Source organism: Chryseobacterium tructae, from assembly GCF_030409875.1.
GTDB classification, from domain to species: domain Bacteria; phylum Bacteroidota; class Bacteroidia; order Flavobacteriales; family Weeksellaceae; genus Chryseobacterium; species Chryseobacterium tructae.
Window position 1 is genome coordinate 519,043 of sequence record NZ_JAUFQR010000001.1, and the last position, 115,343, is coordinate 634,385.

Annotated in this window: 120 protein-coding genes, 8 tRNA genes, 1 other RNA gene, 7 pseudogenes and 1 riboswitch (2 of these 137 only partly in view); of the genes and pseudogenes, 60 read left to right on the forward strand and 76 right to left on the reverse strand. The window is 34.5% G+C overall.

Translation table 11 applies throughout. The features are described 5' to 3' along the window. The 7 genes from QWZ06_RS02400 to QWZ06_RS02430 form a co-directional block, all read right to left on the reverse strand. Positions 1-334: the 5' portion of a hypothetical protein gene (locus tag QWZ06_RS02400; protein ID WP_115973717.1), read on the reverse strand. It extends 86 nt beyond the left edge of the window; only the first 334 of its 420 coding nucleotides appear in the window; it begins with the start codon at positions 332-334; its stop codon lies off the left edge, out of view. Continuing rightward, positions 319-1,026, reverse strand: a complete 708-nt coding sequence (locus QWZ06_RS02405; protein ID WP_115973718.1) for a type VI secretion system amidase effector protein Tae4 — start codon at positions 1,024-1,026, stop codon at positions 319-321. Before QWZ06_RS02405 ends, QWZ06_RS02400 begins: the two co-directional genes overlap by 16 nt. Before the next feature lie 7 nt (positions 1,027-1,033). Then, positions 1,034-3,271, reverse strand: coding sequence for a type VI secretion system Vgr family protein (locus tag QWZ06_RS02410; RefSeq protein WP_290295543.1), 2,238 nt, complete (start codon positions 3,269-3,271; stop codon positions 1,034-1,036). 319 nt (positions 3,272-3,590) lie between these two features. After that, positions 3,591-4,352 carry a hypothetical protein gene (locus QWZ06_RS02415; protein WP_290295544.1) on the reverse strand — a complete coding sequence of 254 codons (762 nt, stop codon included), beginning with the start codon at positions 4,350-4,352 and terminating at the stop codon, positions 3,591-3,593. Positions 4,353-4,825: 473 nt separating this feature from the next. Then, positions 4,826-5,182 carry a hypothetical protein gene (locus tag QWZ06_RS02420; protein ID WP_290295545.1) on the reverse strand — a complete coding sequence of 119 codons (357 nt, stop codon included), beginning with the start codon at positions 5,180-5,182 and terminating at the stop codon, positions 4,826-4,828. Positions 5,183-5,186: 4 nt separating this feature from the next. Further along, positions 5,187-5,483 (reverse strand): DUF2695 domain-containing protein, encoded by a 297-nt coding sequence (locus QWZ06_RS02425; RefSeq protein ID WP_290295546.1) that lies wholly within the window; start codon positions 5,481-5,483, stop codon positions 5,187-5,189. A gap of 179 nt (positions 5,484-5,662) precedes the next feature. Beyond that, entirely contained in the window at positions 5,663-6,292 is a 630-nt protein-coding gene (locus tag QWZ06_RS02430) for a hypothetical protein (protein ID WP_290295547.1), read from the reverse strand. 1,014 nt (positions 6,293-7,306) lie between these two features. Here QWZ06_RS02430 and QWZ06_RS02435 point away from each other — a divergent pair. Beyond that, complete coding sequence (locus QWZ06_RS02435) at positions 7,307-7,831, forward strand: antirestriction protein ArdA (RefSeq protein WP_290295548.1); 525 nt, start codon at positions 7,307-7,309, stop codon at positions 7,829-7,831. A 180-nt stretch (positions 7,832-8,011) separates the two neighbouring features. Here QWZ06_RS02435 and ssrA read toward each other — a convergent pair. Further along, positions 8,012-8,413, reverse strand: a transfer-messenger RNA (tmRNA) gene (ssrA, locus tag QWZ06_RS02440). A gap of 266 nt (positions 8,414-8,679) precedes the next feature. Between ssrA and rpsU the strand changes: the two genes are divergently transcribed. The 49 genes and pseudogenes from rpsU to QWZ06_RS02685 all read left to right on the forward strand — a co-directional run bounded on the left by rpsU (position 8,680) and on the right by QWZ06_RS02685 (position 52,532). Then, complete coding sequence (gene rpsU / locus QWZ06_RS02445) at positions 8,680-8,877, forward strand: 30S ribosomal protein S21 (RefSeq protein ID WP_045501128.1); 198 nt, start codon at positions 8,680-8,682, stop codon at positions 8,875-8,877. A 79-nt stretch (positions 8,878-8,956) separates the two neighbouring features. Next, positions 8,957-9,844, forward strand: a complete 888-nt coding sequence (locus tag QWZ06_RS02450) for a tyrosine-type recombinase/integrase (RefSeq protein ID WP_290301284.1) — start codon at positions 8,957-8,959, stop codon at positions 9,842-9,844. After that, entirely contained in the window at positions 9,841-10,131 is a 291-nt protein-coding gene (locus QWZ06_RS02455; RefSeq protein WP_290295549.1) for an HPF/RaiA family ribosome-associated protein, read from the forward strand. The genes QWZ06_RS02450 and QWZ06_RS02455 overlap by 4 nt, the downstream gene beginning before the upstream one ends. A gap of 109 nt (positions 10,132-10,240) precedes the next feature. Next, a tRNA-Thr gene (locus QWZ06_RS02460) sits at positions 10,241-10,314 on the forward strand. A 20-nt stretch (positions 10,315-10,334) separates the two neighbouring features. After that, positions 10,335-10,415, forward strand: a tRNA-Tyr gene (locus tag QWZ06_RS02465). A gap of 88 nt (positions 10,416-10,503) precedes the next feature. Beyond that, a tRNA-Gly gene (locus QWZ06_RS02470) sits at positions 10,504-10,576 on the forward strand. An 89-nt stretch (positions 10,577-10,665) separates the two neighbouring features. Next, positions 10,666-10,739, forward strand: a tRNA-Thr gene (locus QWZ06_RS02475). 20 nt (positions 10,740-10,759) lie between these two features. Then, positions 10,760-10,840, forward strand: a tRNA-Tyr gene (locus QWZ06_RS02480). Between the two features lie 87 nt (positions 10,841-10,927). After that, a tRNA-Gly gene (locus QWZ06_RS02485) sits at positions 10,928-11,000 on the forward strand. A gap of 40 nt (positions 11,001-11,040) precedes the next feature. Next, positions 11,041-11,112, forward strand: a tRNA-Thr gene (locus QWZ06_RS02490). 345 nt (positions 11,113-11,457) lie between these two features. Next, positions 11,458-12,138 carry a response regulator transcription factor gene (locus tag QWZ06_RS02495; protein WP_290295550.1) on the forward strand — a complete coding sequence of 227 codons (681 nt, stop codon included), beginning with the start codon at positions 11,458-11,460 and terminating at the stop codon, positions 12,136-12,138. Beyond that, positions 12,139-12,690, forward strand: coding sequence for a hypothetical protein (locus QWZ06_RS02500; RefSeq protein ID WP_290295551.1), 552 nt, complete (start codon positions 12,139-12,141; stop codon positions 12,688-12,690). 5 nt (positions 12,691-12,695) lie between these two features. After that, positions 12,696-13,397, forward strand: a complete 702-nt coding sequence (locus QWZ06_RS02505; protein WP_290295552.1) for a sensor histidine kinase — start codon at positions 12,696-12,698, stop codon at positions 13,395-13,397. Positions 13,398-13,722: 325 nt separating this feature from the next. Then, positions 13,723-14,964 (forward strand): TolC family protein, encoded by a 1,242-nt coding sequence (locus tag QWZ06_RS02510; protein ID WP_290295553.1) that lies wholly within the window; start codon positions 13,723-13,725, stop codon positions 14,962-14,964. A 3-nt stretch (positions 14,965-14,967) separates the two neighbouring features. After that, the gene (locus QWZ06_RS02515; protein ID WP_290295554.1) at positions 14,968-16,053 is read left to right on the forward strand and encodes an efflux RND transporter periplasmic adaptor subunit; all 1,086 of its coding nucleotides are present in this window, start codon (positions 14,968-14,970) and stop codon (positions 16,051-16,053) included. Between the two features lie 62 nt (positions 16,054-16,115). After that, positions 16,116-19,215 (forward strand): annotated as a pseudogene (locus tag QWZ06_RS02520) (efflux RND transporter permease subunit). Positions 19,216-19,478: 263 nt separating this feature from the next. Next, on the forward strand, positions 19,479-20,684 hold the full coding sequence (gene tuf / locus QWZ06_RS02525; RefSeq protein WP_290295555.1) for an elongation factor Tu: 1,206 nt from the start codon (positions 19,479-19,481) through the stop codon (positions 20,682-20,684). Between the two features lie 53 nt (positions 20,685-20,737). Then, positions 20,738-20,808: transfer RNA gene (locus QWZ06_RS02530), tRNA-Trp, on the forward strand. Positions 20,809-20,820: 12 nt separating this feature from the next. Beyond that, complete coding sequence (gene secE / locus QWZ06_RS02535) at positions 20,821-21,027, forward strand: preprotein translocase subunit SecE (protein ID WP_290295556.1); 207 nt, start codon at positions 20,821-20,823, stop codon at positions 21,025-21,027. A gap of 20 nt (positions 21,028-21,047) precedes the next feature. Further along, complete coding sequence (gene nusG / locus QWZ06_RS02540) at positions 21,048-21,590, forward strand: transcription termination/antitermination protein NusG (protein ID WP_115970243.1); 543 nt, start codon at positions 21,048-21,050, stop codon at positions 21,588-21,590. A 688-nt stretch (positions 21,591-22,278) separates the two neighbouring features. Then, positions 22,279-22,899: a hypothetical protein gene (locus QWZ06_RS02545; RefSeq protein ID WP_290295558.1), complete on the forward strand. Its 621-nt coding sequence runs from the start codon at positions 22,279-22,281 to the stop codon at positions 22,897-22,899. Positions 22,900-22,909: 10 nt separating this feature from the next. After that, entirely contained in the window at positions 22,910-23,548 is a 639-nt protein-coding gene (locus QWZ06_RS02550; protein WP_290295559.1) for a hypothetical protein, read from the forward strand. 6 nt (positions 23,549-23,554) lie between these two features. After that, positions 23,555-24,223, forward strand: a complete 669-nt coding sequence (locus tag QWZ06_RS02555) for a hypothetical protein (protein WP_290295560.1) — start codon at positions 23,555-23,557, stop codon at positions 24,221-24,223. Positions 24,224-24,482: 259 nt separating this feature from the next. Then, entirely contained in the window at positions 24,483-25,955 is a 1,473-nt protein-coding gene (locus QWZ06_RS02560; RefSeq protein WP_290295561.1) for a LuxR C-terminal-related transcriptional regulator, read from the forward strand. A 143-nt stretch (positions 25,956-26,098) separates the two neighbouring features. Further along, positions 26,099-27,727, forward strand: a complete 1,629-nt coding sequence (locus tag QWZ06_RS02565; RefSeq protein ID WP_290295562.1) for a T9SS type A sorting domain-containing protein — start codon at positions 26,099-26,101, stop codon at positions 27,725-27,727. 289 nt (positions 27,728-28,016) lie between these two features. Beyond that, the gene (gene rplK, locus QWZ06_RS02570) at positions 28,017-28,463 is read left to right on the forward strand and encodes a 50S ribosomal protein L11 (RefSeq protein WP_045501113.1); all 447 of its coding nucleotides are present in this window, start codon (positions 28,017-28,019) and stop codon (positions 28,461-28,463) included. An 11-nt stretch (positions 28,464-28,474) separates the two neighbouring features. Beyond that, a pseudogene (gene rplA / locus QWZ06_RS02575) lies at positions 28,475-29,166 on the forward strand (50S ribosomal protein L1). 17 nt (positions 29,167-29,183) lie between these two features. After that, positions 29,184-29,771: a 50S ribosomal protein L10 gene (gene rplJ / locus QWZ06_RS02580; protein WP_290295563.1), complete on the forward strand. Its 588-nt coding sequence runs from the start codon at positions 29,184-29,186 to the stop codon at positions 29,769-29,771. A gap of 46 nt (positions 29,772-29,817) precedes the next feature. Then, positions 29,818-30,186 (forward strand): 50S ribosomal protein L7/L12, encoded by a 369-nt coding sequence (gene rplL, locus QWZ06_RS02585; protein WP_045501110.1) that lies wholly within the window; start codon positions 29,818-29,820, stop codon positions 30,184-30,186. A gap of 318 nt (positions 30,187-30,504) precedes the next feature. Then, a complete protein-coding gene (locus QWZ06_RS02590) occupies positions 30,505-30,936 on the forward strand; it encodes a hypothetical protein (protein WP_290295564.1) in 432 nt (143 codons plus the stop codon). 130 nt (positions 30,937-31,066) lie between these two features. Beyond that, the gene (locus QWZ06_RS02595) at positions 31,067-31,930 is read left to right on the forward strand and encodes a phage tail-like protein (protein ID WP_290295565.1); all 864 of its coding nucleotides are present in this window, start codon (positions 31,067-31,069) and stop codon (positions 31,928-31,930) included. Further along, on the forward strand, positions 31,885-32,196 hold the full coding sequence (locus QWZ06_RS02600) for a hypothetical protein (RefSeq protein WP_290295566.1): 312 nt from the start codon (positions 31,885-31,887) through the stop codon (positions 32,194-32,196). The genes QWZ06_RS02595 and QWZ06_RS02600 overlap by 46 nt, the downstream gene beginning before the upstream one ends. A gap of 35 nt (positions 32,197-32,231) precedes the next feature. Beyond that, positions 32,232-33,626, forward strand: a complete 1,395-nt coding sequence (locus tag QWZ06_RS02605) for a hypothetical protein (protein ID WP_290295567.1) — start codon at positions 32,232-32,234, stop codon at positions 33,624-33,626. After that, complete coding sequence (locus QWZ06_RS02610) at positions 33,623-34,831, forward strand: T9SS type A sorting domain-containing protein (protein WP_290295568.1); 1,209 nt, start codon at positions 33,623-33,625, stop codon at positions 34,829-34,831. The genes QWZ06_RS02605 and QWZ06_RS02610 overlap by 4 nt, the downstream gene beginning before the upstream one ends. 373 nt (positions 34,832-35,204) lie before the next feature. Then, positions 35,205-36,086 carry a T9SS type A sorting domain-containing protein gene (locus tag QWZ06_RS02615; RefSeq protein ID WP_290295569.1) on the forward strand — a complete coding sequence of 294 codons (882 nt, stop codon included), beginning with the start codon at positions 35,205-35,207 and terminating at the stop codon, positions 36,084-36,086. A gap of 448 nt (positions 36,087-36,534) precedes the next feature. Next, positions 36,535-40,353 (forward strand): annotated as a pseudogene (rpoB, locus tag QWZ06_RS02620) (DNA-directed RNA polymerase subunit beta). A 121-nt stretch (positions 40,354-40,474) separates the two neighbouring features. Beyond that, positions 40,475-44,739 (forward strand): annotated as a pseudogene (gene rpoC / locus QWZ06_RS02625) (DNA-directed RNA polymerase subunit beta'). Positions 44,740-44,826: 87 nt separating this feature from the next. Continuing rightward, a complete protein-coding gene (locus QWZ06_RS02630; RefSeq protein ID WP_002976436.1) occupies positions 44,827-45,132 on the forward strand; it encodes a DUF3467 domain-containing protein in 306 nt (101 codons plus the stop codon). A gap of 208 nt (positions 45,133-45,340) precedes the next feature. Then, positions 45,341-45,988, forward strand: coding sequence for a Crp/Fnr family transcriptional regulator (locus tag QWZ06_RS02635; protein ID WP_290295570.1), 648 nt, complete (start codon positions 45,341-45,343; stop codon positions 45,986-45,988). Positions 45,989-46,114: 126 nt separating this feature from the next. Beyond that, positions 46,115-46,957 carry a DUF5777 family beta-barrel protein gene (locus QWZ06_RS02640; protein ID WP_290295571.1) on the forward strand — a complete coding sequence of 281 codons (843 nt, stop codon included), beginning with the start codon at positions 46,115-46,117 and terminating at the stop codon, positions 46,955-46,957. Position 46,958: 1 nt separating this feature from the next. Beyond that, positions 46,959-47,306: a hypothetical protein gene (locus QWZ06_RS02645; RefSeq protein ID WP_290295572.1), complete on the forward strand. Its 348-nt coding sequence runs from the start codon at positions 46,959-46,961 to the stop codon at positions 47,304-47,306. Positions 47,307-47,316: 10 nt separating this feature from the next. Beyond that, complete coding sequence (locus tag QWZ06_RS02650) at positions 47,317-47,859, forward strand: YceI family protein (RefSeq protein WP_290295573.1); 543 nt, start codon at positions 47,317-47,319, stop codon at positions 47,857-47,859. Beyond that, the gene (locus tag QWZ06_RS02655; RefSeq protein WP_290295574.1) at positions 47,856-48,380 is read left to right on the forward strand and encodes an ankyrin repeat domain-containing protein; all 525 of its coding nucleotides are present in this window, start codon (positions 47,856-47,858) and stop codon (positions 48,378-48,380) included. Before QWZ06_RS02650 ends, QWZ06_RS02655 begins: the two co-directional genes overlap by 4 nt. A 3-nt stretch (positions 48,381-48,383) precedes the next feature. After that, positions 48,384-49,133: a DOMON domain-containing protein gene (locus tag QWZ06_RS02660; protein WP_290295575.1), complete on the forward strand. Its 750-nt coding sequence runs from the start codon at positions 48,384-48,386 to the stop codon at positions 49,131-49,133. Between the two features lie 139 nt (positions 49,134-49,272). Beyond that, entirely contained in the window at positions 49,273-49,875 is a 603-nt protein-coding gene (locus QWZ06_RS02665; RefSeq protein ID WP_290295576.1) for a GrpB family protein, read from the forward strand. An 11-nt stretch (positions 49,876-49,886) separates the two neighbouring features. Beyond that, on the forward strand, positions 49,887-50,282 hold the full coding sequence (locus tag QWZ06_RS02670; RefSeq protein ID WP_290295577.1) for a cytidine deaminase family protein: 396 nt from the start codon (positions 49,887-49,889) through the stop codon (positions 50,280-50,282). A 29-nt stretch (positions 50,283-50,311) separates the two neighbouring features. Further along, positions 50,312-51,148: a GNAT family N-acetyltransferase gene (locus QWZ06_RS02675; RefSeq protein WP_290295578.1), complete on the forward strand. Its 837-nt coding sequence runs from the start codon at positions 50,312-50,314 to the stop codon at positions 51,146-51,148. Between the two features lie 101 nt (positions 51,149-51,249). Then, the gene (locus QWZ06_RS02680; RefSeq protein WP_290295579.1) at positions 51,250-51,450 is read left to right on the forward strand and encodes a hypothetical protein; all 201 of its coding nucleotides are present in this window, start codon (positions 51,250-51,252) and stop codon (positions 51,448-51,450) included. Between the two features lie 17 nt (positions 51,451-51,467). Continuing rightward, positions 51,468-52,532: an alkaline phosphatase family protein gene (locus QWZ06_RS02685; RefSeq protein WP_290295580.1), complete on the forward strand. Its 1,065-nt coding sequence runs from the start codon at positions 51,468-51,470 to the stop codon at positions 52,530-52,532. Positions 52,533-52,697: 165 nt separating this feature from the next. Here QWZ06_RS02685 and QWZ06_RS02690 read toward each other — a convergent pair whose 3' ends face one another. Next, positions 52,698-53,576: an NAD(P)H-binding protein gene (locus QWZ06_RS02690; RefSeq protein WP_290295581.1), complete on the reverse strand. Its 879-nt coding sequence runs from the start codon at positions 53,574-53,576 to the stop codon at positions 52,698-52,700. A gap of 174 nt (positions 53,577-53,750) precedes the next feature. Between QWZ06_RS02690 and QWZ06_RS02695 the strand changes: the two genes are divergently transcribed. Further along, positions 53,751-54,179, forward strand: a complete 429-nt coding sequence (locus QWZ06_RS02695) for a winged helix-turn-helix transcriptional regulator (RefSeq protein ID WP_290295582.1) — start codon at positions 53,751-53,753, stop codon at positions 54,177-54,179. 56 nt (positions 54,180-54,235) lie between these two features. On the opposite strand, the gene QWZ06_RS02700 is transcribed toward QWZ06_RS02695, so the two are convergent. Both QWZ06_RS02700 and QWZ06_RS02705 read right to left on the reverse strand, forming a co-directional pair. Then, positions 54,236-55,288 (reverse strand): NAD(P)-dependent alcohol dehydrogenase, encoded by a 1,053-nt coding sequence (locus QWZ06_RS02700; protein WP_290295583.1) that lies wholly within the window; start codon positions 55,286-55,288, stop codon positions 54,236-54,238. A gap of 37 nt (positions 55,289-55,325) precedes the next feature. Next, the gene (locus QWZ06_RS02705; RefSeq protein WP_290295584.1) at positions 55,326-55,730 is read right to left on the reverse strand and encodes a cupin domain-containing protein; all 405 of its coding nucleotides are present in this window, start codon (positions 55,728-55,730) and stop codon (positions 55,326-55,328) included. A gap of 129 nt (positions 55,731-55,859) precedes the next feature. Between QWZ06_RS02705 and QWZ06_RS02710 the strand changes: the two genes are divergently transcribed. The 3 genes from QWZ06_RS02710 to QWZ06_RS02720 all read left to right on the forward strand — a co-directional run bounded on the left by QWZ06_RS02710 (position 55,860) and on the right by QWZ06_RS02720 (position 58,707). Next, complete coding sequence (locus tag QWZ06_RS02710) at positions 55,860-56,762, forward strand: helix-turn-helix domain-containing protein (RefSeq protein ID WP_290295585.1); 903 nt, start codon at positions 55,860-55,862, stop codon at positions 56,760-56,762. A 281-nt stretch (positions 56,763-57,043) separates the two neighbouring features. Beyond that, on the forward strand, positions 57,044-58,387 hold the full coding sequence (locus QWZ06_RS02715; RefSeq protein ID WP_290295586.1) for a carboxylesterase family protein: 1,344 nt from the start codon (positions 57,044-57,046) through the stop codon (positions 58,385-58,387). Between the two features lie 152 nt (positions 58,388-58,539). After that, positions 58,540-58,707, forward strand: coding sequence for a hypothetical protein (locus tag QWZ06_RS02720; protein ID WP_290295587.1), 168 nt, complete (start codon positions 58,540-58,542; stop codon positions 58,705-58,707). Between the two features lie 55 nt (positions 58,708-58,762). Here the strand turns inward: QWZ06_RS02720 and QWZ06_RS02725 are convergent, their stop codons facing one another. The 6 genes and pseudogenes from QWZ06_RS02725 to lpxK form a co-directional block, all read right to left on the reverse strand. After that, a complete protein-coding gene (locus tag QWZ06_RS02725) occupies positions 58,763-60,235 on the reverse strand; it encodes an alpha-amylase (protein ID WP_290295588.1) in 1,473 nt (490 codons plus the stop codon). Positions 60,236-60,284: 49 nt separating this feature from the next. After that, a complete protein-coding gene (dinB, locus tag QWZ06_RS02730; protein ID WP_290295589.1) occupies positions 60,285-61,379 on the reverse strand; it encodes a DNA polymerase IV in 1,095 nt (364 codons plus the stop codon). A gap of 190 nt (positions 61,380-61,569) precedes the next feature. Next, complete coding sequence (locus tag QWZ06_RS02735; RefSeq protein WP_353959930.1) at positions 61,570-61,902, reverse strand: GNAT family N-acetyltransferase; 333 nt, start codon at positions 61,900-61,902, stop codon at positions 61,570-61,572. Positions 61,903-62,105: 203 nt separating this feature from the next. Beyond that, positions 62,106-62,621 carry a TlpA family protein disulfide reductase gene (locus tag QWZ06_RS02740; RefSeq protein WP_290295590.1) on the reverse strand — a complete coding sequence of 172 codons (516 nt, stop codon included), beginning with the start codon at positions 62,619-62,621 and terminating at the stop codon, positions 62,106-62,108. A 257-nt stretch (positions 62,622-62,878) separates the two neighbouring features. Further along, a pseudogene (locus tag QWZ06_RS02745) lies at positions 62,879-63,693 on the reverse strand (purine-nucleoside phosphorylase). Further along, positions 63,674-64,702 carry a tetraacyldisaccharide 4'-kinase gene (gene lpxK, locus QWZ06_RS02750; RefSeq protein WP_290295591.1) on the reverse strand — a complete coding sequence of 343 codons (1,029 nt, stop codon included), beginning with the start codon at positions 64,700-64,702 and terminating at the stop codon, positions 63,674-63,676. Before lpxK ends, QWZ06_RS02745 begins: the two are co-directional and overlap by 20 nt. Positions 64,703-64,789: 87 nt before the next feature. Here lpxK and truA point away from each other — a divergent pair, with 87 nt between their 5' ends. The 3 genes and pseudogenes from truA to QWZ06_RS02765 all read left to right on the forward strand — a co-directional run bounded on the left by truA (position 64,790) and on the right by QWZ06_RS02765 (position 67,970). After that, complete coding sequence (gene truA / locus QWZ06_RS02755; protein ID WP_290295592.1) at positions 64,790-65,542, forward strand: tRNA pseudouridine(38-40) synthase TruA; 753 nt, start codon at positions 64,790-64,792, stop codon at positions 65,540-65,542. A gap of 22 nt (positions 65,543-65,564) precedes the next feature. Further along, entirely contained in the window at positions 65,565-65,918 is a 354-nt protein-coding gene (locus tag QWZ06_RS02760; protein WP_290295593.1) for a hypothetical protein, read from the forward strand. 292 nt (positions 65,919-66,210) lie between these two features. Next, positions 66,211-67,970 (forward strand): annotated as a pseudogene (locus QWZ06_RS02765) (ABC transporter ATP-binding protein). A 49-nt stretch (positions 67,971-68,019) separates the two neighbouring features. Here QWZ06_RS02765 and QWZ06_RS02770 read toward each other — a convergent pair. Genes QWZ06_RS02770 through QWZ06_RS02785 form a run of 4 tightly spaced genes read right to left on the reverse strand, consistent with a single transcriptional unit; the run spans position 68,020 to position 70,538 of the window. Then, positions 68,020-68,637: a class I SAM-dependent methyltransferase gene (locus QWZ06_RS02770; RefSeq protein WP_290295594.1), complete on the reverse strand. Its 618-nt coding sequence runs from the start codon at positions 68,635-68,637 to the stop codon at positions 68,020-68,022. Beyond that, positions 68,637-69,227, reverse strand: a complete 591-nt coding sequence (locus tag QWZ06_RS02775; RefSeq protein WP_290295595.1) for a hypothetical protein — start codon at positions 69,225-69,227, stop codon at positions 68,637-68,639. The genes QWZ06_RS02770 and QWZ06_RS02775 overlap by 1 nt, the downstream gene beginning before the upstream one ends. Beyond that, positions 69,217-69,687, reverse strand: a complete 471-nt coding sequence (locus QWZ06_RS02780; RefSeq protein ID WP_290295596.1) for an RNA polymerase sigma factor — start codon at positions 69,685-69,687, stop codon at positions 69,217-69,219. The genes QWZ06_RS02775 and QWZ06_RS02780 overlap by 11 nt, the downstream gene beginning before the upstream one ends. Beyond that, entirely contained in the window at positions 69,687-70,538 is an 852-nt protein-coding gene (locus tag QWZ06_RS02785; RefSeq protein ID WP_290295597.1) for an alpha/beta fold hydrolase, read from the reverse strand. The genes QWZ06_RS02780 and QWZ06_RS02785 overlap by 1 nt, the downstream gene beginning before the upstream one ends. Positions 70,539-70,965: 427 nt before the next feature. Between QWZ06_RS02785 and QWZ06_RS02790 the strand changes: the two genes are divergently transcribed. Then, complete coding sequence (locus tag QWZ06_RS02790) at positions 70,966-71,181, forward strand: hypothetical protein (RefSeq protein WP_115970288.1); 216 nt, start codon at positions 70,966-70,968, stop codon at positions 71,179-71,181. A 65-nt stretch (positions 71,182-71,246) separates the two neighbouring features. On the opposite strand, the gene QWZ06_RS02795 is transcribed toward QWZ06_RS02790, so the two are convergent. The 3 genes from QWZ06_RS02795 to QWZ06_RS02805 all read right to left on the reverse strand — a co-directional run bounded on the left by QWZ06_RS02795 (position 71,247) and on the right by QWZ06_RS02805 (position 74,309). Further along, entirely contained in the window at positions 71,247-72,539 is a 1,293-nt protein-coding gene (locus QWZ06_RS02795) for an MFS transporter (RefSeq protein ID WP_290295598.1), read from the reverse strand. Between the two features lie 18 nt (positions 72,540-72,557). Beyond that, positions 72,558-73,463, reverse strand: coding sequence for a hypothetical protein (locus QWZ06_RS02800; protein WP_290295599.1), 906 nt, complete (start codon positions 73,461-73,463; stop codon positions 72,558-72,560). A gap of 93 nt (positions 73,464-73,556) precedes the next feature. Continuing rightward, complete coding sequence (locus QWZ06_RS02805; protein WP_290295600.1) at positions 73,557-74,309, reverse strand: DUF3575 domain-containing protein; 753 nt, start codon at positions 74,307-74,309, stop codon at positions 73,557-73,559. 177 nt (positions 74,310-74,486) lie between these two features. Between QWZ06_RS02805 and QWZ06_RS02810 the strand changes: the two genes are divergently transcribed. Further along, entirely contained in the window at positions 74,487-76,571 is a 2,085-nt protein-coding gene (locus tag QWZ06_RS02810) for a TonB-dependent receptor plug domain-containing protein (protein ID WP_290295601.1), read from the forward strand. Positions 76,572-76,675: 104 nt separating this feature from the next. On the opposite strand, the gene QWZ06_RS02815 is transcribed toward QWZ06_RS02810, so the two are convergent. The 52 genes and pseudogenes from QWZ06_RS02815 to QWZ06_RS28105 form a co-directional block, all read right to left on the reverse strand. Further along, positions 76,676-76,948 carry a T9SS type A sorting domain-containing protein gene (locus QWZ06_RS02815; protein WP_290295602.1) on the reverse strand — a complete coding sequence of 91 codons (273 nt, stop codon included), beginning with the start codon at positions 76,946-76,948 and terminating at the stop codon, positions 76,676-76,678. A 47-nt stretch (positions 76,949-76,995) separates the two neighbouring features. Then, positions 76,996-77,673: a hypothetical protein gene (locus QWZ06_RS02820; RefSeq protein WP_290295603.1), complete on the reverse strand. Its 678-nt coding sequence runs from the start codon at positions 77,671-77,673 to the stop codon at positions 76,996-76,998. 327 nt (positions 77,674-78,000) lie between these two features. Beyond that, positions 78,001-78,648: a 3,4-dihydroxy-2-butanone-4-phosphate synthase gene (gene ribB, locus QWZ06_RS02825; protein ID WP_290295604.1), complete on the reverse strand. Its 648-nt coding sequence runs from the start codon at positions 78,646-78,648 to the stop codon at positions 78,001-78,003. Between the two features lie 92 nt (positions 78,649-78,740). Further along, positions 78,741-78,866: riboswitch (FMN riboswitch) on the reverse strand. Between the two features lie 197 nt (positions 78,867-79,063). Beyond that, complete coding sequence (locus QWZ06_RS02830; protein ID WP_290295605.1) at positions 79,064-79,552, reverse strand: GDYXXLXY domain-containing protein; 489 nt, start codon at positions 79,550-79,552, stop codon at positions 79,064-79,066. After that, positions 79,539-80,608 (reverse strand): annotated as a pseudogene (locus QWZ06_RS02835) (DUF4401 domain-containing protein). The gene QWZ06_RS02830 and the pseudogene QWZ06_RS02835 overlap by 14 nt, the downstream one beginning before the upstream one ends. Beyond that, on the reverse strand, positions 80,598-81,389 hold the full coding sequence (locus tag QWZ06_RS02840) for a DUF2157 domain-containing protein (RefSeq protein WP_353960001.1): 792 nt from the start codon (positions 81,387-81,389) through the stop codon (positions 80,598-80,600). The pseudogene QWZ06_RS02835 and the gene QWZ06_RS02840 overlap by 11 nt, the downstream one beginning before the upstream one ends. Then, positions 81,329-81,553: a hypothetical protein gene (locus tag QWZ06_RS02845; protein ID WP_290295607.1), complete on the reverse strand. Its 225-nt coding sequence runs from the start codon at positions 81,551-81,553 to the stop codon at positions 81,329-81,331. Before QWZ06_RS02845 ends, QWZ06_RS02840 begins: the two co-directional genes overlap by 61 nt. 76 nt (positions 81,554-81,629) lie before the next feature. Further along, positions 81,630-82,268 (reverse strand): DUF4272 domain-containing protein, encoded by a 639-nt coding sequence (locus QWZ06_RS02850; RefSeq protein WP_290295608.1) that lies wholly within the window; start codon positions 82,266-82,268, stop codon positions 81,630-81,632. Positions 82,269-82,322: 54 nt separating this feature from the next. Continuing rightward, positions 82,323-82,673, reverse strand: a complete 351-nt coding sequence (locus QWZ06_RS02855) for a DUF2200 domain-containing protein (RefSeq protein WP_290295609.1) — start codon at positions 82,671-82,673, stop codon at positions 82,323-82,325. Positions 82,674-82,694: 21 nt separating this feature from the next. Next, positions 82,695-83,474 carry an alpha/beta fold hydrolase gene (locus QWZ06_RS02860; protein WP_290295611.1) on the reverse strand — a complete coding sequence of 260 codons (780 nt, stop codon included), beginning with the start codon at positions 83,472-83,474 and terminating at the stop codon, positions 82,695-82,697. 105 nt (positions 83,475-83,579) lie between these two features. Then, positions 83,580-84,338, reverse strand: coding sequence for a CHM family subclass B1 metallo-beta-lactamase (blaCHM, locus tag QWZ06_RS02865; RefSeq protein ID WP_290295612.1), 759 nt, complete (start codon positions 84,336-84,338; stop codon positions 83,580-83,582). 27 nt (positions 84,339-84,365) lie between these two features. Further along, positions 84,366-84,812, reverse strand: coding sequence for a hypothetical protein (locus tag QWZ06_RS02870; protein ID WP_290295613.1), 447 nt, complete (start codon positions 84,810-84,812; stop codon positions 84,366-84,368). Positions 84,813-84,956: 144 nt separating this feature from the next. Continuing rightward, positions 84,957-85,109 (reverse strand): hypothetical protein, encoded by a 153-nt coding sequence (locus QWZ06_RS02875; protein WP_290295614.1) that lies wholly within the window; start codon positions 85,107-85,109, stop codon positions 84,957-84,959. 89 nt (positions 85,110-85,198) lie between these two features. After that, positions 85,199-85,801, reverse strand: a complete 603-nt coding sequence (locus QWZ06_RS02880) for a hypothetical protein (RefSeq protein ID WP_290295615.1) — start codon at positions 85,799-85,801, stop codon at positions 85,199-85,201. Between the two features lie 538 nt (positions 85,802-86,339). Next, positions 86,340-87,353: a gliding motility protein GldB-related protein gene (locus QWZ06_RS02885; protein ID WP_290295616.1), complete on the reverse strand. Its 1,014-nt coding sequence runs from the start codon at positions 87,351-87,353 to the stop codon at positions 86,340-86,342. Positions 87,354-87,378: 25 nt separating this feature from the next. Further along, entirely contained in the window at positions 87,379-88,437 is a 1,059-nt protein-coding gene (locus QWZ06_RS02890; protein WP_290295618.1) for a TraB/GumN family protein, read from the reverse strand. A 116-nt stretch (positions 88,438-88,553) separates the two neighbouring features. Then, a complete protein-coding gene (locus QWZ06_RS02895; protein ID WP_290295619.1) occupies positions 88,554-89,123 on the reverse strand; it encodes a CbrC family protein in 570 nt (189 codons plus the stop codon). 71 nt (positions 89,124-89,194) lie between these two features. After that, positions 89,195-89,698, reverse strand: a complete 504-nt coding sequence (locus QWZ06_RS02900; protein WP_290295620.1) for a DinB family protein — start codon at positions 89,696-89,698, stop codon at positions 89,195-89,197. 31 nt (positions 89,699-89,729) lie between these two features. Next, positions 89,730-90,113 (reverse strand): 5-carboxymethyl-2-hydroxymuconate Delta-isomerase, encoded by a 384-nt coding sequence (locus QWZ06_RS02905; RefSeq protein ID WP_290295621.1) that lies wholly within the window; start codon positions 90,111-90,113, stop codon positions 89,730-89,732. A 94-nt stretch (positions 90,114-90,207) separates the two neighbouring features. After that, entirely contained in the window at positions 90,208-91,818 is a 1,611-nt protein-coding gene (locus tag QWZ06_RS02910; RefSeq protein WP_290295622.1) for a serine hydrolase, read from the reverse strand. A gap of 67 nt (positions 91,819-91,885) precedes the next feature. Beyond that, on the reverse strand, positions 91,886-93,271 hold the full coding sequence (locus QWZ06_RS02915; RefSeq protein ID WP_290295623.1) for a serine hydrolase domain-containing protein: 1,386 nt from the start codon (positions 93,269-93,271) through the stop codon (positions 91,886-91,888). Positions 93,272-93,276: 5 nt separating this feature from the next. Continuing rightward, the gene (locus tag QWZ06_RS02920; protein WP_290295624.1) at positions 93,277-93,951 is read right to left on the reverse strand and encodes a hypothetical protein; all 675 of its coding nucleotides are present in this window, start codon (positions 93,949-93,951) and stop codon (positions 93,277-93,279) included. Between the two features lie 116 nt (positions 93,952-94,067). Then, on the reverse strand, positions 94,068-94,838 hold the full coding sequence (locus tag QWZ06_RS02925) for a hypothetical protein (RefSeq protein WP_290295625.1): 771 nt from the start codon (positions 94,836-94,838) through the stop codon (positions 94,068-94,070). A 43-nt stretch (positions 94,839-94,881) separates the two neighbouring features. Further along, positions 94,882-95,391, reverse strand: coding sequence for a hypothetical protein (locus QWZ06_RS02930; RefSeq protein WP_290295626.1), 510 nt, complete (start codon positions 95,389-95,391; stop codon positions 94,882-94,884). 73 nt (positions 95,392-95,464) lie between these two features. Continuing rightward, a complete protein-coding gene (locus tag QWZ06_RS02935; protein ID WP_290295627.1) occupies positions 95,465-96,244 on the reverse strand; it encodes a helix-turn-helix domain-containing protein in 780 nt (259 codons plus the stop codon). Positions 96,245-96,376: 132 nt separating this feature from the next. Then, a complete protein-coding gene (locus tag QWZ06_RS02940; RefSeq protein ID WP_290295628.1) occupies positions 96,377-96,751 on the reverse strand; it encodes a VOC family protein in 375 nt (124 codons plus the stop codon). Between the two features lie 9 nt (positions 96,752-96,760). After that, positions 96,761-97,300 carry a dihydrofolate reductase family protein gene (locus QWZ06_RS02945; RefSeq protein WP_290295629.1) on the reverse strand — a complete coding sequence of 180 codons (540 nt, stop codon included), beginning with the start codon at positions 97,298-97,300 and terminating at the stop codon, positions 96,761-96,763. A gap of 99 nt (positions 97,301-97,399) precedes the next feature. Further along, positions 97,400-98,170, reverse strand: coding sequence for a phosphodiester glycosidase family protein (locus QWZ06_RS02950; protein ID WP_290295630.1), 771 nt, complete (start codon positions 98,168-98,170; stop codon positions 97,400-97,402). 289 nt (positions 98,171-98,459) lie between these two features. Next, the gene (locus QWZ06_RS02955) at positions 98,460-99,173 is read right to left on the reverse strand and encodes a hypothetical protein (RefSeq protein ID WP_290295631.1); all 714 of its coding nucleotides are present in this window, start codon (positions 99,171-99,173) and stop codon (positions 98,460-98,462) included. A 25-nt stretch (positions 99,174-99,198) separates the two neighbouring features. After that, positions 99,199-99,855: a hypothetical protein gene (locus QWZ06_RS02960; RefSeq protein WP_290295632.1), complete on the reverse strand. Its 657-nt coding sequence runs from the start codon at positions 99,853-99,855 to the stop codon at positions 99,199-99,201. 13 nt (positions 99,856-99,868) lie between these two features. Further along, positions 99,869-100,876 carry a metallophosphoesterase gene (locus QWZ06_RS02965; RefSeq protein WP_290295633.1) on the reverse strand — a complete coding sequence of 336 codons (1,008 nt, stop codon included), beginning with the start codon at positions 100,874-100,876 and terminating at the stop codon, positions 99,869-99,871. A gap of 8 nt (positions 100,877-100,884) precedes the next feature. Then, a complete protein-coding gene (locus QWZ06_RS02970) occupies positions 100,885-101,637 on the reverse strand; it encodes a hypothetical protein (RefSeq protein ID WP_290295634.1) in 753 nt (250 codons plus the stop codon). A 105-nt stretch (positions 101,638-101,742) separates the two neighbouring features. Beyond that, the gene (locus QWZ06_RS02975; protein ID WP_290295635.1) at positions 101,743-102,039 is read right to left on the reverse strand and encodes a hypothetical protein; all 297 of its coding nucleotides are present in this window, start codon (positions 102,037-102,039) and stop codon (positions 101,743-101,745) included. 29 nt (positions 102,040-102,068) lie between these two features. Beyond that, entirely contained in the window at positions 102,069-102,494 is a 426-nt protein-coding gene (locus tag QWZ06_RS02980; protein ID WP_290295636.1) for a DUF1801 domain-containing protein, read from the reverse strand. Positions 102,495-102,544: 50 nt separating this feature from the next. Further along, positions 102,545-102,949 carry an NUDIX hydrolase gene (locus QWZ06_RS02985; RefSeq protein ID WP_290295637.1) on the reverse strand — a complete coding sequence of 135 codons (405 nt, stop codon included), beginning with the start codon at positions 102,947-102,949 and terminating at the stop codon, positions 102,545-102,547. A 60-nt stretch (positions 102,950-103,009) separates the two neighbouring features. Continuing rightward, positions 103,010-104,032 (reverse strand): serine hydrolase domain-containing protein, encoded by a 1,023-nt coding sequence (locus tag QWZ06_RS02990; RefSeq protein WP_290295638.1) that lies wholly within the window; start codon positions 104,030-104,032, stop codon positions 103,010-103,012. 163 nt (positions 104,033-104,195) lie between these two features. Beyond that, positions 104,196-104,705 (reverse strand): hypothetical protein, encoded by a 510-nt coding sequence (locus QWZ06_RS02995; RefSeq protein ID WP_290295639.1) that lies wholly within the window; start codon positions 104,703-104,705, stop codon positions 104,196-104,198. 77 nt (positions 104,706-104,782) lie between these two features. After that, on the reverse strand, positions 104,783-105,400 hold the full coding sequence (locus tag QWZ06_RS03000; protein WP_290295640.1) for a hypothetical protein: 618 nt from the start codon (positions 105,398-105,400) through the stop codon (positions 104,783-104,785). Beyond that, positions 105,382-105,837 (reverse strand): hypothetical protein, encoded by a 456-nt coding sequence (locus tag QWZ06_RS03005; RefSeq protein ID WP_290295641.1) that lies wholly within the window; start codon positions 105,835-105,837, stop codon positions 105,382-105,384. Before QWZ06_RS03005 ends, QWZ06_RS03000 begins: the two co-directional genes overlap by 19 nt. A 196-nt stretch (positions 105,838-106,033) precedes the next feature. Next, on the reverse strand, positions 106,034-106,594 hold the full coding sequence (locus QWZ06_RS03010) for an SHOCT domain-containing protein (protein WP_290295642.1): 561 nt from the start codon (positions 106,592-106,594) through the stop codon (positions 106,034-106,036). A 92-nt stretch (positions 106,595-106,686) separates the two neighbouring features. After that, complete coding sequence (locus QWZ06_RS03015) at positions 106,687-107,097, reverse strand: SMI1/KNR4 family protein (RefSeq protein WP_290295643.1); 411 nt, start codon at positions 107,095-107,097, stop codon at positions 106,687-106,689. Between the two features lie 42 nt (positions 107,098-107,139). Further along, the gene (locus tag QWZ06_RS03020; RefSeq protein ID WP_290295644.1) at positions 107,140-107,799 is read right to left on the reverse strand and encodes a DUF2461 domain-containing protein; all 660 of its coding nucleotides are present in this window, start codon (positions 107,797-107,799) and stop codon (positions 107,140-107,142) included. A gap of 185 nt (positions 107,800-107,984) precedes the next feature. After that, on the reverse strand, positions 107,985-108,479 hold the full coding sequence (locus tag QWZ06_RS03025) for a hypothetical protein (protein ID WP_290295645.1): 495 nt from the start codon (positions 108,477-108,479) through the stop codon (positions 107,985-107,987). A gap of 176 nt (positions 108,480-108,655) precedes the next feature. Next, positions 108,656-109,450, reverse strand: coding sequence for a tetratricopeptide repeat protein (locus QWZ06_RS03030; protein WP_290295646.1), 795 nt, complete (start codon positions 109,448-109,450; stop codon positions 108,656-108,658). Positions 109,451-109,669: 219 nt separating this feature from the next. Beyond that, positions 109,670-110,239, reverse strand: coding sequence for a hypothetical protein (locus tag QWZ06_RS03035; protein WP_290295647.1), 570 nt, complete (start codon positions 110,237-110,239; stop codon positions 109,670-109,672). A gap of 71 nt (positions 110,240-110,310) precedes the next feature. Continuing rightward, complete coding sequence (locus QWZ06_RS03040) at positions 110,311-110,883, reverse strand: hypothetical protein (protein WP_290295648.1); 573 nt, start codon at positions 110,881-110,883, stop codon at positions 110,311-110,313. Between the two features lie 197 nt (positions 110,884-111,080). After that, positions 111,081-112,022, reverse strand: coding sequence for a DUF4299 family protein (locus QWZ06_RS03045; protein WP_290295649.1), 942 nt, complete (start codon positions 112,020-112,022; stop codon positions 111,081-111,083). Between the two features lie 476 nt (positions 112,023-112,498). After that, on the reverse strand, positions 112,499-112,771 hold the full coding sequence (locus QWZ06_RS03050; protein WP_290295650.1) for a hypothetical protein: 273 nt from the start codon (positions 112,769-112,771) through the stop codon (positions 112,499-112,501). Between the two features lie 173 nt (positions 112,772-112,944). Beyond that, a complete protein-coding gene (locus tag QWZ06_RS03055; protein ID WP_290295651.1) occupies positions 112,945-113,487 on the reverse strand; it encodes a hypothetical protein in 543 nt (180 codons plus the stop codon). Between the two features lie 96 nt (positions 113,488-113,583). After that, entirely contained in the window at positions 113,584-114,171 is a 588-nt protein-coding gene (locus QWZ06_RS03060) for a hypothetical protein (protein ID WP_290295652.1), read from the reverse strand. A 23-nt stretch (positions 114,172-114,194) separates the two neighbouring features. Further along, entirely contained in the window at positions 114,195-114,479 is a 285-nt protein-coding gene (locus QWZ06_RS03065) for a hypothetical protein (protein ID WP_290295653.1), read from the reverse strand. Between the two features lie 275 nt (positions 114,480-114,754). Then, positions 114,755-114,859 carry an HTH-like domain-containing protein gene (locus QWZ06_RS28105; protein WP_435384135.1) on the reverse strand — a complete coding sequence of 35 codons (105 nt, stop codon included), beginning with the start codon at positions 114,857-114,859 and terminating at the stop codon, positions 114,755-114,757. A gap of 192 nt (positions 114,860-115,051) precedes the next feature. Here QWZ06_RS28105 and dcm point away from each other — a divergent pair, with 192 nt between their 5' ends. Continuing rightward, positions 115,052-115,343, forward strand: partial view of a DNA (cytosine-5-)-methyltransferase gene (gene dcm, locus QWZ06_RS03070; RefSeq protein ID WP_290295654.1) — the start only. The gene runs 944 nt beyond the window's last position; 292 of the gene's 1,236 nt are visible here — the first part of the coding sequence; it begins with the start codon at positions 115,052-115,054; its stop codon lies off the right edge, out of view.

The following is a 115,343-nucleotide window of genomic DNA, read 5'->3' on the forward strand; positions in this document are numbered from 1 at the left end:
AACAATTGTAAAATATTATGTTCTTATCTCCTGTTTCAAAATGTAGATTGTTTTTTATTGAATAGTATTGACCCGTTTCATTAATAGTGTAATCTATTATTTTGTTTTTCAGTTCATCATTCTCTAAAAAATTTCCATTTATGGAAAATTGAACCCCTGAAGCATCTTTATATGTATTATAAAAATTTGCATCTATCTTTTGATAGTTATAACTCAAGCATTTATCAAATGCGTATTTTTTTACTTCTGTTAATTTATCCTGTCCTAAAACTTCAACAGTAGACATAATTAAGAACGCAAATGCGTATTTAAAATTCTTTATTTTAATTCCCATAACTTTATTTCATCTGTTTGTATAACAATATTCGTCCTTTTAGAAGAGTCATATCGTTCATATTTCATTTTAAAGTAATAATATTCACTATTAGGATTGTTATGCTGAGGGTCTCCAGGATATATTAAATTACTTCCATCCCAAAGTGTAAAATGTCCAGAGGCGTTCCCCCAACCAGATACTTTAAACATAATAATTCCTTTCATTTTACGAAGTTTATCCCAATTTTCTTTAGACAAACCTTCTTTTACTTGTCCTAATCCTGCTTTTTTTAATGTCTCGTCAAATTCAGGTTTGCCTAAGTGATCTTCCAAGTATTTACCCAATTCCTTAACTCTATACCAGTAATTTAACTTATCATCACCTTTATGGACTCCTCCTTTTGCTCCTTTTGCTTTATATTTAGAATTATCGTAAGGTAATTTGAAACCACTGTAGTTTAATCCTTTACTCATTCTAAAAGCACATGTGTTCTCCCAATCAGTGGCTGATTTATTATAATACCCAATCAAGCCATTACCAATCTCATTATACAATGTAATTACGTCCACGGAGCTATTAGGATAGTTTTTAATCATATCTCTCCAGCTTGGTCTTAAAACCTGAACTGGTCTTGTCTGTTGATTTCCACTTGTTGCAACGATACCTCTCCGTTGTTCAAGTAATGTTGGTATAAAATTATTAATTTTCATAATGTATTTATGTGTTTTCTGTTTCTTCCGTCATAAGCTCAAGAGTGTAAGCTTTTAATGGCTCTTTAAAAATTACCATTCCATCTTTATCAACAGTTCCTGATAAAGTTAATTCATTAATGCCATCTGCTAATGGTTCACCATCATCAGACTTTATAGTAACATCAATATTTTCTCCCTCCTCATAGTTTCTTGTTTGAACAATGAGATTCATATCAACAAAAAACTTGGAATCATCCATTAAGGATGTATTTTCTTCTTCATAAGCCCAATACATTGATGCTATTTGCTTTTCTTTTGTATACTCAAACTCACCATTTTGAGGAACTTTATTCATTTGAGGAGCTTTATACTCAATCTTATCTTTAGCAGTCAGTAATGAGTTCGCACCATATACATGCATTCTGTCTTTTGCTCCAAACTCTGTCTGCCCATCTGTGTAACCTATGAATTTTTCTTTGCCATAAAGGTCTAGGTGAGCTTTTGCTGATATTTCAGTATTAGTTCCAGCATTAATAATGGTTTTCTTACCACTGTCCTGGCTTATCTCTTGTTTAGCAATAATTTTGATATTCTGCCCAACATTGGTATCCATATTCTTTCCTGCTTTGGTTTCAATATTCTCTTCAATATCAAACTTCAGGTTCTTTGATTTTATGGTAATAGTTTCAGGGGAGGTAATATTGATATTGCTTCCTTCTGTATCAAATCTCAATTCATTACCACTTTTATCAGTCAGTAAAATGCTTTCATCTTCTGTAAATACGAGCCTATGTCCACTTCTGGTCTGTAAAGATTTTACACGGTTGTCCATTCCACCTCCTAAACCTACACCACCATGAAACATTCCACCCATTGCAAAAGGAAAATCTGGATTGTGATATTCAAAACCTACCATTACCTGATCCCCGATTTCAGGAACTGCAACAAATCCTCTGTTTTGGCTTATTGCATCTGTTCCGCCTGCATCTGGGCTCATCATTCGGATAAAATGAGTTGTATCATTCAATTGCCAGTCAAATCTCACTTGTATTCTTCCTTGGTTTAAAGGATCTACATTTGAAATAACAGTTGCAATTTGTGGTTCAGCTTTTGGCATTATAAAATCAGGCTTAGGCATAAAGCCAGTTCCTTCAGCGATTGCTTGAAAACTTCCTGTGTAGTATCCTCTTGCATCCACTTCATGATTTACCTCAGTCATCATCAATGTAGTGAAGTGTGCAGTTTGATTACTATCTGGTTTTCTCATAGCTAGATCTGCAACACAACCTGTAAACAGAAATGGTACTGTCGTTTTTCCTGAAACGGTAAAAACATCTACAGCTTTACTCCCTCTTGCACTTTTTTGTGAATCATCTATATCAAGGAACATATTAGGGTTTACAGGAGCAGGAGTCAGTGAGCGGGTTTTAAATATATTGTTGTTAAGGTCGTATGTCTCCGATGATAGTTCACCAAGATGCTTGATCTTATTATCAACGCCAATAATTTTTGCGTTATTACTGCTATTATAACCAAAATATTCTGGCTTGATATGTACCGCATTTAGCTCTATCTGTACATCATTGACATTACTGCCATCAATAAGCTTTATGGATTTTTCATGAGGTGGTAACTTTCCGAAGTGAAGCACCTCACCATCATAATAAAATTGTTCTCCATAAGCCTCTGCAATTCTGGCAAGGTAGTTATAATGAGTTTCGCAGTATTGTGAGCTATAATTAATATATCCTTTATTTTGTGTATCAATTCTGAAATCGAAGTTATTAGTACCCAAAGACTCTTTAATGATCCTGTCAGCAATAATTGATGTATTGACGGGCTGACTCCCTCCAAAACTTTGAGTATGTGGGGCAGAATCCATCAGTATTGTTGGGCTACTTCCTTTTAGGACAATGTTTCCCAGACTCATCTTTTCCTGACTGAATGCGACCTTCATAATAACTCCTACAAATGTCCGTTCTGGGCTTTCGTTTTCAGGATCTTTATACTTGAAAGTGACAGTTAATCTTTTGCCGAAAAACTGTTTTGCCTGTTCTAAGTTATGGTTTTGTGCTTCACCTAAAGAATCATGCGCTAGAGTAAGTTCAAAATTATGATGAGATTTAGCGCTTTGTTGTAATCGGAAGTGCTTAAAGTGGCTGAGAGGTTTTCCATCAACCACAATATCAAGCTTCACCACACGGTTAATACCTGCTATATGATTCTCTGATATCTTGTCTGAATTTGAAGTGTTTTTTTTCATGATGATTTGTGTGTTTTCTGATATTAAATCACTAAAGTTAGATAAAAAATAATGCCAAAAAAGATTTTTGCAACTAAATTTTAAAAATTGTAGTAGAACTACGATTAACCTCTTTAATTATTATATGAGTGATTTAAGAATGAATAAAATAGGAATTATTATTTGTAGTATGTATTGGTACTATGTAGCAGATTTTATATTTCTACCTATTGATAGGTAGTATAGATGTTTTCAAATAAAATAAAGCCCTGATTGAAAGTGGATCAATCAAGGCTTTTTTATAATATTATTGCTTATAAGTACATAAACTAAAGCTGATTTAGTTGGACAATTTAGCTACTATATTGGACATCTTATCAAATAATTCTTTTGAATTAGTTTCATTTAGTTCTCCATTTTGAGCTAATAATGAGAACTGTTTTCTATATGTTTGATATTCATTATTGTTTGATCCGTAACGCATTATTTTAAGATCCAAATCAACGATCTGGGATGAGTACTTTTCTAATACTTGAGCACTTAGTTGCTGGTTTGAAGTATTGCGGGGTAAGTTTTGTTTTGAATTATAATTCGATGTTGAAACTGCATTTTTAATAATTATGTTCAAGGAATTGTACAACCATTGTATAACACGATTAGTTTCATTTACTGAAGAATAATTGATTTTGGTTCGATTCAATTCATTGATGCATTGCTGCTGAAAATTATTATGTATTATTTGCTTTTGCTCATCAGTAACATCTAAATTATTAATTTGATCAGAGATATTATTAACTGCATTTTGCAGTTGTTGTACATTATTATTATAGTTATTTTGCTTTATTGCCATGGCATTCCCCAGACCTGAAATGCTCAATTGTTGTGGATCACGATATTGAGTAGGCTGTTTAGCTTGTGGAGTATTTGTAGTATAATACTCCCACTGTTTCGAGAAGTTATTGTATTTCTCATAACCAATCATATTTCCTCCAGAATCAAAATATTCATATCGGTTCTGGAATGAGTTAAACTTTTTTGTAGCGGTTTGAGAATAGTAAATGCCACTTAGCATTATGCATACAGAAAGGATAAACTTTTTCATAAGTGATTTTATTATATCACCCAGTCCCAAAGTGAAAGGTTGTAAATGCAGAAAGCGTGGGACTTTGCCTATCTATTCTTACAGGGGCTCTGGTAAGCCATTAGGATATAAACAGGAAAGCCCACGCCTATGGCATGAGCATTTCGCTTATTTACCTACTCCTAATTTTGAATTTACCAGATTCCTGTAAGGTAGTATAAAAAGCAAACGCTTTATTTTTTCGATAAAATTTGAGGTGCTAATATAAGAAATTTTGTAATTATATGACAGTTTGTTTTTTTAGTGGAAATGCAACAGTTCGTGCATCATCACCCACAAAAAAGAGACCCTTATCAAAGTCTCTTCTATTTCTTTAAAATATTTCTATGATAAACCCATAACTCATGAAAATCTCTCAAAGGTAAAGTTCAACAGGGTTTTCATCTCGTGTCCTACGGACAAGACGAAAACTTAGCTATTAGCGACTAGCGTTTTCATTTCTTGTTTTTGTCTTGATGAAAAATTGTTAAGGTCGAAAATAATGCTGTCAAACCAATATTCAACCAAAATTGCCAATTCTGTCTATTAATCATTGTCAGGGTGAGGGTTAGAATAGTTAGAAAAGAAAGTCCAAATAAATAAGGTGTCGCCTTGAAATTTTGAGTTAGAAAGTTAATTATTTTAAAACGAATTTCAGTTAATTCAATAGCTTTTTCCCAAAGATTTCTTTTCGAGATTTTCTGTGAAGGAAATATTCGTACACCGCAGTCAATGATTTTATTTTGGTCAGTGTCAACTATTGCCCAACCAATTGAGTTGTTTCCTAAATCAAGTCCAAGTATTTTGCTCATTTTATTAATTTTCAAATTTTTCTTCAACATTCGCTAAAATTTCACAGTCACAATAACCACCGTTTTCAGCAAACCAGTTTAAAACAGTTTCAATATTTTCTATCTTATTTTTTACTAAAAATTCTAATGTCAATTTGTTTGTATCATCACAATTATTTTCTTCTAATTGATTGTCAAGATAATCAAATAAATTTTCAAAAATTTCTCTGTCCATTGGCAAACTCTGTTCAAACTCTTTTTGTTTCTTTTCTCGCAACTCTTTCAAAAATTGTTTTCTTCGTTCTTTTTCGTCTTTGTCCATAGGGTTCTTTTATTTCTTGGTGTATGTCGTGCTATGCTTGCCGCTAATGTTTCGGGGTTTGCCGAAGGCGGGGATTTTTAGCACATCAGTTCAATAAAATTATTAACCTTGAACCTTGCACAAATGTTCAACCGAAGCACTTCAGCCCCGTTTTTGGAAAACCCTTGTTTTGCACGTTTTTATTTTAAGTCAACTAATGTATAATATTTTCCTTTATTCCATATGTTCCATATATTCTCAATGGGTTTTGGTAGAAATCCTAAGAAACCTTTGATCGCTTCATCAAATGCTAAATTACCAATACCTTGTAAACTTATTAAAGTGTTACTTCTTCCTTTTTTAGATTGCTGAATTAGAGCTTCTATGATTTCATTTGGATTATCAATAATTTTATCAGAAATCATTTCGTCTATTTTAAAAACTATACAATTTTTGAATTCTAAATTTTTATCCAATACAATAATTTCTGTTCCCCCAGAATATGTCCAATTTGTTTCATTTTCTAGTTCATCAACAAACTTTGCAAAGTAGTTTTGGCTAAAAGCCCATGGAATTGCATCGTTGTTAAACATTCGACTAATTCCAAGTTCTTCCATATCTGGAGCAAACTCACTATTCCAATATGCGCCATAACCTGCACAATAAAAGTGAAGATTTTCACCACTTCTATGGTTTAAATATTCAAGTCTTTGAATTATTTCATCAAATCCTTTTTTATGAAATTTAGGTGCAATTAAAATACATCCCATCGAATTTGGATATGAGTTTTTATGAGTTTTTACTTTATCAAGGTTTGGTGCTTCAATCATGTTTATGTAGTTTGGTTAAATGTCGTATAACTTTCTAATTTACGCATTGCGTCAATGATAACAATAGATCTTGCGTCATTTTTTTAATCTTTATGGATTGATGCGTGTAATAATTTGATTTTCAATAATAACGAATGAAATGTTTTTATCTTTTTTTGTGTGGGCGCATATTTTTGATATGATTTAGGTAAGTAATCTTTATGGTTTTGATGGGGGTGTAAAAAATAGGAATTATGACAAGTGCACTTTTGTCAATATATACCTACCTATTTACCCCAAAAACGAAAAAAGTCCCTCGATGAAACGAAAGACTTTGAAAACACAAATGATGCAATTTTTTGTTGGTTCATACAATCTTAACGTGTAATCTCTGCAAACTACTATAAACAGATGGGCTTTCCGTGTTTCTGCAACATATTACCAATATATACTATAATTTCATTATTTATCCCTTTCTAACTCTCTTCTAAATAACCCTAAACCACTATTTCGGGTAACTCTGGTAAACGGTTTGTGATGTTTTGGCTCAATACTTAATTCAATTACGGATATACAGGAAACTGTATAATACTTAGGTTACTATTTACACCAATGCTCGCTAAATTTCACGGTAAAAAGACACCCCTATACCTAATCTCAAATTTTTTGTATATGTATCGAGTCTGTACCCACTAAGCAGATTTCGCACCCCCTCAAAGATCTTTTTTTGACATACCCCCTATGGAGGGTTTTTATTTTTCTCAGACTCTTTTTGTTTTCCAGTGCTTCGACTAGTTAAAAAGTTTTTAATAAGATCTTGTAAAGTGTTGATATTTTGATTGAAAAGTATTGTTAATACTTGTGTTTATCAGTGTTTTATTGTATATTTATACTGCTTTTGTAAGCTACTTTCTACTAAAAAATACCTTGTTTCTATGTGTACAAGGTTCGATATAAAAACAAAAATGCCTTGAAGTGTTGGAGCACGACAAGGCGACATCAATAAATTTTAAATCATACTTAAAACTTATCAACATGACAAAGTTAACAAATTGTCTTGATACTGCTAGTATCTACGTAGGAACGTACGCAAAGTACAATAACTGCTCACTATTTGGGAAATGGATGAACCTTTCCGATTATTCTAATTATAACGAACTGCTCAGTGCAATGTATGAACTTCATAAAGACGAACATGATCCCGAATTTATGTTTCAAGATTATGAATGTCCAATTCTGGAAAAGCTGGGATTATTGAGCGAATGTAATATATCAAAAGATATTTATGACGTTCTTGAACAGATCAATGATTCTGGACATGACGTAGAGGTATACGAAGCGTGTTTGGATAATCTCGGAAATATGGACTTTCAAAGCTTGTATGAATATGTAAACAATTTTTATTACGGCGAATACGACAGCGATGAAGATTTTGTACAATGGCTGTACGAAGATGACACGTTTAATATTCCTAATTGGATTGTTATTGATTGGGAAGCTACGGCAAGAAGTATAATGTTTGATTACTTTGAGAGTAATGGACATTATTTTAAATCGTAGTATATTTGCATTATAATAAACTCAGTTGTAACTCTTAAAGTTCAAATAAGTTTAATTAGATTCAAACAGATTCAAAAAAGCATTTTTCAAAAGTTTGGGTACGATTTTGGGTACAAAAGCAAAAAAGAGAAAATGTAATTATTTAAAATTCAATAATTTACAAATTCTCTTTAGCTTAAAAAGTGGAGTTGGAGGGATTCGAACCCTCGTCCAAACAAGCAATACATAAGCTTTCTACATGCTTATTCTACCATTGGTTTTCGACTGAAGGCAGAGGATAGACACCCAACTTCCAGCTTATCTTCTAAGGTTTTCGAATTTCAGCCGAAGCTTCTGAAATCTTATTTCCGCATTCCTATATCCCAGGATCAAACGCCGCAGAACAGAGCATTTGTGGAATATCTTGCTTCCCTACTGAAATCTTCGGGAAAACGCTTGATCTACTATACTTCGATATTAAGCTGCAAGAGCGAACTCTTCGTTGCCAGTTAAAATTTTGTAGCAAGGGATTATAGAGATCGCGCTACGGTTCTCTGCATGCTTACTTACCCATTGGTCTTGCTGTCGAAACCAGTCAACCCCATGAATAAAGTGATGGCAAAGATAATGCTTTTTGTTTACATTTCATTAATGTTGATTGTTTTGATGAAAAATAAGCTCATAAAAAAAGACTGAATGGCTATAATTTAAATGTTTAGAAATTGTGGATAAAAAAAAATAGTGCGTAAACTGCCTTTAATACTAGGTTTTTAAGGAGGATAAAGATCAATTGAAGATTGTTTCTTATAATATGTTTTGTACTTCAAGAAAAAAAGCCTAGTTTTGCAATCCAAAATGAGATGTAAAATATGTTAATAATTCCAGTTAAAGATGGTGAATCCATCGACAGAGCTTTAAAAAAATACAAAAGAAAATTTGATAAAACAGGTACAGTTCGTCAATTAAGATCTAGACAAGCGTTTATCAAGCCTTCTGTAACTTTGAGACAATCTAAGTTGAAAGCTGCTTACAAGCAAAGAGCACTTAGCAAGGAAGAGCAGGCTTAAGAATTTTTTCTTAAACACATATTAATTCACTTCTTAAATTCTTATATTTGAGAAGTGAATTTTTATTTTTATACCAATGATGCTGGAAAAGTTTTTAGAATACTTACAATTCGAAAAAAGGTACTCACCTCACACCATTACAAGCTACAAAAAAGACCTTGACGACTTTTCCCATTTCTATCTCAGAACAGAATCCTCCCACGATATTTCCAAAGCCGATAAAAAAATCATCAGAAACTTTATCGTTGATCTAAGCGAAAATAATATCTCCAAAAGAAGTATCAATCGAAAACTTTCATCACTCAGAAGTTTTTATCTTTTCCTCTTAAAGATAGGCGAAATTAAGGTTTCTCCTACTGAAGGGATATCTTCCTTGAAATTTTACGCAGAAAAGCAGATTCCTATGTCTGAAGAAGAAATGACTGATCTTAATGATCGGGTCTTTGAACAGGTACATGACATCCTGGAAAAATGCATCATGGAAGTGCTTTATCAAACAGGAATGAGAAAAGCAGAACTTTGTGGCCTGATATTTGAGAATGTTAATATAGACGGAAATGAATTAAAAGTAATAGGGAAGGGGAATAAACAAAGAGTGATTCCTATTTCCGAAGACTTGTCTGAATTACTTAAAAGTTATTTGGAAATAAGAAAGCCACAGACAGAATATCAAGTCTATTTTTTTGTCAATAAGGAAGGGAAAAAACTCAACGAAAAATTTGTTTATGTGGTAGTTAATAAGTACCTTAGTCTTGTAACAACGAAAGAAAAAAGAAGTCCTCACATCCTTCGCCATAGCTTTGCTACTCACGTGTTGGATAATGGGGCGGAGATCTCCAAAGTAAAAAAAATATTAGGGCATTCCAGTCTTGCCAGTACTCAGGTCTATACGAATGCTAATATTGAACAATTGAAAAAAGTGTTTAATCAAGCTCACCCTCGAGCGTCAAAAAAAGAAGAATTATGAAGATTTCAATTCAATCAATTGGTTTAACTCCACACGAACCACTAGAATCACACATCGACAAAAAAGTAAGTAAGCTAGAAACATTCTATGATAAAATTCAAGAGTGTAAAGTATTTCTGAAAGTAGAAAATAATGCGGATAAAGCTAATAAAACAGCGGAGATTATTTTGGCGGTTCCGGGAGACGATATTGTCGTAAAGAAGACATCTGCAAGTTTTGAAGAAAGTTTGGATCTTTGTGTTGATACAGCTAAAAAGCTATTAATCAAGAAAAAAGAAATGGCATAGAAAAAAAAGTTAAAAAAAGTTTATAAAATATTTGAGAATTCAAAAAATCTGTTCTATCTTTGCAATCGCAAAAAAGGAACAGCGATCTTTTGAATTCTTTTTTATATTTGCCTCCATAGCTCAGTTGGCCAGAGCACGTGATTTGTAATCTCGGGGTCGTGGGTTCGAATCCCTCTGGAGGCTCAATTTAATATAAAATATCTGGGGAGATTCCAGAGTGGCTAAATGGGACTGACTGTAACTCAGTTGCTTCGGCTTCGTAGGTTCGAATCCTGCTCTCCCCACTATATTTTTTTTAAAAAAAAGTTTGCAAGATTAAAAAATAATTCTTAGTTTTGCACAGCGTTTACCAATAGTTTTGGAAACAAAATTGCGGAAGTAGCTCAGTTGGTAGAGCGTCAGCCTTCCAAGCTGAATGTCGCGGGTTCGACCCCCGTCTTCCGCTCACAAAAATCAATATTTAAAGTTGATTTTTTTAACACTGAAATGCGTAGAGTAGAGTTTCTCCATCGTTTTCAGTCTAAAAGTTAAATTGCCTCCATAGCTCAGTTGGCCAGAGCACGTGATTTGTAATCTCGGGGTCGTGGGTTCGAATCCCTCTGGAGGCTCAATTTAATATAAAATATCTGGGGAGATTCCAGAGTGGCTAAATGGGACTGACTGTAACTCAGTTGCTTCGGCTTCGTAGGTTCGAATCCTGCTCTCCCCACATTTTATATTAGAAAAAAAGTTTGCAGAATTGAAAATTAATTCTTAGTTTTGCAAAGCGTTTACCAATAATTTTGGAAACAAAATTGCGGAAGTAGCTCAGTTGGTAGAGCGTCAGCCTTCCAAGCTGAATGTCGCGGGTTCGACCCCCGTCTTCCGCTCAAAAAAATCACGCTATTCAGTGTGATTTTTTTAATTAATGCCGACTTAGCTCAGCGGTAGAGTGCTTCCTTGGTAAGGAAGAGGTCACGGGTTCAAGTCCCGTAGTTGGCTCTCGAATCTCCCGAATCCCTTCGGGAATTTTTTTTGTCTTAAATTGATCATATATTATCGACAAAATATACTTCCCCTTTATTCAAAACAACTTTATTTTTATTCACCCAATGTAAACAATAAATATTCGCGTTGGCAATAATAAGGTATCTGATAGCAAAAAATAGTTATACAACTGTTTAAAAAATCAATGGTCTATTTTATATTTTTAATTGCAGATTATAAAATCAGATCCTGAATTTTCTTATTCAAAAAAATCTATTGTCCCTTATTCTTTTTAACTTTTATCATCGACCGATAATCATCATAAAAATTTTCGCTACATTCGTGTAAAATAAATTTTTGATGAATATTCTTTTATTAGAAGACGATCTCATTCTTTCTGCAGAGCTTTGCCGATTTTTAGAATCTAATAATTTTGCCTGTGATAAAATCTATGATGGAGAAACTTTTCTTCGTCAAATTAAGAATAATTCTTACGATCTGTATCTGCTGGACATCAATGTTCCAAAAATAAATGGGCTGGATGTTTGTCAGACGATCCGTTCTTTTGATAAAAGTACTCCCATCATTATCATCTCTGCGTATGGAGATATTTCAGATAAAAAAGATGCCTTTACCCGATTGGCAGATGATTATCTGGTAAAACCTTTTCAGTTTGAAGAGCTCCTGCTAAGGATCAATTCACTGCTGAGACGAAAAATGCCTTCAGATACCGCTGATCAGGATATTATAAGGGTAGATGATCTTATTATCAACAAAACTGAGCAGAAGGTATATCGTGGTGGAAATGAAATAACCCTGACCTTAAAAGAATTCCAACTATTGGTTTACCTGGCAGAAGCACAAGGTAGAACTGTATCCAAACAACAGATCACTGAACATGTTTGGGAACATAATTTTAATACCAATACTAATACTGTAGAGGTATACATCAATTTCTTAAGAAAAAAGCTTGATAAAGATTTTAAAATAAAATTAATCCATACCCGTTCCGGTTTCGGATACTACTTAAGTCCATTATAAATGTCTTTAAAAAGAAAGATCGCTTTAACGATTAGTATCGCCTTTTCATTACTTTTTGGGATGGTGATGGCGGTCATTTATTTATCTTTTAATGATTTCAGAAGAGATGAATTTAAAGAGAGGTTTAGGCAGCGCTTGGAGTTTACCACCCATTTTATTTCAAAGTCAAAAGATTTTGAAGAAGAGGCTCCTATTTTTTTCAATGAAAATTCAGATAATATTCTTTTGAATGAGAAGATTTTAATTTTTAATGAACAAAAAGAATTAATCTATAGTACAATTAAAGATCGTAATGTTACCTGGGATAGTGCAATGCTGAAGGAACTGGATAAAAAGAAAATTATTTACACTGAAAAAACAGTTCCTGAAATTTATGCAGCGCTGAGAAACATTAATGGGGAAAATTATTATATTCTCACCAGTGCTTTTGATACCAATGGAAAGTCAAAATTAGGATTTCTGAAATACCTTTTGATTGCTGCCTATGCGATGAGTACACTTCTTATAGGATTCTTCAGTTATTACTTTGTGGAAAGTTTCTTCGCCCTTTAGAAGATTTGAATAAAGAGATTTCAGAAGTGACGGCTCATAAGCTTACCACTCAGATTCCCGTACAGGAATCTAATGATGAAGTAAATGTTCTTGCAAAATCTTTTAATACGATGATTGTGCGGCTTAATGATGTATTTCAATCGCAAAAAGACTTTACAGCAAGTGCTTCCCACGAAATCAGGACACCTATCACGAGAATGGCGTTTCAATTGGAAAATCTGATTAAGTTTGAAGAACATTCTCCAAAGACCCTCTCCGCATTGCAACAGATTCAGAGGGATGTTTATCAATTATCAGATTTAACGAATTCATTATTGTTGCTTACAAAGTTTGATAAAGAGAATATTCAAAGTATTTATGAGGATGTGAGAATAGATGAAGTGATCTTTGAGGCCTTTGAAGCGGTGGAAAAAAGCTACCCTGAGCTTCAGCTTGACTTTCTAATTACTGAAGAAACATTTGAAAATGCTTTTCTTACCATTAGTGGTATACCATCATTATTGGTGATTGTCTTTATTAATTTATTTAAAAATGCTGCTGTATATTCTGACAATACAGAAGTAAAAGTTTTGATAACTGAAACGACCAATAACCTTAGTGTGGATGTTATTTCCCATGGGATTACCATTTCAGAAGAAGAGCAGACCAAATTGTTTGAAGCTTTACAAGGGGAAATAATGCTCAGAATATTTCCGGTTCCGGCTTAGGATTGAGAATTGTTAAAAGAATTTTGGAATATCATGACGCAGAAATTATTTATTCATCACCCTCAGAGTACATGAATAAGTTCACATTAATTTTTAAAAAATATTTTATTTAAGATGGCTTGTCTCAAAAGGCAGTCTTAATTTTGGTTAAACTTCAGATTAAATTTTTTGATAAAAATTCAACTATAGGAGAAAAAAATAAGTTTCTAGTTTTCTTCATCCCTTTAAAAATGGACGGTTTAAGGTGATTTTAATATTTTTTTAAGCCCTCTTTAAGTTTCTTTTAATCGCATCCGAGCAATTTTGTAATTTAAAAAGAAAAATAATGAACAGAATTGCAGTGCTGTGTCTTGCCGTTTCCTCATTCATGGCGGCACAACAGCAAATGTCTCTTTTGGATTGCGAAAATGCTTTTCAAAAGAACAATCTTCAGCTGCTCGCCGAACAATACAACATCAATATGGCTGATGCTGATATTCTACAGGCCAAAATCTGGGAGCTGCCACAACTGAGCGGGCAGTTCAATGCTTATAACCCTCAGGGTAAAAAGTTTTTTGATGTTGGCCATTCAAAAGGAGCAGGAATTACTCAGCTAATTTATATGGGGGGCAAAAAGAAAAATGAAATTGCCTTTGCAAAGTCTAATAAAGAACTGGCCCAGCTTCAGTTTTCACAACTTCTTGTTGATTTGAGATCCCAGCTTCGATCTGCCTATTTTAATCTTTACTACGAAAGACTAAAGCTTGAGAATACAGATAAGCAGCTAGGATATATGAATGATCTGTTAAGTGCCTATCGTGTACAGTCAGCCAAAGGAAATGTATCCCTTAAAGATGCCGTTAGACTTCAAAGTTTAGTGATCCAACTGAATCATGACAAACTTGAGATCAATAAAAATATTCTTGATTTTGAACAGAATCTTAAAGTTCTTACGGGAGTTACAGAAGATATAGAGCCTTTGATCCCTGAAACTGAAGCCAAAGAAGCATTAGCAGCTCAGCCTTTTGGAGATGCTGAAGAGTTAAAAAATAAAGCCCTTGAAAATAATGCTGATTATCGATACAATCTAAAACTAATTGATAACAGCAAGCTTTATGCTCAATGGCAGAAATCAATGAATGTGCCGGATATTAATGTGGGGGCAGCATGGGATCAGGCAGGAGGTACTTTTAATAATGAAGCCAACCTTACTTTAGGAATTCCCTTACCATTATGGAGAGTAAATCAAGGGAATGTGGAAAAAGCTAACTATGCGATCCGGCAGAATCAAAAAAATGCAGATTTCCAGAAACTAACTCTTGAAACCAAAGTACAGGCAGCCTATAAAACCTGGAAAGCACAATATGATCAGCTTGTGAGTATCAAAACAACAGATCTTCAGAATATGGATCTGGTGTATAACGGAATGGTGACCAATTTTAGAAAAGGAAATGTAAATCTTATTGAATTTACAGATTTCATGGATAGCTACCGGGAAACAGCCCTTCAAATTTATGATATGAAGAATGAGATTATGCAGGCGGCAGAACAACTTAATCAACTAGTACAAACGAAAATCTTCTATTAAACAATGAAAACTTATATTATCCCAGTATTGATGATCTTATCATTAATGGCTTGTTCCAAAAAAGAGGAAGAAAAAGCAAACCCTGCTAAAAAAGGATTTGAACTCAGCAATACAATGTTGAAGTCTATTTCTATGGCAAAGGCTGAGCAAAAGAATATAGAAGATGAATATAGCTTTTACGGAAAAATATCCGCAGACAAAAATAGTTATATAGACGTTTATCCATTGGTAGGTGGAAATGTGATGAGTGTAAATGTAGAACTTGGAGATTACGTGAAAAAAGGACAGGTGCTGGCTACGATCAGAAGTACAGAGCTTGCCGAAATTCAAAAAGATGTAAGTGATGCTAAAACCGATCTTGTTGTTGCTAAGAATAACCTTAGAGTGGCTAAAGAGCTCTATGAAGGAAAACTGAATACGGAAAGAGAAGTGCTGGAAGCCAAAAGCCAGTTGCAGAAAGCAGAAGACCAATTGCAGAGAGCCACGGCAGTAAGTACTGTTTATAATGTGAAAACAGGAAATATATATAGTGTAGTAGCTCCTATCAACGGATATATTGTTCAGAAAAGTATCAATAAAGATATGCAGCTGCGAAGTGACCGAAGTGAAAATATATTTGACGTAGCGAATACAACCAATGTATGGGCAATTATGAACGTTAACGAGTCGGATATTGAAAAGATCAGCCTTGGAATGAAAGCTCAGGTATCTACACTCTCTTATCCAGATAAGGTTTTTGACGGAAAAATTGATAAAATATTTAAAATTATTGACCCACAGACCAATGCTATGCAGGCAAGAGTAGTCCTGGATAATGCCAATGGACTGTTGATTCCGGATAGTAAGGCGACGATAAAAGTTTCCAGTCTGGAAAGCAATACAATGTTGAGTATTCCTTCTAAAGCTGTAATTTTTGATGATAACAAAAGTTTTGTAGTCGTTTTCAAATCAAGAACTGATGTGAAAGTAAGAGAAGTTAAAGTGCAGAAGCAGGTAGGAGATGTTACTTATATCGCAGACGGTCTTAAAGAAGGAGAAGAAGTAATTACCAACAACCAGCTTTTGATATATCGTTCTTTAAACAGCTGAAAATTGTAGTGATTTAAAATAAATTCTTTCAACGGCTTTTTTAGGTCATCAATGTATCTATCATGAATAAATTCATAAAAAATATAATCGCTTTTTCATTAAAGAATAAAGCATTTACCTTTATCTGGGTAGCTATTTTGGCAATTGCCGGATTTATAAGTTTCAAAAATATGCCTATCGAAGCTTTTCCGGATGTTACCAATACCCAGATTGTAATCATTACCCAATGGAATGGGCGTAGTGCAGAAGAAGTAGAACGCTTTGTTACTACCCCCATAGAATTGGCCATGAGCCCGGTTCAGAAGAAAACCAGTGTAAGAAGTACCACCATGTTTGGCCTTTCCATTGTTAAGATTCTGTTTGATGATGGGGTGGATGATACTTTTGCCAGAAATCAGGTCAATAACCAATTAAGAACCATTAGCCTTCCTGACGAGGTAGACCCTGAAGTGCAACCACCCTACGGGCCAACCGGAGAAATTTTCAGATATACACTGGAAAGTAAGACGAAAGATTCCCGTAAACTGCTTACCCTGCAAAACTGGGTGATAGACCGTGCTTTGAGAGGAGTTCCCGGAGTAGCGGATATCAATGTTTTTGGTGGACAGGATAAAGTATTTGAATTGAGTATTGATCCCAGAGCACTGGATAAATATAATTTAACACCACTTCAGGTATATGATGCTGTTACCAAAGTAACCTGAATGTTGGAGGAGATGTCATTGAAAAAAATGGACAGGCTTATGTAGTAAGAGGGATAGGCTTAGTAAAATCTATTACAGATATCGGAAATATTACCATTCAGAATGACAGCGGAAACCCGGTTCTGGTAAAAAATGTGGCAGAAGTTCATGAAAGCTCTATGCCTAGAGTGGGGCAGGCAGCTTTGAATAATCATGATGATACGGTAGAAGGAATCGTTGTGATGAGAAAAGGAGAGAACCCAAGAGAAGTCTTGATAGGGGTAAAAGCTAAAATTAAAGAACTGAACGAGAAAATCCTTCCAAAAGATGTAAAAATGGTGACCTTCTACGATAGAGATAACCTGATGGATTTTACTACTAAAACTGTAATGCACAACCTGATTGAAGGAATTGTATTGGTAACGGTAATTGTTTTGATCTTTATGGCGGACTGGAGAACCACATTGATCGTTTCTATTATCATTCCTTTATCTCTATTGTTTGCCTTTTTATGTTTAAAATTGGCAGGGATGAGTGCAAACTTGCTTTCACTGGGAGCTGTAGACTTCGGGATTATCATTGACGGAGCCGTCGTCATGGTGGAAGGGCTCTTTGTAATGCTGGATCACAAGGCTCATAAATATGGAATGGAAAAATTCAATAAATTGGCAAAAGGAGGCTGGATCAAACAGACCGGAACGGGATTAGGAAAAGCTATTTTCTTCTCGAAACTGATTATTATTACCTCCCTGATTCCAATCTTCTCATTCCAGAAAGTGGAAGGGAAAATGTTCTCTCCTTTAGCATTTACTTTAGGATTCGCCCTGATAGGGGCATTGATATTTACATTAACATTGGTTCCTGTGCTTTCGCATATCCTTCTCAATAAAAATGTAAGAGAAAAAAATAACCCGTTTGTTAATTTCTGGGATAGAATTGTGTTAAAAGGTTTCAATCTTACTTTTAAGCATAAAAAAACGAGTATGATTGTTGCCATCTCATTCCTTGCAGTGACACTGTTTTCCGGAAAATTCCTTGGAACCGAATTCCTGCCACAGTTGAATGAAGGCTCCCTTTGGATCACTGCAGAAATGCCGATGAGTTCCTCTTTAAAAGAATCTCTGAAAACTGCAGATCTTTTGAAAAAAGACATTATGAGTTTCTCCGAGGTAACAGATGTTCTGGCACAGACAGGAAGAAGTAATGATGGTACAGACCCGAACGGATTCGGATTTGTACAGTTCGCGGTAAACCTTAAGCCAAGAGAAGAATGGAAACGGAAAATTACCTACGATGAACTTATTAATGAAATTGATAAAAAGCTGAGAAGCTATCAGGGAATTACCTTCAACTATTCGCAGCCGATTTCAGATAACGTAGCAGAAGCTGTAGCTGGTTTTAAAGCTGAAAATGGAATTAAGATCTATGGTGATAATTTAGAAACCTTGGATAAATTGGCTCACGAGATTTTGACAAAAATTAAAGATGTTGATGGAGTAAAAGATCCGGGAATCATTAAAAATATAGGCCAGCCGGAAGTAAGTGTCGTATTAGATAGAGATAAAATGGCTGCTTATGGGGTGATGCCGGCAGATGCACAAGCGGTATTGGAAATGGCTTTGGAGGGAAAACCGCTTCTGAAATGTTTGATGGAGAAAGAAAATTTCCGATCCGTCTCCGTTATTCACAGGAATACAGAACCAATGAAAATGATATTGCAGCATTGATGGTACCTACTCAGGATGGGGCAAAAATTCCTTTAAAAGAGATCAGTACTATTGTAAAAGATAATGGTGCCGCATTTATTTACAGAGATAATATTAAAAGATATATCGGAGTAAAATTCTCAATTCGTGACCGTGATTTGGGAGGTACTATTGCTGATGCACAGAAAAAAGTAGCAGCGATTGAGCTTCCGGATGGATATTCCGTAGGTTGGACAGGGCAGTTTGAAAACCAACAGCGTGCTTCACACAGATTGGCACAAGTAGTTCCGGTAAGTATTCTGATGATCTTTTTCCTTTTGTTTATCCTGTTTGGAAATATGAAGGATTCACTTCTTGTATTAGCGAATGTTCCGTTCGCTCTGATCGGAGGTATTATTGCCTTGCATGTTACTGGAATCAATTTTGGAATCTCTGCTGGAGTAGGAATGATTGCACTTCTGGGAATTTGTATACAAAATGGGGTGATTCTGATCACAGAATTTCACCAGAATGTTAAAAATGGACTGGATATAGATAATTCAATATTAACCGGAGTAAAATCAAGAACAAGGCCAGTGATCATGACGGCTCTTATGGCGTCCATCGGATTGATGCCGGCAGCCTTATCTACAGGAATCGGATCAGAATCACAAAAACCTTTAGCGATTGTAATTATTGGTGGATTGATAACCGCTACTGTGCTTACTTTGCTTATTTTCCCGATCATTTTCTGGATTTTTAACAGGCCTAAAAGGCTAAGTCAAGCCCGATAATCTTTCATTTTATATATTAATTGAGCCTGAAATATTCTGTATTTCAGGCTTTTCTGTAAAAGGAGTTGTAAAAGGTCTCAGAAAGATTTTTTCAATCCGGAAAAATGTGTAAATTTGCAGTCTCAATGCATCGAAATATAAGGTTTGTCCTTCATCGGATGAGAATATTGAAAGTTTTTTGAATAAAAAGTTTTTGGTATTTAAAAATTCATTATATTTGCACACCGAAAATTTGAAAAACAATAAATAAATAATTTTAAATCATGGCAAAGGAAACGTTTAATCGTAACAAACCACACTTGAACATTGGTACTATTGGTCACGTTGACCATGGTAAAACTACTCTTACAGCTGCTATTTCTGCTGTATTAGCTAGCAAAGGTCTTGCTGAGAAAAAAGACTTCTCTTCAATTGACTCTGCTCCAGAAGAAAAAGAAAGAGGGATCACTATCAATACTGCTCACATCGAGTACGAAACTGTAAAAAGACACTATGCTCACGTTGACTGTCCAGGTCACGCCGACTATGTTAAGAACATGGTAACTGGTGCTGCTCAGATGGATGGAGCTATCGTAGTATGTGCTGCAACTGATGGTCCAATGCCTCAAACTAGAGAACATATCCTACTTTGCCGTCAGGTAAACGTACCTAAGATCGTTGTTTTCATGAACAAAGTTGACATGGTGGATGATCCAGAATTGTTAGAGCTTGTTGAAATGGAACTTAGAGATCTATTAGCTACTTATGACTTTGATGGAGATAACTCTCCAGTAATTCAAGGTTCAGCTCTTGGAGCACTTACTGCAGCTACTAACGGTGACTCAGAAGATAAGTGGTTCAAAACTGTTGAAGAATTAATGGATGCAGTTGATGAGTGGATCGACGAGCCAGTAAGAGATACTGATAAGCCATTCTTGATGCCAATCGAAGACGTATTCTCTATTACAGGTAGAGGTACTGTAGCAACTGGTAGAATTGAAGCTGGTGTTATCAACACTGGAGATCCAGTTGATATCGTTGGTATGGGTGAAGAAAAATTAACTTCTACAATTACAGGAGTTGAGATGTTCAGAAAAATCCTAGACAGAGGTGAAGCTGGTGATAACGTAGGTCTATTGTTGAGAGGTATTGAAAAAACTGACATCAAGAGAGGTATGGTAATCGCTAAGAAAGATTCTGTGAAACCACACAAAAAATTCAAAGCATCTGTTTATATCCTTTCTAAAGAAGAAGGTGGACGTCACACTCCATTCCACAACAAGTACCGTCCTCAGTTCTACGTAAGAACTACTGACGTTACAGGTGAGATCTTCTTACCAGAAGGTGTAGAAATGGTAATGCCTGGTGATAACTTAGAGATCACTGTAGAATTGTTACAACCAATCGCTCTTAACGAGGGTCTTAGATTCGCGATCAGAGAAGGTGGTAGAACAGTTGGTTCAGGTCAGGTTACTGAAATCTTAGACTAATCATCTTAAATAAATTAAGCTTCCGAAAGGAAACTCTCGGAAGCTTTTTAACTACGGGCATCGTCCAATGGTAGGATACCGGTCTCCAAAACCGTTGATCAGGGTTCGAATCCTTGTGCCCGTGCAAATATAAATTATGAGTTCATTTGTCGATTTTTTAAAAGGTTCTTATAACGAATTCAGACATAAGGTTGAATGGCCAAAATGGGCTGACCTTCAGTCGTCTACTATTGTAGTGACTATTGCGACAGTGATTCTGGCATTATTTACCTTTGGAGTTGATGAATTGTTTTCTAAATCAATCAGCAACATCATTGGAATGCTAATCAACGTGTTCAACTAATTAAAAAGTATTTTCCCATAATGAGCGAATTGAAATGGTATGTGCTGAAAGCTATCAGCGGACAGGAAAATAAAGTGAAAAACTATATTGAGACAGAAATCAAACGTCTAGGGTTTGAGCAGTATGTTACTCAAGTGGTTATTCCTATGGAAAAGGTAATTCAAATTAGAAACGGTAAGAAAGTTCCTAAAGAAAAACCTTACTATCCTGGATACTTGATGATCGAAGCTGAGTTGATGGGAGAAATTCCACACGTTATCAAAAACATTCCTGGAGTTATTTCTTTCTTAAGTTTAACAAAAGGTGGCGATCCTGTTCCCATGAGAAAATCAGAAGTGAACAGAATGCTTGGAAGAATGGATGAACTTTCAGAATTTGCAAGCGATGTTGAAATTCCGTATGTAGTAGGTGAAAACGTAAAAGTGATCGATGGTCCTTTCAACGGATTCAATGGTACGGTTGAGAAGATTCTTGAAGACAAAAAGAAAATTGAAGTTTCTGTATTGATCTTCGGTAGAAAAACTCCAATGGAACTAAGCTACATGCAAGTAGAAAAAGTATAATATTTACTTATATAAAATATAAAAAGACTGCTATTAAGCGGTCTTTTTTTGTTGATAATATATAATAAATAAATCCGGTGTGATTGAGAATGGATTCAATGCCTTTATCCAATTTTCTTCTATGTATTATTTTATTTCAGAAGTATCTTCCTAAGAGAACTATTATTTTTAGTTTATCCGGAATTCATTTAATACTTCCATACCAGATTACACTTCCCCAATTGCATTGTTTCAACCCAAGATCAATATATTAATTGAATAAAAATAGATTAATATTGAGTGGGCTTCAACGAATTTTTTCTGCGATAATTAATTATTGATAAAAATACATTTGTTTTCATCTCTATTATTTTATTTTTTATAATTTTTTAAATATTTTTTTACTGAAAATGTAAAATTGAATTCTCCGTTATTTACTTCTATAGAGTACTTTGCTCATGGGTAATACTCACTTTTGTGGGAGAATTAGTGAATTGTCTGCTATTAAGCTTTATTTCTATAGAATTATTCCCTTTTCATGGCATGTTTCTTGCAACTTATGCTGAGTTAACCCATAAAACTTTTTGTTTATCTCACAAAGTGCACTGTCTACAGATGCGCAATACGTTTTTAATGTTTTTAGACTTAAACATTAAATGGGATGCGAGAATATGGGGAACAAAAACTTATAGCAAACACATAACGGACAATGACAAAAATTATTTCGATGATCCTATTATTAGGTTCAGCAGTATATATGAATGCCCAAGTTGGTATTAATACTGCAAAACCCGAAAAGGAACTGACTGTAAACGGTACGATGAAGACATCCGGTATTGTTTTCAAAAAGCCCATGGAAAAACTGGGTGCTGATGAAAATTATACTTTTATTATCAAATCTCCGGCACCCGAGAATAAAATAACGGCATACAATGATACCTTTGTACCGAATTCACCGGCGCCGATCAACATTATTCAATTTAAAATTACTTGTGATCCTTCAGATAAGGATTGGGTAAATGAGTTTGATACCAAAATCAATTCTAAAAAGTTTCTTGTAGTAATTTCTTCTTTCGGATTTACTCAACCGGTAAGAACAAATACTGGAGACTGGCTGACTCCGGTTCCTCAAATATTTGCGTATTCATCAGGTACAACCTGGAAACTAAAGGCAGATTATGAAGGATTCTCTCCAAGTTCAAATTTGCCAACTGGAGAATGGACACTTAATTTACTTGTTTACGACAGATCTTATGCAAAAGAATTCAACTCGACTCAGGATCTTAAGTCTTCTACCACAGGTGCAGCAGCAGCTCCTTTAATTCAATAAAAACACAGTAATGAAAAAAATTATAACAACATTTTTTGTAGCGCTTGCTTCTTTAGGCCTGAAAGCACAAGTAGGAATTAATACAGCCAATCCAAAAGGAACTCTTGATGTAGAAGGAGAAACGCTGGTAGAATCTTATCTGATAGATACTGAAAATGCTACAGCAAGAGGAAATTATTTACTACTTACCCGATCAAAAGATACCTCTCCTATAGGTAAAGTAAAGCTGCTAGACATTACCCTTCGTAATGTGGCACCTGTAAATATGTATAAGGTAGTTCTTAAAAATGTAAAACAAGACGAAGTAATTAATCTGAATACAGGCTTAGATGCAGACAAATATGTGGTTGCTATTACAGGAGCTGTTTTTTCTGATGCAGTGTCTGCGACTACTACTTCTACTTCAAGATTGTATGGAGCATATTCTACTGAAGTAACCAAAGTACAGAAAGGGGGAAAAACTTTTCAGGCAATTAATTTAAGTTTTAAGGGAGCAGGAACAGTATCTGCACAAAATGGAACATGGACGCTTACTTTAAATGTATTTGAAAAATCTTTGATAAAAGACTGGGGAACATTTACAGGTTCAGTATCTGCATCGGCATCTTTTTCAGGAGTATCTACTAATACGCCTCTTGGGCTTCAATAATAAAACATGATAAGAAAAATTTATATTACGATGATGATAGGGCTGGGTGTCTTTTTTAATGCCCAGACTGGTAAAGTGGGAATCAAAACAGATAAACCCACAGAAACACTCGATGTAAACGGAAAAACATATACCAATTCTCTATATCTTAGAAATCCGGGAGAACCGACAATGACGGGAGGAAGCTTCTTGGCAACATCAGAAAATGCATTACAGCTCTATGATCCAAATTTGGAAAGCAGCGGCTTATTCAACTATATAAAGCTTACCCTTACCAATGTTTCTGGGGCGGGAATTGCAGATTATGATACTAAAATAGATGCCAATAATTTCCTGGTTGTGCTTCATAATTATTCTTTTAAGCTTAATAATGGGAATACCAATGTTATGCTTGATTATGGAGACAATGGAGTAAATGATAACAAACAAGGATCTCCAGATGTAGTAGCATTTAAAAGTAATGGAACCTGGCATATCAGAGCAAAATTTACAGACAGTAGAATTATTGCCAATATATCAGGCGGTCCATCCAGAACTTACAATAATTTTACCGTAGACCTTTATCTGATGGCTTATAAAAGGCTTATCACAAAGCATAATATTAATGATATTAATGCAGACCTGAAGGGAAGTGATGGATCAGCCCAAACGATTGATAAACCTTCCGGGTTTTAAAACAGCAAAATACAAAAAAGTATAAGGGAAAAGCCAGACTATTGAAGAGTAGTCTGGCTTTTTATTGTAATTATCATCACATAGTATGTGAAATATGTTTTAGTTTATTAGGTGTAATTGATCATTATTTATTGTTTTCTCAAATGATTTTATAATTTTATATGGAATTATACTAAAAATGGGGAAACGATTGCCTTTTATATGGTTGTTATTATCATTTGTCCTGTGTTTTGGACAGAAGAAAGAATATAAACACTATATGAATACTGCCGATGAGCTCAAGTACAAAGATTGGAAAAAGGCCGAAGTTAATATACAGCAAGCAAGAAAAAGTGTTGCTGATCATGATTTGGGAGATTTTTATCTGGAAGCAGCAAAAATTTACAGCGATGTCAATTACTTTGATCTTGCATTAAATTATTCCAATAAGGCCTATCATCTGTTTTTGGATAAGGATGCAGAAAAAGTGGCCAAAATAGATGGAATTTTTGCTTACACCTACTCACAACTTAATGATACCAAAAAAGCCATTACTTATTATAAGAAACTTTTGAATTTTTATCAGAAACAAAAACGAAAGGTAGAAACCATTAAAGCTCTTAATAATTTAGGAAACGCTTACCTTGTTTTATCGAAATTGGATTCATCCAGATATTATTTTGAAGAAGGTTTGAAGACTTTTGAAACATATGATAATCCGGTTTTAAAAGCTTTTGTTTTTTCAAACTTTGGGAAGCTTAATTTTTTGGAAGGAAACAATATCAAAGCAGAAGATTATTTATTGGAAGCTGCTAATATTCTAAAGAAAAATTCTATTGAAGATCATAAATCAAACTACCAGGTCAATTATAACCTGGCCAACTTCTATATCGAAACACAAAATCCAGTCAAAGCTTTGCATTATGCTCAAGATGTGAGAAACTATATAACAACGGATGGAGTCAACTTTGATAATACCAATTATTTGAGAACCTTATATAAGGCTTATGAGCTCAATAAAGATTATAAGCATTCTTCAGAAACTTTTAGAAAATATGATTCTATTCGGGATCTGTTGAATATAGAAGAGAAAGCCGTAAATGTAGAACGATTGAAGATACAGCATGATTATGAACTCCAGAAAAGGCTCGATACAATAGAGCAGGATAGAAAAAATATGCTGTATGTGGTCATGGGTATTATTCTTCTATTGATTTTGATAATCAGTATTTTACTGCTCGTTAACTTCAGGAACAAAGCTGAGAAACTTCGCCTCGAGAAAAAACTGATAGAAAACCGTGAAAAGCAGCTCGAAATAGACAATCAGATGAAAGAAAAAATGCTGGTGTACAAGTCTATGGAACAATCAAAAATAGAAGAAATCTTTAAATCGCTGCTGGAGCAAGTAAATGTTTTGAAATCCAAACTTAAAGATAGTGAGATCAATGAAGTTTCCAGAATCATCAACGACATTAAGCTGAATACCAAACACGACTCATGGGGAGATTTTGAATACCATTTCCTGAATATTCATGAATCATTTTATGAAAATCTAGATCGTAGACATCCCGGATTAACCAATTATGATAAACGATTGGCGGCCATGCTGAAACTGAAGCTATCCACAAAAGAAATTTCAAATTTGTTGAATGTAACACCTAAAACCATCGAAAATTCAAGAACCCGTTTGAGAAAAAAAATGAATCTTACCAATACAAAAGAAGATCTTGCTCAATATTTGAATGAATTGTAATTTATTGTTTTGTAGGTGTTTGTGTTTAAGTGTGTGGTAATGATGTGGTGCTTTCGTTTCGTTATGTGGTAATTGTGTGTGTGATTTTTCATAAGGTTGGAAGACATTGTATTCCTTTGTCTTCTATTTAAAACAATACCACTATGAAAAAATTACTTACTCTTTTTGTTAGCCTTTCAATAGGCTTTATTGGAAAAGCACAATGGAATCCAGTGTTGGATCAAAATCTCTTGGTGACCAATGCAGGGTCATCTTCTTTTGCCGAAACAACCAGTGATGGAAAGACATATATAGGATATTGGAAAAACGTACCGGCACCTGTGAATTTTGAACTTTGGGTTCAGATTCTGGATAAGAATGGGAGTAAACTGCTAGGTGCACAAGGAATTAAAGTTTCTGATCAAATTCCAATGGGAACCTATACAGTTGTGGAAAAGACAGCAGTTGATGCATCAGATAATCTTTATATAGGTGTGACAGGAACCGGGGCGGGAACGCCTGGATATATTTTTAAAATTACTCCAGATGGTACATCGGTTTGGCCGAGTGGAATTAGCTTGGGAGAAGCTTATTTACCTACAATTTTGCCACTGCTTGATGGAAATATTGTGGTGGGATATTTTCCACCAAGTCAAAAATATGCGAAAGTACAGATGTTTAATCCTGCCGGACAGCCTATGTGGGCAAATCCTACTCAGATAATTTCAGATGATCCTGCTAAAAATACAATTCCAGCCGATCTTTTTAAATTGTCAGGGAATGTGTGTGAGCTTATTTTCCATAAACAAGTGTCGTTTGGAACGACAAGCTATTTGTTTGCCAATAAAATAAATTTACAAAACGGAACTTTAATGTGGGATGGTGCTAAGCAGATTACTGCTAAATCTACCTCTTATAATGCAAGATATTCAGGAGCTGTAGATGGAGATGTGGTGTATTATGGGTATAGTACAGGTGAAAATATGAGGTTCGACGGATATCTTCAAAGAGTTAATCCGGATAGTTCTCTTCCATGGGGTGTTTCCGGAGTAGACTTTGATACCAATCAGACTTATTTTGAAAAAGATATGAAAATTGCTTTCGAATCCGGATCTCCTTACATCTGGTCGATTGCAAATTATAGTTCATCTTCCCAGGGAGAGAATGGCGAGTTTGTTCAGAAGTTTGATAAAATTTCGGGCAGTAGGTTATTTACTGATAATGCCAAACAAGTATTTCCTGTAGATAATACATCGATGTTCCATTATAGTAATTTACAATTGGTAAATGATCAGCCGTATTTTGTAGTACAGAAAAAAGAAGGAACTGCACTCAATGTATCTCTAAATGCTGTTCTGCTTAGAGATAATGGTGATTTCCAATGGCCTGAACACTATCTTCCGATGGCTACTTTTCCTGCTTCTAAAGCCTATACAACTGTATTGAAACCTATAAACGGACAAGGAGTTATTGTGTTTAAAGAATCTAAAAATACAGAAGGAGCAGATTCAGGGATCTATGTACAGAATCTGGTTTTGCCTAATGGTACAATGGGAACCCGTGATATTTCAGGAAAAGAATCTAATATTAAACTTTATCCGAATCCGGCAGTAGATTTTATCCATATAGATGGATTGAAAGATCAGGATTTCAAAATTTATAACACAGCCGGGCAGTTGGTGAAATCCGGATTGATGAAACAGGGGATCATTGATGTTAAAGATTTGATAAAAGGAGCTTTTATTCTAAAAGTAAAAGAAAAAGAAGGAAGTATGAAGTTTATTAAGAAGTAATTTTCATCATAGTAATAGTTTAAGGGGAAGTAGGGGAGCAGATATCTGTTCCCCTTTTCTTGATGGGATAGCGATATATGTTTACTACGATTAAAATTTGAAATAAGAACTTCTGAATATCAATTATTTTTTTTAAACTTTTTAAAAATCAGCAATATCCGTTTGTAGTTTCAAAAATATTTTATACTTTTGCAGTCCAAAAAGTAGGCTTGTCATAAGTGAGTGCGATAACCTACTGAATAATAAATGCTTCCAAACTCATTAATTATTCAAATTTAAAAAACAAACAATGGCTAAAAAAGTCTTTAAAATGGTAAAGCTTCAGGTGAAAGGTGGCGCAGCTAACCCTTCTCCACCAGTAGGTCCAGCATTGGGTTCTGCAGGTGTGAACATCATGGAGTTTTGTAAGCAATTTAACGGAAGAACCCAAGATAAGCCAGGGCAAGTTTTACCTGTAGTAATTACAGTATACGAAGACAAATCTTTTGAATTCGTTATCAAAACTCCACCTGCAGCGATCCAGTTAATGGATGCAGCTAAGATCAAGGGAGGTTCTGGTGAACCAAATAGAAACAAAGTAGGTGCTGTAACTTGGGAACAAGTAAAGAAAATCGCTGAAGATAAAATGGCGGATCTTAACTGTTTTACAATGGACTCTGCAGTTTCTATGGTTGCAGGTACTGCTAGATCTATGGGATTAAGAGTAACAGGAACTAAACCAACTTTTAACGCTTAAAACTATTAGAAATGGCAAAATTGACTAAAAAGCAAAAGGAAGCTTTAAGCAAAGTAGAAAAAGGAAGAATCTATAACCTTGAAGAAGGTTCAGCTCTTGTAAAAGAAGTGAACACTGCAAAGTTTGATGCTTCTGTAGATATCGCTGTAAGATTAGGTGTAGACCCAAGAAAAGCAAACCAAATGGTAAGAGGTGTTGTATCTCTTCCTCACGGTACTGGTAAAGATGTTAAAGTTTTGGCTTTAGTAACTCCAGATAAAGAAGCAGAAGCTAAAGCTGCTGGTGCTGATTATGTAGGTCTAGACGAATATTTACAGAAAATTAAAGATGGTTGGACAGATGTTGACGTTATCGTTACAATGCCAGCTGTAATGGGTAAATTAGGTCCATTAGGTAGAGTATTAGGTCCAAGAGGTTTAATGCCTAACCCTAAGTCAGGAACTGTAACTATGGAAATTGGTAAAGCAGTAACTGAGGTGAAAGCAGGTAAAATTGATTTCAAAGTAGACAAGTATGGTATCATCCACGCTGGTATTGGTAAAGTATCTTTCGATGCTGCTAAGATCAAAGAAACGCGCAGGAATTGATCTCTACATTGATCAAAATGAAGCCAACTGCTGCTAAAGGAACTTATGTGAAGTCTATCTATTTGTCTTCTACAATGAGCCCAGGTATTGCAATTGATACTAAATCTGTTAACTAATAATAATCCTTAAGACAATGACAAAAGACCAAAAAGTTGTAGCAATACAAGAGATCAAAGATTTGCTTCAGGATGCAAAAGTAGTATACGTAGCAGATTTAGACGGTTTGAACGCAGGTAAATCTTCAGATTTCAGAAGACAGGCTTTCAAGCAAAATATCAAAGTGAAAGTTGTAAAAAATACACTTTTACAAAAAGCGATGGAGCAAATTGAAGGAGTAGATTACTCTGAAATGTTCCCATCTTTCAAAGGAAACTCAGCATTAATGATTGCTGAAACAGCTAACGCTCCTGCGAAACTTATCCAAGGATTCAGAAAGAAAGAAGAAAAGCCAGCTTTAAAGTCTGCTTTTGTTCAAGAAGCTTTCTATATTGGTGACAACAACCTAGACACATTGGCTAACATCAAGTCTAGAGAAGAAATGATCGGTGAAATCATCGGATTACTTCAGTCTCCAATCCAGAGAGTTGTTTCTGCTCTTCAAAACAAACCTGAAACTGTAGAAGCTAAAGCTGAAGAAGCTGCTCCTGTAGTTGAAGAAACTCCTGCTGCTGAAGCTCCAGAAGCTGCTGCAGAAAGCACTGAAGAAACAAGTGCTGAATAATTATACTCAAAAAATTAAATAAATAATCAACAAAAACATTACAACAATGTCAGATTTAAAAAATTTAGCTGAAACGCTAGTAAACCTAACTGTAAAAGACGTAAACGAATTAGCTACTATCCTTAAGGATGAGTACGGAATTGAGCCAGCTGCTGCTGCTGTAGTAGTTGCTGCAGGTGGTGCAGGTGAAGCTGCTGAAGAAAAGACTGAATTCGACGTAATTCTTAAGTCTGCAGGTGCTTCTAAATTAGCTATCGTTAAATTAGTAAAAGATTTAACTGGTGCTGGTCTTAAAGAAGCTAAAGATATCGTAGATGGTGCTCCTTCTGCAATCAAAGAAGGTGTTTCTAAAGACGAAGCTGAAGCGCTTAAGAAGCAATTAGAAGAAGCTGGTGCTGAAGTAGAATTGAAATAATTTCAATTTTATTATAAATATAAGAAGCCTGAGCATTTGCTCAGGCTTTTTTATTGGGTAAAACTCATCAACTTTGCATTTTATTTTTAAATGTATTTGAATATTTTTACGACCTATTTGATAATATTTTGTTATTATTATTTATTTAATAAAAATTAACGTAATATATTATTTTTATTCTTCTGTTTTGATATTTTTAGTGTATTTTTTTTATTAAAACATTGTTTTGTTTGAAAAAGTATTATATTTGTACTAACAAAAAACACAACATAATTGGATAGAAATTATTTTCTTTCCTACGGTCAAATAGTATTTCTATTGCTACTGTCGACTGTAGGAAGACTAAACGCAAGGATTATATCTTCTACGATCAGTACTTCTGAACTGCATCATATAGATATCAATGATTCTGATCTTTACCTGCTATCTGATATATTTTCACAGGAATTAATAAGCCCTGTGGGATGCAGGACGTATCATCATAAAAAACTGAATGATGATTTTCAATATACCATATTTAATCACACTTTATCAGGCTCTATCAGTAACCAGAATACTCTATTCTCTATGAATAAAGTAAAGATTATCACTTTCTGGGATAAATGGCGGCTATTAGATCTAGTTGATGGCATAAGTATAATGACCACTATATCTAACACGTTGAAGAAGTTTTCTATAAACTCCTTTAAACTGGTTGATGGTTTTAAATTTATTATTAAGATCCCTGATAAACACAATATTATTTCTTAACCTATATTTCTCATTTTCCAATTCCAGGTAATTTTCTAATTCGTTTCATTTAATGTTTTAAATGAAATAAGTATTGGATTGCCCTTTCTAAAAAAACAAACACAAAAAAACAACAAATATCAAACTAAGAATGAAAAGCAAATTATTCACATTAGCACTTTTATCTGTCGGACTGACTATGTCTGCACAGGTTGGGATAAACACAGATAAACCTCAGGTTACTTTGGATGTGGTGGGTTTTCCATCAGACATTAATAAGCTGGATGGTGTTATTGCACCAAGACTTACGGGAGTACAGCTTAAAGCAAAAAATTATACTGCTGCTCACACTGGAGCAATAGTATATGTTACTTCTACTGAAACAGCTCCTACGGGACAAACAGTAGATGTTATAACACCTGGTTACTATTATTTTGATGGAACAAAATGGGGGAGTTTAAATGGAAATTGGCGTACGGTAGGAAATAGTGGTACAGTCGCTACTTCTTCAACGGTGGGGAAAGATATTTCTACCGGGAACTACTTGGGAACAAGCGATGGACAGAATCTGGTATTAGCCACTCAAAAAAATGTAAAAGCAATACTTGATGTAAACGGAACATTGCAAGGAGGAAATTCTAATAATGCGACAGGCTCTTATGCTGCTTTTTCCTGGGGATCCAATAATGCAACCAATTCTACCTCTTCCAATGTTGCAATCGGGAGAAATAATACAGCAACTGCTATTAATGCTAATTTTCCGGCTGTAGCTATTGGTGCTGATAATTTGGCGGCGAATGGGGCAAAGATTATTGGGAATTCCAATAATGCATCAGGAGCTAATCATCTTGTATTTGGAAATTCTAATACAGTTACGGGTACAGCAGGGCTTACGTTGGGGAACCAGCATAACAATAAAGGAGGAATTGCTATAGGAAGTGGGAATACAGTAGATCTAACAGTATTGCGTTGGGTTCTGCAAGTTCAGCGACTGGTGGGCTGGCTCTGGCTATAGGTTTTTCAGGAACGGCAGTGTCTGGGCAATCAGTATATGCTAATAAGTCACATGCATTTTTTAATATAACGAACGGAACGGATACAATTCTAGGAATTAACATGATCCCTACGGCTGATACTGCAACAGGAGCTGCTCTTCAGCTGAAAGGTATTGCTCCTTCTGGAACTAGCTGCTCCACTAAAGAAGAAGGCGCGCTCCGTTATAATTCTACGGCCAAAGTACATGAAGGATGTAACGGTACAGTATGGAGAGCTTTATACTAATTTAAATAAACACAAACCTTATAAAACAATAAAAAATGACCAAAAAATTATTCGAGAAACTAGCTGCAATGCTTATGACATTGATGATGTCTGCAATAGTATTTGCGCAGCAGGGCTATGAGCCAATCCGTGGGATGGGAGTAGAAGCAAAACCAGTAAACAATTCAGGGATTTGTTTGGCCTGTTATAATGGAAGTATGAATCCGGTGGTGGATGCCAGCCTGGATAACAGTGTAAATATGGGGAATTTTGCTTCCTTAATAAGTGGGAACGGAATCTCTGTGAAAAATAAAAATACTACTTATCCGGCAGGATATATTACAGGATTTAATGTAGACCTTGGGACAAGCTTTATTACAATTGATCTTTTAAGTTCACTAAGAATTAGTACTTATAAAAACGGTATTCTTCAGGAAACCACTACCAACAGTACTCTTTTATCTGTGCCAGCATTTGGCGGAAGTAAAAATAGAATATTCTTGCACTTTAAGACTTCTAAAGAGTTTGATGAAGTGAGATTGTATCAGACGAATGTTCTTTCCGTATTCAGTGCTATGAATGTGTATTACGCATTTGCATTTGATCCGGTAAAAGTACCTGTGGATAATAATGGCATTTGTGATGATATTATTGCCGGAAGCGGTGTAGATGGTAATGTATCGGGAAGCAGCAGTTTCCTTGCTCCTCTTTCTTATGTTCAGAATAAAGAAAATATCGGCGATGGGAATAAAAATTCTTTTGGCAAAATTGTACTTCCAATAGGGTTATTAGGATCCTATTCAGTAGGTGTTTTAGATAAAAATCAGGTATATCCTGCAGGAAACAGAACAGGATTTGTCATTGAACCGGATGATCAGGGTAAATTACTGAGTGCTGAGTTCTTAAAAAATATTACTATTGAAACTTATTTATTCGGACAGCTTCAGGATTCAAAACAGCTATCAGATGGCGGTGGGTTAATTAATATCAAAGTTCTTGGTTACGGTTCAGGAAAGCAAAAAGTTACTTTAACGACAACTAAGCCATTTAATGAAGTAAGATTAAAAATTACTCAGACTGTAGGATTCAACTTGGGAGCCCTTAAAGTGTATTATGCTTTTGAGGAGCCTATCTCTTGTGAATGTGATGATAAAATTCAGACCAGCGGTTCAGCGGTTCCTGGAAATTTGGTGACGGGATCTAGCTGGACATCAGGACCTGGATTTCTCGGTCTTATTTTGGCTAAAATGACAAATCCACAGGCCATTGTGGATAACAATCCATCCAATTATGCGACAGCAACAATTCCGGCTGCATCTATCTTCAGTATCTTTTCTGCATTTGCAACAGTAAGCAGTAATAGTGTGCTTCCTGCTAATACAATGGCTGGATTTACCGTAGAGAAAGCAGGAAACCTACTTGGGGTAAGTGTTCTTGAAATATTACCGTGACATTATATAACGGAAATACGGTTACAGACAACTTTACAAGCTCAGGCAGTCTTATCAGTGGAAATTTCTTTACCACAAACTCTAATAAATTTTATGTAGGAGGAAAGGCTACAAAACCTTTTAACAGAATGAAAATTACGTTCAATAGTGGAACAGCGGTTCGTATTCCTCAAAATTATTATATCTATAATGCGTTTGCCAGTAAAGATGATGATAATGATGGAGTTCCAAACTGCTTCGATCGTTGTCCTGGAGGAGATGATAGTATTGATAATAATGGTAATGGTATTCCGGATTGCGCAGAAGGTTGTACTGTGGTAAATGATAAATCGCCTACATTAGATACTGATGGGGATGGAATTGTGGATGCGTGTGATTTTGATTCCGATAACGACGGAATTCCAGATTCTATGGAAGATTTTGATAAAAATGCAAAATTTGAAGATGATGACCTGGAAGGAGATATATTAATTACTCCAATATTAGGAGATGCTATTCCAAATTATCGTGATCTTGATTCTGATAACGACGGAATTTTAGATCTGTTTGAATCAGGTATCCCAATTTCAGTGATCAATCAGATTGATGCAGATCATAATGGTATTATTGATAAAGGAGTTGCAGTAGGGAAAAATGGGTTAGCCGATATCTTGGAAACATATCCGGATTCAGGAACTTTAAAGTATCCAATTAAAAATACAGATGGAGATAATCTTCCGGACTTCCTGGATACCACTTCCAATGGTGCTGATTATGATTTGTATCAAATCGGAAAAGCTAATCTCGATACATTGGGCGGAGGGTTTATCTCTACAATTAATGATAATGATAAAGACGGTATTCAGGCTGTAGTTGATACAGATCTTGTGAAAAGAGGAGCTCCAAATTCTCCACTTTCCCCATATGCTTCTTTATTGAAAAACGGATTGGCAAGTTCTGGAAAAGCAGCAAAAGCTTCAGAAATAACAGAAACAGCTAATGACGTGAAGATCTATCCTAACCCTGTAAAAGCAGGAGAAAACCTTATGGTTACAGCATCAGAGGAAGGGACTTATACTTTATTCTCTGCGGAAGGGAAAGTAGTTAAGTCAGGTAAATTCTCTGCACGTACAGGTATTGAAACCTCTGTATTGCCTACGGGAATTTATATCATTACGATAGAAACTAAATCAGCTGTAAAATCTTATAAAGTTATTGTGAAATAATGATAGAAAATATCTTGTAAACCATTGGTAAGATGGTAGACACTATATAAGTGATGAGCCTGAGTTTTATACTCAGGCTTTTTTGTTATAAAAGCGAAGCAAAAGATTTCCTGTCTTTATGATTTTATGATATTGAAGTTCATTTTGGTACCTGTCAATGAAATTTAGTATGAAATATTACTCATAATGGGTAGTCAATTAATAGGTTTAATAATCTTATTTGATTGAAAATAATTGTTTTTTTAAGCTTTTATGATTTCATTTTTTTATGGTTCATGTGATTTGATGTAAATAGGATATATTTTGTGTTTTTTATTAATGATTTATTATTTTAGGTAAGCTTGAAAGAGCTTTTAATTTAAAAACGACAAATATGAATCAGAAAAAATTATTGATCCTGTTTACGACAGGGTTGGCCGTTTCTTTTAGTGCACAATGTGCTAATCCGGCAAATGTTAATTCCTATACTTATAATGGAAAAGTATATGAAGTTATTAAAGAATTGAAAAACTGGAATGATGCTGCATTGTGTGCAGTACAAAGAGGTGGATATCTGGTTGAGATTAACGATGCCAACGAGCAGAATGCGATCTATAATTTTATAACCTCCTCGGGAATTTCTTCAACCTATGCACCTGTGAGTGATGGTGGTGGTACCTCTTATGTTTGGATAGGAGCAACAGATAGAGTAGTGGAAGGGAGTTGGCTTTGGGATGGAAATAATGATGGAGTGGGCATTAACTTCTGGAATGGGCAAGGTGCTGCAGGATCAGGAAATGGGATGCCTGTTTCTAATCGTTACAATAACTGGGGAAGAGAAAATGGTACAGGAATGATTATGGAACCGGATAATTATCTTGATAATCAAAATGCAGCAGCAATAGCGTTAAGTGGTTGGCCTTCCGGTTCTAATGCTTTGGGGGTATCAGGACAATGGAATGATTTGAATATGAGCAACTCACTTTATTATGTTGTTGAGAAAGATAATCAAACGCTTGGAGTAGCGGATAACTCTCATACAAATAAGGATCAATTGAAAATATATCCTAATCCGGTAAAAGCAGGAAAGAACCTAATGATTACATCTGTTGAAGCAGGGGCTTACACTTTACTTTCTCCGGAAGGAAAAGTACTGAAGACGGGGAAGATCTCTACAAATACAGATATTGATACCTCTGCATTACCTGTGGGAATTTATATCATTACCATAGAAACTCGATCAGATGTAAAATCTTATAAGGTTATTGTGAAATAATGATAATAAAAGTTAGTATTAATAAAGGCTGCTCAAAAATGGGCAGTTTTTTTTATTTTTAATGAGCTCAAAATGAGAGAGATTATTTGTAATTGTGGATAACTTTTTGTATCTTTGCCCCTCTTTTGGCGCGAAAAATTGTTTGTAAATTTATAAAATATTGAAAATCAACTCTTTCATTGTGAAAAACATGAAAGGGCTTTCGTATTTGTATATATTACGGGTAATACCGTCTCAAAAGTAAGAAAAATATTTTGCATTACGCTGTGAAAAGATATACCAGTGTTGCAGTTAGAGATAAGATTTTGAGAATCAAGAAAAAAGAATAAAGACTATTTCTAATAGCGCCAAACATTATAAGGTCTTTTATCTTTTATCTTTCCTCTTTTCTTCTTTCTGATATTTTTAAATGAATCAAAATATTTTTTAACCCTTTCTTAAAAGTTTTATGAGTAAAACAAAATCAACAACTCAAGGAAATCCGAGAATTAATTTCTCATCAGCGAAAGGAAAAATTGTAACTCCAGACTTCTTGGATATCCAAATCGAGTCTTTCAGAGAATTTTTCCAGCTTGATACACTTCCTGAAGCCAGAAAGACAGAAGCTCTTTACAAGACTTTCCAAGAGAATTTCCCAATTACGGATTCAAGAAACCAATTCGTATTAGAATTCTTAGACTATCTGGTAGATTCTCCACGTTATTCAATCGATGAGTGTGTGGAAAGAGGACTTACTTATTCAGTTCCTCTAAAAGCAAGACTTAAACTGTACTGTACTGACCCGGAACACGAAGATTTCCAAACTGTGGTTCAGGATGTATATTTAGGTCCGGTTCCTTACATGACACCAAGTGGATCTTTCATCATCAATGGTGCAGAGAGAGTTATCGTTACGCAGCTTCACCGTTCACCTGGTGTATTCTTCGGACAAACTTACCACGCTAACGGAACCAAACTTTACTATTCAAGAATTATCCCTTTCAAAGGATCTTGGATGGAATTTACAACAGATATCAACAGCGTAATGTACGCGTATATCGACCGTAAGAAAGTTACCATTAACAACTTTATTAAGAGCTATCGGTTACGAATCTGATAAGGATATCCTTCAGATCTTCGACCTTGCTGAAGAAGTGAAAGTTTCTAAAGCTGCCCTTAAAAAGTAGAAGGGAGAACATTGGCTGCGAGAGTATTGAACACTTGGTTCGAAGACTTCGTAGACGAAGATACAGGTGAAGTAGTTTCTATCGAAAGAAACGAGATCATCTTAGACAGAGAAACAATCCTTGAAAAAGAACACTTAGATCTTATCTTGGATGCTGGTGTGAAATCTATCTTGATTCACAAAGAAAACAGCAATGAATTCTCTATCATCCAGAATACATTACAAAAAGACCCTACTAACTCTGAGAAAGAAGCAGTAGAGTACATCTATCGTCAGTTAAGAAACGCAGATCCACCAGATGAGGAAACTGCAAGAGGAATCATCGAAAAATTATTCTTCTCTGAGCAGAGATACTCTTTAGGTGAAGTAGGACGTTACAGACTAAACAAAAAGTTAAGCCTGAACATCCCAACTACAACTGAAGTTCTTACAAAAGAAGATATCATTGCAATTGTAAGACACTTAATTGAGTTAGTAAACTCAAAAACTGATGTTGATGATATTGACCACTTATCAAACAGAAGAATTAAAACTGTTGGTGAGCAATTAGCAGGACAGTTCGGAGTAGGTCTTTCAAGAATTGCAAGAACAATCAAGGAGAGAATGAACGTTAGAGATAACGAGATCTTTACTCCACTTGACCTTGTTAATGCTAAGACTTTAACGTCTGTAATCAACTCGTTCTTTGGTACCAACCAGCTATCTCAGTTCATGGACCAAACCAACCCTCTATCAGAGATCACTCACAAGAGAAGATTATCTGCACTAGGGCCTGGTGGTTTATCAAGAGAAAGAGCAGGTTTCGAGGTTCGTGACGTTCACCATACTCACTACGGAAGAATTTGTCCGATTGAAACTCCGGAAGGACCAAACATCGGTTTGATTTCATCTTTAGGTATTTATGCAAAAATCAACAACCTTGGTTTCATCGAAACTCCATATAGAAAAGTAGAAGATGGTAAGATTAATCTTAATGCAGATCCTATTTATCTAAATGCAGAAGACGAAGAAGATAAGGTAATTGCTCAGGCAAACGTTGAGTTGAGTGATAATGGTGATTTCTTAACAGACAGAATTATTGCAAGATTAGATGGTGATTACCCGGTAGTTGAACCAGCTCAGGTTAACCTTATCGACGTTGCACCAAACCAGATTTCCGGTATTTCCGCTTCATTGATTCCATTCTTGGAGCATGATGATGCGAACCGTGCATTGATGGGATCTAACATGATGCGTCAGGCCGTTCCTCTATTGAAGCCACAGGCTCCAGTTGTTGGTACAGGGCTTGAGCAACAAGTTGCAAGAGATTCAAGAATCTTAATTAACGCTGAAGGTACAGGTACTGTACAGTACGTAGATGCTGACAGAATCGTTATTAAGTATGAAAGAAGCGAAGACGAAGATTTAGTACAATTTGAGTCTGCTACTAAAACATATAAACTTACTAAGTTTAGAAAAACTAACCAGAGTACAACAATTACCCTAAGACCAAACGTAAGAGTAGGTGATGTAGTGGAAAAAGGACAGGTACTTTGTGACGGTTATGCTACTGAAAAAGGAGAATTAGCTCTTGGTAGAAACTTAGTAGTAGCGTTCATGCCTTGGAAAGGGTACAACTTCGAGGATGCAATCGTAATCAACGAAAAAGTTGTACGTGAAGACTGGTTTACTTCAATCCACGTAGATGAATATTCATTAGAAGTTCGTGATACCAAATTAGGTATGGAAGAACTTACGGCTGATATTCCAAACGTATCTGAAGAAGCTACTAAAGATCTTGACGAGAACGGTATGATCAGAATCGGTGCTGAAGTGAAGCCTGGAGATATCATGATTGGTAAAATTACTCCAAAAGGTGAATCTGACCCGACTCCTGAAGAAAAACTTCTTAGAGCAATCTTTGGTGATAAAGCTGGTGATGTAAAAGATGCATCACTAAAAGCTGACTCTTCATTAAGAGGAGTTGTTATCAACAAGAAATTGTTCTCTAGAAATATTAAAGACAAAAAGAAAAGAACTGAAGAAAAGCTTAGACTTGAAGAGATTGAAAACACTTACAAGGCTAAATTTGATGAGTTGAGAAACACTTTAATTGAAAAATTAAATACACTGGTAAGCGGTAAAACTTCTCAAGGGGTACAAAATGACCTTGACGAAGAAATCATCGGTAAAGGTGTGAAATTCACTCACAAATTATTGACTTCAGTTGAAGATTATGTAAACGTTAGTGGTGCAGATTGGACCGTAGATGCTGACAAGAATGAATTGATCAAACAATTGATTCACAATTACAAAATCAAATATAACGATATCCAAGGGGTTAAAAACCGTGAGAAATTCGCAATTTCAATCGGAGATGAGCTTCCAGCAGGGATCATGAAGTTGGCTAAAGTTTATATCGCTAAGAAACGTAAACTGAATGTAGGGGATAAAATGGCAGGACGTCACGGTAACAAAGGTATCGTTTCAAGAATCGTTCGTGAAGAAGATATGCCATTCCTAGAAGACGGAACACCAGTAGATATCGTATTGAATCCACTAGGGGTACCTTCTCGTATGAACATCGGACAGATCTATGAAACAGTTCTTGGATGGGCTGGTCAGAAATTGGGTATGAAGTTCGCTACACCAATTTTTGATGGAGCAACTCTTGATCAGATCACTGAGTATACAGAGAAAGCAGGTCTTCCTAAATTCGGACACACTTACCTTTATGATGGTGGAACCGGAGAAAGATTTACACAGGCTGCTACAGTGGGTGTTATCTACATGTTGAAACTAGGACACATGGTTGATGACAAGATGCACGCACGTTCTATCGGTCCTTACTCATTGATTACTCAGCAGCCGTTAGGAGGTAAAGCTCAGTTCGGTGGTCAGAGATTCGGAGAGATGGAGGTTTGGGCACTTGAAGCATTCGGTGCATCTAACATCTTGAGAGAGATCTTGACAGTGAAGTCGGATGACGTGATTGGTAGAGCAAAAACTTATGAAGCAATTGCTAAGGGTGAATCTATGCCTGAACCAGGTATCCCAGAATCATTCAATGTATTACTTCACGAGTTACAAGGACTTGGATTAGACGTAAGATTAGAGGAGTAAGATATCAGATGTCAGACACAAGATGTCGGACTATGACACTCTAAGAATTTATAATCCTTGAATTTGGAATGATGATTTCGTCTGAAATCTGAAATCTGAAATCTAAAATCTAAAAAAAATTATGTCAAATAAAAATAAATCAAGTAGATTTAATAAAATAACCATCGGTTTAGCTTCACCGGAGTCTATTTTACAAGACTCAAGAGGGGAGGTTTTAAAGCCGGAAACTATTAACTACAGAACTCACAAGCCTGAAAGAGACGGGCTATTCTGTGAGAAAATCTTTGGCCCTGTAAAGGATTACGAATGTGCTTGTGGTAAATACAAGAGAATTCGTTACAAAGGGATCGTTTGTGACCGTTGTGGAGTAGAAGTTACTGAGAAAAAAGTAAGAAGAGAGAGAATCGGGCACATCAACCTTGTAGTTCCAATTGCACACATTTGGTATTTCCGTTCATTACCAAACAAAATCGGATACCTTCTTGGAATTCCTTCTAAGAAATTAGATATGATCATCTACTATGAAAGATATGTAGTGATTCAACAAGGTATTGCTAAGAAATTAGACGGTTCTGATTTTGAGAACATGGAATTCCTTACAGAAGAAGAGTACCTTGACATCATGGAAACTCTTCCAATCGAGAACCAATATCTTGATGATTCTGATCCAAACAAATTCATCGCTAAAATGGGTGCTGAAGCAGTTGAAGAATTATTAAAGAGAATTGATCTTGATGCATTGTCTTTCGACTTGAGACACAAAGCTCATAATGAAGGATCTAAGCAAAGAAGAACTGAAGCTCTTAAAAGATTGAACGTTGTAGAAGCATTAAGAGGTGCTAATACAAGAATGATCAACAGACCAGAGTGGATGATTATGCGTGTTCTTCCTGTTATCCCACCAGAACTAAGACCATTAGTTCCATTGGATGGAGGACGTTTCGCAACTTCTGACTTAAATGACCTTTATAGAAGAGTTATTATCAGAAATAACCGTTTGAAGAGATTATTGGAGATCAAAGCTCCTGAAGTAATCTTGAGAAACGAGAAGCGTATGCTTCAGGAATCAGTAGATTCATTATTCGATAACACAAGAAAATCTTCTGCAGTAAAATCTGAATCAAACAGACCATTGAAATCACTTTCTGATTCATTGAAAGGTAAACAAGGTCGTTTCCGTCAGAACCTACTAGGGAAAAGGGTAGACTACTCTGCGCGTTCGGTAATTGTTGTAGGACCAAACTTACAGCTTCACGAATGTGGTATTCCTAAGGATATGGCAGCTGAGCTTTACAAACCATTTATCATTAGAAAACTAATCGAGAGAGGTATTGTAAAAACAGTAAAATCTGCAAAGAGAATTATCGATAGAAAAGAACCAGTAGTGTATGATATCCTTGAAAACGTGATGAAAGGTCACCCTGTTCTATTGAACAGAGCACCTACGCTTCACAGACTGGGTATTCAGGCTTTCCAACCTAAGATGATCGAAGGTAAAGCTATCCAACTACACCCGTTAGTAACTACGGCCTTCAATGCCGATTTCGATGGTGACCAGATGGCGGTACACTTACCGTTAGGACCAGAAGCGATCCTTGAAGCTCAGTTATTGATGTTAGGTTCTCAAAATATCTTGAACCCTGCAAACGGTTCTCCAATTACAGTACCATCTCAGGACATGGTTCTTGGTCTTTATTTCATGACTAAAGAATTAAGCTCTACAGAAGATATGAAAGTAAAAGGAGAAGGTCTTGCTTTCTATTCTCCTGAAGAAGCGGAAATCGCTTATGCAGAAGGTAGAGTTTCATTAAATGCTAAGGTAAGATGTAGACTACCAATCAAAGAAGATGGTGTAATCGTAACAAGATTGATCGAAACTTCTGTAGGTAGAATCTTATTCAACCAAATTGTACCTAAGCAAGTAGGATATATCAATGAACTTCTTACTAAGAAATCATTGAGAAATGTAATCGGTAAGATCCTTGCTGATACAGATTTCCCTACAACAGTGAAGTTCTTGGATGCTATGAAAGATCTAGGGTATTCAAATGCATTCAAAGGAGGTCTATCATTCTCACTTGGAGATATCGTAGTACCTGTGGAGAAAAAGCAAATGATTGCTACTTCAATTGAAACTGTAGACGAAATTAGAGCGAACTATAACATGGGTCTAATTACCGATACAGAACGTTATAACCAGGTAATCGACGTTTGGACTAATACCAACGCTGGATTAACTGAAATGATCATGAGCAGAATGAAACTGACCAAGGTGGTTTCAACTCTGTATACATGATGCTTGACTCTGGGGCGAGGGGTTCTAAGGAACAGATCCGTCAGTTGTCAGGGATGAGAGGTTTGATGGCGAAACCGCAAAAAGCTGGTTCTACCGGTGCGGAGATCATCGAAAACCCGATCCTTGCAAACTTTAAGGAAGGTCTTTCCATCTTGGAATACTTTATCTCTACCCACGGTGCTCGTAAGGGTCTTGCGGATACCGCACTTAAGACTGCCGATGCGGGTTACCTAACCAGAAGATTGGTAGACGTTGCACAGGATGTTATCGTTACAGAAGATGACTGTGGAACGCTAAGAGGAACAGAAGTTACTGCTCTTAAGAAAAATGACGAGATCGTTGAAAGAATCTCTGAAAGAATCTTAGGTAGAGTATCTCTTCATAATATTTATGATCCTGAATCTGATGAGCTTATTGCAAGTGCAGATCAGGTAATCATTGAAGAATTAGCTAAGAGAATTGAAGAAGCAGGTCTAGAAGCTGTGGAAGTTCGTTCTCCACTTACTTGTGAAGCTAAGAAAGGTATCTGTGCGAAATGTTACGGTAGAAACTTAGCAACAGGTAAAGTGATCCATATGGGTGAAGCGGTAGGTGTAATTGCAGCACAATCAATTGGGGAACCAGGTACTCAGCTTACGTTGAGAACCTTCCACCAAGGGGGTACTGCAGGTAACGTATCAGAAAACCCATCTATCGTTGCAAGAAGAGATGGTATCGTAGAAATGGACGAAGTAAGAACAATTACTTCTGAAGATGAAAACGGTAATACAGCTGAGGTTGTAGTGTCTCGTTCAACAGAATTCAGATTAGTTGCTGATAATGAGTCTAAAACTCCATTAATGGTAGCTAACGTACCTTACGGATCTATATTATCTGTGAAACCAGGTGATAAAGTGAAGAAAGGTGATACAATCTGTAGATGGGATCCGTATAACGCGGTAATCATTGCTGAAACTGCAGGTAAGGTAGAATACGAGGATATTATCCAGGGTATTTCATTCCAACTTGAAATTGACGAACAAACAGGATTCGAAGAGAAAGTAATCTCTGAATCTAGAAATAAGAAAGCCGTACCTACCTTGAAGGTGGTAGACTCTAAAGGTGTTGAGCAAAAAGCTTACAACTTACCGGTAGGAGCCCACTTAATGGTAAACGATGGTGAGAAAATTAAGGCTGGTAAAGTTTTAATCAAGATCCCAAGAAAATCTGCGAAAGCAGGGGATATCACCGGAGGTCTTCCGAGAGTTACCGAATTATTCGAAGCAAGAAACCCTTCAAACCCAGCGGTTGTTACTGAAATCGACGGGGTAGTTTCTTACGGGAAAATTAAGAGAGGTAACCGTGAACTTATTGTTGAAGCTAAAACTGGAGAAAGAAAAATTTACTTAGTTAAATTATCTAACCAGATCTTGGTACAGGAGAATGACTTCGTGAGAGCTGGTTCGCCACTTTCTGATGGTTCTATTACTCCAGACGATATCTTGAGAATTAAAGGCCCAACAGCTGTTCAGGAATACTTAGTAAACGAGATCCAAGAAGTTTACCGTCTACAGGGGGTAAAAATCGACGACAAGCACTTCGAAATCATCGTAAGACAGATGATGACAAAAGTATCTATCGTGGATGGAGGTGATACTCAATTCCTTGAAGGAGCTCTTGAGCACAAGTATGATTTCCTAGAAGAAAACAACAGAGTATTCGGTCTTAAAGTAGTAGTAGAAGCTGGTGATTCTAAAGAATTCAGCCCAGGTCAGATGATTACTGCAAGAGAATTAAGAGATGAAAACTCTAAACTGAGACGTGAAGATCAAAACTTGGTAGAAGTGAGAGAAGCTCTTCCTGCTACAGCAACGCCTGTATTGCAAGGTATTACAAGAGCCGCTCTTCAGACTAAGTCATTCATGTCTGCAGCATCATTCCAGGAAACAACTAAGGTTCTTAACGAGGCAGCAGTTGCTGGTAAAGTAGATAATCTTGGAGGTCTTAAAGAAAATGTAATTGTAGGTCACAGAATCCCTGCAGGTACAGGTCTTAAAGAGTATCAGAATGTTATCGTAGGTTCTAAGAAAGAATTCGAAGACCTTAACTAAAATTAATGATTTGAAATTTGGGATTTGAAATTATTTTTATATTTTCACAATCTCAAATTTCGAATTTTAAAAACATAATTTATAACAATGGACAACAATCAAAATCCACAAGACGGAAACATCAACATCGAATTAAACGAAATGGTAGCTGCTGGTATCTATGCTAATTTAGCTTTAGTAAACCACTCTCCATCTGAATTTGTAGTAGACTTTATTCAGTTGATGCCAGGTGTTCAGCAAGCTAAAGTAAGATCAAGAGTAATTCTTGCTCCACTTCACGCTAAAAGAGTATTAAATGCTCTTCAACAGAACATCGCTAACTACGAGCAGCAGTTTGGAGAAATCAAAGAAGTTGAGCCTTTCGTATTAGGAGGAAACAACGTACAAGCTTAAGATTTTTCTTACAATAAAATAAGAATGCCCTGGTGAAAACCGGGGCATTTTTTATTACATATTACTACTAATATTATGAGTTTTTTTAATAGTAAAATATACACATCCATGACTTTTTAAATATTGTTTGTTTATTGATGACTATCTTTTTTATAAATGATTTGTCCTATTGTTTATATTTGTTGTAAAATATTGATAGAAAAAGGATATGAGCAATCAATTTATTATTCAGAAATTCGGTTTTCTGGGAAAAGATTTTATGGATGAGCTACGGAAGCATTCTGTTTTAACAGAAATAAAGTCTAAAACCGAAATTATAAGAGAAGGACAAAAAAATAAATATGTGCCTTTTTTAATTAAAGGATCCATAAAAGTTTTTACACTTAATGATGGAAGAGAATTAATCTATTACTATATTAAAGAAAGTGATAGCTGTCTGATGACCTTTTCATCTATTTTTACAGATTATATAAGCAGGGTATATGCTGTGGCTGAAGAAGATTCTGAAGCTTTGCTCGTTCCTGTTTCCATTATGCATAATTGGTTATTGAAGTTTCCTGAAATCAATAAATTATTTTATCGTGAATATGACAAACGGTTTTCAGAAGTAATGAATATGGTAAATGACGCTGTTTTCCATCGCCTGGATAAAAGAGTTCTTAATTATATCAAACAACAAATTTCTGCTACCGGAAATAATCCCATAAAGATTACCCATAGAGAAATTGCCAATAATCTTGGGACGTCTAGAGAAGTAGTAAGCAGGGTTTTGAAAAAAATTGAAAGCGATGGTGATATTTTGCAAACAAAAGAAGGAATAAAAATCGCTGTAAATGAAAATGTTAGATTAATCTAATTTATTTTGTTTTAAAACTTTTTGATTTATGATTGATAAAAACGATTTACTTGGTGACTTTTATCACATATTTTTGAATTGATAACACGATAGATTTGTTATATCATAATTTAATACAATTGTTATATGACAAAAGCTCTCTTGTTTTTATCGGTGTTTTCATCAGTTTTTGCCTTTGCACAGGAAGATCTGCTGAAGGATATTGATACTATTAAATCCAATACAGATACCTCACAGCCTGCATTCAAAGCATTGCAGATTGTAACCGGGCAATCTACTAAACTTGCTGCCAAGAAAGAATGGTACATGGTTGTTGCACACCGATTTGGTGATGTAAGCGCAGGGTTTAAAGATTTTTTCGGACTAGATAATGCTTCCACTAAGCTGGGAGCAATCTATGGAGTTACAGATGCCATATCCTTAAGTTTATCCAGGGAAACCAATATGAAAACTTTTGAAGGGGGCATAAAGTATAGATTGGTAAAACAAAATGAGAGTTTTCCGTTAGATATTGTAGGTTATCATGTGATGGGTGTCAATACCGCTTTTGATAAAGATACCTATCCCTATCTTAAATTCAATGACAGACTCTCTTATCTTACACAAGCTCTTATATCCAGAAGGTTCAGTGATAAATTTTCATTGCAGTTTACCCCTTCATATGTACATAAAAATCTTTACGAACCTACTATAGAAGATAAAAACCAGTTTTTAGCAGGCTTAGGTGGGCGTTATAAAATTTCAAAAAGAATTTCTGTAAATGCAGAATATTTTGTGAATTTTGACAATCACAGTTTCTATAAAAATCCTTTGTCTTTAGGTCTTGATATAGAGACAGGAGGTCATGTTTTCCAGCTTTTATTCACGAACTCCCAGATCAATTCAGATATCGGATATCTTACCAATGCATCCGGAAATTGGGGGAAGGGACACATTTTCTTTGGGTTTAATCTTTACAGAGTTTTTTAATATGAAAAAAGCAATATATATACTAGCCCTATCATTTGCAGCCATCATTACTGCCTGTGAAAGCAGAACCTACGAAGAGATTTCTGAAAATACTCCCATCGTATTGCCTGTAAAATATACAACGGATATAAAACCGATTATGGATAACAATTGCATTGGCTGTCATTCTGCAGGAAGTTTTAAACCATTAGCCACTTATGATCAGGTGAAAAATAATATAGATGGGATCTTAGACCGGATTCAAAGAGCAAACGGAGATCAGGAAAAAATGCCTAAAGGAGGTTCTTTGTCTGCTACTCAGATTAATACTTTCATTAAATGGAAAGCTGATGGATTAACTGAAAACTAAAAAAATTGATATGAAAAAACTAACACTATTTGGAGTATTCCTGTTTTTTGCCGGGTACACTTCAGCTCAGAAATACAGCTCTAAAACAGGTAAACTCACATTTGAAGCATCTGTACCTCTTTTTGATGATATTTATGCTCAAGATGACGCTAATATGGTTATCCTTAATGCCGATACCGGAGAGATGGCCTCAGTTTCAGTTGTTAAAAACTTCCATTTTAAAACCAAATTGATGGAAGAACACTTCAATGAAAGCTATGCCGAATCCTCCAAATTTCCTAAAACCACATTTAAAGGGAAAATTGCAGGCTTTGACAAATCAAAATTGACTGCCAGCCCACAAAAGTATACTGTTCAAGGAACTTTAAACTTTCATGGAGTAGATAAAGCAATAACCTCAGCTGCTTCAATATATACAAAAGATGGAAAAATTTATATGCAGGGAAACTTTGTTGCAAAACCAGCCGATTATAAAGTAACAATTCCTAAAATGGTTACCAAAAAAATTGCCGAGAATGTAAATGTTGAATATAACTATATACTGGTAAAATGAAAAATCTGATTATAACAATAAGTATTTTCCTGGGATCTTTATTGTTTGCTCAGGAGAAAGCGAAATCAATATTTGATATTGCCAGAAGTGGAACAGTTTCAGAAGTAAAGGAATTAATGAAACAGAATCCTGATATTATCAATCAAACTAATGAAGGAGGTTTCTCACCTCTTATTTTGGCTTGTTACAGAGGAAATGTAGAAGTAGCAGAATTTTTAATGGATCATGTAAAGGATGTAAACTATAAAAGTAAAGAAGGAACAGCATTAGCAGGACTCTCTGTGAAATACAACAAAAAGCTGGTAGAAGATTTATTAAAGAAAAATGCAGATCCTAATATTGCAGATGATACAGGCTCTACACCACTGTTTTGGGCGGTAAAGTTTGGCAATAAAGAATTAATTGAGCTTTTGCTTAAATATAAAGCAGACAAATCAATAAAAGACTCAATGGGAATGACCCCTTTTGAATATGCCTTACAAACGCATAAAGAAGAAATTATTAACATCTTAAAAAAATGACGCATGAAAAAAACTTTACTTACACTAGGATTACTCATCGCGAATTTTGCATGGGCACAGTTTTCCTCGGGTACAGTAGCCCTTGGAACAACCGGGATGACAGTGAAACTTGAAACTTCACCTACCCTGGCTACTTTAACACTTACCGGGAATAGTACTTCCTATCTGGGAATTGGAGCCGGAGATGAAGGAATGGCTGCGGGTGCTGACGGATTTATTTATAATGGTAGTTCCAATCTTGATTACACTTTCAATGGTATTGGAGTGCCTCCAACGGCAGATGCTGTTCAGGACTGGACAATTACCTCTAATACTGTGGCAGGAACCACTCGTACTGTGGTGGCTACAAGGAGCTTATCAGGAAGTGCAGGAGATTATGTAATCTCCAATGCTGCTGGTACTCTGGATATTTTCTTTGCAAGAGGAGGAAGCTTGACAATTTCTCAGCATAGTTCTACCAACAGAGGGTATGCTACATTAACGATGTCAGCGAGCAGTTTATCTACAAGTGAAGCCGCTGCTGAAAGTAAGAAAGTATCTCTTTATCCTAATCCAGCTAAAGAAAATATTAGTTTCAAAAATTTCGATAGAATAAGTGCTGTCGATATTTATGATGCTACTGGAAGAAAGGTAAAATCTATAAAACCGGATACGGAAAAGATTAGTATAAAGGAATTAAGGTCAGGAATCTATTATTTTGAAATTAGATTAAAAGATGGAAGTCTGTCCTATGAAAAGTTGATCAAAGAATAAAAAAAACACATCCAAATATTTTTGATAATACCTCTGATTTTTCAGGGGTATTATTCTTATTTGAAGAACATATGCCTGTATAAGCTTTATACAAAAGGATTATTTGATTTTTCATATATTTGTGTAGTATGCGGATATCATGAAAGTTACTTTTGAAAAATACAATCCTTCCTGGAAAACTCAGTTTGAATCTATTAAAAATGAACTGGAAGAAAGTATAGGCTTTTTGAATCCGGAAATAGAACATATTGGGAGTACCTCTGTGGAGGGCTTATCAGCAAAACCTATTATAGACATTATGATTGGTGTAAAAGATGAATCAGAATTAAATCAGATTCCACTTTTATTACAAGGAAAGAACTATGTTTACTATGAAAAATATAATGAAGATATGCCTTATCGTCGTTTTTTCATTAAGCTGGTCGATACCCCTCAGGATCTAGGGTTTCCGGAAATTATTAACTCTGGAGATGAAATCCCTGAAGAACTTCACAACCATCATCTTCGTATAGCCCATATTCATACGATTCCTGTTTCATCAGAACATTGGATACGTCATATTGCCTTTCGCGATTACCTCCGTACTCATCCCGAAGTAAAAGAAGGATACCAGAAGTTGAAAGAAGAACTCAGTACCATGGAATGGTTTGATGGTAATGATTATAATGAGGGAAAGGATCCGTTTATAAAAAGAGAAGAAAAGAATGCTGTTCAATGGTATTTAAATAGTCATAAATCTTAATACTTTGCCCAATGAGAAAAGATTTAAAGGAAATAGCCAGTCAGTTTGCAAAATCTAAAACGCTGAACGACTTTATAGAATATGGAGGAGTTGCCGCAGCTATTGAAACTGCCGATGGAAATGTCTATACCGGAATCAGTATTGATACCGCATGTTCTATGGGGTTTTGTGCTGAACATAGCGCTGTGGCAGAAATGCTGAAGAATGGAGAACGATATATTAAAGCGGTAGTAGCAGTAGGAAATGATGGAAATGCAGTTCCACCTTGTGGACGTTGTAGAGAATTGATGAGCCAGCTATCCAAAGAAAATATCAATGCAATCATAGAAGTGAAAAATGGAGTTTTCGTGACTTTGAAAGAATTAATGCCTTACGACTGGAAAGAAGACCTTGACAGAGACTGGTAATTATAGAATCGATAAATTAAAAAAGATCAATGGAGTTTAAAACCTTAGCCAATGTAGATATAGAAGAACTTTTAGCAGTGTTCAACCTTTCTTTTTCAGACTATGTTGTTCCTTTTCACCTTACAAAGGAAATGCTTATCTCTAAAATTGCTGCTGAAAAATTAGATTTGAATATTTCAGTAGGTGCTTTTGAAAATGGTAAATTAATAAGTTTCATTCTTCAGTCGGAAAAACAAGAGGATGGTCAGAAGACTATTTATAACGGCGGAACAGGAGTTGTACCTGATAGCAGAGGAAAAGGATTGGTAAGAAAGATGTATGATTTTATTATTCCTGCTTTAAAAGAAAGAAAAGCTGATATATTGCTCCTTGAAGTGATTGAAGGAAATGCGGGAGCCATCAGAGCCTATGAAAATCTGGGCTTTACCGTAGTTAGAAAATTGCTTTGTTTTAAAGGAAATATCAATCCTGAAAAAGGAAATCCTAATATCACGATACAAAAGATGGATGATTTTCAGTGGCAGGAACTTCGTTCTTTTTGGGATATTGAGCCATCATGGCAAGGATCTGCTTATGTATTGAATCCTATGCCGGAAACTTATCAGGCTTTGGGAGCTTATTCAAATCAGAATTTGGTGGGATATATCGTTTACAATCCTGTTGCAAGAAGGGTGCTTCAGATTGCCGTAGATAGGAAGTCTAGAAAACAGGGAATAGGATCCAGACTTTTTGCAGCTATTGCTGATGGACAACCAATCGCTATCAATAATGTAGATGATACTTCCAAAGAAACAGAGGCATTCCTTGATAAAAAAATAGGCCTTCAAAACTGGCTGTCACAATTTGAAATGACACGCAGCATTTAATGTACTTTCCATTTGAAATAAAATGTTTTTAATATACTTTTAACCTCTTAAACTTTTCAGGGAGCAGTAGAGAATGTAACTTTGCCGAAAATTCTAAAATAATGAAGCGAGGAATACATTTTTTACTGCTTTTTATCTCTTTAACAGTTTTTGCCCAGCAAGCAACTATAGACACAGCTCAGGCAATTGTACAAGGACGTCAGAATAGCGTTGAAGCACAATCCAAACCTTATGTAATCATGATTTCTACAGATGGTTTCCGATATGATTATGCTAAAAATACAATGCCGAAAACCTGCTGAAGCTTTCCAATAGTGGGGTGAGAGCAGAAGCTATGACTCCTAGCTATCCGAGTATTACGTTTCCCAATCACTGGAGTCTTATTACAGGGTTATATCCATCTCATCACGGCTTAATCGATAACTTTTTCTATGATTATAAGAGAAAAGAAACTTACGCGATGAGCAATAAGAAAAATGCAGAAGATGGGAGTTGGTACGGAGGAACTCCACTTTGGGGATTAGCTGAAAAACAGGGGATGGTATCTGCCTCTTTAATGTGGGTAGGTTCTGCCAGTGATGCTGGAGGAATGAGACCTACCTATTATTATCCTTACCACGAAAAATTTACTCCATCTGAAAAAGTAGAAAAAGTAGTGAATTGGCTGAAATTACCGGAAGATAAAAGACCTCATTTCATATCATTATATTTCCCGGAGGTAGACGGAAGTGGTCACCATTATGGGCCGGATACTAAAGAAACAGAGACTGCTGTTCACCTGATTGACCAGGCAATAGGAGATCTTGTTCAGAAAGTGAATAATTTAGGATTGAAAAACGTCAATTTTGTTTTTGTTTCCGATCATGGAATGATTAAAGTAGACGGAGGTACTCCATTGGAAATTCCAGCTCTTCTTTTGGATAAAAGCAGATTTGATTTTTATAATTCTCAGACCCTTCTAAGAGTATTCGTTAAAGATCCGGATGAGGTGAAAGCGGTTTATAAAGAATTAAGAGCTCATCAAACTGATGATTACGAAGTTTATTTAGATAAAAAATTACCTAAATACCTGCACTTTGCTACAAAAGATGATCAATACAACAGAATAGGACAGATTCTTTTGCTTCCAAAAGCGCCAAAAATATTTTTGGAAAAAGGAAAAAAAACATCAGTTGGAAAACATGGTTACAATCCAAGAGTCGTTCCGGAAATGAAAGCAACTTTCTGTGCATGGGGGCCGGAATTCAAAAATAATATGGAGATTGGTGAATTTGCTAATATCAATGTTTATCCTTTGGTAGCTAATATTCTTGGATTAAAAATAGATCAGCCTATTGATGGAAAGATAAAAGTCCTTGGAAAAATATTAAAAGAGAAAAAATAATTATAAGAATTGAGATAAATCTTCAGAATATAATTCTAAAAGTAACGAGTTTCGGCGCACCAAAGGTGCGCCGAAACTCGTTATAATAATGCCGGAACATATATGATTCAATTGTATTATGAAAAATATAATTTCCAGCCTCCTTTTCCCGGATTAAGTCTATAGCTAGAAATGTGTAGCAAATTCTCTCGCGAAATCCTCAAGTTTAACACTTCCAGTAACAGGAGAACCATGTTCAATAAAATCTTTTTGTACCGTTCCTGTTTTCATTCCTAATCCCATTTCAACATAAAGTTCAGCCATATCCTGTGGAAGCCCTGCTTGTAACATTCCGTTCAAAGAATCTTCATCTGAAAATTCTACCCAAGGAAGTGTTGGTTTTTCAACAGAAGTCCCCAAAACTTTGGCAAAATCAGAAGCTTTTCGAGAGTCGCTTACAATGTATCTGATATTTTTACCCGTCTCATTTTTTATCAATTCCTCTGCCGCTGCTTGGGCGATATCTGAGGGGTGTACTACGGGAATTTCCGTATTTTCAGGATAATTTCCACCTATAATTCCGGCATTTTTGATCAATGGAATGTCGTTGAAGAAGTTCGTGTAAAAATAACCCGCTCTTAAAAATGTAAATGAAGTATTTTCAATTTCACGATAAAGCTTTTCAATATGATGGAGCCCTTTGATAGGCCCATTTTCTATAGGAGATCCTGCCCCCACGCTGCTTAGCATTACAGCTCTTTTAACTCCCGTGTTTTTTAATGCTTCTGCATAATTCTTTCCGGCATTGATGGTATTCTGAACAATATTTCCAGCACTGATGGCAGGAGGTGTCATAACAAATACAGCATCAGCTCCAGTAAATGCCTGAGTTAAGAACTCAGCATCGGTAATAGATCCGATAGCAGCTTTTGCGCCTAAAGATTCGATGTCATGCTTTCTCTTCTCATTGCTGCTGATAACAGTGATATCATGCCCTTGTTCTACCAATTGTTTTGTTAATGGTTTAGCAACGTTTCCTAATGATCCTGTGATGATGATTTTCATATGTAAATATTTTATTGTTTTTTAATAGAGATATGCAATCGCTTAATACTGAATATTTTGTATCAATTTATTAAATAGTTGCAATTTCATATATAAATATTTTTTTATTTCCTATGACAAAGTTATATTTGTACTTACTTTTATACAAGTACTTACCCTAAAGTATGTATTATTATGGCAGCCATTAAAGAAAATTCAACCATTCAGGAAAACAAAAAAATAGTACAGGATTGTCCTGTAATGTACGTAATGGAGAGGATTGGCGGTTTCTGGAAACCCATTATCCTGTTCAATCTTTCTACAGGAGAGAAAAGGTATAGTGAACTGAAGAAAGCAATTCCTGCGGTGACAGAAAAAATGCTGATTCAGCATCTGAAACAACTGGAAGCAGATGGTTTGATCATAAGGACAGCCAGACCTGTAGTGCCCCCTCACGTAACTTATACATTAAGTGATGCTGGCAATGAATTGGCTCCGGTTATTGACGCCATGGCGGCATGGGCTTTTCAGGATATGGAAAGGAATGATAACAAATGTGCCGAAGGAAACAGATATATGATGAACCAAGATCAGAACAGTTTTAGTAAAAATATTAAAAAATAGAAAAGAGGTTCTTCCATTCGAAGAACCTCTTTTTACTGTATTATCTTATAGAAGAATTATAGAGACTGCATATCAATGACAAAGCGATATCTCACATCACTTTTCAGCATTCTTCCATAAGCCTCATTAATGTCTTGCATTTTGATCATTTCAATTTCTGAAACAATATTATGTTCTCCACAGAAATCCAATAATTCCTGAGTCTCAGCTATTCCTCCGATCACAGATCCTGCTACTGATTTTCTTCCCAGAATCATTGGTACGGTATTCAAAATAGGTTCCAGACCTCCTAAATACCCTACAAGAACGTGAGTTCCGCTGATGTTCAAAGTCGTTACATAAGGATTTACATCATGTACGTAAGGAACTGTATCAATAATGAGATCAAACTTTCCTTTAACCGATTTCATTTGTTCTTCATCTGTAGAAATGATGACGTGATCAGCTCCCAGCTGTTTCGCATCCTCAGTTTTTCCAGGAGTTCTCGAGAATAAAGTTACTTCAGCACCTAGCCCTTTTGCAAGCTTAATTGCCATGTGACCTAATCCGCCTAAACCTACTACAGCAACTTTAGAATCAGGGCCTACATTCCAGTGTCTTAGAGGTGACCATGTGGTAATCCCGGCACAAAGAAGAGGTGCTACAGCTGCAGCATCAAGATTTTCTGGCACCTTTAAGACGTGATGAGAATCTACTACTACTTTCTGCGAGTATCCCCCAAAAGTATGACCTCCTGAATGTGTATCCTTTCCATTGTAAGTTCCGGTGAAACCGTTTTCACAATATTGTTCAAGATCGTGCTGACAGCTATTACAATGTCCGCAAGAATCTACGATACATCCTACACCAGCAAGATCACCTACCTTAAATTTAGTAACATCACTTCCTACATTTGTAATTCTCCCTACAATTTCATGTCCGGGAACGGCAGGGTAGAGGGTTCCGCCCCAATCATTTCTTGCCGTGTGAAGATCAGAATGACATACTCCGCAGTATAGAATTTCAATTTCTACATCTTTCGAGGTCACTTCTCTTCTTTCAATATTCATTTCTTTCAGATCTGCCGTAGTGGACTCAGCGCCATACGCTTTTACTGTAAATGTGCTCATTTTGGTTGTTTTTATTTTTTAAATTAATAATTTGGTGTTATAAATTGTTATACTCTTCGTCCGTTACAGGATTCATCCATTCCACCATCCCATTTTGTGTATTGGTATTGATGGCAATGTGTGTAAATTCATTGTCAGGTGCTGCACCATGCCAGTGAACCACATTCGGAAGGATCGTGATCGTATCTCCGGGATGTAAGACCTGTGCTGGCTTTCCTTTTTCCTGATAAAAACCGACTCCTGAAGTTACGATTAAAATCTGTCCGCCTTCATGAGAGTGCCAATTATTTCTGCATCCTGCCTCAAAAACTACGTTCGCAATCTGGCAATTAAGCTGATTCTCGTTAGGTTTCAAAATCTGAACCCAAGCTATTCCTCCTGAAAAGTAATCCGACGGAGCTTTTTCTCCCTTCGGAAAAATGGTAGTATTAAAAGTTTCCATAACGGTACAAAAGTCGAAACTTTCTCATCAATCTAGCTTATACAGATTACAGGATTACTTACCAATTTTACAGACACAGTATCTGTTATATTATAAAGTGGTAATTTTGAATGGTAAAAAATATAGTTCATGGAAAATCAGGAGGTTGAAATCTATAATACTATTTCGGAATATAATAAAATGGCTCATCATGAAACATTGCATCCGCTGGTAAGTGTAATTGATTTTTCCCAGTCAGATCCCATTTGTCAATACAGAAGGAAATTTGGGTTTTATACTGTTTTCTTAAAAGATGTGATGTGTGGAGATATGCAGTATGGAAAGCATAGTTACGACTATCAGGAAGGAACTTTGGTTTTTATTGCCCCAGGTCAGACATACGGGATTTATAATAATGGAAAATCTGTTCAGCCGGCAGGATTTGCTTTAATTTTTCATCCTGACCTTTTAAAAGGTACCAATCTTGGGAAAAATATCAAAGATTATAATTTCTTTTCCTATGATGTGCATGAAGCATTGCACCTTTCTGAAAAAGAAAGAGAGATTATCCTGGATTGTTTTAAAAATATAAAGCATGAACTTGAACAGTCAATTGATAAACATAGTAAATCATTAATTGTAAATAATATTGAGCTGTTTCTGAATTACTGTATGCGTTTCTATGACCGCCAGTTTATTACCAGAGATCATATTAATCAGGGAGTGATCGGAAAATTTGAAAATCTTGTTGATGATTATTTAAAATCAGATCATCCTAAAAACATAGGCTTTCCTATGGTGAATTACTTTGCCGAAAAATTGAATCTTTCAGCAAACTATTTCGGAGATCTGATCAAAAAAGAATTAGGAATTTCCCCTCAGGAATTGATCCACAATAAACTCATTGATGTGGCGAAAGAGCAGATCTTGGATCAGGGAAAATCAATCAGTGAAATTTCGTATGATCTAGGTTTTAAATATCCACAGCATTTTACAAGATTATTCAAAACGAAAGTAGGAATGTCCCCAAGCAAATACAAAATCCTGAATTGAGTTAAGCCAATTCACTGAAATTATTTCGTTACTATCCTTGTCAAGGTTATAAACCTTGACAAGGATAAGTTAAAATTCAGCACCAAAATTTGAAGAATCTTCAGAATATTTTAATCCAGATTCTGATATTGTGGATAACTTTTAGTCGTAGGATAGACGAGTGAATTTACCTGTGGAAATTAGTACATTCATTAGTAGCATTAGTATTGAATTAATCCTATAAATTTTCTGTTCTCAAAAAACAGAGTTATCTTTAAGGTAAAAGTATTCACCATTTCAAAATGAAATCACAGCAGAAAGAAACTCATGTATTCAATACCCGTTTTGGAGCTATGACCGGATGGAAGGAAGAAGGAATAATAAGAGTTAAGAGTATTCGTTATGCCCGCTCCGAAAGATTTCAAAAGCCTGTTCCGGTAGACCATTTTGTCTTTGAAAGCAGGTTTGAGTATAAAACTCCGGTTTGTCCACAGAAACTGAGTCCGCTGGTAGAAAAAATGATTGGAGCAACTCCGGTTGAAGAATTTGAACCTGAAGAATCTACGCAATATCTTTCGATAACCCGACCTGAAAATATTCTTGAAAACGAAAAGCTTCCGGTAGTCGTCTGGATTCACGGGGGCTCTCATGAAATCGGATGTGGAGACCTCCCAACGGCCAATCCTGCAGAATGGGTACAAGAACAAAATATCATAGTGGTTACCGTTTCCTATCGTTTGGGACTTTTTGGTTTTTTAGGTGGCGATGAAAAAAGACCGGCCAACTTAGGGCTATTGGATATCATTGAGGCTTTAAAATGGATCAAAATTCATATTGCAGGCTTTGGAGGAGATCAGGAAAACGTAACCTTACTTGGTCAGTCTTCAGGAGGAGATGCTATTGCACATTTGATGATATCGGAGGGAGTGGAAGGCTTATTTCAGCGGCTAATTATTCAAAGTGCACCCTTAGGCTTACGTTATAAAAGACAGAAAATGTCAGCTGAATTTTTGAAGAAAACGGAAGCGATTAAAGATGAGACTGATATATATAAAATGATGGATGATTATATGGAATTTGTTCCATCTTTTATGAAATATGGTTTGAAAGCTGCCATGCCTTTTGGAACTCAATACGGATATTCACCTTTATGCAAAGAGGAGGATTCTGTTGGAAAATGGAGACAAAATGCAAAAAAATATGATGTGTTGATTGGTCTGAATAATAATGAAACAGCCTTTTATCTTAAAACATCAGAAGCTTTAAATAAATATTTTGGAACCGGTCTGGGATTAAAAATCATGGATAAGACGGTTGAAAAAACAACAGAGTTCATCTATGGAATTCCAGCCAGACAATTTGCAGAAAACCATGCAAAAGGCGGCGGAAATATATATTTATTCAGGATATATTCCAAATTAAAAGAAAATCCTATTGGAGCTCCCCATTGCATTGATTTACCTTTGATCTTCGGTAACGAATCTGCCTGGAAATCCTCAGAAATGCTGAAAAATATTCCTTGGGAACGTATTCATGAAAATGGAAAAAAGGTAAGAGCACTTTGGGCGGAATTCGCAAGGACAGGGAAAATCTCTGATTCGTCAGAACGACCTGAAATTCTGGAACTTCGAAAAGTTGAGGAGTAATTAAATTCTAGAACTTAAGATTTCAATGCTTTTATCTCTTGTAGCCTATGATTGACCATTAGATAGATATAATGGTGATGTTGGTAGAAATTATTGAGTGAGATTGTAATGTATTGTTTATATTTGAGTTACAAATTCAAAAAATAATAATTATGAAAATCAAAAAATCATCCAATGCACGAAAAATTGACCGTCAGGAACTTAAAAATGTAAATGGTGGTATCATCATCAGAGACAGAACTTGTTGTTTTTATAACGAAGACAATATCTGTTGTGAATGGGCTCCTGATCTATGGAGCTGTAGAGGTATTAAATGCTAATAACATAATATCATAAAGTAAAGAGCGTACATTGTTATCAGGTACGCTTTTTTATTTACTCCGGAATCCAGACGCTTACATTCCCTGCCGGAACAGGAAAGTCTCCCCAGCCATTTTCATCAATGACAACTTTATTTTTGAATCTTTTTAAAAGGTCTTTAAACTTTTTTCCCACATAAGATTTTCCCACTTCCATAGGCTTATTGTAAGCATCCTTATTGCTGAGTACTACCGCACAAGCGGTATGGTTATCATCTCCTTCCCGTACCCATCCGATACAGTTGGCATCTTCGAAATAGTCCCTTTGCTCTCCATAAGCATGGTCTTTTCTAGCCTTTAAAAGATCTTCAATCCCATCCACTTTCGGCATAAATATTTCCTGATCATGGCCGTTGCGATCCTTATCAACATAGTGTGCACCATACAGATCCGGGTAAAATACACATGGATATCCATCTTTTCGTAAGAGAATCAAGGCGTAAGCAATAGGTTTGAACCACGATTCGACCGGAGCCTCCAGATCCTGAAGAGGTTGTGTGTCATGATTGGCAACAATACTCACGGCATGTAAAGGATCTGCCTGAGTAAGGGTCTCATCAAAAATTCTTCTGAGATCGTAAGAAGATCCTTCTTTAGAGGCATTATGAAAATTGTTTTGTAATGAACTGTCGAAAAGGCTCATACAGCCTTCGGTAACTTCAATATACTTTTGAAGCAGATGAAGATATCCCGGAGCCCAGTATTCACCTACCGCAAAAATATTTTTCCCGGTATTGGAACGGAGTAGGGTAAGCCATTCTTTATAAAAGTCAAAAGAAATATGTTTTAAAGCATCAAGGCGAACTCCATCAAAATCGGTCTGATCAAAATACCATTTTGCCCAGGTATTAAGCTCTTCCCGTACAAAAGGATTTCGATGTTCAATATCATTATACATCAGATAATCATAATTTCCTTTCTCATCATGAATCATCTCTTCCCAGTCATCACCATATTCAGACTGTATTTTATAAATATGAGACTCCATACCCTCTGCATAATCTACACCACTGAAACAAGTGAAATTCCATTCAAAATCAGAATATTTTTTTCCTCTCCCCGGAAATGTGAATTTCGTGTAAGATTCTATTTCAAATGCATCTGAAATTACTTTTTCCCTGTTGTTTTCATCCACTTTTACAACATTGAATTTTTCCAGTTCATCACCTCCTGCCTTATGCCCCAATACAATGTCTACAATGACTTCAATATTTTGTGTTTTTAAAGCTTTGATTGTTTTTAAATATTCCTTTTTAGTGCCATATTTCGTAGGGAGGGTTCCTTTCTGATCAAACTCTCCAAGATCATAAAGATCGTAGGTGTCATATCCTACCGAATATCCGCCATTTGTTCCTTTATAGGCAGGAGGAAACCATACGGAAGTAATTCCCAGTTTAGCCATATATTTAGCCTGTTTTTCGGCTTCTTTCCATAGCTTTCCATCGCCTTCAGAATACCAGTGGAAAAACTGAATCATCGTTGGGTTCATATAATTTGCTGATTTGGTGAATACAAGTTAGCAAAAAAAATATAAATGATTAATTTTCAAATTCTTTAAACGGGATTTTTAGTTGAACTGAAACCTGTTTTTTTTCCTCAGTATTCAGGTGAGAAAGAGAAAGTCCCAGTAAGCGAACTGCTTTATCAAAAGGACGGAGATCCCAAAGTTTTTTTCCTGTACTGAAATATTCTTCTGGAGATGTGAAGTACTCTTCCCGTGTTATACTTCTTGTAAAAAGGGAAAAATCTTTATATTTAATTTTTAAGGTTAAGGTTCTTCCCAGGATATTATTTTTTTGTAAACGCTGGTGAAGCTCTTCACTCAGGCTTTCCAGTTTTTCATTGATTTGTTGTTCATCAAAAAGATCTTCAAAAAAAGTTCTTTCTACTGCTACACTTTTCTGAATCCGATGAGGTTTAACTTCAGAAGTATGAATGCCACGAACTACATTGTAATAATGCTTTCCGGATTTTCCAAAGATTCTTACCAGATCTTCCAGTGATCTTTTCTTTAAATCTTTTCCTTTATAAATTCCTAAACTAAACATTTTGTTAGCCGTAACTTTTCCGACACCATAAAACTTTTCCACAGGCAATTCTTCCAGGAAGCCTTCCATTTTGTCAGGATGAATGGTTTTTTGGCCATTAGGTTTATTGATATCAGAAGCTACTTTAGCTAAAAATTTATTCACAGAAATTCCTGCAGAAGCCGTTAAGCCGGTTTGTTCAAATATTTTCTGGCGAATTTCTCTTGCGATCTGATTAGCAGATTCTATTTCTTTTTTATTTTCAGTGACATCCAGATAGGCTTCATCCAATGATAAAGGTTCTACCAGATCAGTATATTCGTAGAAGATCTCGCGGATCATTTTTGAAATTTCCTTATATCGGGTAAAACGAGGTGGAACAAATATCAGATCAGGACATTTTTCTTTGGCTGTTTTACTGGGCATAGCAGAACGAACGCCATATTTCCTTGCTTCATAACTTGCTGCAGCCACTACACCCCGATGTTGGCCTCCTACAGCAATAGGTTTCCCTCTTAATGCGGGATTGTCATGCTGCTCCACAGAGGCATAAAATGCGTCCATATCCACGTGAATAATTTTACGAAGCGGCAAAGAAAAATCCATAGCACAAAGATATGGATTCCTGTATGGATGGTAAAGTGTTTATGGAAAGGAAGCTGGGTGCTGGAAGGGGAAAGTTGATAATGTCGATATGGAAAATTACGACCAATTGATTGAAAGGTAATTAAAATGATATCTAATTGTTGGTAACACTTAAATTACTTCCAGCTTCCCTCTTCCTGCCTCCCGCATTTTACGGTTTCAGTCTCATAGTAAGAAGATGAGGTTCAAAACCTGCTTTTTCATAAGCTCTTACTGCAGATTCATTTTCAGCATAGACATCCAGTCTTATTTCTGAAATATTTCTGGATTTTGCCCAATTTATAAGTTCATCAGTAATTATTTTATTGATTCCTTTTCCTCTGTATTCTGGTTTTACATACATAAAGCCCAGATATGCATAGTTTTTAAAACTATTATAATCTTTCTCTGAATTTTTTATAAGGGCATAGCCGGAGGCAACAATTTCATCATCGTTTTCTACAACAATTAATGTTGCATCCGGTGATTGTATAAATTCATTCAAATCGTAATAATGAATTTCACCGTCAATTAATGTACTGTTAAAGGTCTTTCTGCAGTAACAATTCCCTGCTCAAAAGTTAAAAGGGTTTCTAAATCCTGTTCTGTAGCTTCTCTTGTGATCATGGTATAAAAAATAAGTGAAGTTTAAACATTCCATAGAAATGGAAATATTTAAACTTCAAGGTTTTTTAAATGTTTTAAATATTATTTTAAAAGTTTGTCTATGGTCTGTTGAATCTCCGGGTCTTCCGGCGAAATAGCATAGTATTTTGCAATAGCCGATTTCTGATCGATAATCATATATCTTGGAATCCAGTTCAGATCCACATAATTATTGAAATCATTTTTCCAGCCTGATGCAAACCAGTAGTTATTTTTATCTTTCATGTTGAATCTTACAAGGCTTTTATCAAATCCTTCTTTAGATCTTTCTAATGACAAGAAAACAAAGTCAACATTAGGATTGTTTTTTTCTAATATTTCAGCTTTTGGAAGCGCCTGAAGACAGTCTCTACACCATCCCGCCCAAAAATCGATCACTAAAACTTTTCCTTTATGTTGATCCAGAATTTTCTTGATGGTAATTGTTTTTCCTTCTTCATCTTCCAGTTTTTGCTGTAAAGCCTCTTTGGAAAATCCGGTTTTAAGAGCGGTAGGAATTTTCTGTGCATAGCTCAAGCTAAACAGACCTGCCATAAAAATTAATAACAACTTTTTCATTCTACAATTTCATTTACACAAAACTAAGCAATGAATAGCAATTCAAGATTATTTTTTTATAAATTAGGAAAAATTTATATTATTGATAATTTCTATGAATGTTGTATAGATGAAGCATAGATTACCTCAAAGAGAAAACTCTATTTTTTAATGAGAATATTTTTTGCCACGAATGCATTAATTTTTTCTCATTTTATTCGTGTATTCGTGGCAAAAAATAAAGATTTTAATTTTTTTTGAGAGTGAAACGAAGGTTTCTATTGGTAGTTTTTAATCAATCCCTTTACTACTGTAATAACATTGGGCATTGCTTTGTTCGCAGCATTTAAAACTTCTTCGTGAGAAACAGCGAAAGCAATATCCGGTCCGCCAAGATCAGTAATAACAGAGATACAGAATACATCCATTCCCATATGTCTGGCAACAATCACTTCAGGAACGGTACTCATTCCCACCATATCACCACCAATGGCTTTAATCATTCCATATTCAGCAGGAGTTTCAAAAGTGGGGCCTTGTAAGGCAACGTAGATTCCCTGATGGATTTTAATGTGATTCTCTGCAGCAGCCTGTTCAGCAGTAACAATCATTTTTTTGTTATAAGGTTCGCTCATATCCACAAAGCGTGGCCCAAGTTCATCGATGTTTTTTCCACGAAGCGGGTGCTCAGGCATCATGTTGATATGATCCTTTAAAATAACGATATCTGCAATACTATAATCTGGATTTACTCCACCACATGCGTTGGAAAGCGCTAGATTTTTAATTCCCAGTAAATGAAAGACTCTGATAGGAAAAGTTACGGTTTCCATAGAATGCCCTTCATAATAATGAAAACGGCCACTCATCATCAGTACTTTTTTCCCTTCCAATATTCCATAGATCAGCTTTCCGGTATGCCCGGCCACTGTAGTCTGTGGGAAGTTGGGGATATCTTTATACTCTAAACATGGATCGGTTCTACTTCATTTTGCAGTTTCCCAAGTCCGGATCCTAAAACAACAGCAAAGTCAGGGACATCCTGAATGATATTTCTGATGAAATCAGCTGTCTCATTTATTTTTTTTAACATAATCTAAGATGATTTGATTGAATTCTTCCTTTTTATCAATAACAACATTGATAGGCCAGTAGTAAACAATTTCTCTAAGATAATCAAAAGTTTTCAGACGAACGTAATCTTTCTCTGTGGTTAATATCAGCTTATATTCACCTAATTTTTTGTACTCCGCAAGGATTTTTTTAATATCATCATCCGTGAAATTATGATGATCTCTGAACTTCAAATGGGTAACTCTTTTTGAGAATTTAGCCAGGTGTTCCAGCAATGGTTTTGGATTGGCAATTCCGGTAATAAGTAAAATATCGTAATAGTTCAGATTGTTATCCGGAAGCATTTTATCTTTTCCGTATACATTTTCGTCATAACCGATGGATGAAAAGAACACTTTTTGGTTATGAGAAGGTCTGATTCTTGAAATATAATACCTTTTGGTTTCCTCCGTCAACTCATCAGGGCATTTGCTTACCATAATGATATCTGCTCTGCTGGATCCGGCTCTGGATTCTCTAAGGTCTCCGGCAGGAAGAAGGTAATCTTTGAAAAACGGATCATTAAAATCAGTCATCAAAATATTGAATCCCGCTTTGATCGCACGATGCTGTAACGCATCATCCAATATGAGAACTTCAAGATCCATATCTTCGATCACCTTTTTAGCTCCGGGAACACGTTCTTCTGAAACAGCAATGACAAAACGGTTTTTGAAGCGTTCAAAAAGCTGCATCGCTTCATCACCTACAACTTTGTAGTTGCTCTCATAGTTCGTTACCTCATAGCCTTTGGTGAGTCTTCCATAGCCACGAGAGAGAACTCCGGTTCTGTAATGTTTGGATAAATACTGGGCAAGATACATCACCATCGGTGATTTTCCACTTCCACCCACAGACAGATTCCCGACATTGATTATCGGTGTCTTAAATTTTGTCGACTTAAAAGCCCCCAGATCATACATTGTGTTTCGGATACCCGTTACCAAATGATAAGCGAGGGAAAAAGGATAAAGGTACCATCTTTTCATACGATTGCAAAAATAGGAATTTTCATAAGCATTGGAGTAATATTCTCAAAGACTTTTCAACAAATATTTCGTTAAATTAAAGTATTTTTGTGGAGTTATTACAATACATTGAGATACTTTATAGAATTTTCTTACAACGGAAAAAATTATTTCGGCTATCAGATACAGCCGGATGCTATTTCTGTGCAGGAAGAACTGGAAAAAGCACTTTCCACCATTTTAAGAGAAGAGATTAAAACGACAGGAGCAGGAAGAACAGATACAGGGGTTCATGCCAAAAAAATATTTGCGCACTTTGATACAGATAAGGAATTGAGTGATGAACTTCCACGCAGACTGAACAGTTTTCTGCCACCCGATATTTCCATCGAAAGAATTTTTAAAGTGAAAGATGATTTTCATGCCCGTTTTGATGCTACTTACAGAACATATGAATATTATATTTCACTATCGAAAAACCCATTTACCCAGGAATCTGTCTGGCAGCACTGGAAAAGATCTTTGGATATCGATACAATGAATGAAGCCTGTAAGATTTTGTTTGAATATGAGGATTTTACCAGTTTTGCCAAATTGAAAACCGACAACAAGACAAATATCTGCAAAATGTATATTGCAAAATGGGAACAGAATGGTGAGGAATTGAAATTTACTGTTTCTGCCAATCGCTTCCTGAGAAATATGGTTCGCGCTATTGTAGGAACAATGGTAGAAATCGGTACCGGAAAACTGAAACCGGAAGATTTGCGAAAAGTCATTGAGGATAAAAACCGAAATGCTGCCGGAACTTCTGCCCCTGCGCATGGATTGTATCTCGTGGATGTAGGCTATGAATTCTAAATAAAACTAAAAAACTATAATCATGTTATCAATTATTATTCTCATTGGAGCCTATCGGTATTATGCGCGATTAGCCGAAAAATTTGGAAAGATAAAATGGCAGCTGGGACTTTTGGCTATCGGAATTTACCTGGGAACTCAGATTGTTTTGGGGATGTCTTATGGAGTTTATTTAGCTTCCAAAGATCCGAATGCTCTGGATAATATGAATTATACAGGGTTTTCTGCCGCTAATCTTGTGGGCTGGCTGATTTCTCTTTTGGCAGTATGGGGTGTTTATCTCCTTCTGGAACGAAAATATAAAAAAGAAAATCTGCAAAAACCATCTATTGAAATCCAACAGATAGGTAAGACTACCGAAGATTCTCAGAATTAATATAAGGCGATCAAACTTTATAATCATTTTAAAACCACAAAGCCACAAAAGTTTTGTGGTTTTTATTTTACTCAAAGTTTGTTACTTACGAATAAATTAGGTGTTTGTCATTTATGGGTTATTATTTAATATTTTCAGAAACCTCAATAAAGAGTGATCCACAAAAGATATTCATTCTGTAAATGGTAAACATCTTATATTTTCTATGATGATTTGTTGAAGTTGTAAAGGCTGGCAACTTATAAAGTCTTATTTTTGCAGAGAATTTTAATTCTTTTCTTCAATTCGTATAATGAAAAAACAAGATACCTGGGGAATTGTAAAAAGGCTGTTCTTTATTGGAATGAAATTTCGTTCCTGGTTCATCCTTACTTTAATAATCTCCATCATACTTTCAATAGTTTCTACCTACAGGCCATATCTTACTATGCAGGTTGTGGATAACGATATCACAAAGCTACAAGATAAAGCTTTAATGATGAAGCATATCTATATCCTGGTAGGATTGGTATTTGCAGAAACTGTGCTGAACTTTTTCCTGGTTTATTTTTCCAACTTTATCTCACAGAATGTAATTCGAGATATCCGTGAAAGATTATATTCTAAACTGATTTATTTTAAAACATCATTTTTTGATAAAACTCCAATCGGCCAATTGGTAACCCGTGCTGTAGGAGATGTGGAAACCATTGCTACCGTTTATACAGATGGTTTCTTAATGGTTTTCGGAGATATTCTGAGAATTGTATTCGTTTTAGTGATGATGTTCAGCACGAATGTTCATTTGAGCTATATTACATTGGGAATTCTTCCTTTAATGGTGGTGATTACAAGATTTTTCCAAAAAAGGCTAAAGAAAGCCTTTGGAGATGAAAGAACCTGGACGGCTACCCAAAACTCTTTCGTACAGGAAAGATTAGCGGGAATGTCAATCATTCAGGTTTTCAATAGACAGGAATCTGAATTTAAAAAATTTGATGATATCAATATTACGCTGAAAGGAGCATTGCTGAGAACCGTTTTCATTTTCTCGTTGTTCTTTCCGGTTGTAGAACTTATCTCTTCATTATTTATTGGGTTTATTCTGTTTTATGGAGGATATATTACGATCAGTGCCGGGGTGGTAATTGCCTTTATTCAGTATATTTCAATGCTAATCCGTCCTTTAAGACAGATTGCTGACCGTTTTAACAATATCCAGAGAGGTATTGTAGGAGCAGAAAGGGTATTGGGATTGATGGATGAAGAGAATTCAATGACCAATACGGGTACTGTGAAAAAAGATCATTTTGCCGGTAAGATCGAATTCGAGAAAGTTCATTTTGCATATGATGACAAACAAGAAGTGCTTAAAGGCATTGATTTTAAAGTAAATCCTGGAGAAACAGTAGCAATTGTCGGGGCAACAGGAGCTGGAAAATCAACTATTATCAGCTTGATCACAAGATTATATGATATCAATTCCGGAAACATTCTTATTGATGATGTGAATCTGAAGGATTATGAACTTTATAATCTGAGAAGTCATATTGGAGTGGTATTGCAGGATGTATTCCTATTCCATGGAAGTATTTTTGAAAACCTTTCTTTTGGTGATGATAGTATCACTCTTGAAATGATAAAGGCCGGTGCTAAGGAAATCGAAGTAGATCAGTTTATCGAGCAGCTTCCGGGAGGATATGATTATGTAGTGAGCGAAAGAGGTTCATCCATTTCTTTAGGTCAGAGACAATTATTGTCATTCCTGAGAGCTTATTTATCAGATCCTAAATTCTGATTCTGGATGAAGCTACTTCTTCTATTGACCATGAAAGTGAAAAGCTGATTCAGAAAGCAACAGAAAAAATCACCAAAAACAGAACATCCATTATTATTGCTCACAGACTTTCTACGATTGAAAAAGCCGATAAAATTATTGTAATGGAGCATGGGAAAATTGTAGAAGAAGGAAAGCATTTGGAACTTTTGGATAAGAATGGGTATTACGCTACATTATACAAAGCACAGCTTCGACATGAAGTGGAGCTGGAAGAAGAACAAGAGTCAAAATAAAAGATTATTTAATAAGATAAAAAAAGAGAGCATGGGGCTCTCTTTTTTGTTATTGAAGTGATTTGAAACTACAGAAAATAAAATTCTGATTCGTTTCAAATGGAGTCGTATGGTCTTCAAAGAGGCATTCTATTTTTTCAAATCTGGCTTCAAATTTTTCAGATAAAGAATCCTCATCATATTGTTGAATATCCAATCCACTACATTTAGCAGGCCCGTTTTTAGAAAAAGTTCCGAGAACCATAAAGTGGTTTATATTTTTTTCAGCAATATCAATATAAGCAGAAACCTGTTGCGGGGTTGTTAAAAAGTGAAAAGCAGCTCTGTCATGCCAGATATCGTAAGTTTCAGTAGGCTCAAAGGCGGTAATATCTGTAGCAATCCACTTTACCTGATCAGCTTTATTGCCCAGTCTTTGTTTTGCTTTTTCCAATGCTTTGGCAGAAATATCCAGCACGGTAATATTTTTATATCCTTCTTCAAGAAGGAAGTCTACGAGATTACTATCTCCACCTCCAATGTCTATGATTTTAGCCTCTTTTCCCAATCCAAAGGAATTGATAAAGTCAAGAGAAGTCTGAGGTTTTTTCTGAGTCCAGCTTACCTGATCAGGATTTTTGGTCTCATATACATTTTCCCAGTGGTTTTTATTATTGGAAGCATTCATTAGTCTTGTAATTGATTGTTTATTTCTTCAAATTTATTAATTAATCCATCAATTTTTCCCTGTTGTTTTTTTATTGTTTTAGGTCTGATGTAAAACCAGTTGAAACCTATCCATGTAAAGGTGGCAGCATACACTAAAATGGCAGATATGAATGTCATTCTTGATGCGTACTCATACATATACAAGGATATTCCCAAAAATAGCATGATGAAATAGAGGTTAAGCATGGTGGTCTGCATAAATTTCTGCTTGTTTTTTACCAGATATAGATTTTGAAGATACTCACTGTTGGATTGGGTATTATCAATTGTATAAAAGACCATAAACATTTTGTTGTAAGCCGATAGAAAGATAACCATGGCCAGAATGACAAGTACAATCCCAATCTTGGTGCTGATAAGTTGAGGCTGATATCGGTACCATATAAAAGCAATGCACAAGCTGGTTGCAATCAGCAGGAGATTGACTAGGATCAATTTACGAAGGTTTTCATTTTTAAATCTTTTTAGTTTATTAAGGAGCTCTTCTATATTGGGTTTGGGAGAAGTCTGCTGCTTCCATATATTTTTAAAATCCATATTAGTATCCATTGTGTTTAAATTTTTGAGTTAATTTTTCTTTGATTCTGTGGATTCTTACCCTGATGTTAGCTTCTGAAAGTCCTGTAATTTGAGCTATTTCGGCTTGTTTTACTTCTTCCAGTTCCAGAGAGATGATAATCCTGTCTGTTTCGGGGAGCTCTGAAATAAACTGATAAAGCAGTTGGATCTGAGGTTCCATTGATTCCTGTTTTTTCTCTTCCAAATTGATGGGTAGATCCGTTTTGGAAATTTTTTTTTCTTTTTCAATCTGGCGGAGACAATTGTTGGAAGCGATTCTGAAGATCCATGTTCCTATACTGGATTCATTTCTAAACTTTGGAAGCTGCTGCCATACGATGATAAAAGTTTCCTGAGCCAGATCCTGAGCGAGATCAGTATCATTTATATATCCCATGCACAAGCGGAATATCTTTTGCCAGTAGAGTTCGTATATATCCTCAAAGACCATTATTTCGAAGATAAAAAGTTATTCAGCTGGTTGAAGTACCATTCTTTATCATCATACATAATGAAGTGTAATCCTTTTGTAGAGTACTGAAGATTGGCATTTTTAAGATTGCTATACTGTGCTTCAATAGAGGGTTTCATAAATACAAAATAAGATTCCAAAAGAATAAGAGAAGGGCATTGTATATTTTTGATGGTTTCTCTCAGATCTGTATTGGAAAAATCGCAGAACATTTTAGCAAATGTTTTTCTGTCAGATTTCATGCTCCAGTCAATAACTGTGCTCTGCATGGAAGTATCTGCCAAAAGACGAGGGATAGATTGACTTTGCATGGTACGGAAATCTTCATCAGGCATAGTGGTAAACTTATTAATGGTTGATGAACAGTCGTTATTTTCTTTAGGCTTAAAATTAGGATTAGAGATTGCTGCCAGACAAGGTAAAGTATCTACAATAACAATTTTACCTACCAGTTCAGGATAATCTGCTGCGATGGCCAGGGCAAGGCCGCCACCCATACTGTGACCAATGATAACAGGCTTTTCAATTTTATGAGCTTTTATATAAGCGGCAATTCCTTTTTCCCAATCTTTGAAGCTAGCATCAGCATCAGGTTTTGCTCCTGCAAATCCAGCCATAGTTAAAGTATAGCAGGTGAAATCTTTTTCAAACTTCGCAGTGGTTTCATTCCATACATCTCCTGAAGAAGCAAAGCCGGGAATTAAAATTAAAGATTGTTTTCCCTTTCCTGTTTTCTTTACCTCAAACGGATATGTTTTTTCCTGACCAAATATATTACATACTGCTGCAAAAAATAACATGATGATAAGAAGGAATGTGAATTTTTTCATGATTTCTAAAGTTTTAAGGTTTATTTGCCTTTTAGAGACGAGTCTTTTAAAAATGTTACACTATTCTTTTAATTTTTTTTTGAAAAAAATCTTTTTTCTTCTTTGAAAGCCTTTATAACAACGGAAACAAGCCCATTATTTTTTTTATAAATAATTTTAAATTGTTTTATAATACGATGATAAAAATCATGATTACTCCGATGTATAGGTCTGTTTTGATGTGTTTCCTCTCTGGTGTGTGATTAATAGGGTTATGAAATGAATTAAGTTTTTGAGTTTTTGATGTTTATAATTAAAAAATAACGACTTAATAGTATTTATATTGATAATAATTGCTAAATTTATTGAAAGTTTAAGTCGCTCCCCTGGGAAGTGAAGGGGGTAGGTGAACGAAAATGGAATTTTTAACTAAAACTAAAAAATATAAATGAGCAGTAGTATTCAGGATGAATTTAAAGTCTTTAAAGACGAATTAAAAAAACTTAATATTGAAGTACAGAAAGTAGTAAAAGTAGGAAACGGGAGCATGGATTTTCATGAAGTTTTCTACAAATCGCCACGCTATGAGGAGGTGAAGACTGTGTATGTCCAACGTCATAATTTGGACAGTATGATAGAAAAATTTAAACAAGCTTATCATTAAAATATAACCGGCGCCACAGAGAATCTGAGGCGCCGGCTTCTTTATAAAGTTTATTTATGTAATCCTTACTCTTTATCCAGTGTTGAAGAATTCTTAGTGTCCTTCATTCCTAGGTATACCACGAGAGAAAATAGGATACAGCCTGTAATATACCAATAGAAGTATTCTTCAGAACCGATCTTTTTAAACCAAAGTGCAATATATTCAGCTGTTCCTCCAAAAACAGCTACCGTAATAGCATAAGGAAGACCTACACCGAGAGCTCTGATTTCAGCTGGAAAAAGCTCAGCCTTTACCACTGCATTAATGGAAGTGTAACCACTTACAATGATAAGTGCAGCCATAATAAGGAAGAAGGCGGCCCATATAGAAGTGGTTGTACTGAGTGCTGTGAGAAGCGGAACTGTACATAAAGTTCCCAAAATCCCAAATCCTAAAAGAAGCGGACGCCTTCCGATCTTGTCAGATAAAGCCCCAAATACAGGTTGAAGACACGCAAAAATAAATAATGAAATAAAAGAAATGAGGGTAGATTCTTCTTTGGTAAGATGAACCGTATTGACCAGAAATTTCTGCATATAAGTAGTATAAGTATAGAAAGCGAGTGTTCCTCCCAATGTAAGCCCAACAACCGTCAATAAAGCTTTGGGATATTTCAAAAGTTCCTTTACTGTTCCTTTCTTTTTTTCATTAAGATCTTTTTTATTTTCGAAAGCTTCAGTCTCATGAAGATTAGCCCTTAAGTACAGTGCAACAATGGAAAGTACAGCCCCTATCACAAAAGGAATTCTCCAGCCCCAAGCTTCCAGTTGAGCTTCTGTTAATAATAATTTCTGCAGAATCAACTGAATTCCTAATGCAATAAGCTGCCCGCCAATCAGTGTGACATATTGAAAGCTGGAATAAAATCCCCTTCTGCCCTGAGTAGCCATTTCGCTGAGGTAAGTGGCTGAAACTCCATATTCTCCACCTACACTCAATCCTTGAAGTAATCTTGCAAGAAGCAGTAATGCAGGAGCGAAAATACCTATGGAGCGATAAGTGGGAGTAAGGGCGATAAGAAGTGAACCGAAAGACATCAATAGTACAGATAAGGTCATTGCCTTTTTTCTTCCTATTTTATCAGCAATACTTCCGAATACCCAACCGCCAATAGGTCGCATAAGAAATCCAACGGCAAAGATTCCTGCTGTATTCATCAGCTGTGCATTAAGGTCGGAATCCGGAAAGAAGGAGTGAGAGAAATAAATGGCAAAAGCAGCATAAGCATACCAGTCATACCATTCTACCAGATTTCCGATAGATCCGCCTATAATGGCTTTAATTCTTTGGCCTGTAGTAATAGGTGATGGGTTCATATTAAATATAAAGAAGCATTAATTTTTACCAAAAAATCTTTTTACTTTATTCAGTAATCCTGATGGTTTAAAAGAGGTATGAGTAGGCTGAGGAGAATGTACTGATTCATCAAGAGTCTGGAGCGTTTCGATTGCTGATGTAACAATTTTTTCGGCCTGGCGACTTTCTGTAATATGAATTCGGTTGGGTTCCTGTACTTTTTGCCCGGTTAGTCTTTCAAAATTAATTTTAGCTTTATTGAAAATCTCAATTTCAGCCTTAGGTCTATCATCCACATGAGTCATTTCAGGAATAATACCGGAACTTAATTTTATGGATTCACATTCAAAATCGTTCATAATTCCTTGATGAATTCTTACCGCTGTTTCAGTTTCGCCCACCTTTTCAAAAGCTTCTGCGAACTGAAGCATATCTTCTCCAATCTGATACTTTTCGAGAATGTTGTCTATAGAATTGCTTACTTTGGCTTTGGCAGCAGCAAGATTGGCAATGGATTTTTCTTCACCGGGTCTGTTTTTAAGTAAATCAATAAGCTCTTGGATGCCTTCTCTAACTTCGGGCTGAACTCTAAAACGATATATGTGCCCAAGATCTGTGAGATAAGTATTCTGACTCATGGCTTCATGAGCAAGATTCTGAATATGAGAACTCATGAAGAAAGCCAAATGAACCAAAAGATTGGAGTATTGCTTTAAATGATCCGAACTGATTTCAGATTTTTCAAGGGCTTTATAAAGTTGGAGCCCTTCTAGAAATTCGATCTGATAGCCGTAAGGAAGAAAACTTTCCTCATTGATTTCAACAGGGTTGTTATCTAATATTTCATAAAGATATTCATGAATCTGGAGCTCTTCAAGATCTTTTAAAGCCTGTTTAAGTTCAGCAAGTTTATTGTGCTGTATCAATTCTATGAACTCTCTCATTTTCCTGGTTTATAATGTCACCAATATACAAATTTCACCAAAAATAAAAAGCTGTCCTCCAAAAGAACAGCTCTGCTATTTCCCTATATATTTTTAAAACCTGTATCCCAAAGAGAGTCCGCTTCTGAAACCTGCCCATGGTCCGTCTACTTTTATTTTAGCTCCATTGGCATTGGTTTCTACACTGTATTTTACAAATGGAATATCCAGATTTTCTATTTCTTTTTTTAGTTGTGCCTGCATATCCGGAGTAAGAACATAATCGGAGGTCATTGTAAAATCACCTTTTCCACTTCCGTAATGAGCCCCGGCAATCCAAAAATCAAGTACCAGATTTTGGCTTCGGGTAAGGAAAAATTGTACCCCTACCATAAGGCCGCCACTATTGCCTTTAGTATTCCCCTGACCTTTTAGAGGAATTTGATAGGTAATGCCATTGGGTCCATTATAATCATAGTAGAAATCAAAGGTATTGGAAGAAACATCAGAATATCGGTAATAAGGAGCAAAATAAAATCCTTTTCCATAGCCTTTTCCGATATAAAATCTTGGTTCAATGGTGAAATTAGTAGCTTTGACTCTTAAATTTTCAAATCTTTTTTCGTCTTTATCCTTCAAGAAAGCATTGATAAAAGGAACTTTCCCTTCCGGCATGGTTCCGAAACCAATATTTAAAGAAAACCATTGATTAAAAGCGCGCTCATAAGAGAGGTTGATATTCCTGAATGCATAAGCCGTAACATTCGTCTTGATGATATTCATCTTTTCAGCCGAAACGTTTTGGTCTTCCTGTGCCTGCAATGCTGAAAAAAGGAAGCACGGAAGTAATAGGATTACATTTTTCATAATCTTATATTTTGTGGTGTAAGAAATCAACAGCAAAAAACGGGCTGAATTTAACATAATAATTAAATTTTAAGAAAAAAATACACAAATTATTGGTAGGAGTGGACTTTTTTATTTTAAAATTAATGTAATAGATTCCAGGAATTGATTGTCCTAAAAGTATAATCCATCTCTGACATGAAAAAAATAATATATACTATTGGTATGCTTTGTGGAGTCTTTGTTTTTTCGCAGGAAGCAAAAAAAGATACGATGAGTACCTCTGAGACGAAGGAGCTTCAGGAAGTTATCGTAAAAGCACAACGCAAAAAACAATTTGCTGATAAGGCGGTATATACTTTTGACAAGGAAGCGCTGGAAAAAGCCAGATATGCAAAGGATTTACTTCGTACCCTTCCTGAGCTGCAACTGGATCCGGTTTCTAATACAATTACGAGTACAAAAGGCGGGGCAACTCTATTTCTGATTAACGGAGTTGAAGCTACAGATATGCAGATCAGAAGTGTAGCACCTAGTGAAGTGGTAAAAGTAGAGTATTATGATATTCCGCCAGCAAGATGGGCAACAAGGGCAGATATTGTAGTTAATATTCTAACGAAGTCTACTGAGACGGGATATGTTTTTGGAGCTGAAGCATCTTCAGCATTGAACACTGGTTTTATAAACGCATCTGCCTACGCTAATTATACAAAAGGGAAGAATGATATAGGACTGGAATATTCTATTAATTTGAGGGATTATACCGATAGAAGGGTGAATAGTATTTACGATTATCAGCTGGATGGCAATCACTATCGATCTAATGAGGATCGGAAAGATCATTTCGGATATACTTTTCAGAGTGTAGCATTACGTTATACCCGTGTGGTTCCCGATGATTATGTACTTCAGGCAAAACTGAATATGAATATTTTTAGCCGATTTTCAAAAGGAACAGGACAAAGTATTTTTACAGTAGACAATACTGTTGAAGAGCATAATATGTTCAAGAACAATGGATCAGATTATGTTACTCCAAAGCTGGATCTTTATTATTCTAAAAAAATAGGATTGAAGGATGAGCTGAGCATTAATGTGGTAGGCTCTGATTTTACTACCAACTCTTCAGAAGCAGCGAAAGAATGGGTGAGAGGAACGGGAGTGTCTGTATATGATAATGATATGGTTTTAAAAGCTAAACAAACAAGTTTTGTAGGAGAGCTAGCCCATACCCATGATTTTAAAGCCGGAAAACTTTCGTCCGGATATCGTATTTCAAATTCTTCTATCTCTAATGATCTGAATAACCTTTCCGGATATTCTCAATATAAGGTTACTTATCTGGAGCAATATCTTTACAGTGAATTTGCAGGCAAAATAGATAAATTTAGTTATCGTATCGGGGTAGGACTAACGAATATTCATAATAAAAGTGCAGAAAATACTTTTGATGAATGGTCTTTTACTCCAAAAGTAGTACTTGCGTATCAACTGAAAAATAATCAAAGTCTTCGCTTTACAAGCAGCTATAAACCTATAAGTCCATCGAGTAATGCGCTCAGCAGTAATGTAGTACAGCTGGCTCCCAATATTGTACAGAAAGGAAATCCTTTTCTTTCTTCTCAACAGAAATGGACAAATAGCCTGATTTATTCACTGAACAATAAATATTTTGATTTTAACTTAAATGTATCCTATTCTTATACAGATCGGGTGATCAATCAGTATTATATTTTAGATGATACTTTTGGAGGATATGCGTTGACTTATGAAAACGGACGGTATGCTCAGCAGGTTAGTGCCTTTATTTCAGGGGCATATAAACCTTTTGGGAATAATCTTTTAGTGATCAAGGCGAATTTGGCTCCTACTTCCGAAATGATAAAGACCAGTAGCGGAGCCGTGATTAAAAATGATTATCTCGCCAATTATTTTGTGTTGTCTTCAGAATATAAAAATTTCTCAGCTCAATATCAGTTCAACATTCCAACCTATAGCCTTAGTGGAGCTTTTCTGAATACCAACGAAAACCAGAATAATATTTTTGTTAGCTACAAGCATAAAAATATGACGTTCTCCACAGGAATGTATTGGATAGGAATGCCTTCTGAATATAAAACCAAAAGTTTACCAGAAAGTTTAGTGGATTATAAGATTCATACTCAGATCATGAACAACAAATCAATGTTTGTATTGGGCTTTAGCTACGATTTTTCTAAGGGAAAGAAAACTGAGATTCAGAAAAAACTGAATAATGATACAGCTCCGGCTGCTACTTTTTAAAAAACTTGAAAGCTGGAAGTTTATTGATATGATTCTTTGTTCCAGCCTCAGACTATTTAGAAAAAAAAAACTCGTTCAAAGTTGTTGAACGAGTTTTTTTAGGGTTATTTCTTGATGAATTTTGTCGTCTTTTTGGTATCAGAATTCTTTCCACTGACTTCAATGAAATAGGATGCTGGAGGAAGATCAGATATTTGTATGTTTTCTGAATTTACCTCAGCTGTTTTAATGAGTTTTCCATCCAAGCTATAGATATTCGCTTTTGAATATCCTTCTGTATTACCCTTGAATCCAATAAAATCCTGAGCAGGATTAGGATAAATACTGATGTTTTCTTTTTTCATAGTGTTGCTTACAGCCAATGTTCCCGTATTCAATGCTATTGCTGTTGAAGTGGTCTGGTTGATGCTCAGTGCGAATACAGTTATATTTGCAGTGGTAGAGCTAAGTAATGCGTATCTGTGGCTGGCATCATAATAAGAATAACAGTATTGGTTACAGAACCTAAAGGGTTTTGGAAGGTAATGTCTAAAACAGAATATAAATTAAAAGTCTGTATAAATTTTACTCTAAGAACGTTACTGTATGTCTGCCCATTCAGTAATAAAGTACCATAGGCATCAGCCTGAGTCGACATGGTTCCTTGAGTGATTCCATTGATAAGAGTTGAGGTAAAAGTTCCTTTAGCTGTATCAGTCTGTGATGCACCTATCGTGATAGGGTAGGTAATATAAGTCCCGTTGTCTGTACTTAAATTAAGGGTAACCTGAGGGTTTATTACTCCTGTGATCTCAAGTTTTGTAGACGATGCCTTATAGAATATAGTATTGGTTCCGTCAACCATTTTGATTGTAGATCCGGGAAAGGTAGTCATTTCAGCAGAAGTAGGGGCTAGATAATTGATGGTTGCAGCTGCTCCCAGTGTAAGGGCTCCGTTTAAAAATGTAACATTATTGCCGAGTGCAGAGTTATCCACAATTCCGATGATAAGATTATTATTCACAACATCGTTAAGGATAGGATCATGAGATGCTTTTGTAAGCGTAATCTGAGCTGAGAACATTACAGAAGCTCCCAACAAAAGTAAGATAAATGTTTTCATGGCCAAATTTTTTATTAAAGTTAGTTAAAAAGATGAATTAATTTTAAATATAATATGTTTTTAATGAAATATTTAAACTACCTGAACTTGAATTAAGATGTTTTTCCTTGTAAATAAAGCAAAGAATAGACTTTTATAAGCGGTGCCTAAAATGAAAATGTGTGAATTTTCTTTACAATACACCCCAATTGCAATACAATTTTCAATAATTATTTGACCAATATTCTTATTCAATTTCGTTTTTTTTCGGTTATCTATTTTTTAGAATAAAAAAATAGCCGCCTGAAATATCAGGCGGCCGTTTTGTGCATTAAATAAAGTTAAGTTTTAATTGCTCATGATCATTTTTCTGTAAGCGTAAATATCTTCAATCGTTACTACACTCATTTCTTTTTTCTTAGCAAATTCCACAATTTCCGGAAGTCTTGCCATAGAGCCATCTTCATTGGTCAGTTCGCAAAGTACAGCATCATCACCCAGATTGGCCATTTTTACAAGGTCTACACTGCCTTCTGTATGTCCACGTCTTTCAAACACCCCCTCTTTTTTAGCGATCAGAGGAAATACGTGTCCAGGGCTTGCAATATGTTCTGCTAAAGCGTTTTCAGCAACAGCTGTTCTGATCGTTGTTACACGATCTTTTGCAGAAACTCCCGACTCTACGCCTTCTTTGGCTTCAATGGAAATGGTAAATGCGGTTTGATTTTTTGAATTGTTGTTTTCCACCATCGGACGAAGGTTGAGATGCTTACTTTTTTCTTCAGAAATGCATAAGCAAACAATGCCGCTGCATTCGCGGATCAAAAGTGCCATGTCCTGTTCTGTAATAGTGGAAGCGGGAAAGATGATATCGCCTTCGTTTTCACGATTTTCGTCATCAACTAAAAGAATACCTTTTCCCTGTTGTAATGTTGAAAGTGCTTTTTCTACACGTTCTTTGGAGGTTGCTCCGAATTGTTCTAATAATTTTTCCATGTTATTTTACTTTTAAAAGTTAAAATAGTCTTCGGTACATGGAAATGAAATACAATACCGTAAGAGCCCATAAAGGATCCTACCGTATGTCTCATTTTCTTCTCCCATCCAGACTTTAACTGTCGGTTTTGGAATTTCACCAAATCAGTCCCTTCAAATGAAAGGAGTCGCGGACTATAACCGCCGGTAGGGAATTTCACCCTGCCCCGAAGAAAACTTATACTAAGTTTTACTGTATGTTTGTTAAATTTTTATTTCATTGAAAATATTTAATGCACAAGCTGCTAATTTCGGGAAGTTTTTTGAGATAGAAAAGAATTTTTTAATCAGATTTATCAATGATTGTATGCCTTTTAAAGAAAAATCCACTCACAGATAGGAGTGGATTGTATAGGATTTTTCAGAATGGATAAATTTACTGAATCTGTTTTAATTGTTCATCGTATAATCCTATCAACAGGCTGTTTCCGTCTTTGTCGGTTCTTATTCCACCATAAGCAGCTTTGCTGTATTTTTCTGCCTGGCCTTCCTGGAAAAAGAAAGACTCTGCCCCGATATTGATTCTCCATTCATTGGGCGAGGTATATTTGATGAGGTGTTCTCCAGCTTTCAGAGGAGTTGGGTCTTTTTGAAAACGAACCTTTTCAGCAACTCCTTTTGCATCGAGTTTTACAACACAATAGCCACGCTTCGGAATTCGTTCCGCATTCATGTTATCTGAAATAGCATATCTTAAGCTCATATAATCGCCCTGCATCAGTGAGCGGGGATCTACAGGAGCCAGTTTTAGCAGGATTGGCTGTCCATTTTTAAGTAAAGCTTCTTTTTCAGCTACTGAATAATTAAAATATATCAATAGCAAAACAAGATTAATAGCAATGATGAGCCATTTATATTTTTTCATTTTCTGTCAGTTTTTTGTGGATGAGAAAGTAGATGGCCAAAAAGATCACTCCTGAGGTGAACAAGAGTATGGATTTGGTTAATAAAGTAAATTGAAGGTCATAATAGAATCGCCCAATAAATCCGATCAAGGCTATAATTCCTAAGACGAATCCGGTTCTGTAATTGACTAAAAAACTTAGCAGAATAACGAGTATAGCACCCGATATAGTTGGTGTTAATAAAGTAGGCAATAGAAATAAACAGTAAGCGTATAGATAAGAATTTTATAAATAGTACTGGTAACCTGTAATGTATTAAACAAAAGGTATACAACATACAGTATTGCCAGAACAATAACAACAGATGGAATCCAGTCATAGTACTCATCTGTTAAACGAAGAAAAGATCCTAATCCTAAAAATGCTAGGGTAAATATGAATGAAAAGACCATTCCTGTTCGAACGGGATCATACAGATTAGAAAATAATTTGTTTTGACTTATTATTTTGGCTTCCTGTAGGAATAGAAAAGTAGTGATAACAGTCTGAAATATAATGATGGCAGAGGTTAGATTATAAAGATGGTTTACCTGTGCAAAGGCCATGATACTCCCGTTGATGATCAATATTGAAATAAAAGACAAGATGTAGCTTTGTGCCAGAAACAAGGTACATAATGCAATGCCAATAAATGTAATATAAATAGTATTATCTTCTGCAGAAAGGCCAATACCCAGAAGAGTAAAGCCGGTAATGAAAAAAGAAACACTTAAAGTATCTACAATGGTTTTTCCGGATATTCTGCTGATGAAAGAAGACCCGGCAATACAGATCACTCCTACTATGCTTGCTTCAGTCTCTGAATCAAAAATCTCAGCTATAAAAAGGAAAGCTAGGAATGTAAGACAGGCCATTATTCCTCCAAAAATCGATAGTATTTTAATAGATAGTGATTGATGGTTGGTCTCTTTTTTCTGATAAGCTGCCATGATAGCATCTTCATCAAAATGGATCTCCCTATTACTCCCCACACGGAGTTGCTCTATAAGCTCTTTTATATTGTCTTTACTTCTCATTTTTCCATTTTTTTTGAAGGTTCATCAAATTTTTAATGATAAGGGTAATGCTCACAACAACGAAAAGAAATACCAGCAAGAATATCCCTTCATTTTCTCCAATCCTAAATAATAAAGAGCAGGCAATAATGACAAGGCTTAACGGAATAATAGCAAAATAAAAACTATTTTTTGTTTTTAAACCGTACCAGATTCCCAGAGCATATACAATAATACTCATTGGAATTAAAAGAGATAATAAAGTTTTATGGCTATCCACTAAATCAAGACACAATCCGAAGGTTGATACACTGACGACTGCCAATGATAAAATGTTAGTAAACCAATTAGGGATTTTAAATGCTTTTTTATAATGAGAAAGTAGAATTGATCCAATTAAAAAGGCTGCATTCAGAACAAAAAGCAAAAGGATAATAATACTGTCATTCCAGTCTTTGGCAACCTGATTGGAATATAAAATAAGAGTAGTATTGATTAAAGCAATATACATAAGCCATAGCGGAGCAAAATCTGAAATGATCACCCAAAGAGTTATACAAATTATCCATGCTAAAAAGAAGTCATAAGCATTTGCACCTGTTTGATAGACCTGTCCGAATACGGCAAAGAGAACACCCACAAGTGCAGCTGCTCCGGTAAGAATAATATTCCGGATATTGTCATTGATCTTAGAAAGTAATGCTAACCCTGTAGCGGCGATAAGTAATATTTCTGTTAGTCCTATTTTGGCAAATTTGGGTAACTCTGCCCAATTATACGCAAAGAAGAAATAATCCCGGATACGGTAAACCCGATTCCGAGGCTAATAAGAAATAATTTCAGAAACTTTTGCCAGGCTTCTTTACTGCTGTAAATATTGTCTTTAAGTATAGAATGGATCTCTTTTTCGCTCAGGTTGCTATGCCTGCTGAGGATTTGTAGATCTTCTCTTTGTATGTTTTTCATTTAAGATAGGTTAAGTATAGATAGGGATTCACTGTCTTTTAATAGATTGCTGATCTATTTATTTTCAATGTTCATATTAAGTGTCACAGGAAATATGATCCCATTCCTGATTCATATAGTGAATCAGCCAGTTCAGGGCATAATGTCTTTCGTAGACAATTCCCGGATGTATCTGTGTAATTTCTCTATTATTAATTCGTGCGTCGACACAAGCCCAATCATATCTGTAATATAAATCATTAGCATCAAGGATCTCTGATTTGGAACGGATCTCATGGTCACCATTAATGAAATCATTAGGATCTCTGTCTCCACCTACAGGATATTTTTCAAAAGGAATATCGTTAAGGTCACATAATGTATTGGGAAAAGGTAAGGTGTCTACAATTTTTAAAGCCCATAGTAAAACCCATATACATTCACATTTCCAGGTTTCCTGAAATTTTTTTGTTTCCGTGGGATCAGATATGAAGTCTTTTTCTTTAGGGGTCACATATTCCCAAAGATTATAATCTATCAAATAATCTGTTGCTGTTTCCGGATCTATAGTATCAAAAGCAACAAAATTGGTAATGGCAAGTATGGCTGCGCGAGAAGCAATTTCCTTGGGTGTTCTCAGAGTGGTTTCCTCTTCAGATTCTATATGAGGTAGGTTAAAATTAATTTTAATGTCTTCCTTTTTAAGAATTTCTTCTGTTCTCTCTTTTCTGGTCATTTGTATTTAATATCATGTTAAATAATAATTGGCTTGAATTAAGGTTAGCGAAAACTATTCCCTTAATATTTTTTCCATCTTTTTTCCTTTGGCAAGTTCATCAATCAGCTTATCAAGATATCGGATATTTCTCATCAGTTCATCCTCTATTTCTTCTATGCGGTATCCACAAATAACACCTTTGATCAATGATGCGTTAGGATGTATGCGGGGAGCTTGTTCAAAAAAAGTTTTGAAATCAGTTCTCTTCTCCAGTTGTTCCTGAAGTTCTTTTTCATTATAGCCCGTCAGCCAATGAATAATTTCATGAACTTCAGCTTTTGTACGTTCTTTTTTTTCTGCTTTTTGAATGTAATGTGGATAAACACTGGCAAAAGCTGTGGTGAAGATTTTTGTATTCTGCATGGCTTTTGTTTTTTTTGATGTTTAGGTTAATCTTTTTAATACTCCGTCAAGAATAGTATTAAATTCCTCAGGCTTTTCAAGCATAGGATAATGACCCACTTCTGTAATGGTTACATAGTCGTAATTCTTTACATATTTACGGTTGCCTTCAAGATTGGTGGGAAAGTTATCGGAATTAATGGCGATTACCGGAACCTGAACTTGTTTTGCAATTTCTTTGAAATCTGTTTTGTATAAAGGTTTTAATAAATTAATAGCTCTTTCCGATTCATTTTGAAGGAACTCATGCTGTATTCTTGACTTTACGTCTTCAGGGGTTTTTTCTGCAAAAAGATACTGGGGAAGCATATTTTCTACAGCATTTTTAAAGTCAGCTCTATATTGAGCAAATTGCATTTGCTCTGCCTGTTCTTCGGTAAAAGATTCATCCAGATTTTGTAAAGTATCTATTAAAATAAGAGCTTTTACTTTTGGAATTTTTAATGAGGCTTCAAGCACATACGCACCAGACATTGAATGTCCTATAAGAATAATTTCTGAAGAGCTTATAGCGTTAGCCACAGCTTTTATATCGTCTGCATATCCGGAACTTGTCCACTCTGTTCTGGAAGAATCAGATTTTCCATGACCTGCCAGATCCATTTGTATTATCCGATAACTGGCAGTAAAATATTTTTGTTGATCTGTCCACCATTCAGCATTGCCAAGCCAGCCGTGGATCATAATGATGGCTGAATTTCCACTTCCGGATTCCTTATAATGAATTTTCTGCCCGTCTGAGGACATTGCATATTTTTCCATTGAAACTCTATTTTGTGTTGGTGTATAAATAATTTTGAGCAAACTAATGTACAAAAGCCTGTTGATATGAAGGTATTTCTTTCTGTAAAGCTGGTTTTAGCCCTTTTATTCAACTTTAAATAACGATATCGTATAATCTAATAATCTTTGATTTCCATATTCACCATGTCCGGGAATAATAATTTTAGCGTTGGGATATTCTTTTTTTACTTTTTCAACAGTAGTAGACCAGGCTGAAGTGTTGGCATCACCTAAATATCCTTTGCCAGCTTCCAATTCTTTTAACAAACAGCCTCCGAATAGTATATTTTCAGCAGGAAAATAGCCAACAACATTATCTTTTGTATGTCCTTCTCCCAAAAACTTTGTAATGATTTTTTCATCACCCACTTTTAATACCAAAGAATCTTTAAAGCTGTTCTTAGGAATAACAAAATGATTTTCTTTAGCCAATTCAATGGTCTTAGAGTATGAATACGAAGGGATATTATGAATATGAAATGCCTCTAAGCCTCCCAAACTGTCGTCGTGAAAATGAGTAGGAATAATGGCGTTGATTTTTGAATGAAGTTTTTGATTGACCCATCGTATCAGTTCTTCTGAGCTTTTGTCATTGGTTGGGGTATCAAAAATAATCACCTCATGACCATTTTTTACAATAAGACCATTACAGGGAACATTGCCAAAATCATGGGTTTGTTTAAACGAAGTATGGATGTAAGAATTCTCTGAAATCTGTTTAATAATAAGATTTTCAGATGTATAAATTTCCTTTGCTTTGAAGTCCTTTGTAGACTGGGAGTTGCAGCCTAAAAGAAAAAAGGAAAATAAAAGGGTGAATATAATTTTACTATTGAAATCCATTCTTAGGTTCGTGTGTTTTATACGGTCTTATGAGAATTTGAGTTTGAATTCTCTTTTTTCTTTATTAGGAGCTATAATCATAGCTGTTATTAAAATGGGAAGTATTCCTATGAGTGATATATTGTCAATCTCCAATTGCCATAACCCATATACAAAAGCAAGAAGATAGATAAAAGCAAATCCGATAAGGCTTCTGTATAGAAACTTTGACTCATTATTGTATATTTCGGTCGATTTATCATCAATATACATTGGTAGGATGCTTTTTGTAAAAGTGAGATCAATATTTTGTTCCCATTCTGTTTTATTTCCTTGGATAAGAATTGTATGTTGTCCTAAAGTGGTTAGGTAATCTAATCGGTTATTTGTATTGGATAACTCACCAATAAAGTTCTCATTGATAAAAACTTTATATTTCTTTTTACTGAATGTGAAGTTCTGATTAAGCTTTATTTTGATTTTACCTTGCATCATATTTTGTTTTTATAGCTGTAATTTACAAAATATTAGCAATTTAAGAAGAAAGATGATCTTTGTTGAAAAATATATTACAAATTCATAAAAAATCCCTGAAAAGCATTAGTTTTCAGGGATCATTCATATCTTAAAAAGATTGTTCTATTTCTTTGTTTCAGATTTGATGCTCATGTTGATAATCATTACGGCATAAGTATTTCCTACAGCATCTTTAATTTCACACTTGAAATAGATGAGGTTCTTTAAAAATTTCTGCTGGAAAACTTCGATCAGAAATTCTGTTCCGGTGGGCATGGCTTTAGAAGCATACCCTTCCAGGTTGTCGATTTCATAATCTTCTCTGTTCCCTAAGGAATTAAAGATTTCTCTCAGTACACAGTTCGCTACATATACAAAAGGAACAATGGGATAATTTCAAAATGTCCTTTACATTGATTTAAAGTAAAGGGCATGAGGGATATGGTAAACTGATGGCGGTCTTCAGATCTATTTACTCTGCCTTCAGGAAGTTTTTCATCATAGTCTCCAATAGGGGTATCATTGAAGAAATCCTTATAAAAAAGTTTGAACGTTTCTTGAGTAATGATATAATAATCCAATTCGAAAGAATAGAAGACTTCTCCTGATTGTTTGTCTTTTGCATGAAGACATGATTTGCCTTTTCTTTTAGATTCCAGATAACTTCTGCCTGTGATGGTGATGGTGTCGGAAATGGGGCTGTAGGATAGCTTTCTCATTCTTAATTTTTCACCCAGAAAATAGATATTTTCTTTGGAAGAATTATTCAATAGCTTGTATAAGCTACAGCTTCCTAATGATGCCATAACTTTTAACAGGTGCGTAAGGTTTTCATTTTTTAAATCCCATCCCGATATTTCTGTTTCAAGGGTATGGTCATTGAAAATGATGTCTTCAGGAAAGCTGATGTAGGGCGCTTTTTCTCCAATGTAAGGGATGATGCTGTTTTGAATGTTGATTGTTTTCATTGAATGAGGGGTATTAAATTATTTTCATTGTATTGTGGACAACTATCTTCACCAACATGTAAAAAGTTTTAATGTCAGTGAAGTATGGGCTGTTTCATGATAAAGTGTTTTATATTTCTTTTCAGTGTGATTTTATTTGTTTTTTAAAATTACTAAAAAAATATATATAAATAATTATGATTAAATAATTGTGGCATCTATTTGAATGTGAAATTGAATGCTTTTATATTAAATGGTAGATACAGAAGGGACATGTAAAAAGTTATCCACACAAAGTTATTCACATTTAAATTGAGGTGTGGAAAACTTTGTGTGGATAATTTATTTATATATTATTTTGAATATTATATATTTAGTTGATTATTTTGAAGGAGTATAAAAAGTTATCCACATTTTAATCCTTGAGATAAAGCGATTGTGGAAAAGTTATCCACAAGTTTTTGTCTTTCTCTGATAAGACATTTATTTTTCTAATATTAGAATGAGAATAATATGGATTATCGAGATTATTTTTGATTATTTTTAAATTGAAATTTTACTATAGGCTTTCAATATATTTTTCATACTCACTTTTTTCTAAGAGCTCTCTGGCATTTAGATGATAGATATCTTTCCAAGAAGCAGAGCCATTTTTTTCAACATATTTTTCAATGATTCTGAATCCTATCCAATAATTAATGTTTTTTGGAGCATCCGGGAATAGTTTAAACTTGTCATTTTGAAGCAAAGGATTTTTTCCTGAAGTATCAGAAAAGTAAGGCTTTAATTGAGTAAACAATTTTTTTTCATTTTTAATAAACCAATCCCAATCTTGCTTAGACAGACTGATTGATTCATATTTTTCAATTTTTCTATCGAAGAATATATAAGTGAAATAGCAGGCAAAACCTTCATCAATACTCTGGTTTAATGCAGAGAGTTTATTAGGATCTGTATTTCTGAAATGTTCATAGACCATGTGATTCAATTCATGAGGTAATCCTTTTTCAATGGTATACATGAGATCTGCATCTTTATAATTGAGTTCTAATGCAAACTGTTCATTATTACAACCTCCAAATATGATTCCTGTTATAGGGGTAAAGAGCAAACTTATTTTGGCATTAGGTTTATAAGGAACCAATTTGTTGAATTTGGTCAGCGTTTTCTGAAAATGTGTTTTGAGATCAATACCTAAGATAATAGATGCTTTATTTTCAAGTTCTTGTTTATTCTCCTGATATAAAGTTTTATTCCACGCAATCATTCCTTTAGGATTGTTGAAAAGATAAGCATTTTCCTCACCGAAGATAACACCATAGCAGCTATCCCATAATTTTTTATGTGGTAGATAAACTTCCTTAACAACCCTTGCAGAATCATATTGCTGATTTTTATGGGCAAGAAGTTGATGTTTGAATAAATTTTTAATAACGATGTTTTCAACTTTTACGCTATCTGGAATATGCTCCAGTCTCTCATAATCTAATTTTTGATCAGCTATGGGGGAGCGTGTGCTTGTAGCACAAGAAATCATAAAGACTGCCGATACTAATGAAATGATTTTTTTCATAGAACAGGTTATGGTGAGAAAAAGTTTATTGTAAAGGAGTTAACGCTTTTGAATTTTTTAATAATACCATGTATTGAAAATAATCAAGAGTATTAGCCTTTTCTTGTGGGGTAAAGCTTTCCCCAAACATTCTGGAATTCACAGTTATTAATTTATTAGAATGTAAATAAGGAGAATCTTTAGAATTAAGTTTAAATAATGTAATAGAATTAGGTTGGGCAAATTCCTTAAAGTCATTGATTCCTTTTACTAACATGAATGGGCCATCTGCATTGATCCAGTCAATTTTTTGATCAGCCGGTGTAGGAAACTGTGGATTTTTAGGAAGATACATTTCACTATCCAGCGTATAGCTAACGATGCTTGAGGTTTTAAAACCAGAGTTTTTAAGCCTTTCTGCAAAAGGTTTTTCATCTTTTTTTACGCTATGTTGAAGTACATGATAAAAACCAAAAAGCCCATACAATTTTTCATTTTCAAGCTTTAGTTTTTTTACTGAGTTTTTGAAATTAGTGATCATAGCCGAATCTCTGGATATTCTTTTTGAGTTGTCATTGAAATCGGTATCAATTCCTATAACAGAAATTTTTAAAGAATCCTGTAAAGTCTGATTGTAATCATAGATGTCACTCCATTTTTCAAATAATTCTTGACTGGACTGTTGGGGAATTCTTTTTTGAATAGCCAATACTACTTCTTTAAGTAAATTTTGATCTTTTGTATTGCCATGAAGAAACAGATTCAGCTTATGAGAATTGGTGCTGTCCATTTCAGCAATATAATATTTTACCCCATTTTTTTGATGTAAAAATTTTAGAAGCTCTTGATCGAGTTTCTGATTCGCTGCATATCCATGAATTTCACCTAACAGGACAACCTGAGAATTATAAAATGTATCGTCAAATAATTTACCATCTATTTTATCAAGAATTTGTTCATTATTTTTTTTAAGATATTCGGTGAATTCCGAATCTTTTCCACCAATAAAAATTTTATTACTGATGAATATATACAGAACAAAAATTAAAACGATCGAAACAATTATGATCAATAGGTATTTGAAGAACTTTAAGACTTTTTTCATGGTTTATTTTTGTACGAAAATATTATAAAAAAGGAATGAAAAAAAGTTTTTTGCAGCATTATTGAAGAAGGAATTTTTATTGAACCATCAAGATCTGAAAATATCTTAAATGAAGACTATGTAAATTGAAATGTAAAATACTTTTTTCCACAGTGAGAACATTGAAAAGTTGCTATTTCTCTTAAACTTTCTGGGCTACCATAGGTTCTAAAATCATAATACTCACTTTTTTCCTTAAGGCCTTCTTCCCAGTAGATGAGATTTTCACTGGCTTCATAGAGTTCATTGTCATTCTTAGGATATCCTATAAACTCAGTAATGTTTTCGCAGCAAAGTGGTTGATCAGCTCTTTGCATAAATATTGGGATATCCGGCGTTCTGTTATATTTTTCTATTAGAACCGATTTAAGTTCTATTGTACGATTATGGGGAAGCTTTAGAGAGTTAACATATTTTTCAATGGTTTCTTCATAGAAAAAGTCACAGGCATGAGTCATTGTTTTAGTTTGCAGACACTCATAACAAGATGCATAGATATCGTCATCAATCTCGCCGTTTTCTAAGGTTACTTGCCCTTGATAAGGATATAAATCCACCTCTGTTTTTCCACAGACATTACATTCTGTATAATATTCATCCAGTTTTTCAAGAGCATGATCGTTAATAAGTTCAAAAAGTTTTCCCATTTTATGTGTTGTTAAAGATTAAATATAATTAAGTATGAATGAATTTCCATAGAAATTAAAATTATGGAAGTTTATTCTTGGTCTTTGTAGATATTCCAGAAGTTAAAATCAGTCATTGGAGCATCTGTGATTCCTACATTACGACCCATGGTTACAATTTGTCCCCTGTGGTAAGTTCCGTGAAGAACTACGTGCTGGATATATTCATATTTTGAAAAATCACATTGAAACCATTGGGATTCTATTTTTACATTTTTGGACAGGTCTTCTTCTGATAAGTTTTCCACATAATCCACCAGCTTTTGTGAGTTGTTTTTTATGTTTCTGAAGACTTCTTCTTTACTGGTTTCAGCAGTAGTTTTGGCAAAATCGAAATCATTGCTTTCAGAAATATGGCTCCACCAATATTCCTGGGTCTGCCAGATGTGATGAAGGGTTTTTAAAATGGTAGGAAAACTGGAAATGACTTCCTGATTAAGCTGTTCATCTGATTTTGTGGATAACCAGTCAATGTATTTATTGACAACCCAGTTATTGTACTGAACGGTTTTAGTAACTAAATTTTTTAAGCTCATACTATTGATATTTTGTGGTTTAAAATAATATTCAAAGTCCAAAGTGGCGGTTATGATCTTTATTTTCGGGATTAATGAGAGCCTTGTTGCTATAGGTTGCTGCTTCAAATTCACTGATACTGACTGACAGAAATGAAATATCAGGAAGTAGCTCCGCAAGCCGGGTACTTATTTTTTTGGAAAGATCAGCTTTTTGTTCTGTGCTCCGTCCCTGCATAATATATCCAAAGACATGTAGAAAATCTTTTTTTTGTTCTCCTAACCGATAATGTGAATAAGGATGAAGCCTCACTTTAATATCATCCACAGCAAACAACCCTGTTGATTCTGCCGCATGGTAGATGGCATCCATGATTTCATGAGAGGTTCTTATTTGGAGAATGTCCTGTGAACATTCAATGATGAAATGAGGCATTTTATATGATTTTTATCATATAAAAGTAAGGAAAATATGAATCTGTATTTCAAATAAAAACTCGCTCAGAACAGAGCGAGTTTTGATGTCAATTTTACAAAACAGATTTTTTTATGCTGTATTGAGGTTTCATGGGATTAGACATATCCAATACAATATCATATTGGCCATCTTCTGCTATTGGGAAATCATAGGCATTAAGAGCCACAGTCTTTCCATCACTATTTAAGCCAAGATTATATCCCCAATCATTATCGACTCTGAATTTTAAATTCCCTTTTTTGAGATGAAAGTTATTGAGGAAATAAAGATTAGGTTTTTGGGAATCTGTTTGCAGTGGAGTATCTTTTCCGTCCCAGCCGCCTGGCGTTGCATTTCCGATAATTCCCCATAGATAAGGACTTGTTGTTCTTGTTCCTGTTTTTATACTTCCATCACGGAGGGTTACCACTACAGAATTAATTTTTCCTGTTTCGTCCGGTTTAAAGATGAAGCTAAAATTTTCATCCAATTGAAATGAAGTATTACTGATAGGAAATAAAGAACATATTGGATTTCCTGTTTCCCTGAAAAGAACCTGACCATCTACAACTGTTACATAAAATTTAGAATCTCCTGTAGAATAAATACCTTCCAGCTTTTTTAGTTCCTGTGGATCAGTTTTTATAACAGTAGGAATTTTGTAAGGTTTATTGTATATAATATTTTCGACTATTGGGATGATGAGATCTGTATGTGATAAAATAGAATTTGACATGGCTATGAAACAAATATCATCATCCAGAACCCTGTAATAAATACTTCGATAGCCTGGCCCGCCGCCACCATGTCCAATTCTTTTTTTGCCATCAATACTAAAAACATCACTGCCTAATCCATAATGATCATTAAGGTAAGGGGTGAACATTTTTTCAATGGTTTCCTTTTTAAGAATGGCATTGTTTTTAAAAGATTCATTGAACTTGAAGAGGTCTTCCACCGTAGAATACATTGCTCCGGCAGCAAAAGGATGATCGGTTTTAAAAAGGAAAGCTTCGTTGGATGTGTTTTCTGACAAAAATTCATATCCTAAAGCTTTATTTTCATCGAAAACGTTGTTAAAATGAAACCCTGTATGGTTCATTTTCAGGGGTTTCAGGATATAATTTTCGATGGCTTTGTCATACTCCATTCCAGTGGCTTTTTTAATAATATATCCAAGAATATAATATCCGGAGTTGGAGTAGTCCCATTTTTTGCCCGGTGAAAAGGTTAATGGTTTTGCAGAAATGAATTTGATAAATGTTTCTTCATCTACCGTATTTTCCGAACCTGTTTCATTAGGGATTCCTGAGGTATGGGAAAGCAGGTTCGCAATGGTAATGCTATCTCCCTTTGGAAAGTTTGGGTAATATTTAGATAATTTATCGTTGACCGATAATTTTCCCTCTTCTTCCAGTTTGAGGATAACTGTTGCGGTGAACATTTTTGTGGTGGAGAAAATACGATAAAGGCTGTTATTCGTATTTTTTTCTTTTTTCGGGCCGTTTTTATAGCCATAACTTTTTTCAAAAATAATTTTTCCTTTCTCAGCGATAAGGATTGTTCCATTGAATTTACCTGCCTTATCATAGGCCGCTAATAGTTGTTCTATTTGCTTAGCTTTTTGTGAAAAAACAGGATTGACTGCCAATAATACAATAAGGCAGGTTAAAAGAGTTCTCATGTATTTTTTATTATAAGACAGTTGTTTCTGAGATAGTATTACATCGGATTGTAAGAAAAATGAATAGTTATTGTTTTGTTGTTTGCGTTAATAGTTCAAAACATAGCTGATCAATAGATTCATTGATTGAAGAAACATTGGAAAGAATAATGACGGCTGTTTGATCTTCTACATTAACCGTCATTGAAGAAGAATATCCACCGGTTCCACCATTGTGGAAAAAAACTTCCTTGTTGTTTTTGGTGGTAATAATATGCCAGCCTAAACCGATTTTTGTTTTTTCATTTACCGTAAATGTTGATTTTCTGGTTAAAGCTAATTCTTTATTTTTAGGATTAAATTGTGCATTTGCAAATTTTACAAGGTCTCCAGTCGTAGATAAAATACCACCTGCTCCGAAAAGGACATCCCAATCCCAGTTTGAGACAAGATCTCCATTGATATTACGTCCTTTGATAAGTGCATTATCCAAATTTAGAGAAGAGGTAAAAGACTGAGACATTCCATATTGATCAAAAACTGTTTTTTGCAATAAGTTTTGAAATGTAGTTTTTTGTGACAATCCTAGCGTATACCCTAATAATCCCACGCCCAGATTAGAGTAAGAAAATTTTTTAGTATCCTTATGTTCAATGATCATTAAGTTTTTAAGATAATCCTCAAGGTCTTTTGTATGATATTTTAAATAAGGGTTCTTCAGATCTGATAAATCCAGGTTTTCAGGCAAACGAGGAAGCCCGGAAGTATGATTGGCTAGCTCTTCAAAGCTGATCTTTCTATTGTCTTTAAAAGGAAATGAATAATATGAATTGATAGTATCTGTAAGCTTTATCTTGTTAGATTCTGTCAGAGAAGCGAGAACAGTAGAGGTAAATATTTTTGAAATAGAACCAATTTCAAAAATGTTATTTTGATTTTCAATAGGCTTTATCGAGTCATGATCTTTTATAATACCATAATAATCTGTTTTCCCTTTTTGAATGACTGCAATAGAAAGTTGAGTCTTTTCAGGAAATTTGACGGCTGTAGAATAAATAGTTGTCGCTATTTCTTTTGGATAGGAGGTAAGGGCATTGGTTATTTTTCCCGGATCTTCATAAGGTTTAATAAATAGACCGTTGATTTTATTTTGAGAATCTAAAGAAATATTAACCACCAGAATTCCTTTGTCAAATTGTGTTTTATAAGCTGCGTAAGTTGATTGTTGATAACTTATGAATTCTGTATTTTTCACATTTCCAACCTGAGTTTTCAGATCAGCGAAAAATTGTTTATTTTTTTCAATGGGCAATGATTGTTTCATTTCGGCAGAAAAGCTTTTAAAAATTTCATCATATTTTCCGGTATTAAAGTTCTTCCGAAATTGATTGACAATATGGGTGTAGTTTTCAGTCTGAGCAGTTAGATTATTGCTCAATATGATTAAAAATAAGATGTAAAATAGCTTTTTCATAGTGATCATTTTTGATTTTCTTTCTCGTTAATTTTGAATGTAACTGTTTTTCTGTAGGAAATAATATCATCGATATCTAAAGCTTTTTTAGGATAAGCAAATCCATTTTTAATTTTGAAATAAGGAGAAGGATAATACATCTTCTGACATATTTTATCACAACTCCCCAATGCTATTTTTATTATATCATCTTTGTTGATATCTATTGTTTTAAATTTTTTCTCATCATGAGATGGCTTTATTATTCCCAGCCACTTTCCGTTGACTTTATAAACCGGATCATAGATATATTTCTGATGGAAAAAATCACCGTTTTTATTTTTAGAAATGTACAGGATTACATTTTCATATTCTTCAAAACCCGGGCGACCATAATGATCATAGGCATTGAACTCAACAGTTTCTTTAGGAAGTCGGTTTATTAGATTTTTCATCACAGAATATTTGCAATGAAATGCATTATCCATTACATATGAGTGGTGTATAACAGTGAGCGTATCTCCTGTTTCCGGATCTACTTCTTTTGTTCTTCTTTTTTCCTGTTTTGTATTAGGATTAAATTCTTCAACGCTAATTTTTTTACCAATGAAAATATATAAATTTTCACTTTCCTTTATTTCCTGAGAAAAACTGAAAGCTGATATCATAATAAAAGCAGATAAAAGAATTTTAGTAAACATACGAGATAATATTTATATAGATTTTATCATTTTTTTTCTGATGAAAAGAATACTAAATAATCCGATCATCCACCATGGTTGAGACTTAAAAAGTATATATAAAAGATTAAGTCTGTCTACCATTTAAGAGGTTCAAAAGGAATTTTATTTTCAAGGCTTAATTTATTTTTTAATTTTTCAGCATAGGTATGCGCAAATTTTTCTTTTTCACTTTTGGGAAGACTGAAATAGAGATCCATTCTTTTTTCTTTTTCATCATCATCTTCGCTTTCGTGTCCGGGACGTTCTACAACTTCTAAATAATGAACATAATGCCCAAATTCATGAGGCAAAGTTCTGTAGAGCTGTGTGTTCCTTACCAACTCAGGCTTAAACTCAGCTGTGAATTTTTTTTTGGTTTCGGTAAAAATATGTCCGTCAGTCTTTAATCTTTCAAATTCCTGTTGATCTTCAATGCTTTGCTTTTTAGGCCAGGATAACTGTCTTTCCAGATCAATGGCATCTAAAATAATAGCCGGATAATATTCATCTTCAAATTCGTAGCTATAAATGAGTCTTCCCCAGACAGGTGAAAGGATTTCTTCTTTTCGTTTTGGCTGTCTGAGAATAATAAATTTCAATTCACCATAATCTTCGGAAGGAATCTGTTCAATAATTTTCTGAATATCATCAATAGAGCAGGAATGAATAGAATGTTTCCGGGTTTCCTCAACAATAAATAAAAATTCATGGTTGTTGATCACCCGTATTTCTTTTTTAGAATGGGTAAGCCGTTCGTAAAATGATTGTAGAGTTCCATAAGGTGAAGAAATTTTTAGCTTGTTATTCTGGCTGTAACCTTGATTTTCAGTTCCGATGTTTTTATTTCTTCTGGTAGGATTGTACATTTTAATAGTTATTTCGTCAATAAAAGTAAGTGAGGTTTAACTTCTAATACCACACTTTTTTTATTTTATCAGTAATTTCATCGGCTTCTTTTTCCGTAATCCAATCTACAATTCTTGTTTCTCCATTTCTGTCTGCCAATACAACAGAAGAGGTAGCACCTATCCATGAAAAATGATAGCGGACTCCGAATTTGTATTTTTCCATTCTAAGATCTATCGTTTTAATTTTTGTAATTTCTTGTTTATCAAATGTTTTTGGTTTTGTGAATAATTTATTTTTATACGTTATCGTGATAGAATCAGGTTCAATATTGAGAATCACTTTTCCAAAGGTATTCCATAGCCATACATAAAAGAATAGGATAAAAAATGCTATAAAGGGAATCACGTTTAAGATATAGCTCAATGCCGAAAGGAGATACGTTTTTTCTGCTGATCCCAAAGGAATTACAATTAAAATAATAAAAAGGAGTATAATTAAGGCTAAGGTTGTAATAAAGGTTACCAACCAATTAGTTCTGTTTTTTACTTTAATGATCGCAGACATTTCCATGAAGAATTACAGTTATTTCCTAAATGCTTTTTCATGAACAATTGGATTCATGGTTATTAACACAAAAGCGAGGCTATATTTTTTCAAAATATTTTCCTGTAAACTGGTATCGGATCTTTTTAGCGGTAACCTTAGAATCTGCCTGAATTAAAGGGAAACTGATAATTTTATTTTTAGGATCATATTGAATCTCGTAATCTCTGCCTTCATAATTTCTGTTGGCTGAAGCGGTAAGGTCTACCTCATATCCCAGTTGGTTTTTTATTCCACTTTGTGTTTTGATGAGTTGAGCCTTGTCATTCAATTGCCCATTGTCAATAGAAAAAACTTTCACATAATGATAGCTCATTCCCGAGCTCAGGATGGCTTTGTTTTGAGTAAGATAATATTTTTTGTTTTCCGAAATAATATCATTGATCTGATAGCAATAAGATCCCGGATCTCCTTCACTATCATGCTCTACTGCTTTGGAGTATGTTTTTCGGTCAGATTCATACTGAAAAACATTCTTAAAAAAATGCATGGTCCCTCCAGTCCAGGTATCCCATGAATAAATCCGGAATTTACCGTCTTCTGAAGTGGTCATTACCAATCCGTTTTTTTCAAGAGATTTGAAATCATGGCTTATGGTTTGAGGATGAGAAGAAGTGTATCGAACTAATAGCTTTTCAAATTTTGTATTGGCAGTAGCTAAAGAGTCATAAGAATTTTTATGATCCCTGCCTTCTGAAGACCAATAATTAATTTTTTGAAAGGTTTCATTAAGCTGTTGCTCAATAGCGGATATGTTTTGCCCAAACAAAAAATGAGCGATGAATATTCCTGTAAACCCAAGTATTTTCTTTGTTTTCATGGTATTAAATTTTGTTGGTTATGAAAATAATAGATTTTCAAAAAGTTAAGTGAACTTCTTATACAAAAGCTTTTACACTCCAATATAACTTAAGTGTTTAAAACTTTTGGCTAAAAAATTAAGTCTCAAGTGTTATTTTTTACATTTTAACTGAAATACATTTCCTTCAGGATCTGTTCCGTCACACAACCAGAAATCGTAGTTTTCAAAAGTTTTAATGGCTCTCATCTCAACTTTTTTTGACAACAATTCATTTCTTGCGGATTCAATATCTGTAGCTACTTCAAAAACGAGTTTGGTATTGTTATCGAATTGGTAACCAGTCTCTATTTTTTCAAGATATTGATCACCAATTTTATGAAGTCCTATGTTAACTGCTCCTGCGTTCATCAAAACCCAAATAGAATCTTCTTCAATTACTTTTAAATTAAAATTTTCAACATAAAAATTCTTAAGTAAAGTGATATTTTGTACATACAGGATGATAGAGTCTAATTTGATGTTCATGGTGAGATGTTATGGATGATAAATAAGTTGTACAACACCGGATTTAAAAACATTGGTTTCAATAAGTTTTAAATTTAATCTTTCTTTCAAATCTTCAAAAAGAGGCTTTCCGCTTCCTAAAGCAACAGGATGCACAGATATTCTGTAAACATCAATCAGGTTATTTTGAATGAACGTTTTAATAAGGCTAGCACCACCATATAGCCAAATATCTTTTCCACCTTGTCTTTTTATTTCTAAAACCTGTTCCACAAGATCGGAATGAATGAATGTTGCTTTTTCATCTTCCCTGTTTTGGCTTGAGAAGACAAATTTATTTTTTGAGTGAATGGTTTTCCAGAATTCCAGCTCTTCCGGCGCTGTATTTTCATCAGGCTGATAATTTCCCCATGCATCATAGCTTACCCGTCCATAAAAAATAGTGTCAATATTGGAGATAAAGCCCTCAAAATCCATGTCATCATCCATAATGCACCAATCGATTTCTCCGTTGGGGCCTTCAATAAATCCATCTAATGTCGTTGCTAAATCCAGGATAATTTTTTTCATGATAAGAATGAATGGTAAATAGGTATTAATATTTTTTCTAATAACAATGAAAGATAAGTATAATTTATTTTTCTAGAAAATCTTGGCAAACCAGCATCTTTATTGATTTTCTGTAACGCCTATCATCACTCCGAAATCTCCATCCGTCTGCATCCAGTTTTTTTCCGGAAGATACATTCTGGAAACATAGCCATCAAGATACAGTGCCTTTTTGCAGCCCAGTTCTTTAAAAAGCTGAGCAAAGCTATAGAAATTTACCTCTTTTTTAGACATCGCAAAAACAAGGTCTCCATTTTCCAGAATGCCAACACCATTCCTGATATTCAGGTTTTTAGAATCTTTTTGAAAGAGGGAATTTATTTTTCCATCAATTAAGAGCATAGGGCCGGATTGGGTGGCGTATTTGATTGATGTATTGTATTTATATTTTTTTGTTTCAGAAATTTCCGACTGATTGTTTTGGGTTAAATAAAAAATTCCATTAGGCTGAAGGTAGAAATTTCCGGAACCTTTTAATGTGTCTATGGGGTTCAGAATTTTGAAATTTTCAATATATAATCCTTTTGGTGTATTATTAGGGTCAAACATTCCTCCGTTCATGGCGAAAATTAATTTTTCATTGTTAGATTCCACTTCATTTTTGAGACTGCCAAGACTTTTCAGGATTTCATCATTACTGTTTTTCCAAAATAATCTTACGGTTTGCTTTTTAGGATTTACCTGATAGATGACAAAGTTACTTTTGTCCTGAATCTTTTCGCTGCAGGAGATCATGAGAAAGAGTAGAGGTATGAGAAAAGATTGTATCGTCATATAAATTTTCTGTGGGGTTTCAAAATAAGATTGAGAAAGCTTTTCTACTTTTTTCACGGATCAGTATCAAAAGTTGGAGATAATATTGTTTGTATTGATGGAATTTGACGCAAAGTTTTTAACATCTTATCTCATACTCTTAAGGGAGCAAAGAATGGAATCAATTTCATTGATTCTTTCTAAGCGAATGCATATCAACAAAGCTTCTTCAGTACCAAATTTAAATTTTTTAGCTTCCTAAAATAAAGCCTTTGAATTATTTTTCTTTGCGATTAAAAATAATCTTTTTCTTCGGCAAAAAAGTATAGATTTTGTACTGATCCCCAAGTTTTGCGAATGGTCCCTTTTACCCCTCTTTATTAATAAGCTTCCATTCTTTTTTTTGATACTGATACGTTAAAAATTCATTCTGAGCATTTGCAGAACCAAAGTTATACAAAACAGATATTTTTACGATGTTGTCAACATGATTGCTGAATGTAAGATAAATGGAGTGGGTGTTTTTTAGTGAAAAAGGCTTTCCAATATAGGGTTGATAAAAATATTTTTGTTTGTCAGTTCCTCCGTGAGTCGTTGATAGAATGTATTGATAAACTTCCTTATTGGGAATTCCCATTTTTTCATTGATGAAATAGACGGTGTTGTTCACTTCACCTCTCAATCGTTTGAAAATAATATTTTTATGAGTAATATCTCCCAATTGCTTAATTGTTTGGATATCCCAAAAATCATTTTCCCTATAATTAGGGTTGGTGATATTCAGATTATGATGGCATTCTTTCATGTAGTCAAAAACACAGCCTCCGGTAGTATTGATGATTCCAGTCATGATAATGATCAGGTTATCGGAAGGAATGTTATTCAGGTTAATATCTTTTAAGACAAGTTTACTTAATGTGCTGTAATCAATGTTATTTTTTTCTGCAGTGAGTTGATCATAGTATATTTTCCCTTCTTTATAAAATTCGGTACAGTCGGGGATACCCAATGTATCTTTTGGCTTTCTTTGTGCAGAAGAGAAGATACTGATCAATAAAAATAAGAAGGTAAGGGTTTTCATAGGTGCCCGGAAATTGTTAATCTACTTATTTTTTCAATAGGTTTACTTTTCTGCGAAGAAGCAAAATAATCATTAAAAATATAAGAACGACAATGATTGAAAAAAAGGCAGTCATTTTTAAACTTTTATTTTCACTGCGGATGTCAGAAAGTTCTTTCAGATGCCTTCCTATCATATTTTCAGTTACATTAATATCTTCATCAATAAGATCAACTGTTACTGTTGTTGGCCTTGGTGTTTTTAATTCAGTGAGGTAATCATGACTTAGTTGTTGCAATTCTTTTAATTCTTGTGGTGTGACCTGATCCAGTCTTTTTTGTACCAGGCAATGATCAGAATAGAGGAATCCGGTATCTTTACGAATGTAGGCGAATACCAAATATTTCCCTTTTTCGGAGAACAAAACATCACATGATTGAAGCTGAGAATGAAAAAGAGTAGCATTCTCATTATAGAAATTTTCATAAAAATCAGGTTTATATACCTTGCTGATTTTTACTTTACTCAATGTATTCTTGGACGTTTTATATCCATTCGGAACTTCTGAAACATCATAAACCTCACCGATAAAAACAAGAGTGGCACTATTAAAAGACTCTTTTATAGTAGGCTCATAGGCACATTTACAGGCCAAAATATGTAACGGAAGAAAAAAAGAAAGCAGGAGAAGTGTATATTTCATTACATTTTTTGGTTTACTGAGCATTTTTAAGCCCCATTTGCATATCCATAACCTTTTGTGGAGTATCTATGTGCTTTTCCAGGTCTTTTACTTCTAAACGGTTGGTTCTGCTTTTATACATAAACCCTTTGAAAAAATATTTTTCAACTTCAAGAGGGAATGTATCCGGATTTTTTTCCATTACAGAGCGGGTAAGATCATCAATCATTGTTTTTATTTCCTTCAACGAGTTTTGTAGTTGATCCTTCCATTCCTGTAAATCACTCAGAAAACCAACGATTTCCTCCTCTTTAATGTAGGCAAGCTTTGCAAGTTGCTTATCAATTTCCATGAAGGTCATTTCGTTCCAGTTTTTATTTTTTAACACTGGAATTTGCCATTTTTTCTGCTCTTCAACCCAATAATCTTTTGGGGTTTTTACCTGATGAATCTGAAACGACGGAAGTTCAATCGCTGTTAAATAATTTCCATGGCAGCTTCCTGTATCGATTCCATAGGTGTTGTTTAGGATTTTGGGATGATCTCCAACTACATGATGACCGTAGATAATAGGCTTTTCACCTTTATAAAATTCATTCCAGTAGGTGTTTTCGGGATATTTTTTCTCTAAATACCGATCTCCGGATGTGGTGCCGGATAAAACTTCTTCCTTTTGTTCTTGCAGTTTTTTATCATGTTCAAAAAAAGCATGAATGATGATGGCATCTTCTGTTTCGTAATAGTAATTCAGATTTTTTATCCAGTCAATAAATTCAGAATATTGTTCTCCGAATTGTATTTTTACAATTTCCTGAGCGTAGCTTAAAGTTCCGTTCAGATGTTTTCTTTCATGATTACCCATCAGAACGATAGAGTTCGGACGGTTTTTGAAATATTCGTAAACTTCTTTAGATTTATTGCCTCTATCAACGAGGTCTCCCAGGGAAATCAGCAGATCTTCGTCTTTTAAATTAATGTTTTTTGTCAGCGTTATGAGTTCATCATAACAACCGTGAATGTCTCCGATTACAAAGGTTCTCATGGTTTTGTTTATTGTTTTGCAAATATAATATCAATATATATTCCGATGGTATTATAAGTTTTAATTCTGAATTGGTGGGGAGATTCTATTTTATAATTTAAGCTAAAAACCATATCCTCCGAAAACAGTTCAAAAGATTCGGGTCCTAAAACATAAGGATATTGATAATTTTTTCCGTTTTTTAAATGTATTGTAAAGTTTTCCAGATCCAGATTAATATGATTGATCGAGCTGGTGGGGATATCCAGTAACTTTTCAAATTCTGTACTCTTCAGAAATTCCTGATTAATCGGATCGTTTAGATCAGCATCACTGCGAAGTTTTTTTTCCAGCTTTATGATTTTCCAGTTTCCGATAAGCTGATTTCTGTTTTTCTGAGCCTGTTCAAATTCGATGATGGTAGAATCGATATTCTCCGGCTGAAACTTTTCTTTGATAAACTTTCCGTAATATTCTTTCCCTTTTACTTCGATAGTGAGGCTGTCAATAAGCTTAATAGAATAGATATTTCCTTTAGCATCTGTAAACTGATTTTTCTGAATATCCAGGTTTTTATTAAGTACATAATTTTGCCCCCACCATGTAGTCTGAGCAAGCAATTTTCCATTTTTAAAATATAAAAACTCACGCCAATGATTGTTGTTTTTTACTTTTATAGAGTCGGAAACCCATTCTCCATTCAGAAAAGATAGGTCAGAATTTTTTTGGAAACAGGAAATCTGAAATATGGCGATGAAAAGAATGAGTACACTGGTTTTCATAGGTTATTATTTTTTTCAATGTACATCTATTTCTGTTATAAAATAAAAACCGTTCAAAACTTTTGAACGGTTTAGGTATTATATTTTTAGTTCTTTTTGGGGTATTTATTGAGTTTGCAGTCTTATCCAGTTTAGGATAAAAAGTAAAAGGAATATTCCTGCTATATAAAACTGTACTTTATTGACTTTTTTGGCTCCAAACTTCCAAACACAGATTCTGTCTATGATGATAATGAGAACCACAGGAATGAGTCCTAGTAATAAATAAAATCCTGCGAAACCATCTACTGCAGAAACACTGGTAAAGGCAGTATAGGAAAAAAATAATCCGATAATAAGGGATAATATCCCTAAAATAAGGAATAGAGTAATTTTACGGGTAGTTTTATGTGATGGCTGCATGATAGGTATTAATGAAATTCATCCTAAAATTATAATTTTTGCTCATAACCGTATTGTATAGCTGCTTCAAGGATTTCAATATTGATTTCTTTGAGATTTTTAAATTTTATACAATATCCTGTTATGTTTGCTTTTCCTATTTTGTCACCAAAGGTTTTGGCTAAGTAAGTTTTATCATCAATCCCCAAAATATAAACGGAAATACCAGTGGTATTGGCACTCATTCCTATTTGATAAAACTCCTTTGTTTTTCCATCAGCATATCGAATAGTGGATAACCCATATCCAATGTTAGGATTGGAAACTGTCTTTCCATCACTGTTTTTACCATCCAAAAACCACAATTTAGCATCTGGCATAAGCTTTTGGATGATTCGGTGAAGTTCTCCCATATCATCAGATTTAGATTTAGGCTGGCTGTTGATGTATTCTGAAATTTGTTCTTGAATGGTCATATCAATTTTGGTAATGAGGTCAATTTTGAAGGTGATATAATAACGAGATATTAGTCTAATAAGTTGTTATCGCGTAAATAATCAAAAATTATTTTATCAACCTCCGAGATTTTATCTTTGTCTGAATACTTAAGCCATTTCATTTCTTCAATTTCAGAATTTGTCTGTAATTCTCCGGAATATTCTCCCGAATAGCAGGTCATTTTTACAAGGATACCTTCATCGTGACTATGAGCCTGTGCTTCAAAAGTTCCTACATAATTAAGGGTTTCAGGATTTATGGTAACGCTTAATTCTTCACTAATTTCGCGAATCAGAGCCTGTTCATCTGTTTCTCCGGTTTCTCTTTTTCCTCCGGGAATATAATATTTGTCTTTTCCGTAGCTTTTTGTTGAGAGAATGGCTTTGTCTTTTAATTCTATCCAGGCAAGCTTGTCAATGATTTTGTTGGTCATTATAGTTTAATATATTTTTTTATTATTTACACAATTATTTTATAAATGTAAGGGTATTTCTTATTTCTTCCCCTTTTTCAAAATGGCTGTAATCGCATCCGAAATTTCAAATAGCTTTCCGTTATAATTATTCCCCAATAAAATAATAGTCGATTTTTCATTCAGGTCAGAAACTAAAAGAGCTTCATAGTTTCCGGCTCTTCCATCATGAGAATGTTCAACTAATTTTTTGTTTTTAAATTGAGCCTCTCCCAAAGAGGATTGAGTATCCGGCGAATTAAATTGTTGCCCCAATTCAAACAATGAATTTTCATTGATTAACTTTTTTGAATGAAGACAATTTACGAATTTTAGCAAATCTGTTGTCGTTAAGAAAGTGCCACCCACCAAAAAATCCGGTTTATCTTCTATTAATTTGTTATTAAATCCTTTAGCTACAAATTTTTCATTAATAATAGGTGTGATCTCAGACGAATTCATTTTACAAGGGTTGAAAATATTTTGGTTGACATACTCTTTGTAAGTCATTCCAGTAATCTTTTCAACAATAAACTGCCTTAGAAAAACATTGTTCATGTTGTAATCGTATTGAGTTCCCGGAACAAAATCAAGTTTATCGATTAATTTTAAATCATCAAAAACATCCTGATTACTTTTAATTTTTTTCCAGTTGACATTGGGAAGTCCACTTGTGTATTGTAATACATCTTTTATAGTCACTTCATGAGCCCATTGAGGTAATTCAGGAATATATTTTGAAATATGATCCTCAATTTTTAATTTGCCTTGCTCTTGCAATTGCAATAAGGCTACGCCACTCAATTCTTTGGTAATAGATCCAATATTGAATCTGTAATCAGGGGAAAGCTTTTTCGTTTTTGTTGCATCAGTAAAACCAAAGGAAGCGTTGTAAATGATTTTATTATTTTTCGAAACTAAAATATTTCCATTAAAAACTCCGGATTGATTTGCGGATCTCATTAAAGAGTCTATTTGTGCGACTTGCTTTTTCTGGGCAAATACAGAATTGGAGAGAAATAAAAAAATGGTAATTAATAAGGAGATCTGTTTGTGATAGAGCATATTGGGTTTTTGTTGATTTATTAGTTTTGTCTTGTCTTGTCTTGTAAAAGGTGATGTTTTATCTGAATATATCAAGAACATCAATAAATTTCTTTAGGACAGATTTATTTATTCTTTTGTCCGGGCAGTTTTCATAGCAGTCCAATAATGTTTTTTTCATTTTTTATTTCTGATAAATGGTGATGGGTATATTGGTTCTTAATCCCCATGCGTTTGCTGAGCTGTTCTCTTTATTAAAAAGTAATCTTTCATCAATTTTAGAAATGAATTTTTCCCAGCCGTGCATAGAGTCATTGATGATTATTTTTCCGAAGAAGGTTTCAATCAATAATTCTGTATGAATGTTTTCCAAAACAGAAGTTTTCTGTACGGTTATTCTAAGGATTTCATACCATTCAATCATGGTAATGAAATCGTTGTTCCAAATATAGAAACCGGTTTCAGTATACTCGAAGATTCCATCGTCTTCCGATGTCTTTAGCAGAGTTTTATGCTTACGTTTATTTTTATCCGGATTTTTATCTGCGTTTTTCACGATCAATGCAAATAATGAACACCCCAAAAAGTAGAAACACAACCATATAAGGATGCTTTTCTCAACCTTAAAGATGAGGATCGTAAAAATAACGAGTAAAACAGTATTTAGTAGAATTAATTTTTTGGTTAAAGTCATATGCTTAATTATTGACTATTATTAAGTTTCCCAGTGCTTTTAAAATGGTAAAACTATACAAGAATCCGTATTTTTTCTTAAAGATTTCCATAGATTACAATATACTCTGAATATATTAATTTATCATTGAGCCATTCAATCAACTCAGCTTTAAATTGTGCGGTTTTCAATTCATCTGTTTTCATTTGGCTTATTCTATCGATAATTATTCTACAGGTATTTCTGTCAAAATAATTATGTCCGCAAGTATCAAAACCATCCTCCATATACCCGTTCCAAGGGTTTATCAAAGGGAACACAGCCTTAAATTCATTGATGACATAATCAAAATCGGCGGTAGGAATGAAAGCATCGTTTCGCTTGACTGTTTTATAGTGCTCACCATCTTTATTTTCTGGCCATAGAATAAATCCAATTTCATTTCTTGGCGAAGGATTATCCCTTGTCGTGATAATTATGGGTTTTGAATTGATTTTTTCAATCGCCTTTGTAATATCATATTGGCAGAGTTCATAATTTTCTTTTGCTGTATCAAGATCACATGCTGTTGAAACACTGATCTCACTTATGTTATTATTGTGAAATTCTTGTTCACTGGCATTGATATCACCATTATTTTTCTTCAGCAGTTGTATGGCAACACTTAATGGAATTGTAATTTTATTTCGTAGTAATTTTATTTTCTCACTGTCCATTCGATTGTGTTATTGCTTTTTGAATTCGAGATTTTTCCAATATTAGTTTTATTTCTTCTTGATGGAAAGAATCGAGCCACCGTAAGGGCTATCCCCCAGACTAGAAATCCTATTAAAATACTGAATAGATAAGCATTTGAAGACGAGAAATTAAAAACTGCTGGTCGCCCAAGTCCATTAAAAATAAGGATACCCAAATAAATGATATTATAAATTAGGGTAGAAGTAGCAAATGTAACGGACTTTTTAATTTTAATAATGAGTACAATGAGGAGTGCCGCCACTAAAGAAATTCCAGCTGCAATCATAAGGCCGAATGGCATCATTCCAAATTGACCTCCCGGCAGACGGGCAATGTCAATATAGCCGATAAAAATCAAAATATTGAGTAGAGCCATTAGAAAATAACTTTCCAGTATTTTTTCTATTTGTTTCATCTGATTTTGGATTCGGGTTGTGTTTTATTTTTTATAGTGTTAGTATTGATCAATATAGCAATACTCGAATTGAGCTTATTAGTTTTGTTTTTGTAAATTTAATTAAAATAGTTTGTCTTTTTTCGAAAATAAAATGAACACTCCTGTTTTGAAGAAAAAAATACCACTCTGTAAAACAGAATGGTATCCTTAAAATTTATTTTTCTTCCATTATCTTATCTTTTTCCTTTTGGAATTCTTCTTCGGACAGAACACCTGAATCTTTTAATTCTTTAATCTTTTTCAGCTTGTCATATTTTGTTTCTGAATTTAGATTTTGAGATTTTTCTTTAGAGAGAAATTCTGCAGGAATGATTAACTCACCAGATTTAATGGCATTCTCAAGATCAATTTCATAGTTCATAAGGCCACTTCCTATTTTAGCGTAATACACAAAACCATTTCGTTTACTGCCTCTGGGCATGATCTTTTTTACCTTGAAAGTCAGTCCTGAATTACTTCTTTTAAAGGAGTTTGCCTGATTAGCCAATCCCTGATAACCTGTTGTTGAGGTATAATTGAACATTGAAGAGGCATTGGTTCTGATAAATTTAAAATCACCATCATTCATAGAGCCTGTCCCGATTTTTAAGTCTAACCCTTCGTATACTTTAAATCCTGTAGAGGTTGTTAAGGTATCGTTCTCAAATGTTGGAGCTGTTTGAGCAAAAGAAACCCCAAAAACTAAAAGGGTCAATAGAAATACTAGTCTTTTCATTGTTTTATTTTTTAATAATCAAATTGATCGTCAAAAGTAAAACAAGCTGTGGGAGCTACCTTACGGGAATCCTTATCTGTAAATAAATTATATCAATACAAAATATCAGCATCCGAATCTATAAGAAATAAGGCTTCAGAAAAAGTATCTGCAATCCATTCCGGTGTTTCATCATAATTTTTAAAAACTCCTTTTTTTCCTTTCATAAAGCCCATCTGAATTGAATTGATCAAATAGTCGGCAAATACAATGAAGTTCTTATCTGTTTGGTTATGATATTCTTCCTGAATTCTTGCTAAAGGCCAGATTGAAAACATATTCCTTGTCCAATCCCAATCCAGAAAGCCGTCCAATTGTAAATAAAATTCTTTAAAATCATCAGGAAACGGGAAGTTGATCATTTCTTCTGTTGCTTTAATGGACTCTTCTGTTGCAGGCGGGCTCAATTTTATGTTTTGATTCGCCCATGTTTCTTTAATCTTCTCGATCTTAATAATAATCATTCCAATGATATCGACTAGAATTGATAATAATTTATTTTCTATTTAAAATAAAGGTTCTCCGTTGAGATCTGTTGTAAGGACTTCACTCATGTAATCAAAGAATGGACGCATGGCAAGCAACGTTTGTACGACTTCCTTTTGGAAATTTTCTGAGAAAACTTCTTGATCAGTAAATTTTCGCATGACGATGTATTGTTTTTTTCTGATAAGCTCTATAGCCGGATGATTTTTATCAAAACCTCGTGGAGCTGTTTTTACAGAATCCCCTTTGAGTTCTCCGAAATAGTTGATAAAGGTTTTATCAGAAGTAATCTTTTCGATTTCTTGTGTACCAAGTTCAAATTCCTGGCGGATGCGGAGTAAATCTTTGGTTTCAGGTCCCCAAAATCCACCGCCTACAAAACTGTTTCCAGGTTCTAGCTGAATATAATATCCACCTCTCAGCATTGGTTTTGAACGAGAATACCCCACACCAAAATTGGTTTTATAAGGCGTTTGATCCTTGGAAAAACGAACATCTCTGTAAATCCTGAAAATATGAATTCCTTTTAATTTGTCATATTCCTGAAGTTCAGTATAGATCTGGTTAAAAAATACTTTGTTTTCTTTTACGACCAAATCATATTCAGATTTGTGACTGGCAAACCAGTCCCGATTGTTGTTCTTTGTTAATTGGGTAAGAAACTCAAATGTTTTTTTCATAATGTTATATGCAGAGACACTTTTTAGTTTTGAAAATATTGATTTCAAAGTTAAAAACCTTTTATTACTTTATCTGTATTGTTATGAGTTAAATGTAAATATTTTTAACCTATAGTTTTTTGTAAGATTGTAGATCACAGAAAGAGTATTGGCGAAGAACTGTCTTCTCTTTCAAGGGTATTGAATTAATTCTTAGAAACTTTAAATTCTTTTTTCCAAACCAGATCTATGATCAATCCTAAAATGACAAACCCAATACTTGAGTAAGGAAAACTTGTAATCGCTTCAAAAATGAGTTGACCATCACTTTTGAAATTCAAAAATAGAGCCCAGTATATATAAAATCCTAGTGGATGAATAATAAAATAGAAAATAAACATGGCCAGAACTATTTCAGCCCATTTTAAATGAAGCCCTTTGTTAGCAATGTTTTGGGCTGCTTTTAATGTTAGGAAAAGGAATAGGATTAAGAGTAAAACAAAAATTAAAATTGTTACTTTTCCTACATTCCCATATGGATCTTTGTTTACAAAATTTTCTGCTATTAATTCTATTAGGCTTGCAGGTATAATCGTAAAAATAGGAACAATGTAAGTGAATGTTAGTAAAAAAGAGAGCACACTAAAAATCAGTCCGATTTTTAGTCCTAAATAGGTATTGTTCGCCTCGGTTTTCATCATATTATACAGTATTGGAGTGTGAACAACATTGAATGGAAAGCTCTATTTCGATCACATGGAGTTTATAACCCTGTTATGAACTAAAATACAAAAAATGAATCGATAAATGCGGAAGAATTTTGAATACTATACTTTATTCGATGATTACCCATATGATCCTGTGAAATATATTTTCATTAAGTTTTTAAAGCATTTTTTACCACTTCAGGTAAACCCTCTTTATTTTGTACCCTTTCGTAATATTTTTGAGATTTTTTGATCAATTTCTCATTTGAATTTTTTATTCCGATTTGCTTCAGACTTAATGCATAGCATCCATTAAAAGTATCATCCTTTTTAAAGTTGGATTCTGCCTTTTCAAAATAAGGAATAGCCTCTTCATATTTTTCATTTAATGTTAACAATACCGCTTTGAGGCATTGAGTATCTTTGTTTGGTGTATTGTATTTACTTTCGGCAATATTTATATTTTCGAGTCCGTTTTTATAATCTTCTATAAATAAAGAGGTAAGCCCAATTCCATAATACCCTTCAGGACTTTCAGGAAAATATTCTGTCATTTCCTTGAATTTCTTTCTTGAAAAACTCATTCTTCCGACTTTCATAGCGAGAGTGGCAAGATTCTGTTTAAATTCTATGGATCTGTTTTGAGCAAGGCTGTCTGCCGCATGATAGAAAATAACCGCTTTATCCTCTTCATTGCTCAGTCTTAAAGTATAACCGGCCCAAAAATAGGCATCACAAAAATCGTTATCCTTTTCTATAACTTCTGCAAAGATGTTGAAAGCAGCACCAAGATATAACTTCTGTTGAACAGCTCTTATTCCCAAAGGATATATTTTATTGACTCTTTCATTATCCGGTTTTTTACAATAGGTTCTTTTTCCTAAAAAATAATCGGTTTGATTTTGCTGAGCCTGAATGTTTATCAGACACAACAGGACTGATAAAAGCAATATGATTTGTTTCATGGATAAGTTTTTTGTCAAAAGAAGAATATAGGCTACATAAGATAAAGGTGAAACTTGATTTCAATTTTTTGACCCCATATTACCGATATTTTTCGCGAACTAAACTAAGAAAAAAATGTGAACAAGTAATGGAATGTTTTTAAAGAGACATTTTTATTTGCACAAAGTCACGATACTTTTTGCCGTGAGAATTTCATAAAACAGAGGTCTGTATATATTTTACCTTATTGTTAATTCGTGATGGGTGATGAGTTGATTTGCATTTTTTAAAATAATTCCACGGGTATGCTTTTCTGCTCCCAGTTTTTTCTCAATATAATTTTTAAGTTTCCTTTGATCAGAGCGAATGAGTTTCCAGTCTAATTGATGAGCTTCTTTTTCGTGATCCGGATTTATGAAGTCTTTTGCTAGAGCCCCTTTTTCATTAAATCCCATACACTGTGATGCATTGAGAAACCCATTTTCTATTCCGCCGAAATATAGCCTTTGTATTCCCCAGCCTGCACTTGCATATCGAAACGTGTGTCCATTACAATATTGAGGATCTAATGTTACTTTTTGAACGATATTTTTTGTTTTATCCAACGGATTCCAAAGTCCAAATGTAACATTATACTGTTTGCCGTTTTCCAAATCGAATTTTTCCGAAATTTCAGCAGTCGAAAAATACTGTTGTAGTTCTTCTCCAAATTCAGAATAATGATCAAAAACCAGGTAGTTAGTTTCAGAAAATATAAAATCCAATAGTAATTTTTTATCTTCAATGGTTCCGAAAAAATCTGTTTGCATACTGTTGTATTGTTGGTAATATTCAAATTTACATATTGTCCTAATAATATCTACACACAACTATGTTACCATTATTTTATTTTTTCGGGATGTTTTTTATACCATTTGTATAAAGCTAAGCTTAATAATAGAGGCATAATGATTCTATCCGTAATTAAGAAAAAGAATAATCTAATGATGTTGAACTCTGAAAGTATATCTATGAGTAATAAATAAGGATATTTAATAAAAATATTAAAAGGCTCATAGCTTGGAGCAGAGTTGTCTTCACCATTAAGGAGATTTTTTAATCTATCGATCGTATTATGAGCAACGATTTTGTCTTTTTCATCTATGTAATAATATTTTATGTATCCAACAAAAAAGTTAATATGATAAACAATGAAAATGATTGCTAATGATGCTATTATCAATTTCCCAAGTTTTAATTCCTTACTTTCAAGTATTATTTTTTTTAGTGCAAAGTAGAGGGTCAAAATATAACTAAGCATTAATCCATACCAGTAAATGGAAAATAATAAAGCATTCTCTTTTGAAAAGTTTCCTAAATGGAAATAGCGGTAAAAGAAAATGAAAAATTGAGTTAAAAGAAATAAGACTAGCGAAAAGAGAATTACATTTTTGATGTAGATTTTATGTTTCATTTGCATAGTGTGCTCTAGGGCAGAGTTATTAGTTTAATGTTATTGGGCAGTAAATTTAAATAAAATTAGTTTTAATAAGACCTGATTCATTTTACTGACTTAAGAGAATCTTACCTATGGTTCTTAACTTAATCTGATGATACTAATTTGATTTTTTAATTGTCATCCATGGTTTCCTTTTCTTTCAGTTGTTACTTTTACCAAAATTTCCACCACTTATCTTTAGGTCTAATGGGAGTAGGTTTTGATGTGTTACTAGCTTCAGTTGTATTTTCTTCTTTTTGAGAATTATCAGAACTATCTAGTTTAAATTGGGCTATTAAGTTCAAGTAATCATCTTGAGCTATAATGTCTATGACAAATTGTTTTTCATCTATTTTAGTCAGTAAATTAAAATTTTCTTTGATGAACTTTTCGTAAGGGATTTTAGCAAAATCTTGTTCATGGCGTAAAATGATAAAATCAGCAGGTTTGATGAGTTGACGAAAGCCGCTTTGGATCAGCAAAAAAGTCCAATTTTCTAGAGACTTATCGTCATTTTCCATTTCCATTTTTGTAGGAAATTCAATTTTTTCAAATTCGGATTCTAAATATTGATTTCTTTTAATTCCATTTATAATTCTATCTGCCAGGATATCGATGGAAGGATTATCTTCAGAATATTCCTTCAAAATTTCTTTTCCAAAATAAAATGGAATGTTATACCCGTTTAAAATAATAGATGAATCGGGATTTTTTTCTATTAAGCTTTTCAAAACCTCAATACTTAGGGTTTTATTTTGCTTAGCCCATTCTAAATTAAAATGGCTGGGGAAATCTTCGATTGTATAATTGCCTTTGTCTGTTTCAATTTCGGAATTATTCAACTTAGCCAGAGCTAAAGCTAATTTTGATGCTAAAAAATAATCCTCACCTGAACAGCCTGTATTTATTTCAACCCAATACTTATTTTCTTTGTCTTTCAAATTTACCCCACGTGTAGAAAATTGAGGAAGAAAGAATGTAGAATGGGTATTCATATCATGATGAATATCAATAGTGGGATGATATTTAATTTCATCAATTTGGAAATCAACTATATCAAAAACATCTTTATAAGTAAGGTTATTCTTTTTATTAATTTGAAAATTATAACTCATGGTTAAGGTATCGTTTTATTAATTATTTTCCAGGGATACTAAAGTTGAAAAATATAAAAATTCAGCTGTTGTCAGAATCCATAAGAATTGTGATGAAATGTCCCGGAATTCTCAAATATATGAAACTTTATAATTTTGAAAAATGTGTTATTTAGTTATTTTTATGCTATAAAAATGCTAAAATATGGAGTTCAATATTTACCGTATTTAAATAAAAAGCCGCCTCATAAAAAAGCGGCGGTTGGTATATTCAATTGTTATTTATTTTCTGCCAACAATTTTAGAGAAATCAAATAATCAGAATCAAACTCAATTCTTCTTACTTTGTCTTTCACAAACTCTCTGTTTCCTGTCCAATTTGCATTCAGATCATACAATTTTTTTTTCAGTAAGTTTTTTTAATTTTCCAGGATATATGACGTTATCTTTTTTCTTAATCAAACTAAAAATACCGAAATTTTTATTGATGCTATCGATTATTGAATCAAAGCTTTGCAGAGGTAGTTTATATATTTTTTTATCAACTGAAATCCCTTTAGTTTCATTGCTCTTTCTACAAATTCAGTTTCATCGTTGGACGTAATTTTTTTGATATTATGATTTTTTACAGCGGAATATCCATCCAGAATAAAATCGACAGGATTAGATTTTAGCAAAATCCAATCTTTACTGTAATTAATTAAAATTCCTTTTTCAGACTCTTTATCTTCAAATTCAATGATGATAAGTTTATTGAGTAATTTTTTCATTGATATGATTTTTTTGTTCTATAGATAGTATTAAAGAATGATGATATTCATGCGATTGAAGGACTTTCGAATTAAAAATCGTCCTTCGCTCTCTAAAGTCTTCTGACTTCGGGTTAGTTATTTATTTACACAAAGTTGCAAGATTTGTAGCATCAGGGCTATCCTTTCATCTTTTATTTCAAATAAATTTGTTCAAGAAGTTCAATTGACTCTGTTTCTGTTAATGGATTCTTTTTTTCGATATTATTGGTTAGGTTGAATGAAATCAGCTTGTTATTTCTAACCGCATATAATAAATATGAAGTAAGGTTCTTATGATCATTCTGAGGCTTATCTTTTAGGGTAATTTTCCAGATAATATAATTTTTTTCTTCATTTCGTTTTACTTCAGAAACATCAGCTTTTACTCCATTTGAGGACGCCCAATAATCATATTCCCATTTGTAAAATGCATTCAGCAATTCTTTTTCTGTTAAACCTTCTTTATAAAATTCAAATTTTTCAGGCTTTCTAACTGAAACTGACAAAATTATTTTTTCGGCTTTATTGCTTAGGTAAAATTGGCCGGAATGTTTAAGTTGATCTTTATATTCCCATTTTCCAGGAAACTCAAATAATTCTCCATTGATTTGAAATGGAGTCTTTTTTTGTGCAAAAGAAGAGGCTGAAATTAAAAAAAGAAGTAAGATTGAACAAAGTTTAAAGTGTAATTTCATTTTGAATATAGCGTTTTATGAACAGTTGGTTATTAATTTTTTTTTATTTCTGAATCTCACTATTGTCACACGATACAAGCATGCGGTAGCGAGGTATTAGTGATATTCTTTTATTTTCTGTAAAATAACAGAATCATTCTTATTCGTATTCTTTTCAAGGAGGAGATCTAAAATTTCTCTATATAATGCTCTTTGTTTTTCATTTGGAGCGTTCATAGGGTTGATTTGAACTAATTTTCCATCGGAATATAAAATAATAATATTGGTTGACATTCCATCCATTGCCGGTTTTAGATCTTTATCATTAAGATCTTCTGATTTGAAGGAGTCTGATATCCGTTGAATTCTTTCAATATCATTGTCAGACAGCTTAATTTTGAAGGGCTGCAGTTCTGGTCTTTCATTGATGTATTCCAGATGCTCTTGTTTTTCTTCGATACTCCATTTTTCTCCATTTTCTTTTGAAGGAGGAGGAGGAGGAGGAGGGTTATAGGAAACCGGACTGTAAAAAATTATATATTTATCATTAAAATTTAAGATGGTTTCAGCAGGAAGATGAAACGTGGGATAGTATCCGATTTTGATCAGAACGGGTCTGGGCTTTTCAGTTTTGTTATTGTCATTTTTCTTATTACAGGAAAATAAAAGAGCAATACAAAATAATAGCAGTGTAAAGTTTTTCATCTATAAAAATGCATGAGAGTTTTTTATTGAGTATAATTTCCCGAAACAATATTTTCTTCCATTATTCCAACAATCTCAGAAACAGGAACGGTGAATATTCCTGCATCTCCTTTATCAAATTCTTTCTTCCAAAAAGAATATCCGTCCATTTCAAGAGAGTCTGGTTTTTGTCCGGTTTCATTTTTCAGGCTGGTAACACTTTTATCTAATGCTTCTTCTGATATAGGAATATGAGTGAGACTTTTTGCAAAACCTGTAGAACTAGCAGGGTTTTTCATCTTCAATCCACTGATGGAAATGTGAATCACTTTTCCGGTTTAGGATATTCTTCAATTTTTAGAATTTTTAGAGTTGAATTTTCTTCCGTGGGGCGAGTTTTGTAATGCCATTCCTGGCCGACATGGTATTTTACATCATTGTTTTTACAGCTGGAGGAGAGTAAAAGAACTGCCGCGATTAAGGAAATTTGTTTAATCATAAATCAATTGATTTGACAATGTGTTTATTCAAAATGGTTATTTTCTACTTGCTGTTTGAATTGCAACTTGTATTATAAAAATCTAACAAAGGAAAAGGATCTTCTTTAAGAATTATTTTTTTTAATGATTTCTGCACATTCAATTCCAAATAAATGGATATTTACAACCTGTTCCTGTGCAGGTGCATTTTCATATTTATCTTTTAAAATTGTACTTCATTCTTGAATTTCCATGTTATCTATTTTATAAATTAAAGTTTTTAAATTTTAAATTGCTATTACAGCTTTATTATAGTATTCTTATCTGTTTAAATTAACAAAAAAAAATCGAATACTTTTCTTGTTTTACATCCATATTTTAATTTATTTTGTAACCAATGTATAATGTTTTATAATAGGGTTATGAGTGAGTATCTTACGTTAGCTGAAACAGCAGAATTGTTGGGTAAAAATAAAGAAACTTTAAGAAGATGGGATCGAGAAGGTAAACTTTCTGCAGTACGTGAACCCATAAGTAACTATAGAGTATATAGAAAAGAGGACGTCGAAATATTGTTTGCTGAATTTTTTAAAAATGAAATAAATGAAACATTTTCAAACTTTGTAGAGCCTAATCATGAATATAAAGTGTTAGAACTTTTTGCAGGAGCAGGAGGATTAGCTGTAGGTCTTGAAAAGGCTGGCCTTAAATGTG

Excerpts from the sequence above, each read along its gene's own strand:
- QWZ06_RS02405 (WP_115973718.1), bottom strand. The coding sequence starts at position 1,026 with ATGAAAATTAATAATTTTATACCAACATTACTTGAACAACGGAGAGGT.
- QWZ06_RS02410 (WP_290295543.1), bottom strand. The coding sequence starts at position 3,271 with ATGAAAAAAAACACTTCAAATTCAGACAAGATATCAGAGAATCATATA.
- QWZ06_RS02415 (WP_290295544.1), bottom strand. The coding sequence starts at position 4,352 with ATGAAAAAGTTTATCCTTTCTGTATGCATAATGCTAAGTGGCATTTAC.
- QWZ06_RS02420 (WP_290295545.1), bottom strand. The coding sequence starts at position 5,182 with ATGAGCAAAATACTTGGACTTGATTTAGGAAACAACTCAATTGGTTGG.
- QWZ06_RS02425 (WP_290295546.1), bottom strand. The coding sequence starts at position 5,483 with ATGGACAAAGACGAAAAAGAACGAAGAAAACAATTTTTGAAAGAGTTG.
- QWZ06_RS02430 (WP_290295547.1), bottom strand. The coding sequence starts at position 6,292 with ATGATTGAAGCACCAAACCTTGATAAAGTAAAAACTCATAAAAACTCA.
- QWZ06_RS02435 (WP_290295548.1), top strand. The coding sequence starts at position 7,307 with ATGACAAAGTTAACAAATTGTCTTGATACTGCTAGTATCTACGTAGGA.
- rpsU (WP_045501128.1), top strand. The coding sequence starts at position 8,680 with ATGTTAATAATTCCAGTTAAAGATGGTGAATCCATCGACAGAGCTTTA.
- QWZ06_RS02450 (WP_290301284.1), top strand. The coding sequence starts at position 8,957 with ATGCTGGAAAAGTTTTTAGAATACTTACAATTCGAAAAAAGGTACTCA.
- QWZ06_RS02455 (WP_290295549.1), top strand. The coding sequence starts at position 9,841 with ATGAAGATTTCAATTCAATCAATTGGTTTAACTCCACACGAACCACTA.
- QWZ06_RS02495 (WP_290295550.1), top strand. The coding sequence starts at position 11,458 with ATGAATATTCTTTTATTAGAAGACGATCTCATTCTTTCTGCAGAGCTT.
- QWZ06_RS02500 (WP_290295551.1), top strand. The coding sequence starts at position 12,139 with ATGTCTTTAAAAAGAAAGATCGCTTTAACGATTAGTATCGCCTTTTCA.
- QWZ06_RS02510 (WP_290295553.1), top strand. The coding sequence starts at position 13,723 with ATGAACAGAATTGCAGTGCTGTGTCTTGCCGTTTCCTCATTCATGGCG.
- QWZ06_RS02515 (WP_290295554.1), top strand. The coding sequence starts at position 14,968 with ATGAAAACTTATATTATCCCAGTATTGATGATCTTATCATTAATGGCT.
- tuf (WP_290295555.1), top strand. The coding sequence starts at position 19,479 with ATGGCAAAGGAAACGTTTAATCGTAACAAACCACACTTGAACATTGGT.
- secE (WP_290295556.1), top strand. The coding sequence starts at position 20,821 with ATGAGTTCATTTGTCGATTTTTTAAAAGGTTCTTATAACGAATTCAGA.
- nusG (WP_115970243.1), top strand. The coding sequence starts at position 21,048 with ATGAGCGAATTGAAATGGTATGTGCTGAAAGCTATCAGCGGACAGGAA.
- QWZ06_RS02545 (WP_290295558.1), top strand. The coding sequence starts at position 22,279 with ATGACAAAAATTATTTCGATGATCCTATTATTAGGTTCAGCAGTATAT.
- QWZ06_RS02550 (WP_290295559.1), top strand. The coding sequence starts at position 22,910 with ATGAAAAAAATTATAACAACATTTTTTGTAGCGCTTGCTTCTTTAGGC.
- QWZ06_RS02555 (WP_290295560.1), top strand. The coding sequence starts at position 23,555 with ATGATAAGAAAAATTTATATTACGATGATGATAGGGCTGGGTGTCTTT.
- QWZ06_RS02560 (WP_290295561.1), top strand. The coding sequence starts at position 24,483 with ATGAATACTGCCGATGAGCTCAAGTACAAAGATTGGAAAAAGGCCGAA.
- QWZ06_RS02565 (WP_290295562.1), top strand. The coding sequence starts at position 26,099 with ATGAAAAAATTACTTACTCTTTTTGTTAGCCTTTCAATAGGCTTTATT.
- rplK (WP_045501113.1), top strand. The coding sequence starts at position 28,017 with ATGGCTAAAAAAGTCTTTAAAATGGTAAAGCTTCAGGTGAAAGGTGGC.
- rplJ (WP_290295563.1), top strand. The coding sequence starts at position 29,184 with ATGACAAAAGACCAAAAAGTTGTAGCAATACAAGAGATCAAAGATTTG.
- rplL (WP_045501110.1), top strand. The coding sequence starts at position 29,818 with ATGTCAGATTTAAAAAATTTAGCTGAAACGCTAGTAAACCTAACTGTA.
- QWZ06_RS02595 (WP_290295565.1), top strand. The coding sequence starts at position 31,067 with ATGAAAAGCAAATTATTCACATTAGCACTTTTATCTGTCGGACTGACT.
- QWZ06_RS02605 (WP_290295567.1), top strand. The coding sequence starts at position 32,232 with ATGACCAAAAAATTATTCGAGAAACTAGCTGCAATGCTTATGACATTG.
- QWZ06_RS02615 (WP_290295569.1), top strand. The coding sequence starts at position 35,205 with ATGAATCAGAAAAAATTATTGATCCTGTTTACGACAGGGTTGGCCGTT.
- QWZ06_RS02630 (WP_002976436.1), top strand. The coding sequence starts at position 44,827 with ATGGACAACAATCAAAATCCACAAGACGGAAACATCAACATCGAATTA.
- QWZ06_RS02635 (WP_290295570.1), top strand. The coding sequence starts at position 45,341 with ATGAGCAATCAATTTATTATTCAGAAATTCGGTTTTCTGGGAAAAGAT.
- QWZ06_RS02640 (WP_290295571.1), top strand. The coding sequence starts at position 46,115 with ATGACAAAAGCTCTCTTGTTTTTATCGGTGTTTTCATCAGTTTTTGCC.
- QWZ06_RS02645 (WP_290295572.1), top strand. The coding sequence starts at position 46,959 with ATGAAAAAAGCAATATATATACTAGCCCTATCATTTGCAGCCATCATT.
- QWZ06_RS02650 (WP_290295573.1), top strand. The coding sequence starts at position 47,317 with ATGAAAAAACTAACACTATTTGGAGTATTCCTGTTTTTTGCCGGGTAC.
- QWZ06_RS02655 (WP_290295574.1), top strand. The coding sequence starts at position 47,856 with ATGAAAAATCTGATTATAACAATAAGTATTTTCCTGGGATCTTTATTG.
- QWZ06_RS02660 (WP_290295575.1), top strand. The coding sequence starts at position 48,384 with ATGAAAAAAACTTTACTTACACTAGGATTACTCATCGCGAATTTTGCA.
- QWZ06_RS02665 (WP_290295576.1), top strand. The coding sequence starts at position 49,273 with ATGAAAGTTACTTTTGAAAAATACAATCCTTCCTGGAAAACTCAGTTT.
- QWZ06_RS02670 (WP_290295577.1), top strand. The coding sequence starts at position 49,887 with ATGAGAAAAGATTTAAAGGAAATAGCCAGTCAGTTTGCAAAATCTAAA.
- QWZ06_RS02675 (WP_290295578.1), top strand. The coding sequence starts at position 50,312 with ATGGAGTTTAAAACCTTAGCCAATGTAGATATAGAAGAACTTTTAGCA.
- QWZ06_RS02680 (WP_290295579.1), top strand. The coding sequence starts at position 51,250 with ATGAAGCGAGGAATACATTTTTTACTGCTTTTTATCTCTTTAACAGTT.
- QWZ06_RS02690 (WP_290295581.1), bottom strand. The coding sequence starts at position 53,576 with ATGAAAATCATCATCACAGGATCATTAGGAAACGTTGCTAAACCATTA.
- QWZ06_RS02695 (WP_290295582.1), top strand. The coding sequence starts at position 53,751 with ATGGCAGCCATTAAAGAAAATTCAACCATTCAGGAAAACAAAAAAATA.
- QWZ06_RS02700 (WP_290295583.1), bottom strand. The coding sequence starts at position 55,288 with ATGAGCACATTTACAGTAAAAGCGTATGGCGCTGAGTCCACTACGGCA.
- QWZ06_RS02705 (WP_290295584.1), bottom strand. The coding sequence starts at position 55,730 with ATGGAAACTTTTAATACTACCATTTTTCCGAAGGGAGAAAAAGCTCCG.
- QWZ06_RS02710 (WP_290295585.1), top strand. The coding sequence starts at position 55,860 with ATGGAAAATCAGGAGGTTGAAATCTATAATACTATTTCGGAATATAAT.
- QWZ06_RS02715 (WP_290295586.1), top strand. The coding sequence starts at position 57,044 with ATGAAATCACAGCAGAAAGAAACTCATGTATTCAATACCCGTTTTGGA.
- QWZ06_RS02720 (WP_290295587.1), top strand. The coding sequence starts at position 58,540 with ATGAAAATCAAAAAATCATCCAATGCACGAAAAATTGACCGTCAGGAA.
- QWZ06_RS02725 (WP_290295588.1), bottom strand. The coding sequence starts at position 60,235 with ATGAACCCAACGATGATTCAGTTTTTCCACTGGTATTCTGAAGGCGAT.
- dinB (WP_290295589.1), bottom strand. The coding sequence starts at position 61,379 with ATGGATTTTTCTTTGCCGCTTCGTAAAATTATTCACGTGGATATGGAC.
- QWZ06_RS02740 (WP_290295590.1), bottom strand. The coding sequence starts at position 62,621 with ATGAAAAAGTTGTTATTAATTTTTATGGCAGGTCTGTTTAGCTTGAGC.
- lpxK (WP_290295591.1), bottom strand. The coding sequence starts at position 64,702 with ATGAAAAGATGGTACCTTTATCCTTTTTCCCTCGCTTATCATTTGGTA.
- QWZ06_RS02760 (WP_290295593.1), top strand. The coding sequence starts at position 65,565 with ATGTTATCAATTATTATTCTCATTGGAGCCTATCGGTATTATGCGCGA.
- QWZ06_RS02770 (WP_290295594.1), bottom strand. The coding sequence starts at position 68,637 with ATGAATGCTTCCAATAATAAAAACCACTGGGAAAATGTATATGAGACC.
- QWZ06_RS02775 (WP_290295595.1), bottom strand. The coding sequence starts at position 69,227 with ATGGATACTAATATGGATTTTAAAAATATATGGAAGCAGCAGACTTCT.
- QWZ06_RS02780 (WP_290295596.1), bottom strand. The coding sequence starts at position 69,687 with ATGGTCTTTGAGGATATATACGAACTCTACTGGCAAAAGATATTCCGC.
- QWZ06_RS02785 (WP_290295597.1), bottom strand. The coding sequence starts at position 70,538 with ATGAAAAAATTCACATTCCTTCTTATCATCATGTTATTTTTTGCAGCA.
- QWZ06_RS02790 (WP_115970288.1), top strand. The coding sequence starts at position 70,966 with ATGAGCAGTAGTATTCAGGATGAATTTAAAGTCTTTAAAGACGAATTA.
- QWZ06_RS02795 (WP_290295598.1), bottom strand. The coding sequence starts at position 72,539 with ATGAACCCATCACCTATTACTACAGGCCAAAGAATTAAAGCCATTATA.
- QWZ06_RS02800 (WP_290295599.1), bottom strand. The coding sequence starts at position 73,463 with ATGAGAGAGTTCATAGAATTGATACAGCACAATAAACTTGCTGAACTT.
- QWZ06_RS02805 (WP_290295600.1), bottom strand. The coding sequence starts at position 74,309 with ATGAAAAATGTAATCCTATTACTTCCGTGCTTCCTTTTTTCAGCATTG.
- QWZ06_RS02810 (WP_290295601.1), top strand. The coding sequence starts at position 74,487 with ATGAAAAAAATAATATATACTATTGGTATGCTTTGTGGAGTCTTTGTT.
- QWZ06_RS02820 (WP_290295603.1), bottom strand. The coding sequence starts at position 77,673 with ATGAAAACATTTATCTTACTTTTGTTGGGAGCTTCTGTAATGTTCTCA.
- ribB (WP_290295604.1), bottom strand. The coding sequence starts at position 78,648 with ATGGAAAAATTATTAGAACAATTCGGAGCAACCTCCAAAGAACGTGTA.
- QWZ06_RS02830 (WP_290295605.1), bottom strand. The coding sequence starts at position 79,552 with ATGAAAAAATATAAATGGCTCATCATTGCTATTAATCTTGTTTTGCTA.
- QWZ06_RS02845 (WP_290295607.1), bottom strand. The coding sequence starts at position 81,553 with ATGAAAAACATACAAAGAGAAGATCTACAAATCCTCAGCAGGCATAGC.
- QWZ06_RS02850 (WP_290295608.1), bottom strand. The coding sequence starts at position 82,268 with ATGACCAGAAAAGAGAGAACAGAAGAAATTCTTAAAAAGGAAGACATT.
- QWZ06_RS02855 (WP_290295609.1), bottom strand. The coding sequence starts at position 82,673 with ATGCAGAATACAAAAATCTTCACCACAGCTTTTGCCAGTGTTTATCCA.
- QWZ06_RS02860 (WP_290295611.1), bottom strand. The coding sequence starts at position 83,474 with ATGGAAAAATATGCAATGTCCTCAGACGGGCAGAAAATTCATTATAAG.
- blaCHM (WP_290295612.1), bottom strand. The coding sequence starts at position 84,338 with ATGGATTTCAATAGTAAAATTATATTCACCCTTTTATTTTCCTTTTTT.
- QWZ06_RS02870 (WP_290295613.1), bottom strand. The coding sequence starts at position 84,812 with ATGATGCAAGGTAAAATCAAAATAAAGCTTAATCAGAACTTCACATTC.
- QWZ06_RS02875 (WP_290295614.1), bottom strand. The coding sequence starts at position 85,109 with ATGCCCACCGGAACAGAATTTCTGATCGAAGTTTTCCAGCAGAAATTT.
- QWZ06_RS02880 (WP_290295615.1), bottom strand. The coding sequence starts at position 85,801 with ATGAAAACAATCAACATTCAAAACAGCATCATCCCTTACATTGGAGAA.
- QWZ06_RS02885 (WP_290295616.1), bottom strand. The coding sequence starts at position 87,353 with ATGAAAAAAATCATTTCATTAGTATCGGCAGTCTTTATGATTTCTTGT.
- QWZ06_RS02890 (WP_290295618.1), bottom strand. The coding sequence starts at position 88,437 with ATGAAAAAAGTCTTAAAGTTCTTCAAATACCTATTGATCATAATTGTT.
- QWZ06_RS02895 (WP_290295619.1), bottom strand. The coding sequence starts at position 89,123 with ATGGGAAAACTTTTTGAACTTATTAACGATCATGCTCTTGAAAAACTG.
- QWZ06_RS02900 (WP_290295620.1), bottom strand. The coding sequence starts at position 89,698 with ATGAGCTTAAAAAATTTAGTTACTAAAACCGTTCAGTACAATAACTGG.
- QWZ06_RS02905 (WP_290295621.1), bottom strand. The coding sequence starts at position 90,113 with ATGCCTCATTTCATCATTGAATGTTCACAGGACATTCTCCAAATAAGA.
- QWZ06_RS02910 (WP_290295622.1), bottom strand. The coding sequence starts at position 91,818 with ATGAGAACTCTTTTAACCTGCCTTATTGTATTATTGGCAGTCAATCCT.
- QWZ06_RS02915 (WP_290295623.1), bottom strand. The coding sequence starts at position 93,271 with ATGAAAAAGCTATTTTACATCTTATTTTTAATCATATTGAGCAATAAT.
- QWZ06_RS02920 (WP_290295624.1), bottom strand. The coding sequence starts at position 93,951 with ATGTTTACTAAAATTCTTTTATCTGCTTTTATTATGATATCAGCTTTC.
- QWZ06_RS02925 (WP_290295625.1), bottom strand. The coding sequence starts at position 94,838 with ATGTACAATCCTACCAGAAGAAATAAAAACATCGGAACTGAAAATCAA.
- QWZ06_RS02930 (WP_290295626.1), bottom strand. The coding sequence starts at position 95,391 with ATGGAAATGTCTGCGATCATTAAAGTAAAAAACAGAACTAATTGGTTG.
- QWZ06_RS02935 (WP_290295627.1), bottom strand. The coding sequence starts at position 96,244 with ATGAAAACAAAGAAAATACTTGGGTTTACAGGAATATTCATCGCTCAT.
- QWZ06_RS02940 (WP_290295628.1), bottom strand. The coding sequence starts at position 96,751 with ATGAACATCAAATTAGACTCTATCATCCTGTATGTACAAAATATCACT.
- QWZ06_RS02945 (WP_290295629.1), bottom strand. The coding sequence starts at position 97,300 with ATGAAAAAAATTATCCTGGATTTAGCAACGACATTAGATGGATTTATT.
- QWZ06_RS02955 (WP_290295631.1), bottom strand. The coding sequence starts at position 99,173 with ATGAAAACCCTTACCTTCTTATTTTTATTGATCAGTATCTTCTCTTCT.
- QWZ06_RS02960 (WP_290295632.1), bottom strand. The coding sequence starts at position 99,855 with ATGAAATATACACTTCTCCTGCTTTCTTTTTTTCTTCCGTTACATATT.
- QWZ06_RS02965 (WP_290295633.1), bottom strand. The coding sequence starts at position 100,876 with ATGAGAACCTTTGTAATCGGAGACATTCACGGTTGTTATGATGAACTC.
- QWZ06_RS02970 (WP_290295634.1), bottom strand. The coding sequence starts at position 101,637 with ATGAAAACCAGTGTACTCATTCTTTTCATCGCCATATTTCAGATTTCC.
- QWZ06_RS02975 (WP_290295635.1), bottom strand. The coding sequence starts at position 102,039 with ATGCAGCCATCACATAAAACTACCCGTAAAATTACTCTATTCCTTATT.
- QWZ06_RS02980 (WP_290295636.1), bottom strand. The coding sequence starts at position 102,494 with ATGACCATTCAAGAACAAATTTCAGAATACATCAACAGCCAGCCTAAA.
- QWZ06_RS02985 (WP_290295637.1), bottom strand. The coding sequence starts at position 102,949 with ATGACCAACAAAATCATTGACAAGCTTGCCTGGATAGAATTAAAAGAC.
- QWZ06_RS02990 (WP_290295638.1), bottom strand. The coding sequence starts at position 104,032 with ATGCTCTATCACAAACAGATCTCCTTATTAATTACCATTTTTTTATTT.
- QWZ06_RS02995 (WP_290295639.1), bottom strand. The coding sequence starts at position 104,705 with ATGACTTTAACCAAAAAATTAATTCTACTAAATACTGTTTTACTCGTT.
- QWZ06_RS03000 (WP_290295640.1), bottom strand. The coding sequence starts at position 105,400 with ATGGACAGTGAGAAAATAAAATTACTACGAAATAAAATTACAATTCCA.
- QWZ06_RS03005 (WP_290295641.1), bottom strand. The coding sequence starts at position 105,837 with ATGAAACAAATAGAAAAAATACTGGAAAGTTATTTTCTAATGGCTCTA.
- QWZ06_RS03010 (WP_290295642.1), bottom strand. The coding sequence starts at position 106,594 with ATGAAAAGACTAGTATTTCTATTGACCCTTTTAGTTTTTGGGGTTTCT.
- QWZ06_RS03015 (WP_290295643.1), bottom strand. The coding sequence starts at position 107,097 with ATGATTATTATTAAGATCGAGAAGATTAAAGAAACATGGGCGAATCAA.
- QWZ06_RS03020 (WP_290295644.1), bottom strand. The coding sequence starts at position 107,799 with ATGAAAAAAACATTTGAGTTTCTTACCCAATTAACAAAGAACAACAAT.
- QWZ06_RS03025 (WP_290295645.1), bottom strand. The coding sequence starts at position 108,479 with ATGATGAAAACCGAGGCGAACAATACCTATTTAGGACTAAAAATCGGA.
- QWZ06_RS03030 (WP_290295646.1), bottom strand. The coding sequence starts at position 109,450 with ATGAAACAAATCATATTGCTTTTATCAGTCCTGTTGTGTCTGATAAAC.
- QWZ06_RS03035 (WP_290295647.1), bottom strand. The coding sequence starts at position 110,239 with ATGCAAACAGATTTTTTCGGAACCATTGAAGATAAAAAATTACTATTG.
- QWZ06_RS03040 (WP_290295648.1), bottom strand. The coding sequence starts at position 110,883 with ATGAAACATAAAATCTACATCAAAAATGTAATTCTCTTTTCGCTAGTC.
- QWZ06_RS03045 (WP_290295649.1), bottom strand. The coding sequence starts at position 112,022 with ATGAGTTATAATTTTCAAATTAATAAAAAGAATAACCTTACTTATAAA.
- QWZ06_RS03050 (WP_290295650.1), bottom strand. The coding sequence starts at position 112,771 with ATGAAAAAATTACTCAATAAACTTATCATCATTGAATTTGAAGATAAA.
- QWZ06_RS03055 (WP_290295651.1), bottom strand. The coding sequence starts at position 113,487 with ATGAAATTACACTTTAAACTTTGTTCAATCTTACTTCTTTTTTTAATT.
- QWZ06_RS03060 (WP_290295652.1), bottom strand. The coding sequence starts at position 114,171 with ATGAAAAACTTTACACTGCTATTATTTTGTATTGCTCTTTTATTTTCC.